This is a genomic window from Delftia sp. Cs1-4 (assembly GCF_000214395.1).
In the GTDB taxonomy this organism is placed as follows: domain Bacteria; phylum Pseudomonadota; class Gammaproteobacteria; order Burkholderiales; family Burkholderiaceae_C; genus Comamonas; species Comamonas acidovorans.
The window spans coordinates 3,101,123-3,212,232 of record NC_015563.1; the positions used below are offsets into that span (position 1 = coordinate 3,101,123).

The 111,110-nt window shown below is 66.1% G+C and carries 104 protein-coding genes and 4 tRNA genes (2 of these 108 running past the window's edge); 55 read left to right on the plus strand and 53 right to left on the minus strand.

Annotation, left to right across the window (positions count from 1 at the left end; genetic code table 11):
* Positions 1-437 carry the final stretch of an MFS transporter gene (locus DELCS14_RS13725; protein ID WP_013802160.1) on the plus strand. Its footprint begins 901 nt before the window's first position, so the window shows 437 of its 1,338 coding nt (coding positions 902-1,338); the start codon falls outside the window, past its left edge; it ends in the stop codon at positions 435-437.
* A 57-nt stretch (positions 438-494) separates the two neighbouring features.
* On the opposite strand, the gene DELCS14_RS13730 is transcribed toward DELCS14_RS13725, so the two are convergent.
* A complete protein-coding gene (locus DELCS14_RS13730) occupies positions 495-836 on the minus strand; it encodes a hypothetical protein (protein ID WP_013802161.1) in 342 nt (113 codons plus the stop codon).
* A 388-nt stretch (positions 837-1,224) separates the two neighbouring features.
* Between DELCS14_RS13730 and alaS the strand changes: the two genes are divergently transcribed.
* The 3 genes from alaS to DELCS14_RS13745 all read left to right on the plus strand — a co-directional run bounded on the left by alaS (position 1,225) and on the right by DELCS14_RS13745 (position 6,289).
* Positions 1,225-3,849, plus strand: a complete 2,625-nt coding sequence (alaS, locus tag DELCS14_RS13735; RefSeq protein WP_013802162.1) for an alanine--tRNA ligase — start codon at positions 1,225-1,227, stop codon at positions 3,847-3,849.
* A gap of 88 nt (positions 3,850-3,937) precedes the next feature.
* Positions 3,938-5,029: an ABC transporter substrate-binding protein gene (locus tag DELCS14_RS13740; RefSeq protein WP_013802163.1), complete on the plus strand. Its 1,092-nt coding sequence runs from the start codon at positions 3,938-3,940 to the stop codon at positions 5,027-5,029.
* Between the two features lie 9 nt (positions 5,030-5,038).
* Complete coding sequence (locus tag DELCS14_RS13745) at positions 5,039-6,289, plus strand: sensor domain-containing diguanylate cyclase (protein ID WP_013802164.1); 1,251 nt, start codon at positions 5,039-5,041, stop codon at positions 6,287-6,289.
* A 22-nt stretch (positions 6,290-6,311) separates the two neighbouring features.
* On the opposite strand, the gene DELCS14_RS13750 is transcribed toward DELCS14_RS13745, so the two are convergent.
* The 5 genes from DELCS14_RS13750 to DELCS14_RS13770 all read right to left on the minus strand — a co-directional run bounded on the left by DELCS14_RS13750 (position 6,312) and on the right by DELCS14_RS13770 (position 11,383).
* Positions 6,312-7,334: a GGDEF domain-containing protein gene (locus tag DELCS14_RS13750; RefSeq protein ID WP_013802165.1), complete on the minus strand. Its 1,023-nt coding sequence runs from the start codon at positions 7,332-7,334 to the stop codon at positions 6,312-6,314.
* 34 nt (positions 7,335-7,368) lie between these two features.
* Complete coding sequence (gene trmB / locus DELCS14_RS13755) at positions 7,369-8,148, minus strand: tRNA (guanosine(46)-N7)-methyltransferase TrmB (protein ID WP_012205875.1); 780 nt, start codon at positions 8,146-8,148, stop codon at positions 7,369-7,371.
* A gap of 40 nt (positions 8,149-8,188) precedes the next feature.
* On the minus strand, positions 8,189-9,127 hold the full coding sequence (gene gluQRS, locus DELCS14_RS13760; protein ID WP_013802166.1) for a tRNA glutamyl-Q(34) synthetase GluQRS: 939 nt from the start codon (positions 9,125-9,127) through the stop codon (positions 8,189-8,191).
* Positions 9,128-9,182: 55 nt separating this feature from the next.
* Positions 9,183-10,310, minus strand: a complete 1,128-nt coding sequence (locus tag DELCS14_RS13765) for an FAD-dependent oxidoreductase (protein ID WP_013802167.1) — start codon at positions 10,308-10,310, stop codon at positions 9,183-9,185.
* 134 nt (positions 10,311-10,444) lie between these two features.
* Complete coding sequence (locus DELCS14_RS13770; RefSeq protein WP_013802168.1) at positions 10,445-11,383, minus strand: LysR family transcriptional regulator; 939 nt, start codon at positions 11,381-11,383, stop codon at positions 10,445-10,447.
* A 133-nt stretch (positions 11,384-11,516) separates the two neighbouring features.
* Here DELCS14_RS13770 and DELCS14_RS13775 point away from each other — a divergent pair, with 133 nt between their 5' ends.
* The 3 genes from DELCS14_RS13775 (at position 11,517) to DELCS14_RS13785 (ending at position 13,385) form a co-directional block, all read left to right on the plus strand.
* Positions 11,517-12,218, plus strand: coding sequence for a pirin family protein (locus DELCS14_RS13775; RefSeq protein WP_013802169.1), 702 nt, complete (start codon positions 11,517-11,519; stop codon positions 12,216-12,218).
* A gap of 44 nt (positions 12,219-12,262) precedes the next feature.
* Positions 12,263-12,670 carry a DoxX family protein gene (locus tag DELCS14_RS13780; RefSeq protein WP_013802170.1) on the plus strand — a complete coding sequence of 136 codons (408 nt, stop codon included), beginning with the start codon at positions 12,263-12,265 and terminating at the stop codon, positions 12,668-12,670.
* Between the two features lie 160 nt (positions 12,671-12,830).
* Entirely contained in the window at positions 12,831-13,385 is a 555-nt protein-coding gene (locus tag DELCS14_RS13785; protein ID WP_043796746.1) for a flavodoxin family protein, read from the plus strand.
* On the opposite strand, the gene DELCS14_RS13790 is transcribed toward DELCS14_RS13785, so the two are convergent.
* From DELCS14_RS13790 to DELCS14_RS13805, 4 genes are all read right to left on the minus strand, one after another.
* Positions 13,382-14,173 (minus strand): sulfurtransferase, encoded by a 792-nt coding sequence (locus DELCS14_RS13790; protein ID WP_013802172.1) that lies wholly within the window; start codon positions 14,171-14,173, stop codon positions 13,382-13,384. The two genes, DELCS14_RS13785 and DELCS14_RS13790, sit on opposite strands and share 4 nt — an antisense overlap.
* Before the next feature lie 65 nt (positions 14,174-14,238).
* Entirely contained in the window at positions 14,239-15,108 is an 870-nt protein-coding gene (locus DELCS14_RS13795) for a MinD/ParA family protein (protein WP_013802173.1), read from the minus strand.
* On the minus strand, positions 15,095-15,958 hold the full coding sequence (locus tag DELCS14_RS13800; RefSeq protein ID WP_013802174.1) for a GGDEF domain-containing protein: 864 nt from the start codon (positions 15,956-15,958) through the stop codon (positions 15,095-15,097). Before DELCS14_RS13800 ends, DELCS14_RS13795 begins: the two co-directional genes overlap by 14 nt.
* Positions 15,909-17,654, minus strand: a complete 1,746-nt coding sequence (locus DELCS14_RS13805) for a SulP family inorganic anion transporter (protein ID WP_013802175.1) — start codon at positions 17,652-17,654, stop codon at positions 15,909-15,911. Before DELCS14_RS13805 ends, DELCS14_RS13800 begins: the two co-directional genes overlap by 50 nt.
* A gap of 150 nt (positions 17,655-17,804) precedes the next feature.
* Here DELCS14_RS13805 and DELCS14_RS13810 point away from each other — a divergent pair, with 150 nt between their 5' ends.
* The 5 genes from DELCS14_RS13810 (at position 17,805) to DELCS14_RS29905 (ending at position 22,627) form a co-directional block, all read left to right on the plus strand.
* Positions 17,805-18,275: a BON domain-containing protein gene (locus DELCS14_RS13810; RefSeq protein WP_013802176.1), complete on the plus strand. Its 471-nt coding sequence runs from the start codon at positions 17,805-17,807 to the stop codon at positions 18,273-18,275.
* 100 nt (positions 18,276-18,375) lie between these two features.
* Positions 18,376-19,605, plus strand: a complete 1,230-nt coding sequence (locus DELCS14_RS13815; RefSeq protein ID WP_013802177.1) for a PLP-dependent transferase — start codon at positions 18,376-18,378, stop codon at positions 19,603-19,605.
* A gap of 98 nt (positions 19,606-19,703) precedes the next feature.
* Positions 19,704-21,455 (plus strand): alkaline phosphatase D family protein, encoded by a 1,752-nt coding sequence (locus tag DELCS14_RS13820; RefSeq protein ID WP_013802178.1) that lies wholly within the window; start codon positions 19,704-19,706, stop codon positions 21,453-21,455.
* A 112-nt stretch (positions 21,456-21,567) separates the two neighbouring features.
* Entirely contained in the window at positions 21,568-22,377 is an 810-nt protein-coding gene (locus tag DELCS14_RS13825; RefSeq protein ID WP_013802179.1) for a DUF2189 domain-containing protein, read from the plus strand.
* Positions 22,378-22,441: 64 nt separating this feature from the next.
* Positions 22,442-22,627, plus strand: coding sequence for a hypothetical protein (locus DELCS14_RS29905; protein ID WP_013802180.1), 186 nt, complete (start codon positions 22,442-22,444; stop codon positions 22,625-22,627).
* Positions 22,628-22,646: 19 nt separating this feature from the next.
* Here DELCS14_RS29905 and DELCS14_RS13830 read toward each other — a convergent pair whose 3' ends face one another.
* Entirely contained in the window at positions 22,647-23,312 is a 666-nt protein-coding gene (locus DELCS14_RS13830; RefSeq protein ID WP_013802181.1) for an arylesterase, read from the minus strand.
* Between the two features lie 16 nt (positions 23,313-23,328).
* Here DELCS14_RS13830 and DELCS14_RS13835 point away from each other — a divergent pair, with 16 nt between their 5' ends.
* Entirely contained in the window at positions 23,329-24,039 is a 711-nt protein-coding gene (locus DELCS14_RS13835) for an ABC transporter ATP-binding protein (protein WP_013802182.1), read from the plus strand.
* A 24-nt stretch (positions 24,040-24,063) separates the two neighbouring features.
* Here the strand turns inward: DELCS14_RS13835 and sstT are convergent, their stop codons facing one another.
* Entirely contained in the window at positions 24,064-25,287 is a 1,224-nt protein-coding gene (sstT, locus tag DELCS14_RS13840; protein WP_013802183.1) for a serine/threonine transporter SstT, read from the minus strand.
* 217 nt (positions 25,288-25,504) lie between these two features.
* Here sstT and rlmB point away from each other — a divergent pair, with 217 nt between their 5' ends.
* Positions 25,505-26,296, plus strand: coding sequence for a 23S rRNA (guanosine(2251)-2'-O)-methyltransferase RlmB (gene rlmB, locus DELCS14_RS13845; RefSeq protein ID WP_012205857.1), 792 nt, complete (start codon positions 25,505-25,507; stop codon positions 26,294-26,296).
* On the opposite strand, the gene DELCS14_RS13850 is transcribed toward rlmB, so the two are convergent.
* The 5 genes from DELCS14_RS13850 to DELCS14_RS13870 form a co-directional block, all read right to left on the minus strand.
* A complete protein-coding gene (locus DELCS14_RS13850) occupies positions 26,293-26,694 on the minus strand; it encodes a DUF1428 domain-containing protein (protein ID WP_013802184.1) in 402 nt (133 codons plus the stop codon). The genes rlmB and DELCS14_RS13850 overlap by 4 nt on opposite strands.
* 25 nt (positions 26,695-26,719) lie before the next feature.
* Entirely contained in the window at positions 26,720-27,196 is a 477-nt protein-coding gene (locus DELCS14_RS13855; RefSeq protein WP_013802185.1) for an SRPBCC family protein, read from the minus strand.
* 8 nt (positions 27,197-27,204) lie between these two features.
* The gene (locus tag DELCS14_RS13860; RefSeq protein WP_013802186.1) at positions 27,205-27,588 is read right to left on the minus strand and encodes a VOC family protein; all 384 of its coding nucleotides are present in this window, start codon (positions 27,586-27,588) and stop codon (positions 27,205-27,207) included.
* A 47-nt stretch (positions 27,589-27,635) separates the two neighbouring features.
* Positions 27,636-28,058: a VOC family protein gene (locus tag DELCS14_RS13865; protein ID WP_013802187.1), complete on the minus strand. Its 423-nt coding sequence runs from the start codon at positions 28,056-28,058 to the stop codon at positions 27,636-27,638.
* A 62-nt stretch (positions 28,059-28,120) separates the two neighbouring features.
* Positions 28,121-28,624 carry a VOC family protein gene (locus DELCS14_RS13870; protein ID WP_013802188.1) on the minus strand — a complete coding sequence of 168 codons (504 nt, stop codon included), beginning with the start codon at positions 28,622-28,624 and terminating at the stop codon, positions 28,121-28,123.
* A 224-nt stretch (positions 28,625-28,848) separates the two neighbouring features.
* Here DELCS14_RS13870 and DELCS14_RS13875 point away from each other — a divergent pair, with 224 nt between their 5' ends.
* Positions 28,849-29,487: a TetR/AcrR family transcriptional regulator gene (locus tag DELCS14_RS13875; RefSeq protein WP_013802189.1), complete on the plus strand. Its 639-nt coding sequence runs from the start codon at positions 28,849-28,851 to the stop codon at positions 29,485-29,487.
* Positions 29,487-30,332, plus strand: a complete 846-nt coding sequence (locus DELCS14_RS13880) for an NAD-dependent deacylase (RefSeq protein WP_043796117.1) — start codon at positions 29,487-29,489, stop codon at positions 30,330-30,332. Before DELCS14_RS13875 ends, DELCS14_RS13880 begins: the two co-directional genes overlap by 1 nt.
* Before the next feature lie 44 nt (positions 30,333-30,376).
* Here the strand turns inward: DELCS14_RS13880 and DELCS14_RS13885 are convergent, their stop codons facing one another.
* The 3 genes from DELCS14_RS13885 to DELCS14_RS13895 are packed head-to-tail and all read right to left on the minus strand — an operon-like array spanning position 30,377 to position 32,620.
* A complete protein-coding gene (locus DELCS14_RS13885; protein ID WP_013802191.1) occupies positions 30,377-31,357 on the minus strand; it encodes an aldo/keto reductase in 981 nt (326 codons plus the stop codon).
* Between the two features lie 46 nt (positions 31,358-31,403).
* Positions 31,404-32,012 carry a chromate transporter gene (locus tag DELCS14_RS13890; protein ID WP_013802192.1) on the minus strand — a complete coding sequence of 203 codons (609 nt, stop codon included), beginning with the start codon at positions 32,010-32,012 and terminating at the stop codon, positions 31,404-31,406.
* Positions 32,009-32,620 (minus strand): chromate transporter, encoded by a 612-nt coding sequence (locus DELCS14_RS13895; protein WP_013802193.1) that lies wholly within the window; start codon positions 32,618-32,620, stop codon positions 32,009-32,011. The genes DELCS14_RS13890 and DELCS14_RS13895 overlap by 4 nt, the downstream gene beginning before the upstream one ends.
* A 285-nt stretch (positions 32,621-32,905) precedes the next feature.
* Between DELCS14_RS13895 and DELCS14_RS13900 the strand changes: the two genes are divergently transcribed.
* Positions 32,906-34,726, plus strand: coding sequence for an ABC transporter ATP-binding protein/permease (locus DELCS14_RS13900; RefSeq protein WP_013802194.1), 1,821 nt, complete (start codon positions 32,906-32,908; stop codon positions 34,724-34,726).
* A 28-nt stretch (positions 34,727-34,754) separates the two neighbouring features.
* Here the strand turns inward: DELCS14_RS13900 and DELCS14_RS13905 are convergent, their stop codons facing one another.
* Both DELCS14_RS13905 and DELCS14_RS13910 read right to left on the minus strand, forming a co-directional pair.
* Entirely contained in the window at positions 34,755-36,179 is a 1,425-nt protein-coding gene (locus tag DELCS14_RS13905) for a dihydrolipoyl dehydrogenase (protein WP_013802195.1), read from the minus strand.
* Between the two features lie 249 nt (positions 36,180-36,428).
* Positions 36,429-36,923 (minus strand): hypothetical protein, encoded by a 495-nt coding sequence (locus tag DELCS14_RS13910; protein WP_013802196.1) that lies wholly within the window; start codon positions 36,921-36,923, stop codon positions 36,429-36,431.
* 294 nt (positions 36,924-37,217) lie between these two features.
* Between DELCS14_RS13910 and DELCS14_RS13915 the strand changes: the two genes are divergently transcribed.
* Positions 37,218-38,432 (plus strand): hypothetical protein, encoded by a 1,215-nt coding sequence (locus tag DELCS14_RS13915; protein ID WP_013802197.1) that lies wholly within the window; start codon positions 37,218-37,220, stop codon positions 38,430-38,432.
* A 15-nt stretch (positions 38,433-38,447) separates the two neighbouring features.
* On the opposite strand, the gene DELCS14_RS30510 is transcribed toward DELCS14_RS13915, so the two are convergent.
* Complete coding sequence (locus DELCS14_RS30510) at positions 38,448-38,951, minus strand: hypothetical protein (protein ID WP_157158267.1); 504 nt, start codon at positions 38,949-38,951, stop codon at positions 38,448-38,450.
* 334 nt (positions 38,952-39,285) lie between these two features.
* Positions 39,286-40,236, minus strand: coding sequence for a LysR family transcriptional regulator (locus tag DELCS14_RS13920; protein WP_013802198.1), 951 nt, complete (start codon positions 40,234-40,236; stop codon positions 39,286-39,288).
* Between the two features lie 134 nt (positions 40,237-40,370).
* Between DELCS14_RS13920 and DELCS14_RS13925 the strand changes: the two genes are divergently transcribed.
* Both DELCS14_RS13925 and DELCS14_RS13930 read left to right on the plus strand, forming a co-directional pair.
* A complete protein-coding gene (locus DELCS14_RS13925; protein ID WP_013802199.1) occupies positions 40,371-41,354 on the plus strand; it encodes a tripartite tricarboxylate transporter substrate binding protein in 984 nt (327 codons plus the stop codon).
* A gap of 10 nt (positions 41,355-41,364) precedes the next feature.
* Positions 41,365-42,543 carry a M20 aminoacylase family protein gene (locus tag DELCS14_RS13930; RefSeq protein WP_013802200.1) on the plus strand — a complete coding sequence of 393 codons (1,179 nt, stop codon included), beginning with the start codon at positions 41,365-41,367 and terminating at the stop codon, positions 42,541-42,543.
* 21 nt (positions 42,544-42,564) lie between these two features.
* On the opposite strand, the gene DELCS14_RS13935 is transcribed toward DELCS14_RS13930, so the two are convergent.
* Positions 42,565-43,164, minus strand: coding sequence for a YigZ family protein (locus DELCS14_RS13935; protein WP_013802201.1), 600 nt, complete (start codon positions 43,162-43,164; stop codon positions 42,565-42,567).
* Positions 43,165-43,360: 196 nt separating this feature from the next.
* On the opposite strand from DELCS14_RS13935, the gene DELCS14_RS30995 reads away from it, so the two are divergent.
* The 6 genes from DELCS14_RS30995 (at position 43,361) to DELCS14_RS13960 (ending at position 50,327) form a co-directional block, all read left to right on the plus strand.
* On the plus strand, positions 43,361-43,531 hold the full coding sequence (locus DELCS14_RS30995) for a hypothetical protein (protein WP_012205835.1): 171 nt from the start codon (positions 43,361-43,363) through the stop codon (positions 43,529-43,531).
* A gap of 224 nt (positions 43,532-43,755) precedes the next feature.
* Complete coding sequence (locus DELCS14_RS13940; RefSeq protein WP_013802202.1) at positions 43,756-44,622, plus strand: LuxR C-terminal-related transcriptional regulator; 867 nt, start codon at positions 43,756-43,758, stop codon at positions 44,620-44,622.
* Between the two features lie 101 nt (positions 44,623-44,723).
* The gene (locus tag DELCS14_RS13945; protein WP_013802203.1) at positions 44,724-46,460 is read left to right on the plus strand and encodes an FAD-dependent monooxygenase; all 1,737 of its coding nucleotides are present in this window, start codon (positions 44,724-44,726) and stop codon (positions 46,458-46,460) included.
* Positions 46,457-46,696 (plus strand): hypothetical protein, encoded by a 240-nt coding sequence (locus DELCS14_RS13950; RefSeq protein ID WP_013802204.1) that lies wholly within the window; start codon positions 46,457-46,459, stop codon positions 46,694-46,696. The genes DELCS14_RS13945 and DELCS14_RS13950 overlap by 4 nt, the downstream gene beginning before the upstream one ends.
* A gap of 67 nt (positions 46,697-46,763) precedes the next feature.
* Positions 46,764-47,756: an AraC family transcriptional regulator gene (locus DELCS14_RS13955; RefSeq protein WP_013802205.1), complete on the plus strand. Its 993-nt coding sequence runs from the start codon at positions 46,764-46,766 to the stop codon at positions 47,754-47,756.
* Positions 47,757-47,831: 75 nt separating this feature from the next.
* The gene (locus DELCS14_RS13960; protein ID WP_013802206.1) at positions 47,832-50,327 is read left to right on the plus strand and encodes a YgiQ family radical SAM protein; all 2,496 of its coding nucleotides are present in this window, start codon (positions 47,832-47,834) and stop codon (positions 50,325-50,327) included.
* Between the two features lie 13 nt (positions 50,328-50,340).
* Here DELCS14_RS13960 and DELCS14_RS13965 read toward each other — a convergent pair whose 3' ends face one another.
* The 3 genes from DELCS14_RS13965 to DELCS14_RS13975 form a co-directional block, all read right to left on the minus strand.
* Positions 50,341-52,803 (minus strand): EAL domain-containing protein, encoded by a 2,463-nt coding sequence (locus DELCS14_RS13965; RefSeq protein WP_013802207.1) that lies wholly within the window; start codon positions 52,801-52,803, stop codon positions 50,341-50,343.
* Between the two features lie 332 nt (positions 52,804-53,135).
* On the minus strand, positions 53,136-54,152 hold the full coding sequence (locus DELCS14_RS13970; RefSeq protein ID WP_013802208.1) for a CoA transferase: 1,017 nt from the start codon (positions 54,150-54,152) through the stop codon (positions 53,136-53,138).
* Between the two features lie 193 nt (positions 54,153-54,345).
* Positions 54,346-55,542 carry an amino acid aminotransferase gene (locus DELCS14_RS13975; RefSeq protein ID WP_012205827.1) on the minus strand — a complete coding sequence of 399 codons (1,197 nt, stop codon included), beginning with the start codon at positions 55,540-55,542 and terminating at the stop codon, positions 54,346-54,348.
* A gap of 128 nt (positions 55,543-55,670) precedes the next feature.
* Here DELCS14_RS13975 and uvrB point away from each other — a divergent pair, with 128 nt between their 5' ends.
* The 17 genes from uvrB to DELCS14_RS14060 all read left to right on the plus strand — a co-directional run bounded on the left by uvrB (position 55,671) and on the right by DELCS14_RS14060 (position 67,351).
* The gene (gene uvrB, locus DELCS14_RS13980; RefSeq protein ID WP_013802209.1) at positions 55,671-57,758 is read left to right on the plus strand and encodes an excinuclease ABC subunit UvrB; all 2,088 of its coding nucleotides are present in this window, start codon (positions 55,671-55,673) and stop codon (positions 57,756-57,758) included.
* 225 nt (positions 57,759-57,983) lie between these two features.
* A complete protein-coding gene (iscR, locus tag DELCS14_RS13985; RefSeq protein WP_012205825.1) occupies positions 57,984-58,520 on the plus strand; it encodes a Fe-S cluster assembly transcriptional regulator IscR in 537 nt (178 codons plus the stop codon).
* 134 nt (positions 58,521-58,654) lie between these two features.
* Positions 58,655-59,875: an IscS subfamily cysteine desulfurase gene (locus DELCS14_RS13990; RefSeq protein WP_012205824.1), complete on the plus strand. Its 1,221-nt coding sequence runs from the start codon at positions 58,655-58,657 to the stop codon at positions 59,873-59,875.
* Between the two features lie 43 nt (positions 59,876-59,918).
* On the plus strand, positions 59,919-60,317 hold the full coding sequence (gene iscU / locus DELCS14_RS13995) for a Fe-S cluster assembly scaffold IscU (protein ID WP_012205823.1): 399 nt from the start codon (positions 59,919-59,921) through the stop codon (positions 60,315-60,317).
* Between the two features lies 1 nt (position 60,318).
* Positions 60,319-60,642, plus strand: coding sequence for an iron-sulfur cluster assembly protein IscA (iscA, locus tag DELCS14_RS14000; protein WP_012205822.1), 324 nt, complete (start codon positions 60,319-60,321; stop codon positions 60,640-60,642).
* A gap of 117 nt (positions 60,643-60,759) precedes the next feature.
* Positions 60,760-61,278 carry a Fe-S protein assembly co-chaperone HscB gene (hscB, locus tag DELCS14_RS14005; RefSeq protein ID WP_013802210.1) on the plus strand — a complete coding sequence of 173 codons (519 nt, stop codon included), beginning with the start codon at positions 60,760-60,762 and terminating at the stop codon, positions 61,276-61,278.
* An 84-nt stretch (positions 61,279-61,362) separates the two neighbouring features.
* On the plus strand, positions 61,363-63,231 hold the full coding sequence (gene hscA / locus DELCS14_RS14010; RefSeq protein ID WP_013802211.1) for a Fe-S protein assembly chaperone HscA: 1,869 nt from the start codon (positions 61,363-61,365) through the stop codon (positions 63,229-63,231).
* A gap of 25 nt (positions 63,232-63,256) precedes the next feature.
* Positions 63,257-63,595, plus strand: coding sequence for an ISC system 2Fe-2S type ferredoxin (fdx, locus tag DELCS14_RS14015; RefSeq protein WP_013802212.1), 339 nt, complete (start codon positions 63,257-63,259; stop codon positions 63,593-63,595).
* Positions 63,596-63,605: 10 nt separating this feature from the next.
* Complete coding sequence (gene dnaQ / locus DELCS14_RS14020; RefSeq protein ID WP_013802213.1) at positions 63,606-64,322, plus strand: DNA polymerase III subunit epsilon; 717 nt, start codon at positions 63,606-63,608, stop codon at positions 64,320-64,322.
* Between the two features lie 42 nt (positions 64,323-64,364).
* A tRNA-Val gene (locus tag DELCS14_RS14025) sits at positions 64,365-64,439 on the plus strand.
* 37 nt (positions 64,440-64,476) lie between these two features.
* Positions 64,477-64,551 (plus strand) — tRNA-Val (locus DELCS14_RS14030).
* A gap of 37 nt (positions 64,552-64,588) precedes the next feature.
* Positions 64,589-64,663 (plus strand) — tRNA-Val (locus DELCS14_RS14035).
* A 37-nt stretch (positions 64,664-64,700) separates the two neighbouring features.
* Positions 64,701-64,775, plus strand: a tRNA-Val gene (locus tag DELCS14_RS14040).
* Between the two features lie 159 nt (positions 64,776-64,934).
* Positions 64,935-66,035: an NAD(P)/FAD-dependent oxidoreductase gene (locus DELCS14_RS14045; RefSeq protein ID WP_013802214.1), complete on the plus strand. Its 1,101-nt coding sequence runs from the start codon at positions 64,935-64,937 to the stop codon at positions 66,033-66,035.
* Positions 66,036-66,237: 202 nt separating this feature from the next.
* Positions 66,238-66,549 carry a DUF883 domain-containing protein gene (locus tag DELCS14_RS14050; RefSeq protein WP_012205816.1) on the plus strand — a complete coding sequence of 104 codons (312 nt, stop codon included), beginning with the start codon at positions 66,238-66,240 and terminating at the stop codon, positions 66,547-66,549.
* An 8-nt stretch (positions 66,550-66,557) separates the two neighbouring features.
* Positions 66,558-66,977 carry a phage holin family protein gene (locus DELCS14_RS14055; protein WP_012205815.1) on the plus strand — a complete coding sequence of 140 codons (420 nt, stop codon included), beginning with the start codon at positions 66,558-66,560 and terminating at the stop codon, positions 66,975-66,977.
* A gap of 2 nt (positions 66,978-66,979) precedes the next feature.
* The gene (locus DELCS14_RS14060) at positions 66,980-67,351 is read left to right on the plus strand and encodes a hypothetical protein (protein ID WP_013802215.1); all 372 of its coding nucleotides are present in this window, start codon (positions 66,980-66,982) and stop codon (positions 67,349-67,351) included.
* Between the two features lie 153 nt (positions 67,352-67,504).
* Here DELCS14_RS14060 and DELCS14_RS14065 read toward each other — a convergent pair whose 3' ends face one another.
* On the minus strand, positions 67,505-68,551 hold the full coding sequence (locus DELCS14_RS14065; protein ID WP_013802216.1) for a quinone-dependent dihydroorotate dehydrogenase: 1,047 nt from the start codon (positions 68,549-68,551) through the stop codon (positions 67,505-67,507).
* A 34-nt stretch (positions 68,552-68,585) separates the two neighbouring features.
* Between DELCS14_RS14065 and rpiA the strand changes: the two genes are divergently transcribed.
* Positions 68,586-69,278, plus strand: a complete 693-nt coding sequence (gene rpiA, locus DELCS14_RS14070; RefSeq protein ID WP_013802217.1) for a ribose-5-phosphate isomerase RpiA — start codon at positions 68,586-68,588, stop codon at positions 69,276-69,278.
* Positions 69,279-69,299: 21 nt separating this feature from the next.
* Here the strand turns inward: rpiA and DELCS14_RS14075 are convergent, their stop codons facing one another.
* The 6 genes from DELCS14_RS14075 to DELCS14_RS14100 form a co-directional block, all read right to left on the minus strand.
* Positions 69,300-69,674 (minus strand): hypothetical protein, encoded by a 375-nt coding sequence (locus DELCS14_RS14075; RefSeq protein WP_228676900.1) that lies wholly within the window; start codon positions 69,672-69,674, stop codon positions 69,300-69,302.
* Between the two features lie 40 nt (positions 69,675-69,714).
* Positions 69,715-70,410 carry a glutaredoxin family protein gene (locus DELCS14_RS14080; RefSeq protein WP_013802219.1) on the minus strand — a complete coding sequence of 232 codons (696 nt, stop codon included), beginning with the start codon at positions 70,408-70,410 and terminating at the stop codon, positions 69,715-69,717.
* Positions 70,411-70,617: 207 nt separating this feature from the next.
* Positions 70,618-72,666, minus strand: coding sequence for a M3 family metallopeptidase (locus tag DELCS14_RS14085; protein ID WP_013802220.1), 2,049 nt, complete (start codon positions 72,664-72,666; stop codon positions 70,618-70,620).
* 75 nt (positions 72,667-72,741) lie between these two features.
* Positions 72,742-73,596, minus strand: a complete 855-nt coding sequence (folD, locus tag DELCS14_RS14090; protein ID WP_013802221.1) for a bifunctional methylenetetrahydrofolate dehydrogenase/methenyltetrahydrofolate cyclohydrolase FolD — start codon at positions 73,594-73,596, stop codon at positions 72,742-72,744.
* 84 nt (positions 73,597-73,680) lie between these two features.
* Positions 73,681-74,331 (minus strand): response regulator transcription factor, encoded by a 651-nt coding sequence (locus DELCS14_RS14095; protein ID WP_012205807.1) that lies wholly within the window; start codon positions 74,329-74,331, stop codon positions 73,681-73,683.
* A complete protein-coding gene (locus DELCS14_RS14100; protein WP_012205806.1) occupies positions 74,328-76,901 on the minus strand; it encodes a PAS domain-containing sensor histidine kinase in 2,574 nt (857 codons plus the stop codon). Before DELCS14_RS14100 ends, DELCS14_RS14095 begins: the two co-directional genes overlap by 4 nt.
* Positions 76,902-77,221: 320 nt before the next feature.
* Here DELCS14_RS14100 and aceE point away from each other — a divergent pair, with 320 nt between their 5' ends.
* Genes aceE through lpdA form a run of 3 tightly spaced genes read left to right on the plus strand, consistent with a single transcriptional unit; the run spans position 77,222 to position 83,501 of the window.
* Positions 77,222-79,939 carry a pyruvate dehydrogenase (acetyl-transferring), homodimeric type gene (aceE, locus tag DELCS14_RS14105; protein WP_013802222.1) on the plus strand — a complete coding sequence of 906 codons (2,718 nt, stop codon included), beginning with the start codon at positions 77,222-77,224 and terminating at the stop codon, positions 79,937-79,939.
* A gap of 19 nt (positions 79,940-79,958) precedes the next feature.
* Entirely contained in the window at positions 79,959-81,641 is a 1,683-nt protein-coding gene (gene aceF, locus DELCS14_RS14110; RefSeq protein ID WP_013802223.1) for a dihydrolipoyllysine-residue acetyltransferase, read from the plus strand.
* Positions 81,642-81,656: 15 nt separating this feature from the next.
* Positions 81,657-83,501 carry a dihydrolipoyl dehydrogenase gene (lpdA, locus tag DELCS14_RS14115; protein ID WP_013802224.1) on the plus strand — a complete coding sequence of 615 codons (1,845 nt, stop codon included), beginning with the start codon at positions 81,657-81,659 and terminating at the stop codon, positions 83,499-83,501.
* 141 nt (positions 83,502-83,642) lie between these two features.
* Here lpdA and DELCS14_RS14120 read toward each other — a convergent pair whose 3' ends face one another.
* Positions 83,643-84,572 (minus strand): LysR family transcriptional regulator, encoded by a 930-nt coding sequence (locus DELCS14_RS14120; RefSeq protein ID WP_013802225.1) that lies wholly within the window; start codon positions 84,570-84,572, stop codon positions 83,643-83,645.
* 65 nt (positions 84,573-84,637) lie between these two features.
* On the opposite strand from DELCS14_RS14120, the gene DELCS14_RS14125 reads away from it, so the two are divergent.
* Positions 84,638-85,255: a LysE family translocator gene (locus DELCS14_RS14125; protein WP_013802226.1), complete on the plus strand. Its 618-nt coding sequence runs from the start codon at positions 84,638-84,640 to the stop codon at positions 85,253-85,255.
* A 188-nt stretch (positions 85,256-85,443) separates the two neighbouring features.
* Here DELCS14_RS14125 and DELCS14_RS14130 read toward each other — a convergent pair whose 3' ends face one another.
* Positions 85,444-86,133 carry a hypothetical protein gene (locus tag DELCS14_RS14130; RefSeq protein WP_013802227.1) on the minus strand — a complete coding sequence of 230 codons (690 nt, stop codon included), beginning with the start codon at positions 86,131-86,133 and terminating at the stop codon, positions 85,444-85,446.
* A 163-nt stretch (positions 86,134-86,296) separates the two neighbouring features.
* Between DELCS14_RS14130 and DELCS14_RS14135 the strand changes: the two genes are divergently transcribed.
* Positions 86,297-87,532 carry an MFS transporter gene (locus DELCS14_RS14135; RefSeq protein ID WP_043796121.1) on the plus strand — a complete coding sequence of 412 codons (1,236 nt, stop codon included), beginning with the start codon at positions 86,297-86,299 and terminating at the stop codon, positions 87,530-87,532.
* Between the two features lies 1 nt (position 87,533).
* Here the strand turns inward: DELCS14_RS14135 and DELCS14_RS14140 are convergent, their stop codons facing one another.
* On the minus strand, positions 87,534-88,559 hold the full coding sequence (locus DELCS14_RS14140; RefSeq protein WP_013802229.1) for an FUSC family protein: 1,026 nt from the start codon (positions 88,557-88,559) through the stop codon (positions 87,534-87,536).
* A 187-nt stretch (positions 88,560-88,746) separates the two neighbouring features.
* The gene (locus tag DELCS14_RS14145) at positions 88,747-89,235 is read right to left on the minus strand and encodes an EVE domain-containing protein (RefSeq protein ID WP_013802230.1); all 489 of its coding nucleotides are present in this window, start codon (positions 89,233-89,235) and stop codon (positions 88,747-88,749) included.
* A gap of 129 nt (positions 89,236-89,364) precedes the next feature.
* Between DELCS14_RS14145 and yghU the strand changes: the two genes are divergently transcribed.
* Positions 89,365-90,204 carry a glutathione-dependent disulfide-bond oxidoreductase gene (gene yghU, locus DELCS14_RS14150; protein WP_013802231.1) on the plus strand — a complete coding sequence of 280 codons (840 nt, stop codon included), beginning with the start codon at positions 89,365-89,367 and terminating at the stop codon, positions 90,202-90,204.
* A 7-nt stretch (positions 90,205-90,211) separates the two neighbouring features.
* Here yghU and DELCS14_RS14155 read toward each other — a convergent pair whose 3' ends face one another.
* The 3 genes from DELCS14_RS14155 to DELCS14_RS14165 form a co-directional block, all read right to left on the minus strand.
* Complete coding sequence (locus DELCS14_RS14155) at positions 90,212-90,844, minus strand: hypothetical protein (protein WP_228676888.1); 633 nt, start codon at positions 90,842-90,844, stop codon at positions 90,212-90,214.
* Positions 90,845-90,974: 130 nt separating this feature from the next.
* The gene (locus DELCS14_RS14160) at positions 90,975-91,232 is read right to left on the minus strand and encodes a GlsB/YeaQ/YmgE family stress response membrane protein (RefSeq protein ID WP_012205794.1); all 258 of its coding nucleotides are present in this window, start codon (positions 91,230-91,232) and stop codon (positions 90,975-90,977) included.
* A 162-nt stretch (positions 91,233-91,394) separates the two neighbouring features.
* Positions 91,395-92,030 (minus strand): C40 family peptidase, encoded by a 636-nt coding sequence (locus DELCS14_RS14165; protein ID WP_012205793.1) that lies wholly within the window; start codon positions 92,028-92,030, stop codon positions 91,395-91,397.
* 195 nt (positions 92,031-92,225) lie between these two features.
* Between DELCS14_RS14165 and DELCS14_RS14170 the strand changes: the two genes are divergently transcribed.
* The 5 genes from DELCS14_RS14170 to DELCS14_RS14190 all read left to right on the plus strand — a co-directional run bounded on the left by DELCS14_RS14170 (position 92,226) and on the right by DELCS14_RS14190 (position 98,582).
* Positions 92,226-92,828: an isochorismatase family protein gene (locus DELCS14_RS14170; protein ID WP_012205792.1), complete on the plus strand. Its 603-nt coding sequence runs from the start codon at positions 92,226-92,228 to the stop codon at positions 92,826-92,828.
* A gap of 189 nt (positions 92,829-93,017) precedes the next feature.
* Positions 93,018-93,689, plus strand: a complete 672-nt coding sequence (locus DELCS14_RS14175; RefSeq protein ID WP_013802233.1) for an outer membrane protein — start codon at positions 93,018-93,020, stop codon at positions 93,687-93,689.
* A gap of 115 nt (positions 93,690-93,804) precedes the next feature.
* Positions 93,805-95,691 (plus strand): propionate--CoA ligase, encoded by a 1,887-nt coding sequence (locus DELCS14_RS14180; RefSeq protein ID WP_013802234.1) that lies wholly within the window; start codon positions 93,805-93,807, stop codon positions 95,689-95,691.
* A 167-nt stretch (positions 95,692-95,858) separates the two neighbouring features.
* Complete coding sequence (locus DELCS14_RS14185) at positions 95,859-97,247, plus strand: phosphomannomutase/phosphoglucomutase (RefSeq protein ID WP_013802235.1); 1,389 nt, start codon at positions 95,859-95,861, stop codon at positions 97,245-97,247.
* Between the two features lie 15 nt (positions 97,248-97,262).
* On the plus strand, positions 97,263-98,582 hold the full coding sequence (locus DELCS14_RS14190) for a 3-deoxy-D-manno-octulosonic acid transferase (protein ID WP_013802236.1): 1,320 nt from the start codon (positions 97,263-97,265) through the stop codon (positions 98,580-98,582).
* Positions 98,583-98,640: 58 nt separating this feature from the next.
* Here the strand turns inward: DELCS14_RS14190 and DELCS14_RS14195 are convergent, their stop codons facing one another.
* The 11 genes from DELCS14_RS14195 to mobF all read right to left on the minus strand — a co-directional run.
* Entirely contained in the window at positions 98,641-99,054 is a 414-nt protein-coding gene (locus tag DELCS14_RS14195; protein ID WP_013802237.1) for a type II toxin-antitoxin system VapC family toxin, read from the minus strand.
* An 11-nt stretch (positions 99,055-99,065) separates the two neighbouring features.
* Complete coding sequence (locus DELCS14_RS14200) at positions 99,066-99,326, minus strand: type II toxin-antitoxin system Phd/YefM family antitoxin (protein ID WP_013802238.1); 261 nt, start codon at positions 99,324-99,326, stop codon at positions 99,066-99,068.
* Positions 99,327-99,417: 91 nt separating this feature from the next.
* Positions 99,418-100,839 carry an ATP-binding protein gene (locus DELCS14_RS14205; protein WP_013802239.1) on the minus strand — a complete coding sequence of 474 codons (1,422 nt, stop codon included), beginning with the start codon at positions 100,837-100,839 and terminating at the stop codon, positions 99,418-99,420.
* Positions 100,840-100,841: 2 nt separating this feature from the next.
* Positions 100,842-101,519, minus strand: coding sequence for a response regulator (locus DELCS14_RS14210; protein ID WP_013802240.1), 678 nt, complete (start codon positions 101,517-101,519; stop codon positions 100,842-100,844).
* Positions 101,520-101,889: 370 nt separating this feature from the next.
* Positions 101,890-103,365, minus strand: a complete 1,476-nt coding sequence (locus tag DELCS14_RS14215; RefSeq protein WP_013802241.1) for a TolC family outer membrane protein — start codon at positions 103,363-103,365, stop codon at positions 101,890-101,892.
* A 90-nt stretch (positions 103,366-103,455) separates the two neighbouring features.
* On the minus strand, positions 103,456-103,803 hold the full coding sequence (locus tag DELCS14_RS14220) for a rhodanese-like domain-containing protein (RefSeq protein WP_012205782.1): 348 nt from the start codon (positions 103,801-103,803) through the stop codon (positions 103,456-103,458).
* Between the two features lie 77 nt (positions 103,804-103,880).
* Positions 103,881-104,591 carry a protein-L-isoaspartate O-methyltransferase gene (locus tag DELCS14_RS14225; RefSeq protein WP_012205781.1) on the minus strand — a complete coding sequence of 237 codons (711 nt, stop codon included), beginning with the start codon at positions 104,589-104,591 and terminating at the stop codon, positions 103,881-103,883.
* A gap of 43 nt (positions 104,592-104,634) precedes the next feature.
* A complete protein-coding gene (locus DELCS14_RS14230; RefSeq protein WP_013802242.1) occupies positions 104,635-107,862 on the minus strand; it encodes an efflux RND transporter permease subunit in 3,228 nt (1,075 codons plus the stop codon).
* 2 nt (positions 107,863-107,864) lie between these two features.
* The gene (locus tag DELCS14_RS14235) at positions 107,865-109,115 is read right to left on the minus strand and encodes an efflux RND transporter periplasmic adaptor subunit (RefSeq protein WP_013802243.1); all 1,251 of its coding nucleotides are present in this window, start codon (positions 109,113-109,115) and stop codon (positions 107,865-107,867) included.
* Complete coding sequence (locus DELCS14_RS14240; RefSeq protein ID WP_013802244.1) at positions 109,112-109,810, minus strand: TetR/AcrR family transcriptional regulator; 699 nt, start codon at positions 109,808-109,810, stop codon at positions 109,112-109,114. Before DELCS14_RS14240 ends, DELCS14_RS14235 begins: the two co-directional genes overlap by 4 nt.
* Before the next feature lie 387 nt (positions 109,811-110,197).
* Positions 110,198-111,110, minus strand: partial view of a MobF family relaxase gene (gene mobF / locus DELCS14_RS29910; RefSeq protein ID WP_013802245.1) — the 3' portion only. 389 nt of this gene lie beyond the right edge of the window; the window shows 913 of its 1,302 coding nt (coding positions 390-1,302); the start codon falls outside the window, past its right edge — the gene reads right to left on this strand; the stop codon is at positions 110,198-110,200.

The following is a 111,110-nucleotide window of genomic DNA, read 5'->3' on the forward strand; positions in this document are numbered from 1 at the left end:
TGCAGATCGTGGGCGCCTTCTGTGCGGCTGCCGCCATCATGGTCTCGGGCTGGCTGGCCGACCGTGTGGGCCGGCGCAACACGCTGGGCACCATGGCCTGCCTGATCGGCATCTTCAGCTTCCTGGCGCCCTGGCTGCTGGGCAGCGGAACGATGGGGAACAACGTGTTCATCATCGTCGGCTTCATCCTGCTGGGCCTGTCCTATGGCCAGGCGGCAGGCACGGTGACGTCCAACTTCCCCTCACGCTATCGCTACACGGGTGCTGCGCTGTCCTCGGACATGGCCTGGCTGGTGGGCGCGGCATTCGCTCCGCTGGTGGCCCTGGGCGTGTCCTCGCGCTTCGGACTGGTGGCGCTGGGGATCTATCTGCTGTCGGGTGCGCTGTGCACGCTGGCGGCGCTGGGCATCAACCGCGCCATCGAGACGCGCGACTGAACGAGCCCTTGCAAGTCAAAGGCCGGCTCTGCCGGCCTTTTTCGTTGTGACTTCGCCTCAGGGGTTTTCACCGTAGCGCTGCTTGAAGTCGAATTCGAGCCTGTCGCAGTCCTGCACCGATTCAAACTGCTGCGTCTTGCGCTCGGCCTCTGGCCGCGCGGTTTCCTTGCGGCAGATCTTGATGGTTTCGCGCTCCACCCAGCGTGCCTCGCCTTCGGGCGTGGACAGCAGCTGGCCAGCCAGCATGAGCACAGCGAAGAAGGCCACGGGCAGGCCGATGAGCCAGGGCACGATGCGGCTTTTTGGCGGCTTGGGCGGTTTGGCCGGATTGGATCGGTTGGCGCTGGCAGCGGGGGCCGGTTCGCTGGAATGGGGCTCGGGTGTCTGTGGTTGCGCCATGGTGTGCTTGCTGTGGTTCCGGCTGGCGATTATCCAGGGCGCCCATCGCGCGCAGTCTGAGCGGGATCAGGGAACGGCGAGATCGCCTGTGCTAGCCATCTCCCCCATCTCCTGCACCAGCCATTTCTCCAGCGCAAGAATGTCGGCCCTGCGGCCCGGATGGGGCGCCACCCACAGCTGCAGGCGCCGCGGACCGGCCAGTCGCGCGCCGCTGTTGCGCGCTCGGGCAGATGGGAGGAGAGGCCTTCTTTGGCCACGTGCGTGATGGAGGCCAGGCAGGGCTCGCTGCCGCAACCATGGGGCAAACCTATAATGCGCGTTGGTCCCGACGGGACACCCTCCCGCCAGGGACAGCGCCCCGCGTGCGCGCTCCGAACTCCTAGACACCATGAGCACACCCACTTTCACCGTTGCCGACATTCGCAAGAGCTTTCTGGACTTTTTCGCATCCAAGGGCCACACCATCGTGGAGTCGAGCCCCCTGGTGCCCGGCAACGACCCGACGCTGATGTTCACCAACTCGGGCATGGTCCAGTTCAAGGACGTGTTCCTGGGCACCGACAAGCGCCCCTACAAGCGCGCCACCTCGGTGCAGACCTGCTTGCGCGCAGGCGGCAAGCACAACGATCTGGAAAACGTGGGCTACACGGCCCGCCACCACACCTTCTTCGAGATGCTGGGCAACTGGTCCTTCGGCGATTACTTCAAGCGCGAGTCGCTCAAGTGGGCCTGGGAGCTGCTGACCGAGGTCTACAAGCTGCCCAAGGAACGCCTGCTGGCCACGGTCTACGCCGAGGACGACGAGGCCTATGACATCTGGACCAAGGAAATCGGCCTGCCGCCCGAGCGCGTGATCCGCATCGGCGACAACAAGGGCGGCCGCTACAAGAGCGACAACTTCTGGATGATGGCCGACACCGGCCCCTGCGGCCCCTGCTCGGAAATCTTCTACGACCACGGCGCGCACGTGGCCGGCGGCCCTCCGGGCAGCCCTGACGAAGACGGCGACCGCTTCATCGAAATCTGGAACAACGTGTTCATGCAGTTCGACATGGACGAGCAGGGCAACGTCAAGCCGCTGCCCGCGCCCTGCGTGGACACTGGCATGGGCCTGGAGCGTCTGGCCGCCATCCTGCAGCATGTGCACAGCAACTACGAGATCGACCTGTTCCAGGCGCTGATCAAGGCTGCTGCGCGCGAGACGCACATCGCCGACATCGAGACCCCCTCGCTCAAGGTGATCGCCGACCACATCCGCGCCACCGCCTTCCTGGTGGCCGACGGCGTGATCCCCTCCAACGAAGGCCGCGGCTACGTGCAGCGCCGCATCGTGCGCCGCGCCATCCGCCACGGCTACAAGCTGGGCCAGAAGACCCCGTTCTTCCACAAGCTGGTCAAGGACCTGGTGGCCGTGATGGGCGATGCCTATCCCAAGATCCGCGAGCAGGAAGCGCGCATCACCGAAGTGCTGCGGGTCGAGGAAGAGCGCTTCTTCGAGACCCTGGCCAACGGCATGGAAATCCTGGACGCGGCGCTGGCCGGTGGCGCCAAGGTGCTGCCCGGCGACGTGGCCTTCAAGCTGCACGACACCTACGGCTTCCCCCTGGACCTGACCAACGACGTCTGCCGCGAGCGCGGCCTGAGCGTGGACGAGGCGGGCTTCCAGACCGCCATGGAAGAGCAGAAGAACAAGGCCCGTGCAGCAGGCAAGTTCAAGATGGACCGCGCCCTGGAATACACGGGCGATGCCAATGCCTTCACGGGCTACCAGAAGCTGGCCGAGGCCGCCAAGGTGGTGGCACTGTATGCCGAGGGCAGCGCCGTGCAGGAACTCAAGGCCGGCCAGAGCGGCGTGGTCGTGCTCGACACCACGCCTTTCTACGCCGAGTCCGGCGGCCAGGTGGGCGACCAGGGTGTGATCAGCACCACGGGCGCACGCTTTGCGGTCGAGGACACGCTCAAGATCAAGGCCGATGTGTTCGGCCACCATGGCGTGCTGGAGTCCGGCAGCCTCAAGGTGGGCGATGCCGTGCAGGCCGAGGTGGACACGCAGCTGCGTGCCGCCACCATGCGCAACCATTCGGTCACGCACATCATGCACAAGGCCCTGCGCGAAGTGCTGGGCGATCATGTGCAGCAAAAGGGCTCGCTGGTCAACGCCGAGCGCACGCGCTTCGACTTTGCCCACAACCAGCCCGTGACCGCTGAAGAGATCCGCGAGATCGAACGCCGCGTGAACGCCGAGATCCTGGTCAACACGCCCACCGATGCGCGCGTGATGGACATCGAATCGGCCAAGGCCACGGGCGCCATGATGCTGTTCGGCGAGAAGTACGGCGACTCCGTGCGCGTGCTGGACATCGGCAGCAGCCGCGAACTGTGCGGCGGCACCCACGTGCAGCGCACGGGCGACATCGGCCTGTTCAAGGTGGTGGGCGAAGGCGGCGTGGCCGCTGGCGTGCGCCGCATCGAGGCGGTGACCGGCGAGAACGCGCTGGCCTACCTGCAATCGCTGGAATCCACGGTGGACCAGGCCGCCGCCGCGCTGAAGGCGCCGACGGCCGAGTTGAACACCCGCATCGGCGGTGCGCTGGAGCAGATCCGCGCGCTGGAGAAGGAAGTGGCTGCGCTCAAGGGCAAGCTCGCTTCCAGCCAGGGCGACGAGCTGGCCGGCCAGGCCGTGGACATCAAGGGCATCAAGGTGCTGGCCGCCAGGCTGGAAGGCGCCGACGCCAAGACCCTGCGCGACACCATGGACAAGCTCAAGGACAAGCTGGGCGCCGCAGCCATCGTGCTGGCCGCCGTCGATGGCGACAAGGTGCAACTGGCCGCAGGCGTGACCAAGGCCGAGACCTCGCGCATCAAGGCTGGCGATCTGGTGAACTTCGTGGCCAGCCAGGTCGGCGGCAAGGGCGGCGGCAAGCCCGACATGGCCATGGCTGGCGGCACGGACGCTTCGGGCCTGCCCGCGGCGCTGGCCGGTGTGCAGGCCTGGGTGGCAGAGCGCGTCTGACCCAGCTGCGCGGCAGATGATTCCTGCTGCCCCTTCTTCGGGACGCCCCGGTGGACTCCACCGGGGCGTCTTGCCGTGGGCGCTGCGTATGACCTACATGGCCTGGGTGATGGGCGTGCTGGCGCAATCGGCCGCTGCCGCCGCGCAAAGCGTGGTCTTCATCAACCCCGGCCGGTCCGATGAGCGCTACTGGACCACGGTCAGCGAGGCCATGCAGGACGCGGCCAGCAGCCTGGGCATGCAGCTGCAGGTGCGCTATGCCCAGCGCGACCACCTGCGCCCCATCGAGATTGCGCGCCAGATTGCCGCCTTGCCCAAGGCGCAGCGGCCCCGCTACGTGATGTTTACCAACGACTACAGCGTGGCGCCTGAAATCCTGCGCACGCTGGAGGCCGCAGGCATCGACAGCTTCATGGCCTTCAGCGGCGTGCCCGAGACGTTGCGCGGCCAGACCGGCGTGGCCCGGGAGCGCTATCGCCACTGGCTGGGCAGCCTGGAGCCGGGCGCCGAGGAGGCCGGCTACCTGACCGCCAAGTCACTGTTCGCCGCTGCGCGGGCATCTGGCCAGGCGCGTGCGGCCGATGGCCGTCTGCACATGGTGGCCATTGCCGGGGACCGCTCCACGCCCTCCTCGGTGGAACGCAATGCCGGCATGCGCCGCGCGGCGGCCGAGGCCAGCGACGTGGTGCTGCAGCAGGAAGTCTTTGGCGAATGGCGCCGCGAACGCGCCGAGCAGCAGGCGGCCGTGCTGTTCCAGCGCTATCCCGAGGTGCGCCTGGTCTGGGCGGGCAACGACGAGATGGCCTTTGGCGCCATGCAGGCCTGGCGCGCGCGGGGCGGCTCGCCGGGGCGTGACGCCTTCTTCAGCGCCATCAATTCATCGGCGGCCGCCATGACGGCGCTGCGCACGGGCGAGCTGTCGGCACTGGCGGGCGGCCATTTCCTGACCGGCGCCTGGGCCCTGGTCATGCTCTACGACCATGCGCACGGCACCGATTTCGCCTCCGAAGGGCTGGAGCAGGTGCGGCCCATGTTCACGCTGCTGGACAAGTCACAGATCGACCGCTACGAGCACAGGATCAGCGCGCCGCTGGCCCCTCTGGACTTTCGCAGCTACAGCAAGCACCTCAATCCCCGGCTGCGGCGCTACGGATTCGAGCTCAAGCACCTGCTGCGCTGAGCGCCTTCCATGCCCCGCTTCCGTTCGATCGCCTCCCTGCTGATCCTGCGCATCATGCTGCTGGCCGTGGCCTGCATGCTGGTGTTTGGCGGCGCCCACGCCTGGTGGGAGTACCGCAAGGGGCAGCAGGAGTTTCGCCGCTCCATGGAGACGCTGGTGGCCAACAGCATGATCTCGCTGTCCGCCGCGCTGTGGGACATAGAGCCGGCCCTGGTGCGCGAGCAGGTGCAGTGGCTGGGCAAGCTTCCCCTGGTGGGACATGTGCAGCTGCGCGTCACCTCCACGGGCGAGATGTACGAGGCGGGCGAGCCCAGGGATGGCCGCGCGCCTGCCGTGTCCATGCTCATTCCGGCACCGCGTCACAGCCAGTCCAGCCTGCCGCTGGGCGAACTGCAGGTCTGGGAGAACCGGGGCCACTACCTGGAGGTGCTGCGCGACTCCACGCTGCGCGTGCTGCTGGGCTATGCGCTGTTCACGGCCCTGGTCTGCCTGATGGTGGCCTGGGTGATGCGCAGGGAGCTGCGCCAGCCGCTGCAGCAGATTGCGGGCTTTGCGGCCAACCTCAAGCCCAATGAGTTGTCGAGGCCCTTGGTGCTGGAGCGGGCGCGGCGCGGGCAGCGCGACGAGATCGACATGGTGGTGCAGGGCTTTGGCCAGTTGCAGCATGACCTGCGCGGCCACATCGAGCATTTGGACCTGCTGGTGGCCCAGCGCACGGCCCAGCTGGAGGAACTGGTGGAAGAGGTCAAGCGCATGTCGCTGACCGATGCGCTGACCGGATGCCTCAACCGCCGCGCCATGGACGAGCGCCTGGCCTCCGAGGTCGCCCAGGGCCAGCGCCTGGGTGCGGCCCTGAGCGTGATGTTCGTGGACGTGGACCGCTTCAAGCAGGTCAATGACAGGCACGGCCATGCCGCAGGCGATGCCGTGCTGCGCGAGGTGGCACTGCGTTGCCGGCACGCACTGGAGCGGGAGCCTTCGGCGCAATGGATGGCGCGCTATGGCGGTGAGGAGTTCCTGATCGTGATGCCCGGTGTGGCTGCGGCCCAGGCCTGGGCGCTGGCCGGGCAGCTGCGCGAGGCCATACGCTCCACGCCCATACAGGTCCATGGCCTGGAGCTGGCGGCGACGGCCAGCTTTGGCGTGGCGCAACAGCAGGGTGCCGAGAGCGCGCAGGAACTGCTGCAGCGCGCCGATGCCATGCTCTACGAGGCCAAGCACGCCGGGCGCGACTGCGTGCGCGTGGCCGGCCTCGCCTGAACGGCACGGCGCCAGGGCCGGCTCAGAACAGTTCGATATCGTTGCTGTTCACCTGGGGTGCCAGCAGCCCCTGGGTGATCAGATCACCGTAGTACCAGGTCTGGTTGCGGCCATGCTCCTTGGCGTGGTAGAGGGCCTGGTCGGCATGGCCCAGCACCTCCACGGGTGCGCCCGTGCCCATGGCGGCAAAGCCCGTGCTCACGGTGATGCGGCCGACCTGGGGGAACTCGTAGCTCTCCACGTCGTGGCGCAGGCGCTCCAGCGCCTTGCGGGCATTGACCAGGCTGACCGAGCGCAGCAGCACCACGAATTCCTCGCCGCCGAAGCGGAACACACGGTCCTTGGCGTCGAAGCAGCTGCGCAGGATGTTGGCCACCAGGATCAGCACCTCGTCGCCATACAGGTGGCCAAAGCGGTCGTTGATGCGCTTGAAATGGTCGATGTCGATGGCAGCCAGCCACTGGCCGGGAACGTCTTCCGTGGCCACGCCCGGCATGGCCATCGGCGCCTCCTGCAGCGACAGGCGCAGGAACTGTTCGTCGAAGGTCTTGCGGTTGAGCAGGCCGGTCAGCGCATCGCGTTCGCTGTAGTCCAGCAGGCTCTGGTAGTTGTGATAGACGCCGAAGATGCCCTGGATCACATCGAGCCGGCTGGGCGAGAAGGCCGTGGACTGCGTGATCTCCAGGCAGTGGTAGGCCGTCTCCTGGCGCCACAGCGGCAGCCACAGCACGTGCTGGCCATCGGGCTGCACGGCCGAGGCGATGAGGGCGCGCTGCTGCAGCGCCTGCTGCAGCGCGGGCATGGAGGCCAGCTCCACGCTTTGCGGGTCATACAAGGCCTCGGCATCGGTGGACATGACCTGATCGCCCTGGCTCCAGGTGCGCGCACGCACGCAGTGCCTGCCGTCGGGCATGGCGAACAGCTCCAGCGCCCGCACCTGCACCACGCCATTGAGCTTGAACAGGGTGGACAGCACCGAGATTTCCAATCGCAGATGGTCCCTGTGGGCCGTCATCTCGACCAGATTCTGTAGCAATGGCTGCATGCGAGGCCTTGTATTGGAAGAGGGCGCGACCGGCTCAGCGGCGCTCAAACACCAGATCCCACACACCGTGGCCCAGGCGGATGCCACGGTTTTCGAACTTGGTCAGCGGCCGGTAGTCGGGCTTGGCGGCATAGCCTTCGGCCGTGTTGGCCAGCAGGGGTTCCGCGCCCAGCACTTCCAGCATCTGCACCGCATAGGGCTCCCAGTCGGTGGCGCAGTGGATGTAGCCACCGGGACGCAGCCGGCGTGCCAGCTTGGCCACCAGAGGCTCCTGGATCAGGCGGCGCTTGTTGTGCTTTTTCTTGTGCCAGGGATCGGGGAAGAAGATGTGGATGCCGTCCAGGCTGGCCTCGGGCAGCATGTTGTCGATGACTTCGACGGCATCGTGCTGCAGGATGCGGATGTTGGAGATGTCCTGCTCGCCAATGCGCTTGAGCAGGGCGCCCACGCCGGGCTCGTGCACCTCGCAGCACAGGAAGTTGTCATCGGGGCGCACGCGCGCGATGTGCGCCGTGGCCTCGCCCATGCCGAAGCCGATCTCCAGGATCAGGGGTGCCTGGCGGCCATAGGTGGCCGAGGCGTCCAGCGGCGCGGCCTGGTAGTTCAGCACGAAGCGCGGACCAAGCTCCTCGAAGGCCTTGGCCTGGCCTGTCGTGGTGCGGCCGGCGCGGCGCACATAGCTCTTGATGGTCTTGGGATGGGCCACGCCCTCGGGCGGCTGGCCGGTACGGGCGGCCGCAGGTGTGGAGGGCGAAGAGGAATCGTGCGGCGCACCGGGGGCAGCGGACATGGTGTTCGGGGTATCGCCGTCCATGGACTGCTCGGCTTGGGGGGAAGAAATTGGGTTCACGGGCTCAATTGTATGTATGGCGCCAGCCCCTGACCCAGAACTGCAGCGCTTCGCCCAATGCGGCCTGGGGTGATGGCTGGGGCAGTCCCAGGTGGGCGGCTGCGGTGCGCAGCGCGGTCACGGGGGCGCTCAGGTCCAGTGCAGGGGCGCCGTGCTGCTTGGAAAGCTTTTCGCCGTCGGGCATGAGCACCAGCGGCGTGTGCAGGTACTGCGGGTGACCTATGCCCAGGGCGCGCTGCAGCAGCATCTGGCGGGGCGTATTGTCGGCGAGGTCGGCGCCGCGCACCACATGGGTGATGCCCTGCAGGCCGTCATCGACGACCACGGCGAGCTGGTAGGCCCACAGGCCGTCGGCCCGGCGCAGAACAAAGTCGCCCACGCCGTGGATCACATCCTGCTGCTGGGCGCCCAAGCGGCGGTCCTGCCAGTGCAGCACGGGGTCGTGGCGGGTGAAGCGGTCCAGCGCAAAGCGCCAAGCCCGGGCGCTCTTGCCGTGCAGGCCGTCGCGGCAGGTGCCGGGGTAGGGCCGCTCCACATGGCGCTCATGGACCCAGCCCAGGTTTTCCCAGGCTGCCTCGATGTCCTTGCGCGTGCAGCCGCAGGGATAGGCCAGGCCGCCGGCCTTGAGTCGCTCCAGTGCGCTTTCGTAGAAGGTGTGGCGGTGGGACTGCCAGACGGGCTCTTCATCCGGCAGCAGGCCGCAGGTGGCAAGCTGGTTCAGGATGGCGGTGTCGGCACCGGGCTGGCAGCGCGGAGGGTCTATGTCCTCGATGCGCACCAGCCAGCGGCCGCCATGGGCGCGTGCATCCAGCCAGCTGGCCAGCGCCGCCACCAGGGAGCCTGCATGCAGCAGGCCCGTGGGTGAGGGCGCAAAACGGCCGACATACGGGGATGGGGCGGGTGCGGAGCCGGTCTCGGCGGATTCAGGGGCGGCGGGAATCATCGGGGCCGGATGTTAAGGCCTTGCGCCGCCCCCTGCCAGGACCTGGTGGCCTGGTTCAGTCCGCAACCAACGCCAGGGCCATTTCCAGTCCCGAGACAAAGGCATCCTCCACGCGGCGGCCAATGCACCAGTCGCCGCACAGGCCCAGGCCCGCATCCTTGTTGCGCAAATGGCTGCGGCCCAGCGGCGACAGGGTCTGCGCATGGGGCCAGAGGTAGACGCTGGCATGGCGGGGAGGGATGCGGATGCGCGTGATCTCGCCAAAGGCCTTCTGCATCTTGGCCAGCACGCGCGGGGCGTCGTCGGCGCGGTGCTCCTGCGACCATTGGGGGCTGGCCAGCACGGTCCAGCGTTCGCTTTGGGAGCGGCCCGGCTTGGAGGATTCTCGTGCCACCCAGACCGCGCGCTCATGCGTGGTGCGGGCTGCATTCCACTGCGGCCCCAGGGTGGACAGGCCGGCCTCGGTGGCCATGGGGTAGGACAGCGTCAGCGCCCAGCAGGGCGCCATTTCCACGGCCGCCATGCCCTGCACCAGCGACAGGGCCAGGGGCGTGGTCTGCAGCAACTGGCGCGCCTGTGGAGCGGGCAGGGCGAGTATCACTTCATCGAATCCCGTGCGGATCTGCGTGGTCGGCTCGGTCGTCTCCACATGCAGGCTCCAGCCGTGCGACCCGGGCTGGCGTTCGAGCTTGGTCACGCGCTGGCCCAGGTGCAGGCGGTCGGCATCCCACAGCGGCGCGGCCCAGGCCAGCGGCAGGGCCTGCATGTCGGGCGTGGCCACCCAATGGGCTTCGGTGGGTGCGGGTGCAGCGCTGGACTGGCGGCCCTGCGCATCCAGCACGCGCAGCGTGCTCACGCTCCAGGGGCGGCACAGGCCGGGCACGGTCTGCAGGGCCAGCTCGAAGCGTTTGTCGCGCACGGTGAAATACTGCGCGCCGATGTCGAAGGCGCCATGCGCGGCGTTGACCGAGCGCATGCGCCCGCCCACCTGGGGCAGCCGCTCGTAGACATGGACATCGTGGCCGGCCTGCATCAGCGTGCGTGCGCAGGCCAGGCCCGCCATGCCGGCGCCAATCACGGCAATGCGGCGTGCGCCGGCCTTGGGGCGCGCCTTGGAGGCTTCGGGGGGCTTGGTGGCCTTTTTCTTGACCGTGGACTTGGAGGCAGCGCGGGAAGCGTTCATGGAGCAGACCTTTGCGGGCAGTGGCAGATTCCGGGAAGCATGTCCTTTCCGGCCTGCTCCACCGCAGCGGCGTGGCAGGCCGGGACCTGTAACCACTCTACACCCGCGAAGACCGCCCGGCGGCGTGCGCCAGCTCAATGTCGGTGATGATTTTCCATGAGAGCGCGGCGCGTGGCGGGGCTCTCCAACTGCTGCAGCCACCACTGCAGCGCGCGCGGCGGGACCTGCTGCGGCGCGCCGGACCAGGCGTAGTGCACGCGCACGTTGCGCGAGGGCCGGGCGACCTGGCGCGTCACCAGCAGGCCGGCCTGCACATACACATCGGCCATGAAATGGGGCAGGAAGCCGCAGCCTATGCCGCGCACCTGGGCCTCGATCTTGGCCTGCATGGAGTCCACGGTGAAGATGTCCTGGCCGCTGAGCAGGCCCATGCTGGCGCTGTCGCGCAGGCCTGAATCGGCCACGGCGATGATGCGGTGCTGCAGCAAGGTGGCGTCGGTGATGGGCTCGGGCGCCGTGGCCAGCGGATGGTGGGGCGCCACGGCAAAGACGAAGTCCAGCTCGCCCAGCTCGCAGGCCTGCAGGCCCGCTACGTTGCTGGAGTTGACCGCCACCCCGATGGCCAGGTCGGCCCGGCCCGAGGTCAGCGTCTCCAGCGTGCCGGTGAGGATGCCGTCGCGCAGCTTCAGCCGCGTGGGTGGCTGCATGGCGTAGAAGGCCTCGACCAGCTCCAGCATCGGCGTGCGCGCCACGGCACCATCGACCACGATGGTCAGGTGCGGCTCCCAGCCCGTGGCCACGCGGCGCACGCGATGCGCCACGGTGTCGATCTCATGCAGCAGGCGCACCCCCTCGCGCAGCAGCTCCCGGCCGGCCTCGGTGGGCTGGGCGTGGCGCGAGCGGCGGTCGAACAGCAGCACGTCCAGCGCATCTTCGATCTGGCGCACACGGTAGGTCAGGGCACTGGGCACCAGGCCCAGCTGGCGTGCAGCGGCGGCAAAGCTGCCGGCCTCGGCAATGGCCTGGAGCATGGCCAGGCTGTCGGGGGTGAGCACGTCGCGGGGGCTGGGCATGGGGCGTTATGGCTTCAAAAGCTTTGAATGATGCCATCAATCCTGCTGCGCCTTGCCTGCGGCAGCGGCTTCTACAGTGGAGCCATCGACGCAAGAGTTTCGAAGATCTGATACGTTGGAAAGGGACAAAAACATGATCGCCCTGCGCAAATCCCGGGAACGCGGCCATGCCGACCATGGCTGGCTGCGCTCGCACCACAGCTTCTCGTTTGCGGGCTACCATGATCCGCGCCACATGGGCTTTGGCAACCTGCGCGTGATCAACGAGGACCACATCGCCCCGGGCACGGGCTTCGGCTCCCATGGCCACAAGGACATGGAGATCATCAGCTACGTGCTCGAAGGCCGGCTCTCGCACAAGGACAGCATGGGCAACGAGCAGACCATCTCGCCCGGCGAGGTGCAGCGCATGAGCGCCGGCTCGGGCGTGGTGCACAGCGAGCACAACCACGCACCGGGCCAGACCACGCATTTCCTGCAGATCTGGCTGCTGCCCAGCGAGACGGGCATTGCGCCCGGCTATGCGCAAAAAGCCTTTGCCGACGAGGAAAAGCGCGGCCGGCTGCGCCTGGTGGCCTCGCCCGATGGCGCGGATGGCTCGGTCAGCGTCCATGCCGATGCCCGCCTCTATGCAGGCCTGTTCGACGGCGATGAGCAGGCCGAACTGGAACTGCCCGCCGACCGCAAGACCTATGTGCACCTGGTGCGCGGCACGCTGAGCGTCAATGGGCAACGGCTGACAACGGGCGATGCGGCCCTTGTGGAGAATGAACCGCGACTGCGCCTGCACGACGGGGAACAGTCCGAGGTCCTGGTCTTCGATCTGCAAGCCTGAGAGCGTGCACAGCACGCTCTGAAGATTCACGAGGAGTACCCATCATGTTGAACCGTCTGAGCAACCCGCTGGCGCTGGCCGGCCGCATCCTGATCGCGCTGATGTTCGTGCCTGCGGGCTTTCAGAAAATCGGAGGCTTCGCCGGGACTGTGGGCTATGCCGCATCGGTAGGCATGCCCATGCCGCAGATCGGCGTGGCCATTGCCCTGGTGGTGGAGATCGTCGGCGGCCTGGCCTTGCTGCTGGGCTGGTGCACGCGCTGGGCGGCCCTGGTGCTGGCGTTCTTCACGCTGGTGGCCAGCTTCTTCTTCCATGCCTACTGGAGCGTGCCGGCCGACGCGGCCATGATGCAGCAGCTGCTGTTCTGGAAGAACATCGCCGTGACTGGCGGCCTGCTGGGCTTTGCCGCCCACGGTGCCGGCGGCTGGAGCGTGGATGCGCGCCGCCATTGAGTGGGTCGGGCAGCGTTGGCCATGCCCTGATTTTTGTTAGGCTACTGTCTTGAGTGGGCCCCGCAGCAGCGCTGCGGGGCCCTTTGGCGTGGATGGATTGATGAATGCGGCGCTGGCTGGCCTGTGGCTGCGCAGGGCGTTCGAGGATTGGATTTCTTGTATGGCAGATATCGTGGTGGTCTACCACTCGGGTTACGGACACACCCAGCGCATGGCCCAGGCCGTGGCAGACGGCGCAGGCGCGCGCATGCTGTCGATCGACAGCGACGGCCAGCTGCCTGCGGGTGGCTGGGAGTTGCTGGCGGCGGCAGACGCCATCGTCTTTGGATCGCCCACCTACATGGGCGGGCCGAGCTGGCAGTTCAAGCGCTTTGCCGATGCCTCTTCCAAGCCATGGTTCGTGCAGGCCTGGAAGGACAAGCTATTCGCCGGCTTCACCAACAGTGCCAGCGTCAACGGCAACAAGCAGACCACGCTGGACTATCTGTTCCAGCTGGCCATGCAGCATGGTGGCCTGTGGGTGGGCAGCGGCATGCTGCCGTCCAACGCGCGCGCCGCGCAGCGCAATGACCTCAACTGGATAGGCGCCTTCAGCGGTGCCATGGCGCAATCGGCCTCGGATGCCTCGGCCGCCGAAATGCTGCCGGGCGACCTGGAGACGGCGCGCGTGTTCGGCGAGCGCGTGGCGCAGCAGGCGCTGCGGCTGAAGGCCTAAGCCTTGCCTGGCGGGCTTGTCGGTTGTATCGGCTCCAGCGGCTCTGCCGGAGCCAAGGGCGTGATGGCCAGGTCCGCACCTACGGCCCGGCGCTCGTCAAAGACGAAGCAGCCGCCGTCATAGAAGGCGCCGTCGGTTTCCTCGAAGTACTTGAGGATGCCGCCTTCCAGCTGGTAGACATGTTCCAGGCCCTCGTCCCGCATCAGGATGGCGGCCTTCTCGCAGCGTATGCCGCCCGTGCAGTAGCTGACCACGGTCTTGTCGGTCAGCTCGGCCTTGTGGGCGCGCAGCGCGGGCGGGAACTCGGTGAACTTGGTGATGCGCCAGTCGATGGTGTCCTTGAAGGCGCCGGCATCGACCTCGAAGTCGTTGCGCGTGTCCAGCGTCACCACCTCGCGGCCCTCGTCATCGTGGCCCTGTTCCAGCCAGCGGCGCAGCGTGGCGGGGCTGACCGATGGCGCGCGGCCCTCTGCCGGGCGGATGGTAGGGTGGTCCATGCGGATGATCTCGCGCTTGACCTTGACCAGCATCTTGCGAAACGGCACGGTGTCGGACCAGCTTTCCTTGGGGGCCAGGTCGGCAAAGCGCTCATCGGCGCGCAGCTGGTCAACGAAGCTGTGCACCGCCTGTGCGGGGCCGGCCAGGAAGAAGTTGATGCCTTCCTCGGCCAGGAGGATGGTGCCCTTGAGCGCCAGGGCCTGGGCGCGTTCGGCCAGGGTGTCGCGCAGCGCCGCTGCATCGGGCAGCGGCGTGAACTTGTAGCAGGAAATATTGAGGATGTCGGACACGGGCAGGCAGGCGGGTGCGGCACAGGCCGCGGGTTGGATCGGGGCGCCGGCGAGAGGCGGCCCGATCAGCCGCCCGACACCAGCAGGGCCTTGATTTTATTGGCCAGCTGGGCCACTGCCAGCGAAGCCGGTGCGCCGGGCATGGACTGCAGCAGCAACTGGCGGCGCATCACTGCCTCGCGCACGGCCGGGTCGGACGGAATATCGCCCAGGTGCGTGAGCCGCAATGGCTCGCCGGAGGCCGTGTTGACAAAGCGGTTGAGCACCTGCTGCAGCTGACCCGTGATGGCGCGGCCATCTCCGGGGCGTGCCGCCTGGTTGATGGCCAGGCGGATCTGCTGGCGCTTTTGCTGGATGGCCAGCACCTTGATGGCCGCATAGGCATCGGTCAGCGAGGTGGGCTCGGGCGTGGCGATGACCAGCACCTCGGTGGCCATGGACACGGAGAACAGCACCACGTCCGAGATGCCTGCGCCGGTGTCCAGCAGCACGATGTCGTAGCGCGGGGCCAGTGTCTCGATGGTGTGCGTGAACTGCTGGCGGATCTCGGGCGTGAGCCGCGAGTACTCGATCATCCCGGAGCCGGCCAGCAGCACCGAGTAGCCGCCAGGCGCGGGCAGGATGGCTTCCTCCAGCGAGGAGCGGCCGGTGAATACATCGTGCAGCGTGACCTTGGGGTAGAGGTTGAGCACCACATCCAGGTTGGCCAGACCCAGGTCGGCGTCAAGCACCAGGACCTTGAGGCCATGGCGTGTCAGCGCTGCGGCCAGATTGGCCGAAACGAAGGTCTTGCCCACGCCGCCCTTGCCGCTGGTCACGGCGATGATGTGTCCGCGCGGCTTGGCGCGCACGGCATCGCTCATCGGAACGGCAGCGGGCAGGGAGGGGTGGGGAATGGCGTTGTCGCTTACCACCTGGCTATCAGCGGAGTCCATCTTCGGGGTCCACATCGGTTGCAATATCTGGATTCAGCCCATTGTCAAACGGGGACGGGGCATACAAAGGTCCGAAAAGCAGGCTTTTTTCCTCCGCGCTTACCGTACTGTCAGGTTGTTCTTCAATGTGCACGCGGTTGCGGCCGGCGGATTTGGCCAGGTACAACTGTTTGTCGGCACGCTCGGTCCACAGGGTCGTGGTGCTGCGTATCCACTGCAGCGCATAGGCGCCGCCGATGCTGATGGTGATCTGCAGTGTCAGCGTGGGTGAGATGACGACCGGCATGCGCTCGATGGCGCTGCGTATGCGTTCGGCCACGGAGACACCGAAGGTCGCAGGGCAGGCGGGCAGCACGATGGCGAATTCCTCTCCTCCGTAGCGGGCCAGCGTGTCCATGGGGCGCACGCAATTGGTCAGGGTACGGGCCACCGACTGCAGAACCCGGTCGCCCACGATATGGCCGTGCTGGTCGTTGATCTGCTTGAAATGGTCGATGTCCAGCATCAGCATCAGGGCCGCTTCGCCAGACCGCGCCACGCGGTCGATCTCGCGCTCGGCAATGGTGCGGAAATGGCGGCGGTTGGCCAGCCCCGTGAGCGGGTCGCGCAGCGACAGCGAGCACAGTTCATCGATCAGCGCCTGCAGATATCGCGTCGGCGAATCCGTGGGCAGATGGACCGCCCCACCAGCGTGGGTAACCAGCGCGTGGGCTGTGGCCAGGCGCAGGTCGCGCAGGTATACGGATTGGTGGGATGCGGGGGCAGTCACGGAGGGCTGAATGAAAAGCCAGTGAAGTGTATCAGTGTGTAGGCTCGATTGTCGCCGCGCCGGCATCGACTTTTGCACCATCGGAGGTAACAGATGTTGATCCTGGTGCAGGCACGAACGGCGGCAGGGCAAGGGCGGCGAGGAATTCCGCATCGGTGCGGTACAGCCGCAGGTGCGGTCCGCGGTGCAGGGCGCCCGCCCGCAGCAGCACCTGTTCGGCCGGCAGCTTCAGGCCCACCACATGCAGCACGCCGCTGCGCTTGGCCGCCAGCAGTTGCAGGCGCACGAAGGTCTCCACGCCCGTCACGTCGATGCGGTTGATGGGCTGGGCCAGCAGGCACAGATGGTGTGTCTCCGGGCGCAGCGCCCATTCGTCACCGATACGACGCTCCAGTGCCGAGGCCGAGCCGAAGTCCAGCTCGGCATCCATGCGCAGGGCCAGCAGGCCCGGCGCCAGCGGCGGCAGTTGCCAGAGGTTGCGGTCGCGCAGGCTGCCGTCGGGATGCTGGCCCACCTCGATGATGCGCGGATGCAGGCGCTGGTAGAGGAAGTAGCCCAGGCTCAGCACAATGCCCGCGAACACGCCCCAGTACATGCGCGGCGCCGTGACGATGGTCAGCAGCAGCGTGGCCAGCGCAATGCTGCCCTCCACGCGCGACACCTTGAACAACTGCAGCAGCACGCGCGGCTTGACCAGGTTGACCACGGCCGTGATCACGATGGCCGCCAGCGCTGCCTTGGGCACGTGGTACAGCGCCGGGATGAACCACAGCACCACGATGACCACCAGCAGGATGGAGAACACGTTGGACCAGCCCGTCTTGGCGCCGGCCAGCAGGTTCACGGCCGAGCGCGAGAACGAGGCGCTGGTGGCAAAGCTGCCGAACAGGCCTGCACTGATCTTGGACAGCCCCTGGGCGACCAGGTCCTGGTTCTCGTTCCAGCGCGTGCCGGCCTGCTGGTGCTCCACCTGGGCGCTGGAGGCCGTCTCCAGAAAGCTCACCAGCGAGATCACCAGCACCGGCATCACCAGGGCGCCGAACTCGTCCCAGCTCAGCAATCCCGGCAACTGGAAGCTGGGCAGGCCTGCCGGCAGGTGGCCGACCACGGCGCCACCGTCATCGGCAAAGTCCGTGGCCCAGCTGATCACGCCGGTCAGCGCAATGATGAAGATGGCCGAGGGAAAGGCCGCGCGCCAGCGCTTGGCCAGCACCAGCAGCGCAATGCTGGCAATGCCGTAGAGGATGGACTGCCAGTCGAAAAGCTGCAGCGAAGGCGTGTTCCAGACCGCGCTCCAGGTCGAACGCAGTCCCAGCAGGGTGGGCAACTGCGAGGCCAGGATCAGCAGCGCTGCCGCCTGTGTGAAACCCGTGAGCACGGGCGAGGTCACCAGGTTGAGCAGCCAGCCGGCGCGCATCAGGCCCAGCGACCACTGCACCAGGCCCGACAAAATCGCCATCCAGGCGGCCAGGGCCACCCAGTGCGCGGAGCCGGGCTCGGCCAGGCCCGTGAGGGAGGCGCCGATCAGCAGTGCACTCAAGGCCGTGGGCCCCACACCCAGGCGCGGCGAGCCGCTGAACATCACGGCCACCAGGGCAGGGACGATGGAGGCGTAAATGCCGGTGATCAGCGGCATGCCGGCAAGCGCCGCATAGGCCACGCCCTGGGGCAGAAGCATCAGACCAACGGTGAGACCTGCCCAGAACTCCCCGCGCAGCACGGCTGCCGAGGGTTTGGGCCATGCCAGGAAGGGAAACCAGCGCGCCAGGGAATGCATGGCCGCTATTGTCATGCTAACTGGATGGTGCCGGGATGTTCGGGCTTGTCCTACAGGCGCTTGCGTCGGCGTCGTATGGGTTTGTCCCAGGGCCATAAATAAAGTCGAGGCCTGTGTTGACCGCCTCACAACTATTCAAGGAGTAACCGCATGACTTTCATCACCCAACGCTGCTGCCACATCCTCGCCGTGTCCGCCCTGGCCTTCGGCCTCGCCGCATGCGGAAAGACCGAAGACACTGCCGGCCAGAAGCTCGACTCCGCCGTCCAGCAGTCCCAGCAGGCCGCGCAAAGCGCAGGCCAGAAGATCGACAACGCCATGAGCAGCGCCGGCACCAAGATCGAGGAAGGCGCGATGAAGGCCGAAACGGCCACCAACAACGCCATGAGCCAGGCAGGCGCCGCGCTCGACGATGCAGGCATCACCGCCCAGATCAAGGCCGACCTGATCAAGGAACCCGATATTTCCGCCCTCAAGATCGACGTGGACACCAAGGCCGGCGCCGTCACGCTGACCGGCTCGGTGCCCAGCGATGCGCTCAAGATGCGCGCCGGCGACATTGCCAAGGCCGTCAAGGGCGTGAACAACGTCAGCAACATGCTGGAGATCAAGGCCAGCTGATCGCAGCCACCGGCTTTGCTCCCCCAATGAAAACCAGGCGCTTTGTCCGCCTGGTTTTTTTATGCCTGAACGCCGTGGCCCAGCGCATAAGATGCGCTGCATGAGCACACCCGACCTGCAGATCAGCACCCATCTCATCCACCATCCCTACCAGCCGCCCGAAGGCTTTGTCGCGCCGCAGCCGCCGGTGCACAAGGCCTCGACGGTGATCTTCGAGAACGTGGCGGCCATGCGCCGCCGCCAGTGGCTGGACAAGAGCAGCTACACCTACGGCCTGCACGGCACGCCCACCACGTTCTTGCTGGAAGAGCGCCTGAGCGCGCTGGAAGGCGGCCTGCAATGCCTGCTGGTGCCCAGCGGCCTGGCGGCCATCGCCACCACCTCCCTGGCCCTGCTGCGCACCGGCGACGAGATGCTGCTGCCCGACAACGCCTATGGTCCCAACAAGACCCTGAGCGAGGGCGAGCTGGCCCATTTCGGCGTGCGCCACCAGTGCTACGACGCCATGGATGTTGCCGACCTCGAAGCCAAAATCACGCCCAAGACGCGTTTGGTCTGGCTGGAGGCGCCGGGCTCGGTGACCATGGAGTTCCCTGACCTCATCGCCATGGTGCGCCTGTGCCGCGCGCGCGGCATCACCACCGTGCTGGACAACACCTGGGGTGCGGGCCTGGCCTTCAATCCCTTCGACCTGCTGGGCGACGGCTCGCACAGCCTGGGCGTGGACGCCACCGTCCATGCGCTGACCAAGTACCCCAGCGGCGGTGGCGATGTGCTCATGGGCAGCATCATCACGCGCGACCAGGCGCTGCACATGCGCATCAAGCTGGCCCATATGCGCCTGGGCCTGGGCGTGGGCGGCAACGACACCGAGGCCGTGCTGCGCTCGCTGCCCAGCATTGCGCTGCGCTACCACGCACAGGACCGCGCCGCGCGCGAGCTGGCGCGCTGGCTGCAGCAGCAGCCGGCCGTGGTCCAGGTGCTGCATCCCGCGCTGGAAGGCGCTCCAGGCCACGAGAACTGGAAGGCCCTGTGCGGCGCAGCCGGCGGCGGCGAGGGCGTGGCGGCCGGCCTGTTCAGCGTGGTCATCGACCCGCGCCACGGCCAGCAGGCCGTGGACCGCTTCTGCGACAGCCTGCGCCTGTTCAAGATCGGCTACAGCTGGGGCGGCCCCATCAGCCTGGTCGTGCCCTATGAGCTGCCGTCCATGCGCAGCTGCCCCACGCCCCAGCTGCGCAGCGGCACCGTGGTGCGCTTTGCCATCGGCCTGGAGGCCGTGCAGGACCTGCGTGCCGACCTGGAGCAGGCCCTGGCCGCCGCGTTCGCATAGTTGAGCGCCAGGCGCCGGTGACATGCGCCTGTCACCGGCAGCACCGATGCTCGTTGGCTTCATACCATCCCACGGGGGCCTCCAGGCCCTGGTCCAGCATGAAGCACAAAGAGAGCATCACCAATATCCTGCAGCACGCGAAAACCGCGTCCAATGGGCCCGGCATCGTGGCCAGCCGCCGCCATTTCGTGCGCGGCATGGGCGCATCGGCCCTGGCGCTGCCACTGGCCGGCTGCGGCGGCTCCGATGGCGACAGCAGCATTCCCGTCGAGTTCCGCCACGGCGTGGCCAGCGGCGACCCGTTGAGCGACCGCGTCATCCTCTGGACCCGCGTGACGCCACCCCAGGGCCATTCCAGCGACATCGAGGTGGAGTGGGAGCTGGCCTCGGACGCCGACTTCAAGACCATCGTGGTGTCGGGCAAGGCCATGGCGCGCGCCACCCAGGACTTCACCTTCAAGGCCGACGCCATGGGCCTCAAGCCCGCCACGCGCTACCACTACCGCTTTCGCTGCCAGGGCATGACCAGCGCCACGGGCCGCACGCGCACCCTGCCCGTGGGCGCCGTGCAGCAGGTCAAGCTGGCCGTGTTCTCCTGCGCCAACTACCCGGCGGGCTACTTCAATGTCTACGCGCATGCCGCGCGCCAGGGCGACCTGGATGCCACCGTGCACCTGGGCGACTACATCTATGAATACGCACGCGGAGGCTATGCCAATGGCAAGGCCGAAGCCATGCAGCGCCAGAGCCTGCCGTCCAACGAAATCGTCAGCCTGGCCGACTACCGCCAGCGCCATGCCCAGTACAAGAGCGATGCCGACCTGCAGGCCCTGCATGCGGCGGCGCCCATGATCGCCGTCTGGGACGATCACGAAGTCTCCAACGACACCTGGATGCACGGCGCCGAAAACCACCAGCCGGCCACCGAGGGCGATTTCGAATTGCGCAAGGTGGCCGCGCTCAAGGCCTATCACGAGTGGATGCCCACGCGCAACGCGCAGCCCGAGATCATCTACCGCAGCTTCGCCTTCGGCGACCTGCTGGCGCTGCACATGCTGGACACGCGCGTCATCGGCCGCGACAAACAACTGGACTACGCCGACTACTTCACCGCCCAGGGCCTGGACGCGGCACGCTTCACCTCCGACATGGCCAATCCTGCGCGCCAGCTCATGGGCGCCACCCAGACCCAGTGGCTGGGCCAGCAGCTGGCGGCCTCGCAGGCTACCTGGCAGGTGCTGGGCCAGCAGGTCCTGATGGGGCGCATGGAGCTGCCGGCGCCCTTGCTGATGGACATCCTCAGCCCCGGCAGCGGTGTCTCGCTGCCGGCCTACGCGGCGCTGCTGGCCAAGGCGCAGGTCAACCCGGCCAGCCTGACGGCGGCGGAAAAGGCCATCCTGGCCCAGCCCAGCATTCCCTACAACCTCGATGCCTGGGACGGCTATGCCGTGGCACGCGAGACCGTGCTGGCCACGGCGCGCAGCCTGGGCAAGAACCTGGTCGTGCTGGCGGGCGACACCCACAATGCCTGGGCCAGCGAACTGCGTGACCGCAGCGGGCAGGGCGTGGGCGTGGAGTTCGCGACCTCGTCCGTCAGCTCGCCGGGTTTCGAGGAATACCTGTCTGGCCAGGACCCGGCCCAGCTGCGTGGCGCGCTGCTGCAATTCATCTCCACGCTCAAGTACTGCGATACCTCGCGCCGTGGCTACATGATCGTCACGGCCACGCCGCAGGCTTGCCAGGCCGAGTGGATCTACGTGGACACCGTGTTCAGCCGCCAGTACCAGGCTGTGCGCGATGCGGCCTGGAAGGTGCTGCCCGGCCAGCCGGGCAAGCTGGTCCAGGCCTGAGTGCAGACTCGGGTACAGACCTGGGGGTCTGGGCGGGCCTCGGTAGTTTCCGCCATGGCAGCAGTGCCATGGCTGCGATAACTTTGGACTCGCTGATCCAGGAGGTCCAGGCATGCAGGCATCCCCCGCTCCCGAGAAAGCTTCCGACAACCCGGCCGGCATGCTGCAGGTGCAACTGCTGCGCATGGCCGATCCCTGGCGCTGGCTGGCCCTGGGCTGGAGCGATCTGCGGCGTGCGCCCGGCGTGGCGCTGTTCTACGGCCTGTGCTTCTGGGCCATGGCCCTGCTGATCGGCTGGGTGTTCCGCGCCAGCCCGGAATACAGCATGGCCATGGCAAGCGGCTGCCTGCTGATCGGCCCCTTCCTGGCCATGGGCCTGTACGACACCAGCCGCAGGCTGGAGCGGGGCTTGCCGCCCCAACTGAGCAGCTCGCTGACCTGCTGGGACACGCAGATGGGCAGCATGGGCATGCTGGTCATGGTGCTGCTGGTGCTGGAGATGCTCTGGGCGCGCGCCTCCATGGTGGTCTTTGCCGTGTTCTTCGATACCGGCATGCCGACCACGGCCGGCATGCTGCAGGCCGTGGCGCGGCCCGAGAACTGGGAATTCCTGGCCATCTACCTGCTGGTCGGCGGCGCCTTCGCGGCCCTGGTATTCGCCAGCATGGTGGTGGCGCTGCCGGCCATGCTGGATCGGGCCAGCGACGCACTCACGGCCTGCATCACCAGCATGCGCGTGGTCGGCCTGAACCTGGCCGTCATGCTGCAGTGGGCCGCAATCATCACTGTGCTGGTGGCGGTTTCCCTGTGGTGGTATGGCGCGGGCCTGCTGCTGGTGGGGCCTTTGCTGGGTTGTGCCAGTTGGCATGCATACCGTTGCAGCGTGGGCGATTCCGCCGTGCCTGCGTCCACCATATCCTGAGGTTTTCCTGGCATGCCCCGTCTTGCGGCTACAGTGGGGCTTGCAACAACAGAGGAGTCCACCTGTGGCGACACCCAATTACGCCTATGAAAAACGCCAGCGCGAACTGGCCAAGAAGCAGAAGAAGCTAGAGAAGGAGAAGGCCAAGGCTGAAAAAAGACCCGACGACCATGAGGGCGGCGGCTCAGAAGGTAATGCGCAGGCATCTTCTGCAGCAGCCCGTCCCGGCGAGGAAGGCCGCGGCAGCTGACACCCTGCCTGCCCTGAGCTCAGGGCAGCAGCTTGCTGAGCTGGGGCCAGACGTTGTCCAGCATGCGCGGCTGGGCCTTGGCCGTGGGGTGGATGCGGTCGGCCTGGAACCACTGGGCCGAATCGGCCGCATCACCGATGCCGGCCAGCAGGAAGGGCACCAGCGGCACCTTCTGCTCCTGCGCCACCTTGGCAAACAGCTGCTCGAACTGGCGCGTATAGCCGCTGCCATAGTTGGGCGGCACCTGCATGCCCACCAGCAGCACCTTGGCACCGGCATCCCGGGCCGCGCGCACCATGGCGTCCAGATTGCCCTGCGTGCTTTGCAGCGGCAGACCCCGCAGCGCATCGTTGCCACCCAATTCGATCACCACCACCGATGGCTTGTGCTGCTTGAGCAAGGCAGGCAGGCGAGAGCGGCCGCCCGAGGTGGTCTCGCCACTCACGCTGGCGTTGACCAGCGGCACATTCTTTGGGCTCTCCTGCAGGCGCTTTTGCAGCAGTGCCACCCAGCCCGTGCCACGGGCCAGTCCGTATTCGGCACTCAGCGAGTCGCCCAGCACCAGCAGCGGGCCCGGCTCGGCTGCCCATGTGGACGTGGCCGTCCAAGTACCCAGCAGGCCGAAGGCCAAGCCGGCCGATATAAAGTGGCGGCGTCGGCGCATTGCGCGCAGCTTGTCTTGCATCGTCTTTCCATCCTCCATGTCACAAAGCACTGCCCAGCCCCTGATCGAAGTCGAGCATGTCTTCAAGTCGGTCAGCGATTCGACCGGAACACTGGATATTCTGCGGGATATCGATCTGCGTTTTGCCGCAAGGGAAACCGTGGCCATCGTCGGTGCCTCGGGCTCGGGCAAGAGCACGCTGCTGTCCATTCTTGCCGGCCTGGATACGCCCACGCGCGGCACGGTGCGGCTGCAGGGCCAGGACATGTTCGCGCTGGATGAGGATGCACGCGCCGCCGTGCGCGCGCAAAAGCTGGGCTTTGTGTTCCAGAGCTTCCAGCTGCTGGGCAATCTGACGGCGCTGGAGAACGTGATGCTGCCGCTGGAGCTGGCGGGCAGCCGCGAGGCCCGCCGCCGCGCCACCGAGATGCTGGAGCGCGTGGGCCTGGGCCAGCGCCTGGGTCACTATCCCAAGCTGCTGTCGGGCGGCGAGCAGCAGCGCGTGGCGCTGGCCCGCGCCTTCGTGGTCGAGCCCGCCGTGCTGCTGGCCGACGAGCCCACGGGCAGCCTGGACTTTGCGACCGGCGAAACCATCATGGAGCTGATGTTCGCGCTCAACCGCGAACGCGGCACGACGCTGGTCATGGTCACGCACGACCGAGCCATCGCCGCGCGCTGCGAGCGCCGCGTGACCATCGAGGCCGGCCGCGTTGCCAGCATCGAAGAGGGGCAGGCGCTGGCGGCCTGATGGGACGCCAGCAAGGGGTGGCGCTCAGGCCGCCACGGCCTCACGGCGCCCGGCTGCCTCGCAGGCAGCGGCCGTGAAGATCACGTCGGTCGAGGAATTCAGCGCGGTTTCGGCCGAGTCCTGGATCACGCCGATCACAAAGCCCACGCCCACCACCTGCATGGCCAGATCGTTGGAGATGCCGAACAGGCTGCAGGCCAGCGGAATCAGCAGCAGCGAGCCGCCGGCCACGCCCGAGGCTCCGCAGGCGCAGACCGCGGACACCACGCACAGCAAGATGGCGGTCAGCAGATCGACCTCGATGCCCAGCGTATGGGCCGCAGCCAGCGAGAGCACGCTGATGGTGACGGCGGCGCCGGCCATGTTGATGGTTGCGCCCAGCGGGATGGAGACGCTGTAGGTGTCCTCATCCAGGCCCAGGCGCTTGGCCAACGCCAGGTTCACGGGGATGTTGGCGGCCGAGCTGCGCGTGAAGAAGGCCGTCACCGCGCTCTCGCGCAGGCAGGTCAGCACCAGCGGATAGGGGTTGCGGCGCGTCTGTGTCCAGACGATGAGCGGGTTCACCACCAGGGCCACGAAGAGCATGCAGCCCAGCAGCACGGCCAGCAGGTGCGCGTAGTCCAGCAGCTTTTCCAGGCCCGACTGGGCAAAGGTGCCGGCCACCAGGCCGAAGATGCCCAGCGGCGCCAGACGGATCACGCCCTGGATCACGCGGGTGATGGCCTGGCCCAGGTCCTGCATCACGGTGCGCGTGGACTCCGAGGCATGGCGCAGGGCCATGCCCATGGCCAGTGCCCAGGCGAGGATGCCGATGTAGTTGGCATTCATCAGCGCACGCACGGGGTTGTCGAAGGCGCTTTGCACCAGGGCCATCAGCACTTCGCCAATGCGCCCGGGCGCGCCCTGGGCCGGGGCGGCATCCTTGAACTGTATGGTGGAAGGGAAGGCCATGCTGGCCGCCACGGCGACCACGGCCGCCGCAAAGGTGCCCAGCACATACAGCCACAGGATGGGGCGGATCTGCGTGGCCTGGCCAGGCCGGTGGTTGCTGGTGGCCGAGACCACCAGCAGCAGTACCAGCACGGGCGCCACGGCCTTGAGGGCGGAGATGAACAGCGTGCCCAGCAGGGACACGGACTGGGCGGCCTCGGGCCAGAGCCAGGCCAGCAGGCCGCCAGCGACCAGGCTGATGGCGATCTGGCCGACCAGGCTGGTGCGGGCAAGCCGGGCGAAGAGGGCTTTGAGCATGATGGTTGGCAAAGAAAAGGAAAAAACTCAAGCGATGGAAAAATGCAAAGCGGCATGCCCGTGGCTACGGTGCATGCCGCAATGTGCAGGGCTGCTGGAAGGCGGCCAAGCCGCGCAGTGTAGCGGCTACGTAAAAACCACAGGAGCCGTTGCGCGCAGACGGGCTTCGCAAGGCGGGGCCCGGGGCGCCGCTCAATTGGCGGGATAATTGCGCCCCATGTCGTCCCCCAAAGTTCTCTTCGGCTTCCACGCCGTCGGCGTGCGCATGAAGACCGCACCCCAATCCATCATCGAGGTCTACTACGAGGCCACGCGCCGCGATGCGCGCATGCGCCAGTTCCTCGACCGCGCCAAGTCGGCCGGCGTCCGACTGATCGAGGCCGACGGCGAACGCCTTGCCAAGCTGGCTGGCAGCCATGGCCACCAGGGCGTGGCCGCTCGCGTGGAGGCGGTGGCCCAGGTGCATTCGCTGGACGAATTGCTGGAGCAGCTGGAGGCTGACGGCATCAGCAAGCCGCTGCTGCTGGTGCTGGACGGCGTGACCGATCCGCACAACCTGGGGGCCTGCCTGCGCGTGGCCGATGGCGCTGGCGCCCATGCGGTGATTGCGCCCAAGGACCATGCGGTAGGCGTGAACGCCACCGTGGCCAAGGTGGCCAGCGGCGCGGCCGAGACCGTGCCCTATTTCATGGTCACCAACCTGGCGCGCACGCTCAATGAGCTCAAGGAGCGCGACATCTGGATCATCGGCACCAGCGACGATGCGCCCAAGACCCTGTACGAGGTGGACCTCACGGGCCCCACGGCCCTGGTGCTGGGCGCCGAAGGCGACGGCATGCGCCAGCTCACGCGCAAGACCTGCGACGAGCTGATCGGCATCCCCATGATGGGCGCCGTCTCCAGCCTCAACGTGTCCGTGGCCAGCGGCGTGTGCCTGTACGAAGCGCTGCGCCAGCGCGGCCAGGGCACCACGCCTGCCGTGTCTGCCGCCCCGGCTGACCAGATCTAGGCCGGCGCGCCGCTGGCGCCCGCACTTGCACCCTCGCCCGTGCCCAGTTCCACCACGCTCTCGAAGCCGCCCCAGAACATGCGCTTGGCGTCGAAGGGCATGGTGGCCGGGTCCATGGAGGCAATGCGCGGGTCCTTCATGACGGCGGCATTGATGCGATCGCGCTCTGCGCGCGACGCATAGATGATCCATGAGAAGAACACGATCTCGCCTTCCTTGAGCTGCACGGCCTGGGGAAACGAGGTCAGCTTGCCCACGGGCACGTCGTCGCCCGCGCATTCCCAGTACTGCAGCGCGCCGTACTCCATCCATACCTTGCCTGCGGCCTGCGCCACCTCGCGGTAGGCCTGCAGGTTGGCCCGGGGAACGGGCAGCACGAATCCGTCGATGTAGTGCATGGCTCTCTCCTGGTGAAATCCGGCTTCAGAGCCGGGCTGCGAGCTCGGCCAGCTGGTCGGTGCACTGGCCCCAGCCGGTGTGAAAACCCATGGCTTCGTGCTGGGCGCGGTCGGCAGCACTCCAATGGCGCACCCGGGCGGTATAGCGGGTCTGGCTGCCTTCGGGATCGAAGCTGACGATGCCCGTCATGAAGGGCTTGTCGGCTGGCACCCAGCCTTGGGTGAAGGCGTCGGTGAAGACCAGGCGGCGGTTGGGAATGACTTCCAGGTAGACACCGCGCCCGGGCATCTCCTGGCCTTCAGGGCTGCGCATGACGATGAGGCTGTGGCCGCCGGGCCGCACATCGTTGTCCACGCGGGACACGCTCCAGGGGCTGGGCGCAAACCATTGCTGGATCAGCGCGGGTTCGGTCCAGCAGCGGTAGAGCCTGTCGGCGGAAATGTTCAGCAGGCGCGTGAGCACCAGGTCGTTGGCGTGTTCGGGAATGTCTTGTGCTGTCATGGCGCTTCTCATTGCATGGAATGCAGGCCGATTCGGTTGCCCTCGGTGTCCACCACGACGGCGCAGTGCCCGTGGGGGCCTATGGAGAATTTGGCCTGCTCGATGCGCCCGCCTGCGGCCTCGACGCGGCCCTGTTCGATGGCGCAGTCCTCGCAGCCGAAATAGACCAGGGTGCCGCCGCCGCCGGAAGGTGCGCCGTCCATCCGCACCAGCATTCCGCCCGCGCCGGGGCCTGTCATGTCCATCGGAAAGGACAGCATCTCCTGGCTGTCGGAGCCATCGGGCGCGGGCAGATGCTCCAGCTTGCCCTGGAAGACGGTTTCATAGAACCGGCGCGCACGCGCCATGTCCTGCACATGGATCTCGAACCAGACGACGGGATTGGCGTTCATGAAGACTCCTTCTTGGGTGACAGAGGCAATGTGTCGGCCGGCCTTGTTCAGGCCTCGCCCTTGACGTTGACCATCCAGGGTGTGTTGAAGCGGTCCGTCACCATGCCAAAGCCCGGCGACCAGAACGTGGCCTGGAAGGGCATGGTCACCTTGCCGCCTTCGGCCAGCGCGTTGAAGATGCGGCCGCCTTCGGTGGCGTCGTCCACGCCGATCGAGATCCACATGCCCTGGGCCTGCTGGTAGCCACCGCCACCGCAGTTGTCGGTGGCGTCCGAGGCCATCAGTGCCTGGTCCTTGATCTGCAGGTGGGCATGCATGATGAGCCCCTTGGCGGAATCGGGCATCTGCTCCATGCCCGGTGTCTCGCCAAAGGTGCTCTGGTGCACGATGGTGCCGCCGAACAGCTTGGCGTAGAAGGCAAAGGCCTCGGCGCAGTTGCCGTTGAAGTTCAGATAGGGGATGAATTGCATGGAATGCTCCTGAAGTGGTTGGTGGCGAGGGGAGAGGAGTGGGAGGATGGGCGCAGGAGGCCTCAGCGGCCGTCATGCGCCCGCTCAAGGGCGGCGATGTCCAGCTTTTGCATGCCCAGCAGGGCCTGCATCACGCGCTGGGCGGCGGCCATGTCGGGGCCCCCCATCCAGCCCGCCATCTGGGCCGGAACGATTTGCCAAGACAGGCCATGGCGGTCCTTGAGCCAGCCGCATTGACGCGCCGCCGGGTCGCCGCCCTCGGACAGGGCGCCCCAGTAGTGATCTATCTCGTCCTGCGTATCGCAACTGACCATCAGCGAGACGGCCTCGTTGAAGCGGAACATCGGGCCGCCGTTGAGCGCCAGAAAGGGCTGGCCGTCCAGCTCGAATTGCACCGTCATCACGCTGCCCGCCGGCCTGCCGTGGATGTCGTGGCCGGCTTCGCCATAGCGGGCAATGGCCGTGATGCGGGAATCGGGAAAGACTTCCGTATAGAAGCGCGCCGCCTGCTCGCCCTGGTTGTCAAACCAGAGGCAGGGCTGGATGCGGCCGGTGTGCAAAGCCATGCTTGTCTCCTTGGTGACGGTGAAAACCGTTTTTGCCGTTCGATGCCGGCTTTTTATCGATTTCTGCCCGGCGTGTGTACGCCGTTCACATATGCTAGGGACTAAAATGGACGCTGTCCACATCAGGCGCTGTCAGCTTCGGTGTCAAGCTGTAAATCGGCGGGGCAGGGCTGTCGTCCCTTGCGTGTGACGTGGTCATGCAGAAAGAAAAAGGAACTAAAACAGTGACGCAGCGACGTGTCAGGCGTGAGTCATACCACCACGGCGACCTGCGCCAGGCCCTGGTCGAGGCTGGCCTGGCACTGGCGCGTGAAGGTGGTCCCCAGGCCATCGTGCTGCGCGAGGCCACGCGGCGGGCGGGCGTGGCGCCGAATGCGGCCTATCGTCACTTTGCCAACCGCCAGGCACTGTTTGATGCCGTGCGCGCTGCGGCCCTGGGCGCACTGGCCGCGGCCATCGAGGCCGAAATGGTCCAGGCCCGTGCCCTGCCCGATGCGCTGCAGCGCTCACGCGCCTTGCTGGCTGCCGTGGGCCGGGGCTACCTGGGCTTTGCCCAGACGGAGACCGGCTGGTTCCGCACGGCCTTTGCCTCCGTCGAGTACGACGTGGACCTGCCGCCCGACACCACGCGTGCGGCGGCCATGGGCCTGAACCCGTTCGAGCTGCTGGGCTACGCGCTGGACAGCATGGCCGAGGCCGGCGTGCTGCCGCCCGAGCGCCGTCCCCAGGCCGAGTTCCTGGCCTGGTCGGCCGTGCACGGCATGGCCTTGCTGGTGATCGACGGCCCGCTGCGCCGTGCCACACCCGAGCAGCGGCGTGCGCTGGCGCTGCGCCTGCTGGAGATGGTGGAAAAAGGCATTTGATGCGCCCTGGGGCGGCGCTGCCGCACAATGGCCTGCTTTTTTTCCTTCGCCCTCCAATGCCCGACGAACCTTCCCCCACTTCGCTGCCTGCGGCTGCCGCTGAACTGCCCGGCCAGGGTGAGCTGCACGAGCTGCGCGAGCGCATCGCGCATGCAGCGCACATCGCCGTGCTCACGGGCGCAGGCGTCAGTGCCGAGTCCGGCGTGCCCACGTTCCGCGATGACAAGAACAGCTATTGGGCGCAGTTCAACCCGCAGGACATGGCCAGCGAGGCGGGCTTTCGCGCCCATCCGCAGCGCGTGTGGCAGTGGTATGCGCACCGGCGCGAGGCCGTGGCGGCAGTGCAGCCCAATGCAGGCCACCATGCGCTGGCGCAATGGGCCTTGCAGCACCCGGGCCGCATGACCCTGGTCACGCAGAACGTGGATGGCCTGCACCAGCGCGCGGGCAGCCCCGGCGTGCTGTGCTTGCATGGCGAGTTGATGCGCGACCGTTGGCTCGAGCGGCCCCGCGCCTGCTGCGACCTGGCCGGGCAGAACCCTGGCGAGCCTCCGCAGTGCCCTGTTTGCGGCAACCTGGTGCGCCCGGGCGTGGTCTGGTTCGGCGAGTCCCTGCCCATGGGCGTATGGCAGGCCGCCGAGGCTGCCGTGCAGCGCTGCGAGGTGCTGCTGGTGGTCGGCACCTCGGGCGCCGTGTATCCGGCAGCGGGGCTGGCCCGAATCGCGCGCCGGGCAGGCGCGCACGTGGCCGTCATCAACCCGGCACCTTCCGAGCTGGATGACGCAGCGCACCAGTGCCTGCGCGGCCCATCGGCCCAGATCCTGCCCGCGCTGCTGGCGGGCTGAGAGGCCCCGGGCCAGGGCGGGCAGGCTGCCCTGGCCTGCGCAGGTCAGTCCCTTGCGCCTTCTTCCTGACTGGCCTGGTTAAGCTCGGCCACGTCCTGAGCCGACAGCTGTAGGCGCGTGGCCTGCACCAGTTGCTGCAACTGGGCCAGCGAGGTCGCGCTTGCGATGGGCGAGGTCACAAACGGGCGCTGCATCTGCCAAGCCAGGGCCACGCACGCGGGCTGGCTGTTCAGGCGCGCAGCCACGGCGTCCAGGGCTTGCACAATGCGCAGGCCGCGCGGGTTCAGGTAGGTGGCCACGGTCTTGCCGCCGCGCGCACTCTTGGCTGCGTCTTCGCTGCTGCGGTACTTGCCCGTCAGAAAACCTGCTGCCAGCGCATAGAAGTTGATGATGCCCACCTGCTCGGCCGCGCACAGCGGCGCCAGATCGCGCTCCAGCACGGCGCGGTCGTACAGGTTGTACAGCGGCTGCAGGCTCTCGTAGCGCGGCAGGCCCAGCTCGGCGCTGGTGCGCAGGGCCTCGGCCAGGCGCGGCGCGCTGTGGTTGGAGGCGCCGATGGCCCGCACCTTGCCTGCGGCGATCAGGTCTGCAAAGGCGCCCAGGGTATCGGCCAGCGGCACGCTGGCGTCGTCGTCATGCGACTGGTACAGGTCGATGTAGTCCGTCTGCAGGCGCTGCAGCGAGGCATCCACGGCCTGGCGGATGTACTCGGGGCGCAGGCCCACCCGGCCCTCGCCCATGTCCTTGCCGACCTTGGTGGCCAGCACGATGTCGGCGCGCCGTCCGCTGCGCCTGAGCCATTTGCCGATCACGGTCTCCGACTCGCCGCCCGCATGGCCCGGCGCCCAGCGCGAGTACACGTCGGCCGTGTCGATGAAGTTCATGCCGGCATCCAGCCAGGCGTCGAGCAGCGAGAACGACGTGGCCTCGTCCACGGTCCAGCCGAAGACATTGCCGCCAAAGCACAGCGGCGAGACCTGCAGGCCGCTGCGGCCCAGGGAACGAAGGGAAGGGGCTTGCGCCATGTACGGCTCCTTTTGACGAAAAAACCAGGGTAGTCCTCAGGACCTCTCAGATCCAGCCCAGCGCACCCAGCAGCGCGCCCGCACCCAGCAGCCACAGCAGGTGGATGCGCGTGCGCCACACCAGCAGGGCGCAGGCCAGGGTCAGCAGCCACAGGCGCCAGTCCTGGGCCGGGCGGCCGCTGGCGCTGCCCAGCAGCCAGCCCGTGGCCAGCAGCAGCCCGATGACCAGCGGCCCCATGCCCTGCTTGAAGGCACGTACGCCGCGCCGGTTCTTGTTGCGCTGGCCCCAGCGCGAGGCCTGCCAGGCCAGCAGGGAGCTGGGCAGCAGGATGCCGACCATGCAGATGGTCACGCCCAGCGCGCCAAAGGTCCATGCCAGCGGCCCGGTGCCCCCGCCCGCGTTCAGGCCCAGGTTCCAGCCCAGCAGGGCGATGAAGAGAACATTGGGCCCGGGCGCCGCCTGGGCGATGGCGATGGAGCTGCTGAACTGCGCCTCGCTGAGCCAGCCGTGGCCATCGACCAGGAAGCGGTGCATGTCGGGCGCCGTGGCAATGGCGCCGCCTACGGCCATCAGCGACAGCGTCAGGAAATACAGCAGCAACTGCAGCCAGTCGGCGGGCTGCAGGTTCAGGGCGATCTGGTGGGCGGCGTTCATGGGGCGAGCTTTCTCCAGGTCAGCACGCAGCCGGCACCGCCGACCACCAGCAGCACCCAGGCCAGCGGCACGCGCAGCACGGCCATGGCAATGAACGAGGCCAGCGCCAGGGCCGCGCTGCACCAGCGCCCCAGCGGGTGGCGGCTCAGCGTGCTGGTCAGCTTCAGCCCCATGCCCGCCACCAGGCCGGCCGCGACGGCGCCCATGCCGCGCAGCGCCCCGGCCATGGCGGGGTGGTCGGCCAGCTGCGAATAGATCACGGTCAGCGTCAGCACCAGCAGCATGGGAAAGCACAGCATCCCGCACACGGCGACCACGGCGCCACGCCAGCCGAAGTAGCGCTCGCCAATGGTGATGGACAGGTTGACCACATTGGGCCCGGGCATGATCTGGGCCACGGCCCAGTCCTCCACGAACTCGTCGTTGGTCAGCCAGCGCTTTTTCTCGACCAGCTCGCGCTGCACCACGGCCAGCACGCCGCCAAAGCCCTGCAGGGCCAGCCAGGTGAAGGACCAGAACAGGTCGCGCAGGTTGGCGGGGGCGGGGCGCTGGGCAGGCGCATCGGCGGTGTCGTGTGGCGGGGAAGCCTGGGGCGGCGATGCGGGCATGTTCTGGCTTGTGTCTGGGCCGCCCGGGCAGGGCCCGGGGACGGCATCGCTGTTGTCATGGGGTGGAACCGTGCGGGCCGATCCTGTCTCCGTGCCTGCCTCGGGGTGGCACGCACGGAATATTAATCCTGCGCAGCGGCCTCGTCGGCAGCGGCCCCATCGGCAACGGCGATGGGGGCATTGCAAGCGCAGATGGCTTGCTGCCGGCATGCGCCCAGGCCTGCCCGCCGGCCTGCCTGAACAGGAGTAGATTCTCTCCACCCACACAACCCGAGGATCTCCAGCATGGACATGGATTGGAGCAAGGCGCTGCAGGAAAGCCTGGTCTGGCTGGCGGCGGCCTCAGTGATCACCGTCGTGGCTTTCGCGGCCGTGGCGCTGCTGCTGGTGCGATTCACCCGCTGGGGTCGGCAGTTCTGGCAGCTGGCCGGCCCGTTCCTGCACCCCAGAAACAGCTGGTGGCCGCTGCTGGTGTTCATGCTGCTGCTGGTGCTGGCCCTGGTCTCGGTGCGCATGAACGTGCTGTTCTCCTTTTGGTACAACGGCTTCTACAGCGCGCTGCAGGAGCTGGACCAGAAGGGCTTTTGGCGATTCCTGGGCATCTTCGCGGTGCTGGCCACCATCCACATCCTGCGCGAGCTGTTCAATTTCTATGTGAACCAGGCGTTTCGCATTCGCTGGCGGGTCTGGCTCAACGAGCGCGTGACCACCGACTGGATGCGCGGCGATGCCTACTATCGCAGCCACTTCCTGGACGAGCCGGTGGACAACCCCGACCAGCGCATCGAGCTGGATGTGAACACCTTTGTCTCGAACTCGCTGACCCTGGCGTTGGGCGCCGTCAGCGCCGTGGTTTCGCTGGTGGCGTTCACGGGCATTCTCTGGGGGCTGTCCGCGCCCATTGCCGTGGCGGGCGTGGAGGTTCCGCGGGCCATGGTCTTTGCGGTCTACATCTATGTGATCATCGCCACGCTGATCGCCTTTCGCCTGGGCCAGCCGCTGATCCGGCTGAACTTCCTGAACGAGAGGCTGACCGCCAACTTCCGCTACGCCCTGGTGCGCGTGCGCGAATACGCGGAGAACATCGCCTTCTACCAGGGCGCGGCCATCGAGCGCAACACGCTTTTGACGCGCTTCTCGGCATTGATCGCCAATGTCTGGGCCCTGGTCTACCGCAGCCTCAAATTCGACGGATTCAACCTCACCGTCAACCAGGTGGCCGTGGTCTTTCCCTTTCTGCTGCAGGCGCCGCGCTTTTTCAGCGGTGCCATCAAGCTCGGTGATGTGATGCAGACCTCGCAGGCCTTTGGGCAGGTGCAGGATGCGCTGTCCTTCTTCCGGACCTCCTACGACACCTTCGCCCAGTACCGCGCTGCGCTGGACCGCCTGTGCGGCTTTCTGGATGCCAATGCCCAGACCCGCGAACTGCCCCAGGTCGTCCACAGAGAGCAACCCGGCGCCCTGGACATCGAGGACCTGCAGGTCAGCCGCCCTGATGGCCACCACCTGCTCAGCGGCCTGCAACTGAAGCTCATTCCCGGCCAGGCGCTGCTGATCAAGGGGCCTTCGGGCAGCGGCAAGACCACCTTGCTGCGGTCCATTGCCGGCCTGTGGCCGCACGCCGAAGGCACGGTGGGCCGCCCTGGCGGCCACCAGGCGCTGTTCCTGTCTCAACGTCCGTATCTGCCGCTGGGTGATCTGCGCACGGCCATTGCCTATCCCGCCGATGCATCGTCGCAGGACGACGAGCGGCTGCAGCAGGCGCTGCGCCAGGTCAGCCTGGCCCATCTGGCCGACAAGCTGGATGTCAACCAGGATTGGTCCCGCATCCTGTCGATTGGCGAGCAGCAGCGCCTGGCCTTTGCCCGCGTGCTGTTCAACCGGCCCGCCATCGTCTTTCTCGATGAATCCACCTCGGCCATGGACGAGGGCCTGGAGCATGCGCTGTACAACCTGCTGCGCGAGCAGATGCGCTCGACCATGCTGGTGAGCGTGGGCCACCGCAGCACGCTGGCGGGTTTCCATACCCACGCGCTGGCGGTCGATGGCAATGGCGGGTGGACGCTGTCGGAAGGAAGCGCACAGCAGAGCGCGCCCCGGGCTTGATCCGCGTGCGGCCCTGGGCCGCGCGAGATCAATCGTCCATGGGCAAGGGATCGCAGTTGCCCAGGTCGGACGGCGGCGGCTCGCGCAGCTGGCGCACCGCGTCGCGCAGGGCGGTGCGCAGGCCCTCTTCCAGCACGGGGTGATAGATGGGCGCACGCAGCAACTCGTGCACGGTCAGTTGCTGCTGCACGGCCAGGGCCAGCAGATGGGCCAGATGCTCGCCGCCCGGTGCGCACATTTCCGAGCCCAGCAGCAGGCCGCTGGCCGGGTCCGCATAGACGTGAAGCAGGCCCGCGTTGCGCTGCGCAGCGCGTGCACGCCCCTGGTGCGCGAAATCCACGCGGCCCACCACGAAGTCCTGCCCCAGCAGCGCCTTCATGGGCTGGCCCACGACGGCCGCGTTGGGCGAGCTGAAGACAATGGACAGCGGCGCGCGCCGCTCAAAGCAGGCCACGTTCTCTGCCATGGCGTTGGTGCCGGCGATATGGCCTTCGTCCACGGCCTCATGCAACAAGGGGCGGTCGCCATTGGCATCGCCCGCGAGGAACAGCGGCAGCTCGCCGACCTGCAGTGTCTCGCGGCTCACGGGCGGCTGCCCATGCTCGTCCAGCTCAAGCCCCAGCGTCTCAAGGCCCAGGCCTTCCAGCTGCGGGCGCCGGCCCATGGCGGCCACCACGTGGTCCACGACAATGCGGGTGTCGCCTGCACGCACGACGATGCTGCTGTCCGGGCCCTTGCTCAACTGCACTTCATGGTCGGTGATCACCGTCATCTCTTTCTCAAGCAGATGCCGCAATGCGTCGGTGACATTCGGGTCGGACAGGCCCGCCAGCTTCGGGCCGCGTCCCAGTGCGGTGACCTCCAGTCCCAGCCGTGCCAGCGCCTGTGCAATCTCCACGCCCAGCGGACCCAGGCCGACGACGGCCACGCGCGGGCCCAGCGTCTTGCGTTCGAACAAGGTGTCGGTGGTCAGGATGCGCTTGCCAAAGCGCTTCCATTCCTCCGGCACCACGGGGCTGGAGCCCGGAGCGAGGATGAGCTTGCGCGCAGCCAGCACCTTGCCGTTGACCTCGATCCGATTGGCTGCCAGCAGCCTGGCACGCCCGTCGATGGCCCGCCAGCCCAGGCCCTCCGTGGCCTTGATCGTGCTTGCCACGAACTCGTCGCGCAGCTTGCGCACGCGGCGCAAAACGGCGGACAGATCCAGCTGCAGCCCGCTCGCGCCGCGTATGCCGAAGGCATCGAAGTGATGGCGTGCATGGAAGGCGTTGGCCGCCTCGATCAGCAACTTGGACGGCATGCATCCCACCCGCGCACAGGTCGTTCCCCAGGGCCCGTCGTTGACGATGGCGAAATGCTCCGTGTGCTTGCGCACCTCGCGCAGCGCCGACAGTCCGGCCGAGCCGGCACCGACGATGATCACGTCGAGGGCGGTGGTGGGTGGGTTTTTCATGCTGTCTGATTCCTTTGACTGTGGCACCAGGTCCCGTGGAGGTCTCCGCTGCCGGTGGATGTGCCGAAAGGTGTGCCGACGGGAGTGCCGACTGAAGTGCCGACTGAAGTGCCGACAGATGGTCGAGATGACTGCCTCGCCTGCCATGGGACATGCGTGCCAGTCTGCATGCTGGCGCTCGCGGCAGTCGTAGGCGAAGGGCCGAAACCGCAGCTGGACATTCAGGGCCCGGCCCGTGCCGCGCAGGGGCTAGCCGGATGCCCAGTGTTGCCATGCCGCGTCCGTGCGGCTGCCTGATGCGCCGAAATCCGCTTCCCGCGCAAAGCGCCTGAGGGATGTCTCGGGAACCCTCAAATGGCTGACACGGCACAAGCGGCTTTGTGCCGTCTGCAGCCAGCGGCGCAGGGACCAATCAAGCTGCGCCACCACCCCGCCGTGCACCTGTGCGCTGTGCAGGCGCAGGCGGCCATCGAGGATGAAGGCCTTCACCGTCCGGGCGGACAACTGCAGGTCCTCGCAGACCTGCCGCAGCCCGACGCCCTCGCGGACCCGGGTGCTCAGGCCGCGCCTGTGCATCTGGCAGCGAACGGAGCGTTCGCTGCGGTCCAGCCGCCGGCAGATCACCTGCACGGGCAGGACGCCGGCCCAGCGTTCGAGTGCAAGCAGTTCTGCGGGACTCCAGCGGCGGCGAATTGCGCCATTCGGCCATGCGCTGTCGGATGTCAGGCAGTGTGTGATTGCCATGGAAAGCTCCCATTCATATGGCGCTGCGCTGTGGCATGGCCTGAATCCCGGATGCCGATGAGACAATTATTGATGGGGGATTCTTGTGCAAGCTTTTGATTTTGTTGATTGTTTTTGTTGTTTTGATTGCTGCTCGAATGGACGGCTCCATACCGCGATGCCTATCGTGGGGCCGGGATGCGGATCACGGAAATAGCGTCTGCACCGGCACGCATATGCCAAGCCCCATGCGGATTTCCTGTTCGGCGCCCGATTTCCATGAACGACTTCTTTGCTTTTTCAGGAGAACCCTTCATGCGCCTTCAGCCAAAGCATTTGAATTTTTCCGTTGCGTGCCTTGCGTTGCTGGCACTGTCGGCCGCGCAGGCCCTGCCCATGCAGGACGTGGGCACGTCGGCAGGTCCGCAATGCGTGGGCCTGGACATCAACAACAGCGGCCATGTCGTGGGCGCCTGTGCAGAGAGCGACGGCTCGTCCGCAGGCTTCGTGTCGCTGGCGCCGGGCAGTGCGGCGGACCTTGTGCGCCTGTCGCCGGGGCGCAACTGCAACGCGGCGGCCATCACCAACAGCGGCCAGGTGGTGGGCAGCTGCCTGGACGGCAATTCGGTGTCCGTGGGCGTGTTCTGGAATGCGGCCACGCCGGCCACGGTGCAGACACTGCAGCCGCTGACGCTCGATGTGCGCAGCATGCCCACGGCATTCAACCAGGGCGGCTATGTGGCAGGCGTCAGCCTGAGCGGCAGCAACACGGCCCGCCCTGTCATGTGGCGCAACAATGAAACCACGGCACGCGCGCTGCCGGCGGGCCTGCTGGGCCTGAACAGCACCAACTGCGTGCCGTCCGATGTCGACAATTTCGTGGTGGGCGGCAACATGCCGGGCATCGTGGGCAACTGTCCCGACAACAGCGGGCATCCGCGTCCTGTCTATTGGTCTGCCGCAGTTCTGGGCGGCTATATGGCCACGGCCCTGAACCTGCCTCTCAATGCCGTCTTCTGCCGCGCAAAGACCGTCGTCAATACCCGCATCATGGGCTACTGCGATTTCGGTGCCCAAGGTGGACGCACCGTCGTCTGGCTCAACTCGTCCTCCAGTCCGCAGGTGCTGTCCATATCGTCCCCGCCCGCGCGAAACAGCGGCGTCGATCTCAACATCCTCGGCGAGGTGATTGGGCACTACCAGTTGGCAGACGGGCGCAGCATGCCCTATTACTGGAACAGCCAGACCGGTGTCATCCGTGATATTCCTCCGCTGCCTGGCGGCATGAATGCACGTGTGGTGGATATCGGTGACAACGGAACGGTGGCGGGCCACAGCGAACTGGCCGATGGAAGTTCGCACGCCATCACCTGGACCCCCTTGGGCGGCACCGTGGACCAGGGAACCCTCGCAGGCGGCGAGAACAGTGCGGCCTCGGCACTGAGCCAGGATGGCTGCTACATGACAGGAAGGAGCGAAGTCGCGCAATTGGCCTCGCATGCCTTCGTGCAGAACCTGTGCACGCCATGAAGGCGCAGCCTCATCTCACAACGTGCATAAAGGAAATACCATGAAGATGCGATATCCAAGACTTGCAACCACACTGGCAATCGCTGTGTGCGGGCTCTGGGCCCCTGCTGTGCAAGCGAACGGCATTTCATTCGAGAATTTTTCCTCCTCCAATACAGTGCAGGCTTTTGGAGGCTCAACTTCCATGATGTCTCCGATCATGGGCAGGGGAACGGGCGATTCGTCGAACTCGAAGGAGCTGCTTCGTCGCATGATGGCTTTGGATATAGAGTTGATACCAATTCTAATGATGGCGAGAAGATTATGAGCATACTTGCGATATGAATGCGCCTGTGGGGAATAGGGTCGATATCGCAATGGTGGCTTGCCACAGAGAACTGGCCGATGAGAGCTTTCGCTCAAGGCAACCACAGGCAACGCATGCATTTGTGCAGAACCTGTGCATTCCCTGATCGTCAGTATCAATTCGAAAACGATGAGAGAAATGGGCTGAAATGAGAGTTCGATATGAAAAATCATTGTCCACTATGGTGGTATTTATTGCTTTAATGTCCTCTTCCGCGCTGCATGCGAAGAATATTTATTTTTCGGAAGATGGTCCAGTAAATTTGATAAATAGCAGCTCGTATGCGAATGGTGGTTCAGCTGTATATGGCTTTTATCATATTTGTAGCAGTATTTTTATGGGGAATAGAGTGCTGACGGCTGCTCATTGCCTGGGGCATATTTCTGGGAAATTTCATTAGCCAGGCCTTGAAAACAGGCTGTGCAAACTATTTAATTTGACATGGCTTGTTGTCCCGGCTTGCGATTTTGCATTGAGGGTAGTCGATGGGTGATCACCAGCATCAAATCAGTCTGGCAATGCCATGCGGCCCAGCCTTCCGCCATGGCTGGGCGCCCGTTCCGGCTTAGGGGCATCGTCGGCCATCAACTTCCCCATCAGCCCTCGCAGGATCGCCAGCGTCGGCGCCTCGCTGCGCTGACGCAGCGTGACCAGCCCGAAGCGGGCGGTGCTGCGCATGGGCGGGTCCATGGACAGTTCGGCCAGGTCCGGGGCGACGGCGCGCACGGCCAGCAGCACGGTGTCGCTGTTGCGCGCAACATCCACGAGGCTGGGCAGCTCCTCGCACTGCAGTGTGACGAACCGCGCCGGGTGTGCTGTGGCGCCATAGGTCTCCACCAGCAGCCAGGCCACCTGGTCGCTCAGCGGCGTGGAGGCGACGGGGTAGCGCTGCACATCCTCGAAGCGCAGATCCCGCTGCAGGCGGGCGAGTGGATGGTCGGTGCGGCACATGAAGGCGGCGCGCATTTCGTGCACGACGTCCAGCGCAAGGTCGGGTGCGGGCCGCAGCGCGCGCAGGTCCACGACCAGGGCATCGAGCAGGCGCTCGCGTAGCGAGTGCACCAGCAGATCGGTGCTGCCGCGCGCCACCTCGGTTCGCACGCCGGGATGGTGCACGGTCATGTGCTGCAGGAACGGCGTCATCAATATTGCGCCGGGGCCCGATCCCAGGCCCACACGCACGGTGCCGGCCGCACCCTCGCGCAATTGGCGCCCCCTGTCACGCAGCGCGTCGGCCTCGGCCACCAGGGCGCGCGCCCGTCCCAGCATCTCGCGGCCGAAGGCTGTGAGTTCGCTGTGGCGGCCGATGCGGTCGAACAAGGGTATGCCCAGCTCCTGCTCCAGCGCGCGCACGCTGCGGCTGAGGGCCGGCTGTGTCAGATGCATGGCCTCGGCCGAGCGGCTGAAGGAGCCGGTCTGCGCCACCGATATGAGATGCCTGAGCTGCACCAGCGTCATGATTTTTCGCGCCCTGAAGTCTGCATGAAACTCATGCTAATGCAGCCAACAATGCATTGGACGTTCGATGACCCGGCTTCTAGGATGCCGCGTATCCGGCCGACCGAGCCGGAGCCATCCACCAAGGAGACATGATGAGATTTTTGTTCCAGCGCGTTTGGCTGACGGGCGCCGGCCTGTTGCTGAGCGCGGGCCTGGCCTGTGCGCAGAGCCCGTCCTCCAGGCCCGTAAGCCTGATGGTTCCCTATCCGGCCGGCGGCCCTTCGGACGCCATTGCCCGCATCTTCAGCGTGCCGCTGTCCAAGGCGCTGGGCCAGCAGGTCATCGTGGAGAACCTGGGCGGCGTGAGCGGCGCCATGGCCGCGCAGAAAGTGCTGGCAGCGCCGCCCGACGGGCACTACGTCTTCCAGGGCTCGCCCAACGAGGTGATCCTGTCGCCGCTGGCCAATGCCGCCGTGCGGCTCAAGGCGGAGGATTTCCGGCTGGTCCATCCCGTGGCCGAGGCCGTGATGGTGTTTGTCGCCCGCAAGGACCTGGAGGCCGGCAACGTGGATGAGCTGATCGCGCTGGCCCGCAAAAGCGCCAGCCGGCCGCTGTCGTACGGCAGTGTCGGCATTGGCTCGCTCTACCACCTGATCCTGGAGAAGGTGCAGCAGGACGCCGGCATACAACTCATGCATGCGCCCTACAAGGGCAACGCGCCGCTGCTGCAGGACATAGGCAGCGGGCAGGTCGATTTCGCTGTGCTCGTCTACAGCGCAGCCATGGGCGCGCTGGCCGAGCAGGGCCGGCTCAAGATCCTGGGCCAGCTGGGGGAGCAGCGATCGGAGCTGCTCAAGAATGTGCCCACGGTGCGTGAGGGCCGGGAGCTGAAAAACTTCGCCTACAAGACCTGGACCAGCTTTTTGGTGCGCAAGGACACGCCGCAGGAGGTGGTGCAAAGGCTGCACCAGGCGATAGGCGCCATGCTCAAGGACCCGGGCGTGCGCGAGCAACTGGCCCTGCAGACGCAGCTGGCCGCGGCGCCCATGTCGCTGGCTGAGGCCGCGCAGTTCTATGAGGCCGAGACCGCCCGCTACCGCAGCATTGCCCGTTCCATCCGCCTGCAACCCCAGTGAGATGCCGCACATGAACACCCTTCTGGACACTTTGCGCGGCTCGGCCGCAGCCTTCGTCGATGTGCGCCGCGACATCCACAGGCACCCCGAGCTCGGCTTCGAGGAACATCGCACCAGCGCCCTGGTCGCGCAGCAACTGGAGCAATGGGGATACGAGGTGGAACGCGGCCTGGGCGGCACGGGCGTGGTGGGGCGGCTGGTGCGCGGCAGCGGCCACCGGCGCCTGGGCCTGCGCGCCGACATGGACGCGCTGCCCATCACCGAGGCCAATGAATTCGCCCATGCCAGCACGCATGCCGGTGTCATGCATGCCTGCGGCCATGACGGCCATACGGCCATGCTGCTGGCGGCGGCCCGGCATCTGGCCGAGCACGGCGGCTTCGACGGAACGCTCACGCTGATCTTCCAGCCTGCGGAGGAGGGCGGCGGCGGTGCCCTGCGCATGATGGAAGACGGGCTGTTCGAGCGCCACCCCTGCGACGCCATCTTTGCCATGCACAACATGCCGGGCATGCCCCAGGGGCGGTTGGCGCTGCGCGAGGGCGCAGCCATGGCGTCCTCCGACTACGCCACGCTCACCCTCACCGGCGTGGGAGGGCACGGTGCCATGCCGCACCGCACGGCCGATCCCATCGTGGCGGCCGCCAGCATCGTCATGGCCTTGCAGACCATCGTCTCGCGCAACATCGATCCGCTGCAGATGGCGGTGGTGACCGTGGGAGCCATCCACGCAGGCAAGGCCAACAACGTGATCGCCCACAGCGCTGCGCTGGAGTTGAGCGTGCGTGCGCTGGATGCCGATGTGCGCAGGCTGCTGGAGCAGCGCGTTCGCGACCTGGTGAGTGCGCAGGCCGAGAGCTTCGGCGTGCAGGCGCAACTCGACTGGCGACCCGGCTATGCCGTGCTGGTCAACACGCCCAAGGAGACGGACTTCGCGCGCCAGATCGCGCTGGAGCTGCTGGGCCCGGAACATGTCACGCTGCAGGCGCCGCCCTTGCCGGGCAGCGAAGACTTTGCCTTCATGCTGCAGCGCGTGCCAGGCAGCTATCTGCTGATTGGCAATGGCGAGGGAAGCGAGCAAGGCGCCTGCATGGTGCACAACCCGGGCTATGACTTCAACGACGACAACATCGCCGTGGGCGCCGCCTATTGGGTGCTGCTGGCGCAGCGGTTTCTGGTGGCCGGTTGAACTGCTTGAGCCCGGCGCATCTCATTCGCCGGGGTGGACTTCCATCCAGCCCACGCGTCCTTGACCGCTCTCGTTGAGGCGGCTCACAAAGCCTTCAGCCTGCGACTGCGGCAGGCGCAGATCGAACTGCACCAGCGATCCATGCTCGACCTGGAGCAGCTCGGCGCCTGCTGCATCGATCTCGCGGCGCACCAGGCCTTCCAGCGCATAGGGCACGGCGCAGCGCAGCGATTGCATGCGCTGCAGTGTCACTTTCTCGGCGGTCAGCAGGGCCTGGGCCACGGCATCGGTGTAGGCGCGCACCAGGCCGCCTGCGCCCAGCTTGACGCCGCCGAAGTAGCGCACCACGGTGGCCAGCACGCCTTCCAGGTCCTGGTGGCGCAGCACGTCCAGCATGGGGCGGCCTGCCGTGCCGCTGGGCTCGCCGTCATCGACGGCTGCCGACTGGCCGCCTGCCAGCAGCGCCCAGCAGACATGGGCGGCGCCGGGGTGCTCGCGCCATAGCGCATCGACCACCGCCTGGGCGCTGGCGCGGTCGGCCATCGGCTGCACGCAACCGATGAAGCGGCTTTTCTTGATGATGAGTTCGCTGTGCGCGGGCGCGCGGAGTGTCTGTGGCATGGAGGGCGGCAAGCTTACCCGATCGTTCCTGGCCCGGGGTTTGGCGCATGGATTCATTACGCCTTTATTACGAAGCGCTACACATTTGTGAGCATGCGTACCTTGTGTTATTTCAGCTTCAGAGGGTTGCATCCAGGTTTGTCCTACAGAAATCGTGAAAGATTCGCAGTAAGCTTTCTGTCAAGGAGGCGCAACCATGAACACCCCACCTTCCCGCGATCCCGTTCTCACCGAACACACCTTTGGCCGCGATCATTTCAGTCCCCCGCCCATGGCGCTGGAGCAAGCTGGTCAGGACCATGAAGCCGCTGGCGGCGGCATTCCTCTGGATCTGGACCAGCGCATCCGCAACGTCGGCGAATGGTGATGGCAGGTGCCGCCTGGCCAAGGGCCTGCAGCGGCATCAGTGCTGTCAGGTCCGGCTGGACCGTGCAGCGGCCCGCCGACAGGCGGTGACCCTCAAGCGAACAGACCGCGAACCAGGCGCAGCAGGCTCTTGCCTCGCTGCGCTGGATTTATCATTTCCAGTTCCACATACCCACCCAGGCCGGCTGCGCGAAGCGCCGGCCTTTTTGCATTCCTGCAGGAACCATGAGCACTGACACAGGGCGCAGCCATTGGCTGCTGGCGCCTGCCTCCGCCAGCGACGCCAGCCTGCCCGTGCCCCTGGGCGATGTGACGGCGCTGCTGGAGCAGGTGGGCCGCTCCAGCGCCAGCAGCGACGAGGTGGCCGGGCAGCTGCTGCATTTGCTGGGCCGGCACGTGCCGCTGGCGCAGTGCACCATCTTCTCGTTCCAGGGGCGATCACGTCCGCGCATCGTGGGTTTTGGCGACCGGGCACGCACGGGGGCGCTGCCCATGATTTCGCAGGACTACAGCGAGCGCTTCTATCCGCTCGACGGCGCACAGCGCGTGATGCAGGCGGAACTTGCGCGGCAGCAGCGCGACCCCCAGGCTCCCGCGCGCGTCTGGCTGCACCGCCAGCGCCCCTGCGATGTCAGCCATCCCGAGTACCGCCATGTCTGCTATGGGTTGCCGCGCCTGGTGGAGCGGCTCTCGTTGCTGACCCTGCAGCCTGGCGCACGGTGGCTGGCGGTGAACCTGTACCGGGGCGAGGAGCACGGCTGCCTTGATGCGCAGTCCATCGCACGCATCGAAGCCTTTGCGCCCCTGGTCATGCAGGCCATGCGCCTGCACTATGCGGGCCAGGCGCTGCAGGACGATCTGGCGGGGCTGGTGCTGGCGCGCCTGGCCGGGCGCTTTGCCCATCTCACGCAGCGCGATCTGGACGTGGTGCGCTGCGTGATCGAGGGGCTTGATGCCGAGCGGCTGGCGCAGCGCCTGGGCATCACCGTGTCCAGCGCGCGAACCTATCTCAAGCGGGTCTGCGCCAAACTGGGCGTGCAGGGGCAGCGTGAGCTGTTTGCCTTGTTGATGGCGCCCGAGGCGCTGTCCTGAGCCCCGGAGGCGGGCGCCGCAGTCTGTCCCCATCTGGGGACATCGCCATGGCCGGTGCTGCCTACACTGCGCCCTGAACAAGACGCACGACGGAGACCCCCATGCACCAGCCCCATGCCCAGCCCAGGCAGTCCATCTACTACCGCTACCAGGTGCATCGGCCCTGGCTGCCATCGGAGCATCCGGGGGTGCAGCGGCACCCCGTCGTCATCGTCGGAACGGGGCCGGTAGGCCTGACCACGGCACTGGAGCTGGCGCGCCACGGGCAGCGATGCGTGCTGCTGGAGTCCGAGCTGCAGGTATCCGAAGGCAGCCGCGCCATCGTCTTCACGCGCCGCTCCATGGAGATCCTCCAGCAGGTGGGCGTGGCCGGGCGGGTCAGCGAGAGCGGGCTGCCATGGCGCTTTGGCAACTCCTTCTACCGGGGCCAGCGCGTGTTTCGCATGGAAGCACCGCACAGCGAGGACGACCGCTTCTTCCCCATGACCAACCTGCAGCAGCAGTACCTGGAGGAGTACCTGGTCGATGCCGTGCTGGCCCATCCGATGATCGAGTTGCGTTGGGGCAACCGCGTGGAGCGGGTGGAGCAGGCTGGCGAAGGCGCCGCTGCAAAAGCGCGGCTTCAGGTGGACACGCCCGAGGGGCCGTATGCGCTGGAAGCCGACTGGCTGGTCGCAGCCGATGGCGCACGCTCGGGCATACGCACGGCCATGGGCCTGGTCATGGAAGGGGCGTCATACGAAGGCCGCTTCGTGATTGCCGACATCCGCATCGACCTACCGCTGCCCACCGAGCGCCTGGCCTTCTTCGATCCGGTGTGGAACCCCGGCAACACCATCCTCATGCACCGCGAGCCGCACGGCATCTGGCGCGTGGACTACCAGTTGCCTGCGGGCGAAGATCCGCAGCAGGCACTGCAGCCCGAATCGCTCAAGGCGCGCATCGACGCGCAACTGGAGATGATCGGCTTTGGCGGCACGCCCTGGGAGATGGACTGGAGCTCGGTCTACTCGGCGCGCGCGCTGACCTTGCCCGACTACGTGCACGGCCGCGTGGTCTTCGCGGGCGATGCGGCCCACCTGCTGCCCATCTTCGGGGTGCGCGGCGCCAACACCGGTTTCCAGGACGCCCAGGCCCTGGCCTGGCGCCTGGCCCTGGTGGCGCGCGGCGTGGCGCCGGCCCGCTTGCTGGACAGCTACAGCAGCGAGCGCGTGGGCGCGGCACGCGAGATTGTCGAAGAGGCCGGCAAGAGCACGCGCTTCATGGCGCCGCCTTCGCGCGGCTTCCGGCTGCTGCGCGATGCCGTGCTGTCGCTGTCGCTTACCCAGGCCTTCGTGCGCCCGCTGTACCACTGGCGTACATCTCGCCCCCATGAGTACGCCCGCTCGCCCCTCAACAGCAGGGACGACGACAACCATTTGTTCAATGGCGGCCCCGCCCATGGCGCGCCGCCGCAGAACGTGTGCCTGGCGCCGGACGACTATCTGCTGGACCACCTGGGCGGCGGCTTCGACCTGCTGTATTTCACCGATGGCTCGGCCGTGCCGCCCGCGTTGAGCGAGGTTGCCCGCGTGGTGCGCGGCCGCGGCGTGGGCCTGCGCATCGTGGCCATCTCCAGCCAAGCGGAGCCGCAGCCAGTTCAGGGCGCTGACCTGACCCTTTCCGATAGTCGGGGCCGCTGCCGCGAACGCCATGGCGTGCCTGCCGACCCACCTTCTGGCGCCGCCTACCTGCTGCGGCCTGACCAGCATGTCTGCGCACGCTGGCTGGCGCTGGATGCGCGGCGCCTGCAATCCGCACTCGACAACGCCACCTGCACGCAAGGAGCCCAGGCATGAGCCAAGCACACACATCGCCCGACACGCTTGAATCGCCCGGCACCCTGGATATCGCCGGTCTGGAGGCCGTCTACGACCAACTGGCCACTGCCATTGACGCGGCAGGCCCGCAGCAGTCCGAGCTGTTTCTGGTCAAGCTGGCGCTGCTGGCGGCCGAGCGGCTGGGCAGCGCCCGGCAGTTCTCCGAGCTGGTGCAGGCGGCGCAGCAGGATCTCCAGCCTAGGGTAAACAGCTAGCCCTGCCGGGTGGTTGCGTGGCCGGCGCTGGCTAACATCGGCCCGGAATCAAGGATGCCACGACCCCATGGATGTGCTGAGCGAAGTTCTCGATATTTGCCGGTCAGAGCGCGCCGTGACGGCGCGTTTTGCGCTGACGGCGCCGTGGAGCCTGAAGTCCACGGGCGTCACGGGCGCCATGATCCGCATGGCGCGCGGCGCGCCCTACTGGATACAGGTGGAGGGCATGCAGCCGCTGCGGGTCGAGCCGGGCGATCTGGTCATGCTGCCCATGGGCGCGGCACATGTGGTGGCCTCGGACCTGGGCACGGCCTGCGAGCTGTTCTCGCGGCTGATCTCCCGCCATGCCGAAGGCCCCCAGGACGAGAATCCGCTGGTCTTCAGCCATGGCGGCGGGGGCGAGGCGACCGACATGTTTTCGGCCCTGCTGTGGTTTTCAGCCTATTGCCGGCATTCGGTGTTTCGCATCCTGCCGCCGCTCATCCACATCCGTGCAAGCGATCTGCCGCTGGCCGATTGCCTGGCCGCCACCATGCAGTCGCTCACGCTGGAGACGCTGGCGCGGCGACCGGGCTGGCGCCTGTCGGCCGCGCGCATGGGCGAGCTTTTGCTGGTCAACATCCTGCGCGAGCACCTGGCGCGCGAGGCCGCCGTGGGTGAAGGCTGGCTGCGGGGTCTGGGCGATGCCTGCATTGCCCGCGCCATCGTCTGCATGCACCGGGAGCCGCAGCGCAGCTGGAGCGTGGAGACGCTGGCGGCCGAGGCCGGCATGTCGCGCACCCGCTTCAGCATGCGTTTCAAGCAGCTGGTGGGCGCCACCCCCATCGGCTACCTGACGGCGCACCGCATGGCGCTGGCCGCCCAGCAGATGGAGGCCGGCGGGCTGTCATCGGCCCGCATCGCAGAGAACGCGGGCTACGACTCTCCCAAGGTGTTTGCGCGGGCCTTCCGCCGCTGGTCCGGGCATACGCCCAAGGCCTATCTGGCGCAGGAGGCAGCGAAGAGGTCGGGCTGGCAGCAGCAGGAAGGCCGTATCAGGGGGCTGGAGCAAGACCCTTAGCCAGCAGGGTTGAGTGCCGAAACGTACACTGGCCGGTTCCTTCCGCACAGGCTCCCAGAAGCCGAACCGCCCATCATGAACGCCCCCGTTGACGTTTCCTTTTTCCATCGCGCTGCCAAGCCGCTGACCAGCTACCGACCGTACTGGGCCAAGCGCTTCGGCACGGCCCCGTTTCTGCCGATGAGCCGGGCCGAGATGGACCAGCTTGGCTGGGACAGCTGCGACGTGATCCTGGTGACGGGCGATGCCTATGTGGATCACCCCAGCTTCGGCATGTCGGTGATCGGCCGGGTGCTGGAGGCGCAGGGCTTTCGCGTGGGCATCATCGCCCAGCCCGACTGGCAAAGCGCCGAGGCCTTCAAGGCTCTGGGCCGTCCCAACCTGTTCTGGGGCGTGACGGCGGGCAACATGGATTCGATGATCAACCGCTACACGGCCGATCGCAAAATCCGCTCCGACGATGCCTACACGCCGGGCGACGTGGGCGGCAAGCGCCCTGACCGCGCGGCCATTGTCTACAGCCAGCGCTGCCGTGAGGCATACAAGGACGTGCCCATCGTGCTCGGCGGCATCGAGGGCAGCCTGCGCCGCATCGCCCACTACGACTACTGGAGCGACAAGGTGCGCCGCTCCATCGTGGTGGACAGCAAGTGCGACATCCTGCTGTACGGCAACGCCGAACGCGCCCTGGTCGAGGTGGCCCACCGCCTGGCCGCGCGCGAGCCCGTGGAGAGCATTACCGATGTGCGCGGCACGGCCTTCTTCCGCCGCGAGTCGGAAGCGGGCTGGTTCGAGCTGGACTCCTCCGTGGTGGACGAGCCCGGCGTGGTCGAGCCCCACATCAACCCCTACATGACCACCAGCGAGCAGGCCGAGGCCCAGGGCCAGACCTGCTCCAAGGAAGAGGGTGATGCCGCCGCGAAGCCGGACGGTGCCTCGGTCGCCGCCGTTCAGACCATCCAGTTCGTGCCCAACCCGTCGCTGCGCGGCAAGGGCAAGCAGCCGCCGCGCGACAAGACCGTGCTGCGCCTGCCCAGCTACGAACAGGTCAAGGCCGATCCCATCCTCTACGCACACGCCAACCGCGTGCTGCACCTGGAGACCAACCCCGGCAACGCCCGCGCCCTGGTCCAGGCCCACGGCGAGGGCGTGACCGCGCGCGATGTGTGGCTGAACCCGCCCCCCATTCCGCTGACCACGGCCGAGATGGACTGGGTCTTCGGCCTGCACTATGCGCGCAGCCCCCATCCCAGCTATGCCGACGCCAGCGGCAGCCATGAAGGCGAGACCAAGATCCCGGCCTGGGAGATGATCCGCACCTCGGTCAATATCATGCGTGGCTGCTTTGGCGGCTGCACCTTCTGCTCCATCACCGAGCATGAGGGCCGCATCATCCAGAGCCGTTCCGAGGAGTCCATCATCCAGGAGGTCGAGGACATCCGCGACAAGGTCAAGGGCTTCACCGGCACCATCTCCGACCTGGGCGGCCCCACGGCCAACATGTACCGCCTGGGCTGCAAGAGCCCCGAGATCGAGGCCGCCTGCCGCAAGCCCAGCTGCGTGTTCCCCGGCATCTGCCAGAACCTGCACACCGACCACGCCCCGCTGGTCAAGATCTACCGCCGCGCGCGCAATCTGCCGGGCATCAAGAAGATCCTGATCGGCTCGGGCCTGCGCTACGACTTGGCCGTGAAGTCGCCCGAGTACGTCAAGGAGCTGGTGCAGCACCATGTGGGCGGCTATCTGAAGATCGCGCCTGAGCACACCGAGTCCGGGCCGCTGACCAAGATGATGAAGCCTGGCATCGGCAGCTATGACCGCTTCAAGCAGATGTTCGAGCAGTTCAGCGAGGAAGCGGGCAAGAAGCAGTACCTGATTCCGTACTTCATCGCGGCCCACCCGGGCACCAGCGACGAGGACATGATGAACCTCGCCATCTGGCTGAAGAAGAACGGATTCCGCGCCGACCAGGTGCAGACCTTCTATCCCAGCCCCATGGCCACGGCCACGGCCATGTACCACTCGGGCCGCAACACGCTGACCAAGGTGCGCCGCGAGATGCGCGACGTGAACGAGGAGTCAGTGGACATCGTGCGCGGTGAAAAGCGCCGACGCCTGCACAAGGCCTTTCTGCGCTACCACGACCCGAACAACTGGCCGCTGCTGCGCGAGGCCTTGAAGGCCATGGGCCGTGCCGACCTCATCGGCAACGGCAAGCAGCACCTCATCCCCACCTTCCAGCCCCTGGTGGATGGCGGCTACCAGAGCGCGCGCCGCAAGAACAGCACGCAGGGCACGGGCGTGGCCGCACGTGCCGTGGTATCCCAGCAAGGCAAGGCCTACGCCCTCAACAAGGCCGGCGGCAAGAATGCCGGGCCGGGCAAGGTGCTGGCAGAGTCGCGCGAGCCTGCGGGCGATGTGCGTTTCCGTTCCAGCCAGCCCCAGCCGGGCCGCATGCTGACCCAGCACACGGGCCTGCCGCCGCGCCCCGGTGTGGGTGGTCCTTCCCGTTCTGCGGGCGCTGCCGGTTCGGGCCGCAAGGCGGCGCCGGGCGGTCGCAAGCCGCGCTGACGCGACTTCGCTTCTAGCTGGCGGCCGGCGCCAGCGTGCCCTGCCATTCGCGGCGGGCGGCCTGGGCGCCGCTTTCAAAGTAATGCGTGTCCAGCGGCACGGGCCGTGCCAGGGCAAAGCCCTGTGCATAGTCCACGCCCACGGCCTGAAGGGCCTGGGCGATCTCGCGGGTTTCCACATACTCGGCCACGGTGCGCTTGCCCAGAATGTGGCCTATGCGGTTGATCATCTCCACCATGGCGTGGTTGCTGGGGTCCTGGAGCATGTCGCGCACAAAGCCGCCGTCAATCTTCAGATAGTCCACGGGCAGCTGCTTCAGATAGGTCAGCGAGGACATGCCCACGCCAAAGTCGTCCAGTGCAAAGCGGCAGCCCAGGGTGCGCAGGGCCTGGATCAGCCTGGTGGCACTGGACAGGCTGGCGATGGCGCTGGTCTCTGTGATCTCGAAGCACAGCAGCTGCGGCGCAATGCCATGCGTGCTCAGCTGTTTCTGCACGAAGTCCAGCAGCCCGTCGTCATCCAGGCTGGGGCCTGACAGGTTGATGGCGCAGGTGTCGATGTGGCGCAGTGCGGCCGGATGCTGGGCCAGCGTGGCCAGCGTTCTGGCGATCACCCAGCGGTCCACCGTGGGCATGATGCCGTAGCGCTCGGCCGCGGGAATGAAGGTGGCCGGCGAGATGATCTGGCCCTGCTCGTCGCGCAGCCGCAGCAGCACCTCGAAATGCAGGCCCCGCTGGCCGTCGGGCTGCAGCGGCGCAATGCTTTGGGCGTACAGGCAAAAGCGCTCCTGCTCCAGCGCCATGCGTATGCGTGTCACCCATTCCATCTCGCTGACGTGGCGGGTGTACTCGCCATCGTCGCTGCGGTAGACGTAGATGCGGTTGCGGCCGCGCTCCTTGGCGCGGTAGCAGGCCATGTCGGCCATGCGCAGCAGGTCCTGGGCCGACTGGACCTCGCCGCCGATGTGCACCAGGCCGATGCTCAGCCCCGTGCGCAGCACCTGCTTGCCCCAGTGCACGTGCAGGGCCTCGGTCGCCTGGCGCAGCTTCTCGGCAATGCGCAGGGCGGGCTCGGGCGGGCAGTTCTCCAGAAGAACGCCGAATTCATCTCCGCCCAGCCGCGCGAGGGTGTCGGTCTCGCGCAGGTTGTGCAGCAGCAGGCGGCTGACCTCGCACAGCATCTCGTCGCCCGCCGGGTGGCCACAGGTCTCGTTGATGAGCTTGAACTGGTCCAGGTCCATGTACAGCACGGCCGAGGGCCGCAGCCTGTGCTGGCCCTGGTTGAGCAGGCGCTGCAGCCGGCGCTCGAACTCGACGCGGTTCTCCAGCCCGGTCAGCCCGTCGTGGCTGGCATGCCAAGACAGTTGGTCCAGGTACTGCTGCTCGCGCGAGACATCCCTGAGCACGATCACCGCACCGGCCGGGCGCTCCCCGCCGCCGCTGATGGCCGACCCCATGAGCTTGACCGGCACGATGCTGCGGTCATGGCGCCGCAGCCAGCGCGTGTGCTCCTCGCGCAGTTGCTGGCCCGACAGCAAATGGGCCAGCAGGCTTTCCGCGGTCTGGGTGGTGTCAATGCTGTTGAAATGCAGGCCCTTGGCCAGGTGCTGGCCCTTGAGCTGCTGCTCGCTGCTGCCCAGCAGGCCCAGCGCGGCGGGGTTGGCATAGTCCACCACGCCCTGGGCGTCCGTGGTGATCACGGCGTCCCCCAGCGAGGCCAGCGTGGTCTGGGCCCTTTCCTTTTCCGTCAGCAGGTCGTTTTGCACCTGCTGGCGCTGCTGCAGCATGCGCCGCGTATGCCAGAGCGCCACCAGGATCAGCGCCACGCCCAGCACCAGATGGATGCCCTGCAGCCACATCACCATCTGCCGTGAACTGCGGCCCAGCGAGGCGCTGAACTGCTGGGTGGCCGGTGTGACGCCGGCGTTGATCTGCTCGATCTCGCGTTTCCAGGTGATGGCGTCCTCGGCGCTGACGCTGCCCACGGCGTGGCGCTGCTCTATCTCCTGGGCCAGCCTGTCGAGCTGCTGCAGATACTGATCGCCTTGTTTCCAGTAGCGATAAGGCTCTTCCAGAAGCTCGACATGGCGGAAGGTCTGCATGAGCCAGATCAGCGCCTCGGCATCGTCAGGATGGTTGCCTCCCAGAAGAATGCCGGCACGCGCATCCTTGACCCTGGCTGGCACATCGTCCAGCGCCATGCGCGCCTGCCAGTCGCCCGCGGGAATGGCCATGGCCTGCTCGAAGCGCGCCATGTCGCGCGCCGAGCCGCTGTCCACATAGCGGCTCAGGGCGTAGATGGCGTCCTTCTGTGCCTTGGACCACAGGCTTTCTCCGGCCACGAAGGCGCGCACGGCAGACACAAGGTACAGGCTGCCGCTGGCCATGACCACCAGCACCACGACCACCAGCACCAGGGGCCAGATGCGCTGCACCAGCTGCAGTACCGGCACATGGGCTGGGGGCTGGCTTTGCATGGGTGGAGCAGGGGAGGGTTGGCCGTGTGGGCGGCTCAGGCGCTGGCGCCAATGCGCCGCAGAACTGGCGCCGTATGGCTGGGTGGCTGACGCGTCCCGGATATCCGGGCGGTTGATGGATGTTCTCGAACCATGGGGCTGCCTCCAGATAAGCCGATTATGGGTGTTTCCAGATGTGTTCGGGTTGTCCGGTTGTATGCGCAACTCCGATTTAAGAGGAGCGGGCTATTACGGTAAAGAGGGTCATTGGCCGCAGCATGCCCGCATACTGCGGCCAGCCATGACCTGCGCGGCTTGTAGGTTGCGGACAGGTGGTGCTTTTAGGTGTCCGCCTACAAGCGAGGCCGTGCCTGGGGTTGGCCGGGAAGAGGATGCAGGGGCAGATCGTGCTGCTCGGCCAGGTCTGCCAGCTCGGCGCAGGACAAGGGGGCCAGGAAGGCTTGCAGGGCTGCATGCATGGCGGGGCTGCGCATGCTGGCGATGCTGCCATCACCATTCACCGACGCCACGGCGCACAGGCGGGCCGCGAAATGCGGCTCCAGGGCCGCCACGGCCACCGATCCATCGGCGCAGGCGTAGACGCGATAGCCTGCGTGCGCGCCGCCCACATCGCCATCGGGCCGGGTCAGGCCCCAATGCCAGGGCAAAGCCAGCCACTGCGCGGCCTGGGCCAGGCCTGTTTCCTGGAGACTGCCGTGGCCGCTGCGCTGGCGCAGCAGCCAGGCCTTGAGCACGGCTTCGCTGGCCATCAGCGCACCGGCCATGTCGGCAAACAGGCTGGGTGGCATGGCGCCGCCCTGTACCAGCCCCGCCTCGGCCTGGTAGGTCAGGTCATGGCCCGGCACATCGGCCAGGGCTCCCGCGCTGCCGACGATGCGCACCAGCGACAGCTGCGGATGGCGCTGCTGCAACGACGCCCAGTCCAGCCCCAGCTTGGCCAGTGCGGCGGGGCGGAACGAGGTGAGCAGGATGTCGGCCGCATCCAGCGCATCGTGCAGCGCCGCCTGTCCTTCCTCGCTTTTGAGCTGTGCCTGCCAGACCGCAATGCCCTGGTGCATGTCGGCATAGGCTTGCGGGCTGTAGTGCGCCATCGGGTCTGCACCGGCCACACCGGCTGCACCGGCTGCACCGGCTGCACCGGCTGCACCGCCCGATGCGGGCTGTACAGACGGAGGCTCCAGCTTGCTGCACTGCGCGCCCATGGCGGCACAGCGCATCAGGGCGGCGGGGCCGGGTAGATTCAGGGCCAGACTCAGGATGCGCACGCCCGACAACGGCAGCCCGTTGGTGGGGGAAGACGAGAGGGGCGCGTGTAGCGCAATGGGTTCAGGAGGCGCGTGATCGGGCATGGGAATGGAGCGTCTCGTTGTGCATTCGGTGTTTCAACTGCACGCATGATCGCATCCATGCCTCCCAGGGCCTGGCGCATACCGGACGGTGAGGATGCAAAAGCCGCCCGGAAAAAGAAAATGCCGCCAGGGCAATGCACCGTTGGCGGCATGTCTGCAAACCCGGCGCATGGCCGGGCAGCCGGGGTGGGGGTCAGACCACCTTGGCGATCGACTGGCAGACGTAGTCGATGTTCTTGCTGTTCAGCGCGGCCACGCACATGCGGCCCGTATCCGTGCCGTAGACGCCGAACTCGGTGCGCAGGCGCACCATCTGGTCCTTGCTCAGGCCGGAGTAGCTGAACATGCCGATCTGGGTGGTGATGAAGCCCATGTCCTGCTGGACACCGGCAGCCTTCAGGCCGTCAACCAGCTTCTGGCGCATGGCCTTGATGCGCACGCGCATCTCGCCCAGTTCCTTTTCCCACAGGGCGCGCAGCTCGGGGTTGTTCAGCACGGCGGCCACCACGGCGCCACCATGGGTGGGCGGGTTGGAGTAGTTGGTGCGGATGACGATCTTGAGCTGGCTCAGCACGCGGGCCGCTTCTTCCTTGTCGTTGGCCACCACCGACAGCGCGCCCACGCGCTCGCCGTACAGGCTGAAGCTCTTGGAGAACGAGGTCGAGACGAAGATGTTCAGGCCGGCGGCCACGAACTTGCCGATCACGGCGCCGTCTTCGGCAATCCCGTGGCCAAAGCCCTGGTAGGCCATGTCGAGGAAGGCCACCAGACCCTTGGCCTTGACGGCGGCGATCACCTGGTCCCACTGCTCGGCTGTGATGTCATAGCCGGTCGGGTTGTGGCAGCAGGCGTGCAGCACCACGATGGTGCCGGCGGCCGCTGCGTTCAGGTCGGCCAGCATGCCTTCGAAGTTCACCTTGCGGTTGACCGCGTCGTAGTAGGCATAGGTGCCCACTTCGAAGCCTGCATTGGTGAAGATGGCCTTGTGGTTTTCCCAGCTCGGGTCGGAGATCAGCACCTTGGCGGCGGGGCTGATCTTCTTGAGGAAGTCGGCGCCGATCTTCAGGCCGCCGGTGCCGCCGATGGCCTGCACCGTGGACACGCGGCCGGACTTGACGACGTCGGACTCGGCGCCGAACACCAGGCCCTTGACTGCGGCATCATAGGCAGCGATGCCGTCGATGGGCAGGTAGCCGCGGGCCGTGGGCTTGTCCATCATCGCCTTCTCGGCGGCCTGCACGCATTCGAGCAGGGGCAACTTGCCGTTGTCGTCGAAGTACACGCCCACGCCCAGATTCACCTTGCTGGGGTTGGTGTCGGCAGCGAACTGCTCGTTCAGACCCAGGATGGGGTCGCGGGGGGCCATTTCGACGGCGGTAAACAGAGACATGAAGCGTCCTTGGGATGTCTTGGGAGGTGGAAAAAACGCGGCTAGCCCCAAGCTACGGTAGGCTTTCGGGTTAACCCATGAATTCTAGCGATCTCGCCGGCCGATACTCACTTTTGCGAACCCACGTCATGCACGAAGTCTCTGATTCCTCTCCAGCACCTGAGGCCTCCGGCCAGTTCGTGCATTTCGCGGACTCCCCCTTCGAGCTGTTCCAGCCCTATCCGCCGGCCGGCGATCAGCCCGCAGCCATTGAAAAGCTGGTCGAAGGCATCCAGGACGGCGAATCCTTCCAGACCCTGCTGGGCGTGACGGGCTCGGGGAAGACCTTCACCATGGCCAACGTGATCGCCCGCCTGGGCCGCCCGGCCATTGTCTTTGCGCCCAACAAGACGCTCGCAGCGCAGCTGTACAGCGAATTCCGCGAGTTCTTTCCCAAGAACTCCGTCGAATACTTCGTCAGCTACTACGACTACTACCAGCCCGAGGCCTATGTGCCCCAGCGCGACCTGTTCATCGAAAAGGACAGCGCCATCAACGAGCACATCGAGCAGATGCGGCTGTCATGCACCAAAAGCCTGATGGAGCGGCGCGACGTGGTCATCGTCGCCACGGTCTCGGCCATCTACGGCATCGGCGAGCCCGAAAGCTACCACCGCATGATCATGACGCTGCGCACCGGCGACCGCATCAACCAGCGCGACGTCATCGCGCAACTGATCCGCATGCAGTACCAGCGCAACGACCAGGACTTCAGCCGGGGCAAGTTCCGCGTGCGCGGCGACACCATCGACGTCTTCCCTGCCGAGCATTCCGAGCTGGCCATCCGCATCGAACTCTTCGATGACGAGGTTGAAAGCCTGCAACTGTTCGACCCGCTGACGGGCCGCGTGCGCCAGAGCATTCCGCGCTTCACCGTCTACCCCAGCAGCCACTACGTCACGCCGCGCGACAAGGTCCTGGCCGCCGTGGAAACCATCAAGCTGGAGCTGGCCGAGCGGCTCAAGCAACTGGTGGGAGACGGCAAGCTGGTCGAGGCCCAGCGCCTGGAGCAGCGCACACGCTTCGATCTGGAGATGCTCACCGAGGTCGGCCACTGCAAGGGCATCGAGAACTACACCCGCCACCTCTCAGGCGCCGCACCCGGCGAGCCGCCCAGCACCCTGACCGACTACCTGCCCGGCGACGCCCTCATGTTCCTGGACGAGAGTCACCAGATGATCGGCCAGCTCAACGCCATGTACAGCGGCGACCGCTCGCGCAAGACCACGCTGGTGGAATACGGCTTCCGGTTGCCTTCGGCGCTGGACAACCGGCCGCTCAAATTCGAGGAATTCGAGCAGCGCATGCGCCAGGTCATCTTTGTCTCCGCCACGCCGGCAGACTACGAGAAGACCCACTCGGGCCAGGTCGTGGACCAGGTCGTTCGCCCCACAGGCCTCATCGATCCTGAAATCGAAGTACGCCCGGCCACCAATCAGGTGGACGACGTGCTGCAGGAAATCCGCCTGCGCGTCGAACGCACGGAGCGCGTTCTCATCACCACGCTGACCAAGCGCATGGCCGAGCAACTCACCGACTACCTGAGCGAAAACGGCGTCAAGGTGCGCTATCTGCACTCCGACGTGGAAACGGTGGAGCGTGTGGAGATCATTCGTGACCTGCGTCTGGGTGTCTTCGACGTGCTCGTGGGCATCAACCTGCTGCGCGAGGGGCTGGACATCCCCGAAGTCTCGCTGGTCGCCATCCTCGATGCCGACAAGGAAGGTTTTCTTCGCGCCGAACGCAGTCTCATCCAGACCATCGGCCGCGCCGCGCGCAACCTGCATGGCAAGGCCATCCTCTATGCGGACCGTGTCACGGAGTCCATGAAGAAGGCCATCGGCGAGACCGAGCGACGCCGTGCCAAGCAAATAAGCTTCAACGAGGAAAACGGAATCGAACCCAGGCAGATTGTCAAGCGGGTGAAAGACCTGATTGATGGTGTCTACAGCGAAAAAAGTGGCAAGGAAGCGGAACGCCTGCAGGCCAATCAGCTCGAAAGAGCGCGTGTCGAGGACATGTCCGAAAAAGATGTGGCCAAGGAAATCAAGCGTCTGGAGAAGCAGATGCTCGAACATGCGCGCAGCCTGGAGTTCGAACAGGCTGCGCGGGTGCGCGATCAGCTGGCGCTGCTCAAGGAGCAACTGTTCGGGGGCTCATCCGTGCAGGTTTCCTGAGGCGGCGCCTGGTCTGAAGCCCGTTAGCTCCTGTTACCCGACAAAATTGATGGGGAATGTGGTACACTAAGGGTCAACACTCAACAACAACAAAAACTTCGATGAAAAGAAGGGCTCTGAACCTTTTGAACAGGACGGAGTAAGGGCGGAGACTGTGCCCAACTCCAGTCAAATCGCTGGAGCGGGTGTTTCTGTAACGTACAAGCCTGACTGAAGGAGCTCGTAATGCGTCTCACCACCAAAGGCCGTTTTGCGGTCACTGCCATGATCGATCTGGCCCTGCGCCAGAACAATGGCCCTGTCACGCTGGCAGCCATCAGCCAGCGGCAACAGATTTCCCTGTCGTATCTGGAACAGCTGTTCGGCAAGCTGCGCCGCCATGAACTCGTCGAGTCCACCCGTGGACCCGGCGGCGGCTACACGCTCGCCCGCAAGGCTGGCGACATCACCGTGGCCGACATCATCGTCTCCGTGGACGAACCCATTGACGCCACCCAGTGTGGCGGCAAGGAAAATTGCCTGGGCGAAGCTGGCCGCTGCATGACGCATGAGCTGTGGGCCGCACTGAACCAGCGCATGGTCGAGTTCCTCGATTCCGTGACGCTGCAAAAGCTTGTGGACGAACAACTGGCCAAGGGCATCCAGATCGAGGACAAGCCCGTGGTGCGTCGCGCGATTTCCACGGCTCCCGTTGTCAAGCCCATCCGTGTGAATGCCCCGAACTCGGTATTCGCGCTGGGCAACGCCTTCGCCAAGTCCTGATCGACTTTTGACACCCTGAGGGCAGGGCACCGCCGCGCATGGCTGTGTGGCGCGGTGTTGTCCGCCTGGATGGATTCACCGGAGTTCATCGCCTTCCCGTTTTTTGCCAGCCTGAACCTTGATAAGAGCCAGTCATGGACATGACCCCGCATTTCCCCATCTATCTCGACTATGGCGCGACCACCCCTGTGGACCCTCGCGTGGTGGACGCCATGATTCCTTGGCTGCGTGAGCATTTCGGCAACGCCGCATCGCGCAGTCATGCCTGGGGTTGGGAAGCCGAGGAGGCCATCGAGAAGGCCCGCGGCCAGGTTGCAGACCTGATCGGCGCGGATCCCCGTGAGATTGTCTGGACCAGCGGTGCCACCGAGTCCATCAACCTGGCCATCAAGGGCGCGGCGCATTTCTACCAGGGCAAGGGCAAGCACCTGATCACGCTCAAGACCGAGCACAAGGCCGTGCTCGACACCATGCGTGAACTCGAGCGCCAGGGCTTTGAGGTGACCTACATGGACGTGCAGCCTGATGGCCTGCTCGACATCGAGGCATTCAAGGCCGCGCTGCGCCCCGACACCATTCTGGTCAGCGTGCTCTTCGTGAACAACGAAATCGGCGTCATCCAAGACATTCCCACCATCGGCGCGCTGTGCCGTGAAAAGGGCATCCTGTTCCATGTGGATGCCGCGCAGGCAACGGGCCGCGTGGAGATCGACATGTCCAAGCTGCCGGTGGACCTGATGAGCATGACTGCGCACAAGACCTATGGCCCCAAGGGCGTGGGTGCCCTGTATGTGCGCCGCAAGCCACGTGTGCGCCTGGAAGCGCAGATCCACGGTGGTGGCCATGAGCGCGGCATGCGCTCGGGCACGCTGCCTACGCACCAGATCGTCGGCATGGGCGAGGCCTTCCGCATTGCCAAGGAAGAAATGGCTGAAAGCAACGCCAAGGCCTACGCGCTGCAGCAGCGTCTGCTCAACGGCTTGAAGGATCTGGAGCAGGTCTTCATCAACGGCAGCATGGAGCACCGTGTGCCGCAGAACCTGAACATGAGCTTCAACTTCGTCGAAGGCGAGTCGCTCATCATGGGCATCAAGGGTCTGGCGGTGTCCTCAGGATCGGCCTGCACGTCGGCCAGCCTGGAGCCCAGCTATGTGCTGCGTGCACTTGGCCGCAGCGACGAACTGGCGCACAGCAGCCTGCGCATGACGATCGGCCGCTTCACGACCGAAGAGGAAATCGACTACGCGATCAGCACCATCCGCACCAATGTGGTCAAGCTGCGCGAACTCAGCCCGCTGTGGGAGATGTTCAAGGACGGCATCGATCTCAGCACCATCCAATGGGCGGCTCACTGAGCATTGGCCGGCACGCGAATCAAGTATTGAAGAGGTAGACATCATGGCTTATTCCGACAAAGTGGTAGACCACTACGAAAATCCCCGCAACGTGGGCTCGTTCGACAAGAACGACGAATCGGTGGGCACCGGCATGGTCGGCGCTCCTGCCTGCGGCGACGTGATGAAGCTGCAGATCAAGGTCAACCCCGAAACCGGCGTCATCGAGGATGCGCGTTTCAAGACCTATGGCTGCGGTTCCGCGATTGCCTCGTCTTCGCTGGTGACCGAGTGGGTCAAGGGCAAGACGCTGGATGAGGCGGCTGCGCTGAAGAACAGCCAGATCGCCGAAGAACTGGCTCTGCCTCCCGTCAAGGTGCACTGCTCCATCCTGGCCGAAGACGCCATCAAGGCAGCGGTCGATGACTACCGTGCCAAGCGCACTGCGGTGGTGGCCGCCTGATATGGCGATCTCGCTGACCGATTCTGCGGCCCGCCACGTGAGCCGCTACCTGTCGCGCCGCGGCAAGGGCATCGGCGTGCGCCTTGGGGTCAAGACCACGGGCTGCTCTGGTCTGGCCTACAAGCTGGAGTATGTGGACGAGCAATTGCCCGAGGACGTGATCTTCGAGGACCACGGCATCAAGGTGCTGGTCGATCCCAAGAGCTTGGCCTATATCGACGGCACGGAGCTGGATTTCGTGCGTGAGGGCTTGAACGAAGGCTTCAAGTTCCACAACCCCAACGAGCGTGATCGCTGCGGTTGCGGCGAGAGCTTTCGCATCTGACCGGCATCTGCCGGGCGGCCGGGCCTTTGTGGCCTGGCGGCTGGGCCGGCAGACCCTGATTTCTTCTACTCCCTCAAGAGGCCGCCTTCGCTTCGGTGCTGGCGGCTTTTTATCGACATGAACCTGCAATCGGACGATTTCGAGCTGTTTGCGCTGCCGCGCCAATTTGCGCAGGAGCGCAGCATCATTGACGCGCGCTGGAAGGAGTTGCAGCGCGAGGCCCACCCTGACCGCTTTGCTTCGCAGGGAGCCGCCGCGCAGCGCGTGGCCATGCAATGGTCGGTGCGCATCAACGAGGCCTATCAGCGGTTGAAAGAGCCACTCAGGCGCGCAGCGTATCTCTGCGAATTGCTGGGTGCACCCGTGCGTGCCGAGGACAACACGTCCATGCCCACCGCCTTTCTGATGCAGCAAATGGAGTGGCGCGAGGCGTTGGAAGAGGCGCAGGACGAGGCCGCCCTGGATGCGCTGGACGACGAGGTGCTGCAGGCGAGAAAGAACATGCTGGCTGAATGCGGTCGTCAGCTGGACGAACTGCATGATGCGCAGGCGGCTGTGCAGCAGGTCAGAGCCCTCATGTTTGTTGCGCGATTTGCGCAGGACATAGAGCGTCGCAGCGATCAACTGGGACAATAACCCGCGATCCGCACCTCCCACGAGAGACCCTCATTCACAAGGCAGGCCGGCCGGCCCGGACCTGCAATTTCCCCGAGTATTTTCATGGCGCTTTTGCAGATTTCCGAACCCGGTCAGTCCCCCGATCCCCACCAGCGGCGCATTGCCGTGGGCATCGACCTGGGCACCACGCATTCGCTGGTCGCCGCTGTCCGCAATGGCGTGGCCGAATGCCTGCCGGATGACCAGGGCCGAGTGCTGCTGCCTTCTGTCGTGCGCTATCTGCCCCAGGGCCGTCGTGAGATCGGCCACGCCGCCCAGGCTGCGCTGTCTACCGATGCGGGCAACACCATTGCCTCGGCCAAGCGCTTCATGGGCCGCACGCTGGCTGACATCGATTCGCCGGAAAAGCTGCCTTACCGCTTTGCGGAGCAGGAGGCCGGCCGTGGCGTGATCGGGATCGAGACCGTCGATGGCACCAAGACAGCCGTGGAGGTCAGTGCCGAGATCCTGGCCACGCTGCGTTTCCGTGCCGAAGACACCTTCAATGACGACATCCATGGCGCCGTCATCACCGTGCCCGCCTACTTTGACGATGCACAACGCCAGGCCACCAAGGATGCGGCAAAGCTCGCCGGCATCAACCTGCTGCGCCTGATCAACGAGCCCACGGCTGCAGCCATTGCCTACGGCCTGGACAACGGCTCTGAAGGCGTATACGCCGTCTACGACCTGGGTGGCGGCACTTTCGATATTTCTATCCTGCGCCTGTCCCAGGGTGTGTTCGAGGTCGTCTCCACTGGCGGCGATTCGGCCCTGGGGGGCGACGACTACGATGCGGCTTTGGCCGAGTGGGTGGCCCGGCAGACCGGCGTGGTTCCCCAGACGGCCGAGGACAAGGCCCGCTGGCGCATGGCGGCACGCCTTTGTAAGCAGGCATTGACGGATGCACAGGTCGCAACGCTCACGGCCGAGCTGTCTACCGGCGCTGTGCATTTCGATGTAAAGCGCAGCGATTTCGATGCGAGCACGGCCCATCTGACGGCACGTTCGCTGGCGGCCGTGCGCCGCGCGCTCAAGGACGCAGGGCTGGCGCGCGACGAAGTGCAGGGCGTGGTGCTGGTCGGCGGTTCCACCCGCATGCCCCAGGTGCGCGAGGCTGTGGCCGAGTTCTTCGGCCGCGATCCTCTCATCAATCTCAACCCCGACGAAGTCGTCGCGCTGGGGGCCGCCATCCAGGCCAACCAGCTCGCTGGCAACAGCTCCAGCGGCGACATGTTGCTGCTCGACGTGATTCCTCTGTCCCTGGGCGTGGAGACCATGGGCGGCCTTGTCGAGCGAATCATCAGCCGCAACGAGACCATTCCCACAGCCCGTGCCCAGGACTTCACCACCTACAAGGATGGTCAGACGGCCCTGGCCGTCCATGTGGTGCAGGGCGAGCGCGACCTGGTGGCGGACTGCCGCAGCCTGGCGCGTTTCGAGCTGCGCGGCATCCCGCCCATGGCGGCCGGCGCAGCCCGCATCCGTGTGACCTTCACCGTGGATGCCGACGGCCTGCTGTCGGTAGGCGCCAAGGAGCAGACCAGCGGCGTCGAGGCCCATATCCATGTCAAGCCGTCGTACGGCCTGTCGGACGACGAGGTTGCCCGCATGCTGCAGGACGGCTTTGCCACGGCCCAGCAGGACATGCAGGCCCGCGCACTGGTGGAGGCGCGTGTCGACGCCGATCGCATGCTGATGGCCACCGAGAGCGCTCTGCAGGCCGATGGCGATGTGCTCGCCGCGGACCAACGCGCAGCCATCGATGCGCTGATCGACGCCCTGCGCGCCAGCGTGGGCTCCGAGGATGCCGCCGTCATCGAGGCCGCGACGCAAGCGCTGGCCAAGGGCACGGAGTCCTTCGCCGCCGAGCGCATGAACCGCAGCATCCAGCAGGCCCTGGCCGGCAAGAGCGTGCAATCCCTTTCCTGATTTCTGATCCGACAGCAGATCCGTCATGCCCGTTATCAAAATACTTCCCCACGCCGAATACTGTCCCCAGGGTGCCGAAATCGAGGCGCCCGCCGGAACCTCGATCTGCGAGGCCCTGCTGGACAACAACATCAAGATTGAACATGCCTGCGACATGAGCTGCGCATGCACCACCTGCCATGTGGTGGTCAAGGCGGGCTACAACTCGCTGAACGAGGCCGAGGAAGAGGAAGAAGACCTGCTGGACCGCGCCTGGGGTCTGCAGCCGCAGTCCCGCCTGTCCTGCCAGGCCATCCTGGCACGCGAGGACGTGACCATCGAGATTCCCAAGTACTCGCTCAATCACGCCAAGGAAAACCACTGAGGGCCAGCACATGTCGCGTCAAATCATTCTCGACACTGAAACCACTGGCCTGTCAGCCGACAACGGCGACCGGCTCATCGAGCTGGGCTGCGTGGAGATGGTCAACCGCAAGCTGACCGGCAACAACCTGCATCTGTATTTCAATGCGGGGCGCGACAGCCATCCGGACGCGCTGCGCGTGCACGGCATCACCACCGAATTCCTCAAGGACAAGCCGCGCTTCGAGCACAAGGTCGAGGAGATCTGGGAGTACCTGCAGGGCGCCGAGCTCATCATCCACAACGCGCCCTTTGACCTGGGGTTCCTGAACAAGGAGCTGGAGCTCGCCAACCGCCCGCCGATTCGCCAGTGCGTGAGCGGGGTCATCGACACCCTGGTCATGGCCAAGGAGATGTTCCCTGGCAAGCGCAACTCGCTCGATTCGCTGTGCGATCGCCTGGAGGTGGACAACTCCGGGCGTACGCTGCACGGCGCCTTGCTGGATGCGGAGCTGCTGGCCGATGTCTACATCAACCTCACGCGGGGCCAGGAGGCCCTGTTGATGGCGGAAGAGCCTGTCCAGTCCGAGGGTGGGCTGGTCGTGGCGCAGGTGGATCTGGCCAGCTTCAAGCTGCGCGTGGTACACGCCAATGATCAGGAGCTGGCCGCACACGAGGATGTGATGATGCAGATGGACAAATCGAGCGGCGGCAAGACAATTTGGCGCGGCTTCGAAAATCAGTCCTAGAAGTTATGACATAATCTAAGTCTTGTCGCAGTAACGACATATGGGTGATTAGCTCAGCGGTAGAGCACTGCCTTCACACGGCAGGGGTCACATGTTCGATCCATGTATCACCCACCATTTTTTCCAAAGAGGTTGGCCTAGCAGCCAGCTTCGCGGGTGATTAGCTCAGCGGTAGAGCACTGCCTTCACACGGCAGGGGTCACATGTTCGATCCATGTATCACCCACCATTTTTTCCAAAGAAGTTGGCCTATCAGCCAGCTTCGCGGGTGATTAGCTCAGCGGTAGAGCACTGCCTTCACACGGCAGGGGTCACATGTTCGATCCATGTATCACCCACCATTTTTTCCAAAGAAGTTGGCCTAGCAGCCAGCTTCGCGGGTGATTAGCTCAGCGGTAGAGCACTGCCTTCACACGGCAGGGGTCACATGTTCGATCCATGTATCACCCACCAATCAAGCCCTCCTGAAATCTGTTCAGGAGGGCTTTTTCATTTCCGCTCGGTGCATGGTTTTCAGGCCCTGGAAATTCCAATGTGTCCAGATGATCTGTGGCGTATTCGTGTCTGACGCCGTCTGATAATCGGCTGCTGGACGGCGAAAGGGCAGACAAGATGAGCGAACAGGTCGATTGCGTGGTGGTGGGTGCGGGCGTGGTGGGGCTGGCGGTGGCCAGGGCGCTGGCGTTGCAGGGCAGGGAGGTCATGGTGCTGGAGGCGGCTGAAGCCATTGGCACGGGCACCAGCTCGCGCAACAGCGAGGTCATCCATGCCGGCATCTACTATCCCGAAGGTTCGTTGAAAGCCCGTTTGTGCGTCGAAGGCCGGCAGCGTCTCTACGCCTACTGCGGTGAACGCGGCATTGCCCATCAGCGCTGCGGCAAGCTCATCGTGGCAACGGATGAGGCGCAGCGCGGCCAGCTCCAGACCATTGCACGCAAGGCCGAAGCCAATGGCGTCCACGACCTGCGCTGGCTTGAAGGTGCCGAGGCACGTGCCATGGAGCCCGCGCTGCACTGTGCGGCGGCGCTGCACTCCCCCAGCACCGGCATCATCGACAGCCACGCACTGATGCTGGCCCTGCAGGGCGATCTCGAAAACGCAGGCGGCATGGTGGTCTGCCATGCCGAGGTGCAGGAGGCAGCCATCCGTCCAGGCGGCGTGTGGCTGCGCACGGCCGATGGGACGGAACTGACGGCCCGCACCCTGGTCAATGCGGCAGGTCTTCATGCGCCATTGCTGGCGGCCCGTTTGCAGGGGTTTCCGCAGCAGTTTGTTCCGCAGGCCTTCTATGCCAAGGGCAACTATTTCACGCTGTCCGGGCGGGCGCCGTTCTCGCGCCTGATCTATCCCGTGCCCGAGGCGGCGGGCCTGGGCGTGCATCTCACGCTGGACATGGGTGGCCAGGCCAAGTTCGGCCCCGATGTGCAGTGGGTCGAGAGCCCAGGCGATCTGCAGGTCGATCCCGTGCGCGCCGATGCCTTCTACGCAGAGATCCGCCGGTATTGGCCGGGTCTGGCCGATGGCGCGCTGGTGCCCGGCTACGCCGGCATCCGCCCCAAGATCAGCGGCCCCGGCGAGGCCGCCGCAGACTTCGTGATTCAGGGGCCTCAGACCCACGGCGTTGCGGGCGTGGTGCAACTGCTGGGCATCGAGTCACCGGGATTGACCAGCTGCCTGGCCATTGGCGCGCACGTGGCGCAATTGCTGGCCTGAGGACCTGCCGGTTCACGACACACGGCCACGGCAGGCCTTGTCTGACAAGGCTCAGGCCCTCTCGCTTCCCGGAAGCCCCGGAACAATTGGATAAGATGCTTGCATGTAACAAGGGCCTTGCCCATGTTGCGTGACAGGTATCGGGCGACATGATTGCCTGCTCCCCGCTGTATTTGTTTTCACCTCAATAGAAAGGCTCATCATGACGAAATCGATCACTGACACCGTCTCCACCGCACAAGCCGATCTTGAAAAACTGGTCGGCGACCTGCGTGGTCTGCTGTCCGCCAAGGAGCTGGATGCCGTGCCGGAAATCCATATGCTGCGCCAGCGTATCGATGATGGCATGTCCAATGTGCGTGAGTCCGCGGTGCGTGCGGCGCAGGAAGCGGCCCGCCAGGCCAAGGATGCCGCCTACGCTGCCGATCGCTACGCCCACGATGAGCCGTGGCGCGTCGCAGGCGCGGCCCTTGCCATGGGCGCCTTGCTGGGCTTCCTGCTGGGTCGTCGCTGATCAGCGGCATGCCTGACCAGAAAAGGATGCCTGTGAATTGGATTTCCCTTCTGGGTTTGGATGCCTGGGTGGCGCGCTGGCGCGCTTCCGTGATCGAGCTGGCCATTGCCGCAGAAGACCGCACGGACTTGGCGCGGCTTGAATGGGCCGAGCACAAGCGCAGCATGCAGACGGTGGTCGTGCTGCTGATTGCGCTTGCTGGACTCAGCGTCGTGGTCATGCTCACGCTGTCGGTGGCCTTGCTCGTGCAGTTCTGGGACACCGAGCACCGCGTGCTGGTGGGCTGGCTGGTGGGCGGTGGCTGGCTGGCGGTCTGGGCCATTGCCCTGTGGCAATTGCTGGCTGCCGTGCGCCGCCTGGCCCGCCCCTTCATCCTTACCCGCAATGAGCTGAGCCAGGACTGGCAGGCGCTGAAGAAGAGGCTGTAGCCATGGTCGATGCTTCCAACGCTTCCCCGTCCCGCAACGCTGTCACGCCACCCGCGCCCACGGGGCTCAACGCGGAGCTCTGGGTCACATCCACCGTTGAGCAGCAGCAGGTGATGCAACGCATTGCCCAGCAACGCGAGCGCCTCAAGGCGCGCTCTGCGGCCGTGGCCCAGGCCCGGGCATTGAGCCGCTCTGCCACCCATGTGCAGCCCGATGCACCGCTGGTGGAGCGTGCCATCACCTTTGCGCGCCTGCATCCCGTGGCCGTGGCCGTGGCGGCCGGTGCCGCACTGATGGTGGGCCCGCGCAAGCTGCTGCGATTCGGCACCACCGTCATGCCCCTGATCCTGCGCTGGCAGCAGCGCAGGGGTTGAGGGCCGAGAAGCCTGCTTCTCTCCCAAAGAAAACGCCCGGCATGCCGGGCGTTTTCGCGTTCTGCGTTCAGTGCGCCAGCACTGGCTGTGTGGTGTCTTGACTCAGCTGCCTTGACTCGGAACGGCCAGGCAGCCACCTGTCTGGCACGGGCCTCAACGCAGCTGGGCTATGGCGCGAGCGGTCTCGGGCACCAGTGCAGGGCCTCGGTAGATCAGGCCGCTGTAGATCTGGACCACGTCGGCGCCTGCGCGGATTTTGCTGACGGCATCTTCGCCGCTGAGAATGCCGCCCACGCCGATGATGGGGTAGCGGCTGCCCAGGGCGGAACGCAGCTGGCGGATGACCTGGTTGCTGGCCTCCAGCACCGGCGCACCGGACAGGCCGCCCGTTTCCTGCGCGTGGGGCAGGCCCTTGACGGCTTCCCGGCTGATCGTGGTGTTGGTGGCGATCACACCATCCATGCCATGGCGCTGCAGCGTGGCAGCGATGACGCCGACCTGCTCTTCATCCAGGTCGGGTGCAATCTTCACGAACACCGGCACCCGCTTGCCATGCTGCGTGGCCAGCTGCTCACGGCGCTCGGCAATCGCACCCAGCAGGGCGTCCAGCGCTTCGTCGCTTTGCAGGGCACGCAGGTTCTTGGTGTTGGGTGAGCTGATGTTCACCGTCACGTAGTCGGCATGCGGGTACACGCCGTCCAGCGCCTTGAGGTAGTCGCTGGTGGCATCTTCGATGGGAGTGGTCGCGTTCTTGCCGATGTTCAGCCCCAGCAGCATGGGTTTGCCCTGGGCGCGGGCCTGTGAGCGCTTGACGTTGCTCAGGAAGGCGTCCAAGCCTTCGTTGTTGAAGCCCAGGCGGTTGATCAGCGCATTGCGTTCGGGAATGCGGAACATGCGCGGCTTGGGGTTGCCCGGTTGCGGGCGGGGCGTCACGGTGCCCACCTCGACGAAGCCGAAGCCCATGGCGGCCAGCGCGTCGATGCAGCGTGCATTCTTGTCCAGACCCGCTGCCATGCCCACGCGGTTGGGGAACTTGAGGCCGGCAAGCTCGACGGGGTCACTCACCATGGGCTGTGCCCACGCCTGCTGCAGGAGCGTGTTCTGCCCCTTTGCCATCAGGTTCATCGTGAGATCGTGGGCGGATTCGGGGTCCATGCCGAAGAGAAAGGGACGGGTCAGGGCGTAGGGGATCAGAGACATGGGGATAATCAAAGGATTACCTGGATTTTCCCTCATGACGACATCTGCTGCCTCTTTTTCCCAAGATGAACTCAAAGCCCTGGTCGGGCAAGCCGCTCTGGCCTATGTGGTGCCCGGCGAAATCGTCGGCGTTGGCACCGGCTCCACGGTCAACAAGTTCATCGATGCACTGGCCACCATCAAGGACCAGATCCCGGGCGCCGTGTCCAGTTCCGTGGCCAGCACCGAGCGCCTGAAGGCGCTGGGCATCAAGGTGCTGGATGCCAACGAAGTCGCCAGCCTGTCGGTCTACATCGACGGAGCCGACGAGATCGACGGCCGCGGCTACATGGTCAAGGGCGGCGGCGCCGCGCTGACGCGCGAGAAGATCGTCGCTGCGCTGGCCGAGCGCTTTGTGTGCATTGCCGATGCCTCCAAGCGCGTCGAGGTACTCGGAGACTTTCCGCTGCCTGTGGAGGTGATTCCCATGGCCGCTGCCCAGATTGCGAACCGTTTCAAGGCCATGGGTGGCCGCGCCGAGATCCGCATGAAGGACGGCGTACCCCTGGTGACGGACAACGGCCAGCACATTCTTGATGTGCGCGGCCTGAAGATCGCAGAGCCTCTGGCCTTCGAGTCCGACGTCAACCAATGGCCTGGCGTGGTGACCGTGGGAGTGTTTGCGCACCAGAAGGCATCGGTCTGCCTGCTGGGCACGCCCGAGGGCGTGCAGACGCTCAACTATTGAGCGAAGGCCCTCCGGCCTCGGCTAGCCGAGGCTCTCGAACGCCACGGCACCTGTGATCCACGCGAGCAGGGCCAATGCACCCAGGCACAGCGCGCGCAACGAAGCTTGCGCGCGCTGTTTTTTGTGGCGCTGCATGAGCAAGGCGATGGCCGCCAGCCCCGTGTAGATGGCAAGGAACGCAGCCGTCGCCATGTAGTAGGCCAGACGGTTGAGGCCATTGCCCAGGCCTCCGTCATGCATGAACCACAGCGTGATCAGGCAAGGCACCAGCGCCAGGCTGGCCAGCCTGAAAGGCTCGCGCCATGAAGGCCTTGCAACCAGGGTCCACGCGATGAGCGCGGGCAGGCCGACAAGCGTGGCAAGCCTTGCCATGGTCCAGACTACATCGGACAGCATGGAATCCACTGTCGGGCTCCTGATTGCGGCAGGCGCTTGCCTAGAAGCTCAGGCCTGCGGGGTTGTCGTTGGTGCGTGCACCAGGCGTTGGAGCGGGCATGGGGGGGCGCCGGCTGCCCGGGTCCTCGGCAGCGGCGGGTGCTGCTGCGGGCGCCGATGCCGCCGCCGATGCAGCGGGCGTAGGCGTGGTCAATGGCTGTGCCGATGGCCGCTTGTACTGGGCCGGCAGTTGCGAGGTCGCAGGATAGCCTGCGGCATCCAGGTATTGGGTCCACTCGCTGGACGAGAAGCCGCTCAGGAACTGCTTGCCAATGGTGGCGAACGGCAGGCTGTTCTGGCCGCTGAGCTTTTGCAGGGCAGCGGCGTCCGCCTCGGTCTGCACCAGGCGCTCAGCATAGGGAATGCCTCTGGATTGGAGCAACTGGCGCGCGCTGTCGCAGGGCGCGCAGTCGGACGAGGTGTACAGCGTCACCGGAAAGCGGCCGGCGATCTGGCGCAGCGCATAGGGCAGGTTGGCATTGCTGTCAGCGGTGCCCGCGACTGACGGGGCGGCAGGCGCTGCCTGCTGCTGGGCGCTTTGGGCCGGGCGGTCCGAGAAAGTGACTTTTCCATCGGGCCCGACGATACGGTAGACCTGTTGTGCGCTGGCCGGCAGCGCGGCAGCGAGGCAGACGAGGGCGAGGCATGGCATCAGGTGGCGCAGGGCGCCGCGGCCAAGGCTGGGAGAAGACTGCATGGACGATCTCGGTTTCGGAAGAAGGGTTTCGTGCCGGGGGCCACCACTCGTCGGATGGATGCCCGCACAGGAGTGCCTGCAAGCATAGCGTGCCATTCATCCTGGGCCATCTTCTGGAGCCACAGGATGTGGCTGCGCGCATCCGATGGGGTGGTCGGGCCAGGAAAAAGCGCCCCGTCGGGGCGCTGCAGACCTGGGACCGGGCTCTCAGGCCTGGGCCATGCCCTGGTGGCGCAACAGCGCATCCAGCTGGGGTTCGCGGCCACGGAAGGCCTTGAACGACTCCATGGCCGGGCGTGCCCCTCCGGCCTCCAGAATCGCCTCACGGTAGCGGCGGCCTGTCTCGGGGTTGGGGGTTCCATCGGCCAGCATGGTTTCCTCGAAGGCCGCATAGGCATCTGCCGAGAGGACTTCAGCCCACTTGTAGCTGTAGTAGCCGGCTGCATAGCCGCCTGCAAAGATGTGGCTGAAGGTGTGGGCCGAGCGGCTGTAAGGGGTCGACGGCAGCACGGCCACCTCGGCGCGCACGCGGGCCAGCAGCGGCATGATGTCTGCCTTCGGATCGTGCTCGGTATGCAGCAGCATGTCGAACAGCGAGAACTCGATCTGGCGCAGCGTCTGCATGCCCGACTGGAAGTTCTTGGCCGCGATCATTTTGTCGTACAGGGCGCGCGGCAGCGGCTCGCCGCTGTCCACGTGGGCGGTCATGTGCTTGAGCACTTCCCATTCCCAGCAGAAGTTCTCCATGAACTGGCTTGGCAGCTCCACGGCATCCCATTCCACGCCCGCGATGCCCGAGACGTCGCGCTCGTTGACCTGGGTCAGCATGTGGTGCAGGCCGTGGCCCGTTTCATGGAACAGCGTGATCACGTCATCGTGCGTGAGCAGGGCCGGCTTGCCGTCAACGCCGGTGGCAAAGTTGCAGACCAGGTGCGCGACCGGCGTCTGCAGCCTGTGGTTGTCAGGGCGCAGCCAGCGGGTACGCACATCGTCCATCCAGGCGCCGCCACGCTTGCCCGATCGCGCCGGCTGGTCCAGGTAGAACTGGCCGACCAGCTCAAGGCCTTGCGGCGTGCTGCGCTCGATGCGGTAGAACTCGACGGCGGGATTCCAGACCGGCGCCGCGTCGCGGCGGATGGCCACGTCGAACAGCGTCTCGACGATCTTGAACAGGCCGGCCAGCACCTTGGGCGCAGGGAAGTACTGTTTGACCTCCTGCTCGCTGAAGGCATAGCGTGCCTCCTTGAGCTTTTCGGAGACATAGGCCCAGTCCCAGGGCTGGGGATCGGCCAGGCCCAGTTCATCGCGTGCGAAGGCGCGCAGGTCGGCGACATCCTTCTCGGCATAGGGGCGGGCCCGGTGCGCGAGATCGCGCAGAAAGTCGATCACCTGCTGTGGCGAATGCGCCATCTTGGGAACCAGCGAAATCTCGCCGAAATTGCGGTAACCCAGCAACTGCGCCTCTTCCTTGCGCAGGGCCAGGATCTCCGAGATGTTGGCCGTGTTGTCGAAGCGGATGGCATCGCCCTCGGCCTGGTCGGAGGCGCGTGTCACATAGGCGCGATAGAGCTTCTCGCGCAGCGCACTGCTGGCCGCGAACTGCATCACGGGCAGATAGCAGGGCATCTTCAGCGTGAGCTTGAAGCCTTGCTTGCCTTCGGCCTCGGCGGCGGAGCGGGCTGCCTGGCGCACATCCTGCGGCACGCCGTCCAGCTCCTCGGCCGTGGCGTAGTAGGCGAATGCATCGGTAGCGTCGAGCGCGTTCTCGCTGAACTTCTGCGTGAGTTCGGCCGAGCGTTCCTGGATCTTGGCAAAGCGCAGCTTGTCCTCGCCCCGCAGCTCGGCGCCGGAGAGCACGAAGTTGCGCATGGCATGGTCCCAGGCCGCACGCTGCTCGACATTGAGCGTGGCGGGGTCAATGGCCTTGTACTTGGCGTACAGGCGCTCGTCGGCACCCAGGCGTGTCCAGAATTCGGTGACCTTGGGCAGGGACTCGTTGTAGGCGGCTCGCAGCTCGGGCGTATCGGCCACGCTGTTGAGGTGGCTGACGGCGCCCCAGGCCGTTCCCAGCTTCTCGGTGGCGACATCGAGCACGGCCGAGATCGAATCCCAGCGCGCCGGAAAGTCGGGTGCCGTGACGGTCTCCAGGGCCTCTGCGGCCCCGGTCAGCAGGATATCGATGGCCGGGCCGACATCGGCAGGGCGTATGCGATCGAACAGGGGCAGGTCGGAGGATTCGAGGAGGGGATTGCTCATGCGTGTCAGATGCCGTCGGGTGCATTGAAATCAAGCGGCTCTCCAGGGAGCCGCCCGATGCTTGTCAGCTCCTGGTCAGCCGGCGGCGCGCTCGGCCGCCTCCATGGTGTTGACCAGCAGCATGGTAATCGTCATGGGGCCGACACCGCCGGGTACGGGCGTGATGAAGTCGGCCACTTCCTTGACGCCGTCAAAGTCCACGTCGCCGCAGAGCTTGCCTTCGTCGTTGCGATTCATGCCCACGTCGATGACCACGGCGCCAGGCTTGCACATGTCTGCAGTCAGCACGTTGCGCTTGCCCACGGCGGCGACCACGATGTCGGCCTGGCGCGTCATGGCGGCAAGATCGGCCGTGCCGCTGTGGCAGATGGTGACGGTGGCATTGGCGGCCAGCAGCATCATGGCCATGGGCTTGCCGACGATGTTGGAGCGGCCGATGACCACGGCGTGCTTGCCGCGCAGGTCCTTCATACCGATGGATTCGAGCATCTTCATGCAGCCGTAGGGGGTGCAGGCCTTGAAGCCGACTTCACCCACCATCAGCGCGCCTGCACTGGCCACGTGAAAGCCATCCACGTCCTTGAGCGGCGAGATGGTCTCGATGACCTTGTGGTCGTCGATGTGTGCGGGCAGCGGCAGCTGGACCAGGATGCCGTGGATGCTGGGGTCGTTGTTCAGCGCCTCGACGCGGGCCAGCAGTTCAGCCTCGGTCATCGAGGCATCGTACTTCTCCAGCACCGAATGAAAGCCCGCGTCCTCGCAGGCCTTGACCTTGTTGCGCACATAGACCTGGGAGGCAGGGTTGTCGCCGACCAGGACCACGGCCAGGCCTGGCGTGGTGCCGCGGGCCTTCAGGGCGGTGGCGCGCTGGGCGACTTCGGCACGCAGTTGGCGGGAGAGGGCGTTGCCGTCGATGAGTTGGGCTGTCATTGCAGTGAATACCAATAAAAATGCTGCTAGGGCTTGTTGATCAAGCGCTAGCAGCTCTTTGAAAAAAAGCGGTGGTGTCTGGGCTTATCCGGCGACGGCTGCCTTGGCCGCTGCAGCGGTCTGGCCTTGGCCCAGGGCGATCTTGAGCAGATCGGCCACGGTGTTGGCGTTGAGCTTTTCCATGATGTTGGCGCGGTGCGCCTCCACCGTCTTGATGCTGATGCCAAGATCGTCGGCGATCTGCTTGTTCAGCCGGCCGGCGACGATGCGCTCCAGCACCTGGGCTTCACGGCTGGTCAGCTTGGCCAGCAGCGCGTCGCGGCTGGCGGCCTGCTGGTGGCCGGCAAAGGCTTCGCGGGCATGGTCCAGCATGCGCTCGACCAGGTTCAGCAGTTCCTCTTCGTTGAATGGCTTCTGGATGAAGTCCAGTGCGCCCTTCTTCATGGTGTTCACCGCCATGGGCACGTCGCCGTGGCCGGTGATGAAGACGATGGGAAGGGGGGACTTGCGTTCGATCAGGCGGTCCTGCAGTTCCAGGCCCGTCATGCCGCCCATGCGGATGTCGACGATGAGGCAGGCGATCTCGCGTGGGTCGTAGCGCGAGAGGAAGGTCTCGGCCGAGTCGAAGCAGCGCACACGATAGTCCTTGCCCTCCAACAACCATTGCAACGAATCACGAACCGCTTCGTCGTCATCAACTACGTACACAGTGCCTTTTTTCGGGATCAAGCTCATGCAATCGTCCTTGTTGTGGGTTCAATGGTCGCTGCCGGCGTTGTCGCGTCGCCCGGCGGGGCCAGCGGCAGCCAGAATGAAAACCGGCAGCCGACAACCTCGGAACCATTGTAGAGGTTCTCGGCACGCATCCGGCCCTGGTGGGACTCGACAATGCTGCGGCACAGATTCAGCCCCATGCCCATGCCTTCGCTCTTGGTGGTGAAGAAGGCCTCGAAGAGGCGCTCCAGCACCTCGGGCGGCAGGCCCTTGCCGGTGTCCTGCACGTTGAATTCGATGACGCGCTGGTCCTCGATGGTGCGCGGCACCACGCGCAGTTCCACGTTGCGCTGGTGGCTGGGGCGGCCCGACTGCTCGATGGATTCGGCGCCGTTCTTCATGAGGTTGACCAGCACCTGCTCGATGAGGATGGTGTCGGCCATGATGGCCGGCATGCGCTCGGCCACGTGGTAGGTCAGTTGCACATTGCGGCGGCGCAGCTCGATCCCTGCCAGCTCCACGGCCTCGCTGACCATGTCGGTGACCTGGGCCAGGGTGCGGTTGGGCTCGCTGCGCTTGACGAAGGAGCGTATGCGCAAAATGATTTGTCCCGCGCGCTGCGCCTGGTGGGCGGTTTTCTCCAGCGCGAACTTCATCTGCTCTTCGGTCAGCGTGCCCTTTTCAAGCCGGGTGAGCATGCCGCTGCAGTAGTTGCTGATGGCGGTCAGCGGCTGGTTGAGCTCATGGGCGACGCTGGACGCCATCTCGCCCATGGTGATCAGGCGGCTGACGGACTGGGCGTGCTCGGCCTGGCGATCGGCCTGCTCCTCGGCCAGGCGGCGCGGCGTGATGTCGGTGGCGATCACCATCTGGGCCAGGCGGCCGTCCACCCAGCTCAGATAGCGCGATCGCACTTCCAGCCACTTGCCCAGTTCGGGCAGGTAGATCTCGGCGTTTTCGCTGCGTGCGCTGGTCAGCGAGTCGGTGGGCAGGCCCATGAGGCCGTCCTCGTCGTCCATGCCTTGCGGCTGCGAGCGCACGGGCAGCACGCCGGCCTGGGCGACGAGCTGCAGGTGGCCATCGGTCTGCGAGCCGAACCATTGCCGGTACAGCTTGTTGGCGAACAGCAGCTCGGCGCTGCCCAGCGGGGCGACGGACACCGAGGCGTCCAGCGCCTCCAGCACGATGGTGAAGCGCTCATAGGAGGCGGACAGTTGCTCGCGGATGCGGTTGGGCTCGGTGATGTCGGTCATGGACGACATCCAGCCCGTGTGCTGGCCATGGGCGTCGATCAGCGGCGAGACATACAGGCGCGCATCGAACTGCGTGCCGTTCTTGCGCTGCACGCGCACCTGGAAGCCGCCGACGATGGTCTTGCCCGAAAGCTCTTCGCGCAGCTTGGAGTGCAGGTTGTCGTAGTCGTTGTCGGGCCAGTAGGAGTAGGGCGGCATCTGGCCGACCAGCTCTGATTCGCTCCAGCCCGTCATCTGGCAGAAGGCGGCATTCACATAGGTGATGCGGCCTTGCAGGTCCAGCGCGCGCATGCCGGTGAGCACGGAGTTTTCCATGGCGCGGCGGAAGTTGGTCTCGGCGACCAGGGCCTCCTGGGCGCGCTGGCGGCGGCGCGTGTGGCGCCAGGTGGCCAGCAGCAGCCATGCCGTCATCGCACTGAGCGTGCCCACCAGCCAGAACAGGCCGCTGCCGACCACGCCCAGCGAGGTGCGATAGGCCTGGGCACGCAGCACCAGGCTGTTGCCAACGGGAGCGACGGGGGCCTCGTCCTCGTTGGCAACGGTGCGCCAGCGCAGCAGTTCGGTGGCGGTCTGCTTGCGCGGTGTCAGTGGCGTGCCTGCCAGCACCTGGCCCCGGCTGTCGAGCATGGTCATGGCGTAGCGGGCCATGATTTCGGTGGGCGTTCCATAGCGCAGCAGGCTGTCGATGGAGTACTCGCCCAGCAGTTCGCCGATGTAGCGGCCATCCTGTGCCAGCGGCACATGCAGTTGCAGCAGCGGCGCGGCTTCCCCCTTGTGGGCCAGTCCCTGCACGTAGATGGGTTGCTGCATCTCGCGCGCGAGCTGGTAGGCCTCCAGCGCGTCTCCGGCGCGCAGCACTTCACGCGGGATGCGCAGCTGCTCGCTGCTCACGGTGGGTGCGGACTGGCTGGCCAGGATGCGCCGCTGTGCATCGATCCAGGTTATGGACTGCAGTTCCGGGTACTGGCTGATGAGTGCTTCGGCGCGGCTGGCGAAGTCGGACTCGCCCAGGTCGTGGTTGCCGATGTCGCGCGCCATGCGCATCAGTTGCTCCTGGCGCTCGAGCAGACGCAGGCGCACGCGTTGCTGGGCATATTCCACGTCGCGGTGCAGCGCTTCCTTCTCGCGGTCGATCTCCTCCATGCGCAGGTACCAGAAGGAGGCCACGATGGCCGCCATGAACATCAGTACGGCCGCGAGGGGGGCGAGCGCCGCGAAGCGGTCCTGGCGCGTGGGGGAAAGACTGCGCCACCAGCTGCGCCACCAGCGCACTGGCGCGGCCACGCCTGCCATGGGGGCAGGGCTGTGCGTGCCGTGCTCGGAAGGGGAGGATTGCATGCGCCCAGTGTAGGGGAGAGTCTGACTGTTTTTAAGGAGTATTGGAGTCGCCGCCGAGGCGCTTCGGCGACGTTCTTTGGGGTCTTCACTGTATGTGCGTTTGCAGCAAAATTTCAAATTATGAAATCAAAAAGCACCATTTGAAATTCGAAAAAAGTATGCGACACTCGCCGAGCATTGAGGCAGTGAATCGGTATTTTCAAGTTCGCCAGACAGGGTCTGTGCCGCGCAAGGCGTGGTGAACTACCCGCCTGCGTTGGCGCGCTGCGCCGCTCACTGGTTCGACCCCAAGACGCTACCTTCTGCAAGGAGACATTCCCATGACAGCTCAGACTGACCCGCAAGGCAATGCAGGCGTTCCCGCCGGCCTGGACCAACAAGAATCGCGCGAATGGATGGACGCCCTGTCGGCCGTCATCGACCGTGAGGGCGCCGAATACGCGCACAAGCTGATCGAGGACCTGCTCGAACACGCACGCCAGAACAGCGTGGACATGCCTTTCTCGGCCAACACCGGCTATGTGAACACCATCGAGACCTCGCAGGAAGCCCGCTGTCCCGGCAACCTGGAAATCGAAGGTCGTCTGCGCGCCTACATGCGCTGGAATGCCATGGCCATGGTGGTCAAGGCCAACCGCCTGCACCCGCCCGAAGGCGGTGACCTGGGCGGCCACATCGGCTCCTTCGCTTCGCTGGCCAACATGTTCGCGGCCGGCTTCAACCATTTCTGGCACGCCGAAAACGAGAACCACGGCGGCGACTGCCTGTACATCCAGGGCCACGTCTCGCCCGGCATCTATGCCCGCGCCTACCTGGAAGGCCGCATCTCCGAAGAGCAGCTGCTGAACTTCCGCCAGGAAGTGGACGGCAAGGGCCTGTCCAGCTACCCGCACCCCAAGCTGATGCCCGAGTTCTGGCAGTTCCCCACGGTGTCCATGGGCCTGGGCCCGCTGATGGCCATCTACCAGGCACGCTTCCTCAAGTACCTGCATGCCCGTGGCATTGCCGACACCGAAAGCCGCAAGGTCTGGGTGTTCTGCGGCGACGGCGAAATGGACGAGGTCGAGTCGCTGGGCGCGATCTCGCTGGCCGCCCGCGAAAAGCTGGACAACCTGATCTTCGTGATCAACTGCAACCTGCAGCGCCTGGACGGCCCGGTGCGCGGCAACGGCAAGATCATCCAGGAACTCGAGGGTGAGTTCCGCGGCTCCGGCTGGAACGTCATCAAGCTGCTGTGGGGCAAGGGCTGGGACGAGCTGCTGGCCAAGGACAAGGACGGCGTGCTCAAGAAGATCATGGCCGAGTGCAACGACGGCGACTACCAGTCGTTCAAGGCCAATGACGGCGCCTACGTGCGCAAGAACTTCTTCGGCCGCGATCCGCGCGCGCTGAAGATGGTCGAGCACATGAGCGACGACGAGATCTGGAACCTGCGCCGTGGCGGCCACGATTCGCAGAAGGTCTACGCTGCCTTCCATGCTGCCAATTCGCACAAGGGCCAGCCCACCGTGCTGCTGGTCAAGACCGTCAAGGGCTTCGGCATGGGCAAGATCGGTGAAGGCAAGAACACCGTTCACCAGACCAAGAAGCTGGGCGACGAGGACATCAAGGCCTTCCGCGACCGTTTCAACATTCCCATTCCCGACAGCCAGATCGCCGACCTGCCTTTCTACAAGCCGGCCGACGACACCCCGGAAATGCGCTACCTGCATGAGCGCCGCAAGGCCCTGGGCGGCTACCTGCCGCACCGCCGCGTGAAGGCCAGCGAGCAGTTCACGGCGCCTGCGCTGGATACCTTCAAGGCCATCCTTGAAGCCACGCCCGAAGGCCGTGAGATCTCGACCACCCAGGCCTATGTGCGCTTCCTCACGCAGCTGCTGCGCGACAAGGAAATCGGCCCGCGCGTCGTGCCCATCCTGGTGGACGAGGCACGTACCTTCGGCATGGAAGGCCTGTTCCGTCAGATCGGCATCTACAACCCCGCTGGACAGCAGTACACCCCGGTCGACAAGGACCAGGTGATGTACTACCGCGAGGACAAGGCCGGCCAGATCCTGCAGGAAGGCATCAACGAAGCCGGCGGCATGAGCAGCTGGATCGCGGCAGCCACGAGCTACAGCACGAGCAACCGGATCATGATCCCGTTCTACGTGTACTACTCGATGTTCGGCTTCCAGCGCATCGGTGACCTGGCCTGGGCGGCCGGCGACATGCAGGCGCGCGGTTTCCTGCTGGGCGGCACTTCGGGCCGCACCACGCTGAACGGCGAAGGCCTGCAGCACGAAGACGGCCACAGCCACATCCTGGCCAACACCATTCCCAACTGCGTGAGCTACGACCCGACCTTCGCCCACGAAGTCGCCGTGATCATGCAGGACGGCCTGCGCCGCATGGTGCAGAACCAGGAAAACGTCTTCTACTACATCACGCTGCTCAACGAGAACTACGCCATGCCCGGCCTCACGCCCGGCACCGAGCAGCAGATCATCAAGGGCATGTACCTGTGCAAGCCCGGCCAGAAGGTGCCGGAAAGCGGCCTGCGCGTGCAACTGCTGGGTTCGGGCACCATCCTGCGCGAATCCTTCTTCGCCCAGGAACTGCTGCTGGCCGACTGGGGCATTGCCGCCGACGTGTGGAGCTGCCCGAGCTTCAACGAGCTCACCCGCGACGGCCAGGACGCCGACCGCTGGAACCTGCTGCATCCGCTGGACACCCAGAAGGTGCCCTTCGTCACGCAGCAGCTGCAGTCGCACAATGGCCCGGTGATCGCATCCACCGACTACATGAAGGCCTACGCCGAGCAGATCCGCCCCTACATGCCCAAGGGCCGCACCTACAAGGTGCTGGGCACCGACGGCTTCGGCCGTTCGGACTTCCGCCGCAAGCTGCGCGAGCACTTCGAAGTGGATCGCCACTACATCGTGGTTGCCGCACTGCGCGCGCTGGCCGAAGAAGGCAAGATCAACGCCACCACCGTGGCCGAAGCGATCGCCAAGTACGGCATCAAGGCCGACAAGATCAACCCGCTGCACGCTTGAGTAAGAACGGGAGACACATATGGCATTGGTAGAAATTCAAGTCCCCGATATCGGTGATTTCGACGAAGTTGCTGTGATCGAAGTGCTGGTCAAGGCCGGCGATCAGATCAAGGCCGAGCAATCGCTGATCACAGTGGAGTCCGACAAGGCCTCCATGGAGATCCCCTCCAGCCACGCTGGCGTGGTCAAGGAGCTGCGCGTCAACATGGGCGACAAGGTCAAGCAGGGCAGCATCATTGCCGTGGTCGAGTCGGCGGAAGCCGCTGCCCCGGCACCTGCAGCCGCCGCACCGGCCCCCGCCGCTGCAGCCCCGGCCCCGGTGGCTGCGCCTGCACCGGCCGCTGCTCCCGCTGCCGCGCCTGCGGCCTCGGGCGCCGCCACGCAGGTCGACATCAAGATTCCCGACATTGGCGACTTCAAGGACGTGGCCGTGATCGAGATGCTGGTCAAGGTTGGCGACACCGTGACGGCCGAGCAATCGCTGTTCACCGTCGAGTCCGACAAGGCCTCGATGGAAATCCCGTCGCCAGCGGCCGGCACCATCACGGCGCTGACGCTCAAGATCGGTGACACGGTCAACGTGGGCGATGTGGTCGGCCAGATGAGCGTGCAGGGCGCTGCCGCGCCTGCAGCCCAGGCTGCGGCCCCGGCACCTGCTGCTGCAGCCCCTGCACCGGCAACTGCTGCCCCGGCCGCTGCTCCGGTCGCTGCAGCATCGGCTCCCGCCGCTGCACCTGCGCACAACCCCACCGTGGCGCCCACGGGCAAGCTGCCCCATGCATCGCCCTCGGTACGCAAGTTCGCCCGCGAACTCGGCGTTCCGCTGGACGAGGTCAAGGGCTCGGGCAACAAGGGCCGCATCACGGCCGACGACATCCAGGCTTTCACCAAGTCCGTCATGGCGGGCGCCGTGCAGACCAAGGCCCAGGCCGCGACCGCTCCCAAGGGTGGCTCCGGCGGCGGCGCAGGTCTGGACCTGCTGCCCTGGCCCAAGGTCGACTTCGCCAAGTTCGGCCCGGTCGAGCGCAAGGACCTGTCGCGCATCAAGAAGATCAGCGGCGCCAACCTGTCGCGCAACTGGGTCATGATCCCGCACGTCACCAACAATGACGAGGCCGACATCACCGACCTGGAAGCCTTCCGTGTCTCCACCAACAAGGAGAACGAGAAGAGCGGCGTCAAGGTGACCATGCTGGCCTTCGTGATCAAGGCGGTGGTTGCGGCCCTCAAGAAGTTCCCCGAGTTCAATGCCTCGCTGGACGGCGATACCCTGGTCTACAAGCAGTACTTCCACGTCGGCTTTGCGGCCGACACGCCCAACGGCCTGGTGGTCCCCGTGCTGCGCGATGCCGACAAGAAGGGCATCCTGCAGATCAGCCAGGAAATGGGCGAGCTGGCCAAGAAGGCCCGCGACGGCAAGCTCGGCGCCGCCGACATGCAGGGCGGCTGCTTCTCGATCTCGTCGCTGGGCGGCATCGGTGGCACGAACTTCACCCCCATCATCAACGCCCCTGAAGTGGCCATCCTCGGCCTGTCCAAGGGCCAGATGAAGCCGGTGTGGGATGGCAAGCAATTCGTGCCGCGCCTGACGCTGCCGCTGTCGCTGTCCTATGACCACCGTGTCATCGACGGTGCCTCGGCCGCGCGCTTCAATGCCTTCCTGGGCCAAGTGCTGGCGGACTACCGCCGCATCCTGCTGTAAACGGAGGCCCGACACATGGCAATCATCGACATCAAGGTGCCCGACATCGGCGACTTCGCCGAAGTGGGCGTGATCGAACTGCTGGTCCAGCCCGGTGACACCGTCGCCAAGGACCAGTCCCTGATCACCGTGGAGTCCGACAAGGCCTCCATGGAGATCCCCTCCAGCCATGCCGGCGTGGTCAAGGAACTCAAGGTCAAGATCGGCGACAAGATCGCCGAAGGCGGCCTGATCCTGACGCTGGAGGCCGCTGGCGAAGCGGCCGCCGCACCCCAGGCGGCAGCACCGGCCCCTGCAGCGGCGGCTCCGGCGCCCGCCGCTGCAGCGCCCGCAGCATCGGCTCCCGCTCCGACCGCAGCCAGCTATGCCGGTGGCGCGGCCGATTACGACTGCGACGTGGTCGTGCTCGGCGGCGGTCCTGGCGGCTACTCGGCAGCCTTCCGTGCGGCCGATCTGGGCCTGAATGTGGTCATCGTCGAGCGCTACAAGAGCCTGGGCGGCGTCTGCCTGAACGTGGGCTGCATCCCGTCCAAGGCGCTGCTGCACGTGGCCGCCGTGGTGGACGAGGTCAAGCACCTGGAAGTGGCGGGCGTCAAGTTCGGCGCGCCCGAGGTCAACATCGACCAGCTGCGCGGGCACAAGGACAAGGTCATCGGCAAGCTGACCGGCGGTCTGGGCCAGATGGCCAAGATGCGCAAGGTCACCGTGGTGCGCGGCTACGGCAATTTCGTCGGCGCCAACCACCTTGAGGTGGAAGAGACCACGGGCGACGGCCAGGAAAAGACCGGCAGCAAGAAGATCGTGCAGTTCAAGCGCGCCATCATTGCCGCCGGCAGCCAGGCCGTGCACCTGCCCTTCATGCCCAAGGACCCGCGCGTGGTGGACTCCACCGGCGCGCTGGACCTGGCCAGCGTGCCCAAACGCATGCTGATCCTGGGCGGCGGCATCATCGGCCTGGAAATGGGCACCGTCTACTCCACGCTGGGCGCGCGCCTGGACGTGGTGGAGATGATGGACGGCCTCATGCAGGGCGCCGACCGTGACCTGGTCAAGGTCTGGCAGAAGATGAACGCGCCGCGCTTCGACAACATCATGGTCAACACCAAGACCGTGGGTGCCGAAGCCACGCCCGAAGGCATCAAGGTCAGCTTTGCGCCTGCCAAGGACGGCGTCACCGTGCCCGAGCCCCAGGTCTACGACCTGGTGCTGCAGGCCGTGGGCCGCACGCCCAACGGCAAGAAGATCGCTGCCGAGAAGGCCGGCGTGGCCGTCACGGACCGCGGCTTCATCGAAGTCGATATCCAGATGCGCACCAATGTGCCCCACATCTTCGCCATCGGCGACGTGGTGGGCCAGCCCATGCTGGCGCACAAGGCCGTGCACGAGGCCCATGTGGCCGCCGAAGTCATCGCCGGTGAACTGCAGGGCAACAAGGAGCTGGCTGCCAGCGCCTTCAACGCCCGCGTGATCCCCAGCGTGGCCTACACCGACCCGGAAGTGGCGTGGGTGGGCCTGACCGAGGACCAGGCTAAGGCCCAGGGCATCAAGGTCAAGAAGGGTGTCTTCCCCTGGACGGCTTCGGGCCGCGCCATTGCCAATGGCCGCGACGAAGGCGTCACCAAGCTGCTGTTCGATGACAGCCCCGAGGCGCACGGCCATGGCCGCATCCTGGGTGGCGGCATCGTCGGCACGCATGCGGGCGACATGATCGGCGAGATTGCGCTGGCCATCGAAATGGGTGCCGACGCCGTGGACATCGGCAAGACCATCCACCCCCACCCCACGCTGGGCGAAAGCCTGGGCATGGCGGCCGAGGTGGCGCACGGCTCCTGCACGGACCTGCCGCCGCAGCGCAAGTAAGCGCAAGGCCGGGCTTTCCGGCCTGGCAAGGACAGAAAGGCAGCTTCGGCTGCCTTTCTGCTTTGGGAGACGCAGATAAGGACACAGACATCAGCCCGGACACCGTTCCAGACACAGGCACGGCAAAGGGGGCAGACCTGTTCAGGCCTGGGCGCGAAGCCACTGCAGCAATTGGTCGTGCACGCCATCTGGCGTGGGCGGAGCGGGGGACAGCAGGCAGTAGCGCGAACCGTCCTCGACAAAGCCCATGGGCGCTGCCAGCACGCCGTTGGCGACGTCGTCGCGCACCAGTTGCCAGGGTCCGATGGCCAGTCCCATGCCTGCCACGGCGGCCTGCAGGCTGAAATAGAAATGGTCGAACTGCAGCTGGGATCCGGACGGCGGCGGCTGGCCGCTGTGCTCTGCCCAGGTGGACCAGGCCCCCGGGCGGGTGCGGCTTTGCAGCAAGGGCGCCTCCGGACGCAGCCCGGTGGCATGCCCCTCGTCGGAGCGCGTGCACCACTGCGCCAGCCGCTCGGGTCGGCAGACCGGGCCTATGCGCTCGGCAAACAGGGTCTCCGCATGACAGCCCGCTGGCGGAGAGAAGTCATCGCGTCGTATGGCCAGATCGATGCCGTCCGCGAAAGAGAAAGGCCCGCCGCCCGCCATCAGGTGCAGCTGCAACTCCGGGTGCTGTTCCTGGAACTGGGGCCAGCGCGGGATCAGCCAGCGCATGAGCAAGGTGGGCTCGCAGGACAGCACCCAGCGGCGCGCCTGCTGCGCGCGCGAGCGCAACTCCTGCGTGGCCTGGCGCATGCGCTCCAGGCCTTCGTGCACGGCCTGGGCCAGGTGGCGGCCCGCATCGGTCAGGAAGACGCGGCGGCTGCGGCGGTCAAACAGGGTCACGCCCAGATCGTCCTCCAGCAGGCGCACGGCCCGGCTGATGGCGCCATGGGTCAGGTGCAACTCTTCTGCCGCCTTGCTGAAATTCTCCCGCCGGGCGGCCGCTTCGAAGCAACGCAAGGCCTGCAGCGACGGCAGCCGCTTGCTCGGGGTGTGTGAGTTGAGTTCACCAACTGTGTCAGAAAACATCGTTATCTATTTTCATGGAAGGCCAATACTATCAGGCGCGTTGCATTGAATCGAATGGATAACCGATGACCGAATGGATAGCTGTAGTCACCATTACCTTGCTGGCCGTCATCAGCCCAGGGGCGGATTTCGCCATGGTCACACGCAACAGCCTGCTGCGCTCGCGCCGCGCGGGCCTGCTCACGGCGCTGGGCATTGGCCTGGGGGTGCTGGTCCATGTCGGCTATACCTTGCTCGGGGTCGGACTGCTCATGCAGCAGTCCACCTGGTTGTTCGACGTGGTCAAGCTGCTGGGTGCAGCCTATCTGATCTATCTGGGCGTGACCATGCTGCGCAGCCGCCCGGAGGGCGATTTGCCCAGCCAGCCCGTGGCCGCGCTCTCCGACATGGCGGCACTGCGCACGGGCTTTCTGACGAATGCGCTCAATCCCAAGACCACGGTGTTCGTGGTCAGCCTGTTCCTGCAGATCGTGGGACAGGACACGCCGCTGGCCACGCAGCTGGCATATGGCGGATTCATCTCGCTGGCCCATGTGGCGTGGTTCTGCATCGTGGCGCTGTGCTTTTCGGCCCAGCGGGTGCGTGCACGGCTGCTGGCCGTGCGGCATTGGATAGACAGGGCCTTTGGCGGCATGTTGGTGGGGTTTGGTTTGCTGCTGGCAACGGCCAAGCTGCGGCTGTGATGTGGTGATGGTCTGACAGGAATTGGTGGGGGAGGACGGGCAGGCAGGCGGCTGCTGCCCGGCATGCGAGGCCTGCGGGGTGCCATCTGGTACCTCGCAGGCTTGGCTGTTTCTGGCGAGTGTCAGGTTCGCCCGGCAAGCGGGCCGGCGTCCCAGTGGCTTGCGGTTCGACCCGGCGCGGCAGGTGTTCATGGTGGGGGCGTGCCATCGTCTCCATGGTGAACGCCGACGCCAAGGCCTGCTCCCATGCCCAGGCCGCCCATGCCTGCGGCGCCCATTCCTGCGCCGCCACCGCCCTTGCTCGAAGCGCCGGATTCCGCGCCACCTTTGCGCGCCCCGCCCGCCGTGCCGCCCGGACGCGTGGGGCCCTGGTTGGGAACGCGCAGGCTGTCGGGGATCGGCTCCAGATCCAGCGCTTCGCGGATGAAAGCGCGCAGCGAAGTGACGAGTGCCGCAGTCTCGACAGGCTGGCCTGCCACCATGTCCTGGGCCGCCTGGGCGGCCATGCGCACCTGGTCTTGCGTCCCGAGCAAGATGACATCGGACAGCGCGGCTTCGACCGCATCGCGAATGCGCCGTTGGCGCTCGCTGCCAAAAGCCGGTGGTGCATCGGCGTCGTCGGCGGCGGGCCTGCGCAGATCGCGCAGGTGCAGGGGATTCACATGCAGCGTGCCCGTGAAGGAGCCGCCCAGCGTCTTGTAGGCGGCGATAAGCGACTTCAGGCGTTCATTGATCTGGCGGTTCTCACGCTCGCGCCGCTTTTGCACGGTCTGCATGAACAGCAGGCGAATGCCCATCATCAGGCAGGTGACCAGCAGCAGGCCCAACACCGTGGACAGCAGCGAAGACCAGGAGCTGAAATCTAGTGATGAGCGCATGCGCAAGGCCTCGGGGGTTGATCCAGGCCTTCAGTGTGCCTCCATACAGACGGGTCGGCGGGTAAGAAGAGTGCTGTTTGCAGGCGCCGCTTGGCCTATGCTTTCGATACTTCACACATCAGCGACAGGGCGCATGGCATGCGCCCCCGGGAGACAGCATCCAGTGAAAACAACGAAGCAGGGGGTGCATCCCTCATGGATCGTCGTGGCGGCCGGCGTCAGCGCGGCTCTGCATGTAGGCAAGCTGCCGCCGGCTGTGCCGGTGCTGCAGCAGCAATTGGGCCTGTCCCTGCTGCAGGCCGGCTTTCTGCTTTCCACCGTGCAGGTGGCCGGCATGGTGCTGGGCCTGGTGGTGGGTCTGGGTGCAGACCGCTGGGGGCTGCGGCGCAGCATGCTGGCAGGCCTGCTGCTGATGGCGGGTGCCAGCGCCCTGGGCGCCACCGCTACGGGGTTTGCAGCGCTGCTGGCCTTGCGTGCCGTGGAGGGGCTGGGCTTTTTGCTGGTGGCCATGCCGGGGCCGGGTCTGATCCGGCGCTGCGTGGCGCCAAGTGATCTGAGCGCGCGCATGGGCTGGTGGGGCACCTATATGCCGTTGGGCAGTGCCATCGGCTTGCTGCTGGGGCCGTGGGTGATGGCCTGGGCATCCTGGCCCGCATGGTGGTTGCTGTTGGGGCTGATTTCGGCACTCGCATGGGTCGCCGTCTGGTGTGGCGTGCCGGCAGACAGGCCGGTGCCCCTTGGCGCGTCGGTGGCGGGCGGCGGCTGGCGTCCTCGCCTGGCGTTGACCCTGCGCAGCCCCGGACCCTGGTGCGTGGCTGTGGCCTTTGCCGTTTATTCAGGGCAGTGGATGGCCGTCATCGGCTTTCTCCCCACGGTCTATGCCGAGGCTGGCCTGGGCGCCGCATTGTCGGGCACGCTGACGGCCGTGGTGGCGCTGGCCAACATGGTGGGCAATGTGGCCTCGGGCCGTTTGCTCCAAGGCGGCTGGAGCGCCACGCGCGCCTTGCGTCTGGGCTTTGGCTGCATGGCGGCGTGTGCGCTGCTGGCCTATCTGCAATGGCAGGGGCAACCGCTGGCGCCGTTGTGGCTGCGCTTTGTGGCGGTGGTGTTGTTTTCGGCGGCGGGCGGGCTGATTCCGGGCACGCTGTTTTCCATGGCGGTGCGGCTGGCCCCCGATGAGTCCACGGTATCGACCACGGTGGGTTTCATGCAGCAATGGTCCAGCGTGGGGCAGTTTGCAGGCCCGCCTCTGGTGGCGGCCGTGGCCGTGCAGGCGGGCGGATGGCAGTGGACCTGGGTGGTGACGGCGGCCATGTGCGCCATCGGCTGGTGGCTGGCCGGCGCGATCGGGCGCATCAGTGGTGCGGGTGCAGCACCGCGCGGGCGCGCTGCAGTCTGAATCACGCGTCGCGCGAGCCTATCAACGCCTTCAGGGCCTCTTCCATCTGCTGCGCATGGTCCAGTGCGGGCAGCCAGGCCTGGGGCACCGGCTGGGCTGGGGCCTGGGGTGCGGAGGCGGCCAGTTCGGCCAGGGCGTCATCGGGCTGCAGGGCCACCACGTTGCCGTTGGCGGACAGCTGGCGGCAGGCATCGACCAGCCATTCGCAGTGCAGGACGATGGCGCGCGGCATGAGGCCACTGTCATGCGACATGCCGCGCACCAGGCTTTCGCCCAGCAGCAGTGCGCTGGCATACAGGCGCACGGCGTGGCGGTCATAGCGCCCGGTGATGGTCTGCAGCCCCGCGCCACCCAGGCGGCCGCGCAGGGACCAGCGGCTGGCGCTTTGCGCCTCCACCATGGCTGCGCGCAGTGCGCTCAGCGCATCGCTGCTGCGCGTGAGCTGGCCCAGCGCGACGGTGGCATCGGGCGTGTCGTGGGTGGCGGTGGCGCGCAGGGTGGCTTCCAGCCCCTCGGCCAGCTGGCCCAGCAAGGCGCTTGCCGAGCGCGATACGGCGCGCAGCGGATTGGCCGTGAAGATCACCTGGCTGAACATCAGGCCGACACCGGCGCCCACCAGTACGTCAACCAGCCGCGTCTCGCCCGCGGCGCTCGGCCCCATGCTCAGCACCAGCACGACGGAGACGCCCGCCTGTATCGGGACGACCGGCGGCTGCCCGAGCATGGCGGCCAGAGACAGGGCGACCAGCGAGGCCAGACTCAGCCGCAGCAGCGGAATGGTGTCGGGCAGCAGCCAGGCCAGTTCGCCGACGATGATGCCGATGGCGCAGCCCAGCACCAGGCCCCAGGTCTGCTTGAGGTGGCTGGGCAGGCCGGGCGCCAGGCAGACCAGGGCGGTGACGGCGGCAAAGACGGGTTTGGGGTGGCCGAGCAGGTAGTGGGACAGCTCCCAGGCCAGCATCGCACCCAGGGAGGCGGCGATGGCGTCGCGCAGCGCCAGACGCAGGCGGCCGGGCGCAGCGGCCATGCCGCTCTTGGGTGTTCCAGGGGGTGTTTTTGCTTTTGCTTTTCGCCAACGCACGAAGATTCTCCCTCCAGCATGCGAAATCCAGGTTCGCAAATGCCCAAAAGCATAGCGGCCGGTGCAGGTCCGGCGTGCAGGAGAGAAGCTTCTTGCTTGTAAGAAAGCAGCCCGCAGCGGGCGGGTCAGCAGCTCAGGCGGGTTGGAGCAGGCCTTCGATGAAGGCCCATTCCTCGGGCGTGACCGGCGTGATCGACAGGCGGTTGCCCTTTTGCAGTACACGCATGCCGGCTAGCTCGGGATGCTTGCGCAGCTCGGCGATCTGCAGCGTGCGTGTCTTGCGCAGCGCCTGCACGTCCAGCGTGAGCCAGCGTGGCTTGTCGGGCGAGGACTTGGGGTCGTAGTAGGGACTGCGCGGGTCGAACTGCGAGGCATCGACGCGCAGGTTGCCTGCAATGCGGGCGATGCCGTAGATGCCGGGCTCGGCGCAACTGGAGTGCCAATACAGCACCCCATCGCCCACCTGCATGGCATCGCGCATGAAGTTGCGCGCCTGGTAGTTGCGCACACCGTCCCAGGCGATGGTGGCCTGCGGTGCGGCCAGCGCGTGGTCTATGGAGAATTCGTCGGGCTCGTTCTTCATGAGCCAGAACTGGCGGGCGGAGGTGGGGGCGGCAGTCATGCCACGATTGTGGCAAATCCCCGGGCGCCGTGGCGGCGTTCCGCGCACGCCGGCAAGAGCGCGCCGGTGACGGGACAATCGCCTTCAGCCGGGCACCTCTCCCCAGCCCGCGAACCACAGGAACCCTGCATGACCGACAGCTCCACCTATGTCCCGCCCGCCGTATGGCAGCCAGCGCCTTCGGGCGGTACCTTTGCCAACATCAACCGCCCGGTCGCCGGTCCCACCCATGACAAGGCATTGCCGGTGGGGCAGCAGCCGCTGCAGCTGTATTCGCTGGCCACGCCCAACGGCGTGAAGGTCACCATCATGCTGGAGGAGCTGCTGGCGCTGGGCCATGCCGGCGCGGAATACGACGCGTGGCTGATCCGCATCGGTGAAGGCGACCAGTTCTCCAGCGGCTTTGTCGAGGTCAATCCCAATTCCAAGATCCCGGCGCTGGTGGATCGCAGCGTCGAGCCGCCGGTGCGCGTGTTCGAGTCAGGCTCCATCCTGCTGTACCTGGCCGAGAAGTTTGGTGCGCTGCTGCCTGCCGAGCCCGCTGCGCGCACCGAGACGCTGAACTGGCTGTTCTGGCAGATGGGTTCGGCACCCTACCTTGGCGGCGGTTTCGGGCATTTCTATGCCTATGCGCCCGAGAAGTTCGAGTACCCCATCAACCGCTTCACCATGGAGACCAAGCGCCAGCTCGATGTGCTCGATCGCCAGCTGGCCCTGCACCCGTTCATTGCAGGGGCCAACTACAGCATTGCCGATATCGCCATCTGGCCCTGGTATGGGGCCCTGGTGCTCAACGAGGTGTATGGCGCGGCCGAGTTCCTGTCAGCCCATGAATACACGCATGTCATGCGCTGGGCCAGGGAGATTGCCCAAAGGCCGGCCGTGCTGCGCGGCCGCCGCGTGAATCGTACCTGGGGAGATGAAGCCACCCAGGTGCCCGAGCGCCACCAGGCGTCGGACCTGGGCTGATAGCCGTCTACTGGGAGCGGCCCCAGGGGCCGCGATCGGGCTGGCGCCAGAAGCGCGGGCGCTTGCCGGAAGGCTCGGGGGCGGGCTCGGCCTCGAGCCCGTCCTTGTCGGTCCTGTCGGCCTTGCCAGCCTTGTCGGCCGTTTCCAATTGCTGACCTGTCTGCTCGACCTTGCGCGCCGTGCGATCCAGCCGCGAGGGAATGTCGAGTTCTGCGTGCTCGACCACACGAATGCAGTCCTGGATATGGCGCTCGCCCAGATAGCGCAGCGTGGCATAGCCCAGCGCTGCCGCTGCGGCCTGGCCTGCCAGCGGCACGTACTTGGCGGCCTGCGTGGCCGTCATGCGCATGCCGGCCGCGCGCGCCAGGCGCACCACCATGTCGCGCGTGATCAGCTTGCCGATCAGCACCGAGCCCACCATGGCCACGGCCTTTTGCACCTGCTCGCGCTTGCCGGGTTCCAGCTTGTCCAACTGTTCGGGCGTGAGGCCGAATTCGCGGTTGATGCGCGGCAGCAGCCGCGCCAGCAGTGCCGCATCCACCAGCCAGTCCAGGCCCGGAATGGGCAGGCTGCTGGCTGCTGCGCCGACCAGTGCACGCCGGTGCAGCAACTTGCGCGCGCTCTCGGCCGCTTGCGCCACATCTTGGCGCGGTGGTGGAGGGGGAGGGGTTTTGTCCGATGTGCGAAAGATCATGCGTGCCAGTGAAGACGGGGCAGATGTCGATCAAGAGAATGCGCCAGCCGGCGGATGCGGCTGGCGCGCAGGGTGGTCAGCGTGCGCTCTTGCTGCGCACCAGACTGTAGATGAAGAGGATGACGATGGCGCCCACGATGGAGGCGATCCACCCTGCGGGCTGCCCGGCCTCGTACCAGCCCATGGCGACACCGACGTAGCTGGCAAGAAACGATCCTGCCACGCCGAGCAGGATGGTCATGATCCAGCCAAGGCTGTCATCGCCGGGTTTGAGTGCCCGCGCTAGCAAGCCAACGACCAGGCCAACGATGAGGGTACCAATCAAGGACATCATGCTTTTCTCCGAACTGAAGCTTCCATGCCGCGACTCTAGGGCCCGGCACCGGGTGGCCCTGTCGGACAGCATCTCAACCTGGGACGAAGCCAGGGCAGGGCCCTGAAAAACAAAACGCCTGCATGTGCAGGCGTTTGTGGATTGGCGCAAAAGACGCTGCGATCACTGCAGCTGGCTTGCCTGCATCTGCAGGGCCAGAGCGGCCTTGCTGGCGTCAAGGCCCAGGCCGTCGGCGTCCTGCACGCGGCGGGCTCCATCGAAGCGGCGGGCCCAGTACGCGCTTTGCATGCTTTCCACGCGAACCTGCGCACCGGTGCGCGGTGCATGGATGAAGTTGCCGTCGCCGACATAGATGCCGACATGGCTGAAGGTGCGGCGCATGGTGTTGAAGAACACCAGATCACCGGGCTTGAGTTCGTTCTTGTCGATTTTCTCCGTGGCCTGTGCCTGCTGGTCAGCGCGGCGCGGCAGGACCTTGCCCAGGGTTTCGGAGTAGATGGCGCGGACGAAGCCGCTGCAGTCGAAGCCGGTCTCGGCACTGTTGCCGCCGCGGCGGTAGGGAACGCCGATGAAGCCCATGGCGGTCACGACCAGATCGGAGGTCTTTTCGGCGACGCTTTGTCGTGCTTCCTTGACGAAGTCGGAAGTGCGTTCCGCCATGTGGTGGCGGGCTTCGCGCAGCTGCGAGATGAGGCTGCGGTTGACCAGCAGCTGGTTCATATCGTCGTCACGCATTTCGGGCGGAGCCGCGTGTGCCGTGACGCTGACAAACAGGAGTGCAATAAGCCATCGGGACATGGGGCGCGAGATTACCACGCAAAAACGTAGGACAAATTCGATAAGACCCCCGAAAGCCTGGGTTTTTGAGTTACCTCAGGAATCCGGGCTGCGCGGCAGGGAGCGCACGCAAGCTGCGACAATGGAAAGCTTTCCCTTTTGTCCTCTATAAGAAGGGCGGCCCGCGCCGCCCCATATTCCCAAGAAAGATCCGCCATGCTGCTTGAAGCCACCGACTCCCAGCTCGTACTCGTCGATTACCAGGAGCGCCTGATGCCGGCCATCTTCGAGGGACCGGCAGTTCTGGCCAATGCCGTGAAGCTGGCGCGCCTGGCGCAGCTGGTGGACGTGCCGGTCTTCGGTACCGAGCAGAACCCCTCGCGCCTGGGCGCCAACGACGCCGAACTGCGCGCGCTGTGCGACCGGACCCTGTCCAAGATGCATTTCAGCGCCGTGGCCGAGGGCCTGGGCGAGTGGCTGCGTCCTCCTGCACGGCCCCAGGGCGGCAATGCACGCAGCCTGCCCAAGCACCTGCAAAAGCCCCAGCAGCAGGCGCCCGAGCGCAGCATGGTGGTGATTGCCGGCTGTGAAGCCCATGTCTGCCTGCTGCAGACGGCGCTGGAGCTGCTGGAAGATGAGTTCGATGTCTGGGTCGTCACCGACGCCTGCAGCTCGCGCACCGAGCGCAACCGCGATGCCGCCTTCGACCGCCTGGCCGGCGCAGGTGCCGAGCTGGTGACCACGGAGATGGTGGCCTTCGAGTGGCTGCGCAGCTGCGAGCATCCGGCCTTCAAGGATTTGCTCGCTCTGGTCAAGTAAGGCACGGGTTCCTGGGTCCGCCGTCTTGGGGCGCTCTTTGGAGCGCCTTTTTTCATGGTGACCGGCCTCTTCTTGGGAGGCGGGCCGTCGCCGCACCGCGTAGTTCTACGGAGCTGCGTGCGTAGCCGGCCGAATAGGCGCGGGCAGGGCGTTTTTCTACAGTGGCGGCATTCCCCCAAGAGAGACTGTATGAAGCACGTTCTGACCTTCACCGCCCTGATCCTGACCGCCTCGGGCAGCGCTTTGGCTGCCGACAATTTCTATGGCGCCGTCCGTATCAACTCCGCCAACTACAAGGCCCACGACATGGACTCCAGCGCCCGCCCCGGCCTGGGACAGTTCGTGCCTGGTGACGACAGCCGCCGCGCTACAGGCGGCTCTCTGGCCCTGGGCTATCAGCTCCCGTCGGACTGGCGCCTGGAAGCCGAATACACCCTGCCCAGGAGCAACGAATTCACCAGCGGCTCCACGCGCTTTCCCACGAGCTTCAATCACCACAGCATCCGTTCTCAGCGCCTGATGATCAATGCGTACAAGGATTTCCCCCTGAACGCGCAGTTCTCCGTGTACGGCACGGCGGGCCTGGGCCTGGCCCACCTGCAGTCCAGCGGCTGGCAAGGCAATCCGAATCGCCAGTACTTCAGCGATTCCCAGAACAATCTGGCCTATGCGCTGGGCTTTGGCGTCAGCTACTCGCCGATTCAAAAGGTCAGCATCGACCTGGGCTACCGCTATGTGGGCATGGGCAAGACCCACAGCGGCGCCAACAACTTCACCAATGTCCGTGGCCTGCAGGATGAGCAGATGCGCGCCAAGCTGAGTTCCAGCGAGATCTCGGTCGGCCTGCGCTACAGCTTCTGAGTTTGAAGGGGCCTGTCTGCCCGCGCAGCGCGGAGTTGTCAGCTTTTGGCAAGCGCATTATGAATAATTATGAATTCAGAAGCCGCCAATCCATGACAACGACAGGAGACAGACAATGGCCCCGCGTTTCGACGATTTCCACCGCCGCTCCATCGAGGAGCGCGATGCCTTCTGGGCCGAGCAGGCCCGCCGCATCGACTGGCATGTGCCGCCCCAGCGCATCTGCGACTACGACAATCCGCCGTTTGCAAGGTGGTTTGTCGGGGGGCAGACCAATCTCTGCCACAACGCCGTGGACCGGCACCTGGCCGAGCGCGCCGACCAGAACGCGCTGATCGCCATCTCCACCGAGACCGGCACGGAAAAGGTCTACACCTACCGCGAACTGCATGCCGAGGTGCAGCGCATGGCCGCCGTGCTGCAGTCGCTGGGCGTGCAAAAGGGCGACCGCGTCCAGATCTACATGCCCATGATTGCCGAGGCGGCCTTTGCCATGCTGGCCTGCGCGCGGCTGGGTGCCATCCATTCGGTGGTGTTCGGCGGCTTTGCCTCGGCGGCGCTGGCCTCGCGCATCGACGATGCCGAGCCCAAGGTCATCATCAGTGCCGACGCGGGTTCTCGCGGCGGGCGCGTCGTGGCCTACAAGCCCTTGCTGGACGAGGCCCTGCAGCTGGCCAGCCACAAGCCAGCGGCCGTGCTCATCGTGGACCGTGGCCTGGCGCCTGCGCCCATGCGCGCCGGTCGTGACCACGACTGGGCCAGCCTGCGTGCGCTGCACGCCGACGCCCAGGTCGCCTGCACCTGGGTGGAATCCACCGACCCCAGCTACACGCTCTACACCAGCGGCACCACGGGGCGCCCCAAGGGCGTGCAGCGCGATACAGGCGGCTACACGGTGGCGCTGGCCGCCAGCATGCCGCTGATCTTCGGGGCCGAGGCAGGGCAGACTTTTTTCTGCACCAGCGACATCGGCTGGGTCGTGGGCCACAGCTACATCATCTATGCGCCGCTGATCGCAGGCATGGCCACCGTGCTCTACGAGGGCCTGCCCATACGCCCCGACGCAGGCATCTGGTGGAGCATCGTGGAGAAGTACCGGGTCACCCACATGTTCTCGGCGCCCACGGCCATCCGCGTGCTCAAGAAGCACGATGCCGAGTACCTGCACCGCCACGATATCTCCAGCCTCAAGGCGCTGTGGCTGGCCGGCGAGCCGCTGGACGAGCCCACGGCGCAGTGGATCAGCCAGGCCCTGGGAAAACCCATCATCGACAACTACTGGCAGACCGAGACCGGCTGGCCCATCCTCACGCTGTGCAACGGCGTGGAGCAGCAGACCACGCGCTTCGGCAGTCCCGGCAAGGCCGTCTATGGCTATGACGTGAAACTGATCGACGAGGCCACGGGCGAGGAACTGCTCGGTGCCGGGCAAAAGGGCGTGCTGGCCATCGAGGGACCGCTGCCGCCGGGCTGCATGCAGACCGTCTGGCGTGACGACCAGCGCTTCATCAACACCTACTGGAAGAGCATTCCGGGCCGCATGATCTACAGCACCTTCGACTGGGGCATACGCGACGAGGACGGCTACTTCTTCATCCTGGGCCGCACGGACGACGTGATCAACGTGGCCGGCCACCGCCTTGGCACGCGCGAGATCGAGGAATGCATCTCCGCCCATCCCCAGGTGGCCGAAGTCGCCGTGGTCGGCGTGGCCGATGCGCTCAAGGGCCAGGTGGCGCTGGCCTTTGCCGTGCCGCGCACGGCGCTGGAAGGCGAGGCCGAGCGCGCGGCGCTGGAGGCCGATGTGATGAAGCTGGTCGATGCGCGGCTGGGCGCCGTGGCCCGGCCCTCGCGCGTGGTCTTCGTCAGTGCGCTGCCCAAGACGCGCAGCGGCAAGCTGCTGCGCCGCGCCATGCAGGCCGTGGCCGAGGGGCGCGACCCGGGCGACCTCAGCACCATGGAAGACCCGGCTGCGCTGGCCCAGGTGCAGCAGCAGCTGTGAGGCAGGGCGCGCGCCGCAACCGCTTGCAGCCGGGGTGATGTGCGCCGGCGCCCCTGCCTGCCGCGCCTACAAGCCTGCCGCGCCTACAATCGCGCCTTGGGCCGCAGCCGGGCCAGGTCCCCAGGCTGCGGCGCCCTGTTTTCAACCGACGAGAAAGCGTTTTCGACGTGCAGGTCGCATCTTCCATCTTCAAAGCCTATGACATCCGCGGCATCGTGCCGTCCACGCTCAACGAGGAGGTCGCGCTTGGCGTGGGCCGCGCCTTCGGCATGGCGGCCCTGGCGGCCGGCGAGACCGTGGTGGCCGTGGGACGCGATGGCCGCCTGTCGGGACCTTCGCTGTCCGCGGCGCTGATCGCCGGCCTGACCGAGGTCGGCATCGAGGTGATCGACATCGGCCTGGCCACCACGCCCATGCTGTACTACGCGGCCAGCACACTGGCGCGCTCTGGCATCCAGGTCACGGGCAGCCACAACCCCAAGGACTACAACGGCTTCAAGATGGTGCTGGCCGGCCGCGCCATCTACGGCGAGGAAATCCAGGCCCTGCGCCGCCGTGTCGAGAGCGATGACTGGACGATCACGGGCACCGGCAGCGTGCGCCGCGCCGATGTGCAGGCCGACTACCAGGCGCGCATCGTGGGTGACGTGAAGCTGGCGCGCCCCATCAAGATCGTGGTGGACTGCGGCAACGGCGTGGCCGGGGCCTCGGCGCCCGGCATCTTCCGCGCCCTGGGCTGCGAGGTGATCGAGCTGTTCTCCGAAGTGGACGGTGAATTCCCCAACCACCATCCCGACCCCAGCAAGCCCGAGAACCTGCGCGACGTGATCGAGGCGCTGCGCACCTCGGACGCCGAGCTGGGCCTGGCCTTCGACGGTGATGGCGACCGCCTGGGCATCGTCACCAAGGACGGCCAGAACATCTTCCCCGACCGCCAGATGATGCTGTTCGCCAAGGACGTGCTCTCGCGCGTGCCGGGCGGCAGCATCGTCTACGACGTGAAATGCACGCAGCGCCTGGCGCCCGCCATCCGCGAGGCCGGGGGCGAGCCCGTGATGTTCAAGACCGGGCACTCCCTGGTCAAGGCCCGCATGAAGGAACTGGACGCGCCGCTGGGTGGAGAGATGAGCGGCCACATCTTCTTCAAGGAGCGCTGGTATGGCTTCGATGACGGCACCTACGCGGGCTGCCGCCTGCTGGAGATCGTCAGCCGCGAGGCCGACCCCAGCGCCTTGCTCAACGCGCTGCCCACCAGCTTTTCCACCCCTGAACTGAACGTGGCCTGCGCCGAGGGCGAGCCCCATCGCCTGGCCGCCGAACTGCAGGCCCTGGCCGCCGAGACCTTTGCTGCACCGGCCCAGGTCAGCACCATCGACGGCCTGCGCGTGGACTGGGCCGACGGCTTCGGCCTGATCCGCGCCAGCAACACCACGCCCGTGCTGGTGCTGCGCTTCGAGGGCCAGACCCAGGAGGCGCTGTCGCGCATCGAGGCGCAGATGCTGGCGCTGCTGGAGCGCGTCAAGCCCGGCGCGCAGGTTGGCGGCGCCGCGCACTGATTTGCGCGCCAGGCGATGACTTCACGCTCTCCCACGTCCTGGGCGCGCGCGCTGTATAGCGTCGTGACCTGGGCGGCGCAGCCGCTGCTGCGCCGCAAGCTGCTGCGCCGCGCCGAGGCCGAGCCCGTCTATGCCGAGCACATTCCCGAGCGCTTTGGCCGCTACCAGCCGGCCACGCTGGGGCAGGACGGACGCGGCCGGTGGATCTGGATCCATGCCGTATCGCTGGGTGAGACGCGCGCTGCCGCCATCTTGCTGACCGCGCTGCGCGAGCGCCTGCCCGGTATGCGCCTGCTGCTGACCCATGGCACGGCCACGGGCCGCACCGAAGGCCGCCGACTGCTGCAGCCCGGCGACCTGCAGGTCTGGCAGCCCTGGGATACGCCAGTGGCCGTGCGCCGCTTCGTGCAGCAATTCAGGCCTGCAGTCGGCGTGCTCATGGAAACCGAGGTCTGGCCCAACCTGGTCGCCATCTGCCGCGAAGAGGGCGTGCCGCTGGCGCTGGCCAACGCGCGGCTCAGCGACAAATCACTGGGCCAGGCGCTGCGCGTGGCGCCGCTGGCGCGGCCCACCTATGCCGCCCTGGCCGCCGCCTGGGCGCAGACCGAGGCCGATGCGCAGCGCCTGCGCCTGCTGGGTGCGCCCGTGCGCGGCGTGCTCGGCAACCTGAAATTCGATGCGCGTCCGGACGCTGCGCTGCTGGAGCGCGCCGGGCAATGGAAGTCCGGCCTGTCCCGCCCTGTGGTGCTGCTGGCCAGCAGCCGCGAGGGCGAGGAGGCCATGCTGCTGTCCGCCCTGCGCACGCTGGGGCCGGCAGGCCGGGCCGTGCAATGGCTGGTCGTGCCGCGCCATCCGCAGCGCTTTGACGAAGTGGCGGCGCTGCTGGCTGGCGGCGGCCTGCATGTCTCGCGCCGCAGCCAGTGGGTGGGTGGCCCGCCCTGCGGGGCTGCGGCGGATGACATCGACATCTGGCTCGGTGATTCGTTGGGCGAGATGGCCCTGTACTACGGCCTGGCCGACGCCACGCTCATGGGCGGCAGCTTTGCGCCGCTGGGCGGCCAGAACCTCATCGAGGCCCTGGCCTGCGACTGCCCCGTGGTGCTGGGGCCGCATACCTTCAACTTCAGCGAAGCCTCGGACCTGGCCTGCGAAGCCGGCGCCGCGCTGCGGGCGCCCGACATGGCACATGGACTGCGCCTGGCCGTGGACCTGGCCGGGGACCGCCAGTCCCACGCCCATGCCGTGGCCCAGGCGCGCGGCTTCCTGGACCAACACCGCGGGGCCGCACAGGCCACGGCGCAGGCGGTGGCCGGGCTGTTGCAGTCGCTCGCCTGATCGTCCTGTGCCAGGGGGCGGGCAGGCAAGACTGCGCAGCAAAAGGGCTTTTGCCCGTTCAGCGAAAGGGCGACTCAAAGGGGTTGACAAGCGCCACGCCAAAATCCGCGAAGTCGCGAATGTTGCGTGTGGCCACGACCAGCCTGTGGCGGATGGCCGTGGCTGCAATCATTGCGTCCTCATACAGCGCATCGGAGCGCCCGTGCATCAGCCGGGCCCAGATGCGGAAGGTCTCGGCATCCATCGGCAGCACGTTGTAGGAGGTGGAGACCAGATCTGCCCAGCGTTCGATTTCCTGGGCCTTCTCAGCATCCTGTTGCCGGGTCAGCTCTATGCCCGCCTGGATTTCGCCCAGGCTGACCGCGGACAGATGGAGCTCCGGCTCAGGCAGGGATTGAAGCCAGGCCAGGACGGCTCCGTGGGGCCTGGGGCGCCGCAGCTCTGAAATGATGTTGGTGTCCAGCAAATACATTTCTGGCGCACTCAGTTGGCGGGTTCGATGGGCCTGCGGTGTGCCGGGCCGCGCGGCGGGATCAGCAGGTCTGCGCGGCCCACTTCCGAGAGCAGCAGTTCCTTGAGCGAAGCAGCTTCGGCAGCGGGATGCAGGCGGCGCCACTCTTGCATCGGAACGAGCACGGCAGTGTCTGCGCCACGCCGGGTCAACACTTGCGGGCCATCGGTCAGGCAGGCTTCGAGAAGCTCGTTGAAGTGGTCTTGGGCATCTTGCACAGGCCAGGATTTCATGATTGCGCTCCTTCGCTCACGGGTTACGGGCCCAGTCTAGTTCCTGGACTGTTGGCTCTGCAATCCTGGGCCCATGCACGCATCAAGGGCCCTATCCTTCCTGCAGCACCGGCAGGCTCACACTCGCCAGCAGCCCTCCATCCTCCGCACTGAGCAGCTCGATGCTGCCGCCGTGCCGCTCGGTCACGGTCCTGGCGATGGCCAGGCCCAGGCCGCTGCCGCTCTGGCTCTGGTCGGGCACGCGGAAGAAGCGGTCGAAGACGCGCTGGCGCCAGGCCTCGGCAATGCCCGGGCCACGGTCGCGCACCTGGAGCACGGCCCGGTCGCCCTGGCGCTGCAGGCGCACGCTGATGGTGGCGTGCGCGGGGCTGTATTTGATGGCGTTGTCCACGAGGTTGTCGATCAGCGAGACCAGGCCTTCGCGTTCGCCCATCACGCTCAGTGGCTCGCTGGCTTCCAGGGCCAGTTCCACCGGGCGGCGGCAGGCCAGGGCGTCGAGTGCGGCGAGCCGGTCTTCCAGCAGCAGGTCCAGGCGCAGCGGCTGCATGGCCATGCCGGGCGCTTCGGTCTCGCTGCGCATGAGTTGCAGCAGCTGGGCCACCATGCGGCTGGCGCGCTGGTTGCTGCGCAGCAGACTGTCCATGAGTTCCTGCTGGCGCGGTTCGCTGCCAAGGCGCAGCAGGGCCTCGACGTTGACGTGCATGGCTGCCAGCGGAGTGCGCAGTTCGTGGGCTGCATCGGCGATGAGGTTGCGCTCGCGCTCGCTGCTGGAGCGCACGCGTGCCAGCAGGGCGTTGATGTCCTGCACCAGCGGCCGCAGCTCGGCGTGTGGCGGCGCATAGATGAGCGCGCTGAGGTCGTCGGGGCCGCGTGTGGCCAGCTCGTCGCCCACGCGGCGCAGCGGGCGCAGCGCCGCGCGCACCGACCACCAGGCCGGAAAGGCCAGGAAGGGGAGGCTGATCAGCAGCGGCAGCAGGTAATAGCTGCGGGTGTTGAGGGTGATCAGCAGTTCCTTGAAGGACGGCAGCATCAGCGTGACTTCGGTCTGGCCCGAGGCCGAGCGCAGCGTGCTCATGCGCCAGGTCTGCCCTTCGAAATCTATGTCCTCGACCGTGTCCAGCACGCGGTTGCGCAGGGTGGGTGCCGGCGTGGGCGAGCGGTACAGGAGCTGGCCGCGCTGCCAGACCAGCAGCGTGGGCGTGAAGCGGATGTCGTCGTCTCCGTCGCCGTACTCATGGCGCAGGGCCGTGTCCAGCGCGGCCAGGCTGTGCTGCTGGCGGTCCGGAAGGTCGGCCAGGTCCTCGGCCACTGCCATGACAAGTTCGTAGACAGGCTTGCTGACCAGCAATTCATTGTGGAAGTGGGCCATGTAGATGGCTGCCACCAGCAACGCGGTCCAGATCGCGGTGAGCACGCCCATCTGGGCCAGCAGCATCCGCCGGCCCAGTGTGGGCCGCAGCCAGCGGCGCCATCTCGGGCTGGCCTGGTGCCCCTGCAGGGTGTGCGATGTCATGGTCAGGACAGGGGGGCCATCGGCTGCGAGTCGATGACATAGCCAATGCCGCGCACCGTGCGTATGAAGCCCGGCCCGATCTTGCGGCGCAGGTTGGAGACATGGACCTCCAGCGCATTGCTGCCGTTGGCGCTGCCACCCGGGATGACTTCCTCCTCGATGCCGCTGCGCGTGACCACGCGGTCCATGCGCCGCAGCAGCAGGGCCAGCAGGTCGAATTCGCAGCGGGACAGCTCGACGTTCTGGCCTGCAACGCTGACACGGCGCGTGGGCTCGTGCAGCGACAGGCCGCGCAGATGCAGCGTGCCGTCGCCCTGCCCATAGCTGCGGCGTGCCAGGGCGCGCACGCGTGACACCAGTTCGGCCAGGGCAAAGGGCTTGACCAGATAGTCATCGGCGCCGCTGTCCAGGCCGTGCAGCCGGTCGTGCAGGCTGTCGCGTGCGCTCAGGATCAGCACGGGCAGGCGGCGCCATTCGCGGCGCAGGCGCGTGAGCAGGCTGATGCCGTCGCCATCGGGCAGGCCCAGGTCCAGCAGCACCATCTCGAAGCTTTGCTGCTCCAGCGTGCGCAGCGCGTCGGACAGGCGGCGCACCCAGACCACGTCCATGGCGTGATCGCCCAATGCGATGCGCACGCCATTGCCCAGATCCAGATCGTCCTCCACCAGCAGCAGTCTCATCGTGTGTTTCCTGTGCCGCTCCCATGCCGCGGACCGGCGCCTGCGGGAGGGCTGCCGCGAGTATCGGTCAAGGCGGGGACGATGCGCTTCAGCATCCCTTCAGGAAAGCCGGGGCAGGTCTTCAGGCTGGTTTGCCACAGTGGCCCGCTCGACAACTCCCACGAAGGCAAGGCGCGCATGCCAAGACTCTCCCGCTGTTCCTTGCCGAGCCGTCTGGCGGTGCTGTGCGCGCTGGCTGCCTGGATGCTGGTCGTGGCGGGTTTGCGTGCCTCGGCTTTCCCAGAGCACAGGACTGCGGCGCCAGGCGCGCGGCCTGCGGCGGCCGGGCATCAGCCCGGGGTACTGCCGGCCGTGCGGGCGCTTCAGGGATTCAAGGGGCTGGCGCGCGGAGCGACAGCGCATCGATGGCGCGCAGGTCGTCGTCGCTGAGCGTGCCGGCGGCCTGGCGCAGCTTGAGCTGGCCCAGCAGCACCTGGTAGCGCGCCAGGGCCAGGTCGCGCTGGGTCTGGTAGAGCTGGCTTTGCGCGTTGAGCACGTCGATGTTGATGCGCACGCCGACCTCGTAGCCGAGCTTGTTGGCGTCCAGCGCGCTTTGGCTGGACGCCAGCGCGGCCTCCAGCGCCTTGACCTGGGCCTGGCCCGACTGCACGCCGAAGAAGGCCGTGCGCGTGCTCTGCTCCACGTTGCGCTGGGCGTCGTCCAGCTGTGCCCGCGCCTTGTCTTCCAGCGCCAGGGTTTCCTTGATGCGGTTTTGCACGGCAAAGCCGGCGAACAGGGGCAGGTTCATGACCACGCCCACGCTGGCGGCATTGGTGCGGTAGCTGGTGCCGATCTGCGGTGTGACCGAGCCATTGGGATAGCGGTTGACCACGTAGCCGGCCTGCAGGTCCACGGTAGGCTTGTGACCGGCCTCGGCTTTCTTCGTTTCCAGCTGGGCGATGTCCAGCGCCAGGCGGGCCTGGCGCAACTGGGGCTGGCCTTGCAGTGCGGTGTCCACCCAGGCCTGGGCATCGGCGGGCATCAGGGCCGGCAACTGCAGCGGCTGGGCCAGGGGGCGGGGCACGGTGCCCACGGCGCCAACGATCTGGTCCAGCACCAGGCGCTTGACGCGCAGATCGTTCTCGGCGGCGATTTCCTGCGCGCCGGCCAGATCGAACCGGGCCTGGGCTTCGCGCGAGTCGGTGATGGTGGCCGTGCCGACCTCGAAGTTGCGCTTGGCGAATTCCAGCTGCTGTGCAATGGCGGCCTTCTGTGCCTTGACCACGGCCAGGCTGTCCTGGGCGCCGAGGACATCGAAGTAGGCCTGGGCCACGCGCACCAGCAGGTTCTGCTCGCCGCTGTCCAACTGGGCGCGCGCCACGTCCACGCCGCGCTGGCCCTGGTCGTAGGCGATCTTGTTGGCCGGGCGGTACAGCGGCTGCTGGGCGCTGAGCTGCAGGTTCTGCTGGGGCGAGCGAAAGCTCCCCGGCAGCACGCTGACTTCCACATGCGAGGTGTTGGCACCGGCCTGCAGACCCACGCTGGGCAACAGGCCCGAGCGTGCCTGCTCGGCGCGGCTGGCGGCCGCCTGGGCGTCGGCCTGCTGGGCCTGCCACTGGGCGTCGTAGCCGCGGGCCTTGGCCACCAGTTCGGACAGGTTCTGGCCCGTGGCCGCAGACGCTGTCAGAGAGGGCAGGGCAGACTGCGGGGCCGCAGGGGCGGGCGCAAGGACGGCTGGGGCAGGAGCTTGCGCCAGGGCCGAGCCCATGCCCGCCGCGCACAGCAGCAAGGCCATGTGGCGCAGGGGCCAGGCGTATGGGCGGGTCAGGGCGGAAGCGACAGGGGCAAGGGGCCGAAGCAGGGGCATAGAGGTCCTCGAATCAAAACACAGTCGTCACGAAGCACCGGGGACGGCGGGTGTACCGCCGTGTCCCGGGTTTCTTTTGCGTGTTGCCGCTCAGTAGCGCGGCACGCCTGGGTCGCGCTCGCGCGACCAGGCATCGATGCCTCCGCTGATATTGGCCACGGTCTCGAAGCCGTTGTTCATCAGGAAGGCAGCGACATGCATGCTGCGTGCGCCGTGATGGCACAGGCAGGCTGTGGGGTGATCCGGATCGAGTTCCTGCAGGCGCGAGGGAATCTCGCCCATGGGGATGCAGCGCAGCTCGAAGCCCTCGGGGCGTACGCTGGCCTGGGCCACTTCCCAGGGCTCGCGCACGTCCAGCACCAGGGGCAGGGCATCGGAGCCGCTGGAGTGCTGGTTCAGCCAATCGTTGAGTTGCGCGGGAGGCACTTGGGGAAGCATCGGAAAGATCCTTGCGGAATGGAGTGGAGTTGCCGCAGCGGCCGAAATCCTCTGGACCCCGGCCGCCGTGGCGGATTTCAGAACGTGAAGCGCGAAGGCTCTTCGAAGTTGGCCAGGCGTGCGGTCACCACGTCCCAGGGCTGGCTGGTTTCGAACTGGTGGCCGTTCTTTTGCACCAGCGTGAAACGCATCATGGGCAGTTGGCCGACGATGGCTGCCAGGCGGCCGCCGTCGTTGAGCTGGGCCAGCAGGGCCTGCGGCACCTGGGCGACCGAGCCGCTGAGCACGATGGCGTCGAACTGGCCCAGAGCGGCCGCTGCCGTGGCGCCATCGGCCAGCTTGACCTCGGCATTGGTGATGCCGGCGCCCAGCAGGTTCTCGCGGGCCATCTCGGCCAGCTCGGGCACGATCTCCAGTGTCACGACTTCCTTGGCCTGGGCGGCCAGCAGGGCGGCCATGTAGCCCGAGCCGGCGCCGATTTCCAGCACGCGGTCGGTGGGCTTGATCTTCAGGTCCTGCAGCATGCGGGACTCGATGCGCGGGGCCAGCATGCACCAGCCCTTGGCGGCGGCTTCCTCGGCCGGGGCGACCAGGGGGATTTCCAGGTCCATGAAGGCCAGGCCGGCATGCTCGGGCGGCACGAAATTCTCGCGGTGCACCTTGCCCAGCAGTGCCAGCACTTCTTCATCAAGCACGTTCCAGGGGCGGATCTGTTGCTCGATCATGTTGTAGCGCGCGTGCGCTTGGGCGCTGTGGTGTTCGGGCAGGCTGTTCAGGGGCAGGCTCATGGGGTATCTCCGGAGAAAGACTTGTCAGGACAAACCTTTGATTCTACGAGTCTCGCGGCGGGGTGGGGGCGCTGGCGGCGCCTTGGCCGGGTGCCGCGTCGTGCCGGTTGCCGTTCCACAGGCGCCGCAGCCACTGGGAGAAGTCGTCAAGGTAGCAATAGACCACGGGCACGACCACCAGGGTCAGCAGCGACGAGGTGACCACGCCGCCGATCACCGACTGGCCCATGGGCGCGCGCTGCTCGGAGCCTTCGCTGAGTGCGAAGGCCAGCGGCACCATGCCGAAGATCATGGCCAGCGTGGTCATCAGAATGGGGCGCAGCCGCACGCGTGCTGCCAGCAGCAGGGCCTGCTCGCGCGGCAGGCCGTCGCGGATCTGGCCGGTGTCCGGGTCGCTGTGCGGCCCGCGCGCGCGGATGGCGAAGTCCACCAGCAAGATGGCGTTCTTGGTGACCAGTCCCATGAGCATGACCACGCCGATGATGGAGAACATGGACAGGGCCGAGCCGAACATCATCAGCGCCAGCACCACGCCGATCAGCGTCAGCGGCAGCGAGGTCATCAGCGCCAGCGGCTGCAGGAAGCTCTTGAACTGGCTGGCCAGGATCATGTAGATGAAGATGATGGCCAGCGCCAGGGCAGACACCGCATAGCCGAACGATTCGTTCATGCTCTTGGTGGCGCCGCTGAACTGTGTGCGGTAGCCGGGCGGCAGGGCGATGTCGGCCAGGGCATTGCGGATGTCGGCCGAGACCTCGCCGCTGGAGCGCAGGTAGACGTTGCCGCTGAAGGCGACCTCGCGCGTCATGTCGCGGCGGTTGATCTGGCTGGGGCCGGTGGCGGGCGTGACGGTTGCCACCTGGTTCAGCCGCACGATGCGCATGCCGCCGTCGCCCGAGGTGGAGGGCAGGGCGAAGGGCAGCCGCTCCAGGTCCTGGGGCGTGCTGCGCGACTCGGGCGCCAGGCGCACCTTGACGTCATAGGTCTGGTCGTCGCTGGCGCGCCAGTTGCCCACGGTCTGGCCGGCCACCCAGGTGCGCAGAGCCGTTGCCATGGAGCCTACCGACAGGCCCAGGTCGGCGGCCGCATCGCGCCGCACGGTGATGTCGATCACGGGCTTGTCGGGCTTGAGGCTGCTGTCCAGGTCCACCAGTCCGGGAATGCCGCGCAGGCGTTCCATCACCACGCGGTTCAGGCGCTCCAGCTCGCCCAGGTCCGGGCCCTGCAGCGAGAATTCGACCTGTTTTTGCCCGCCCACGGGCTCGCGCTGGCCCACATGGGTGACGGTGATGCCGGGCACGCTTTGCAACTGCTCGCGCAGCACGCCCGACAGTTCATCGCCGCTGCGCTGGCGCAGGTGGCGGTCCAGCAGGCGGATGTAGATGCTGGCGTATATCTTGCCCTGGGCCGTGCCGGTGTTGATGGTGGCCAGCGTGTAGCGGACCTCGGGCAGGGCGCGGATGATGGCATCGACCTGGCGGGCCTTGGCCTCCGTGGCCTCGATGGACGAGCCCACGGGCGTGTTGAAGCTCACCGTGGTCTCCGAGAAATCGGCCTTGGGCACGAATTCCGTGCCCAGCAGCGGCACCAGGAAGATGCTGGCCACGAAGATGGCCAGCGCCGCCGCCAGCGTGGTGATCTTGTGGCGCAGCGCCCAGCCCAGCACGTCCTGGTAGAAGTGGGACAGCGAGTCGGTAGCGCGCTCGAACCAGGCCGTGACCCGTCCCAGCGTGCGGTCGTAGAGGCTGTTGCCGCGCTTGTCGCCATGGGCGTGGATGGTCGGGTCATGCCAGACGCTGGAGAGCATGGGGTCCAGCGTGAAGCTCACGAACATGGAGATCATCACGGCCGCCACGATCGTGATGCCGAATTCGTGGAAGAACTTGCCGATGATGCCGCCCATGAAGCCGATGGGCAGGAACACCGCCACGATGGACAGCGTGGTGGCCAGCACGGCCAGGCCGATCTCCTGCGTGCCGTCGAGCGCGGCGGCATGCGCGTCCTTGCCCATCTGCACGTGGCGCACGATGTTCTCGCGCACCACGATGGCGTCGTCGATCAGCAGGCCCACGCACAGCGACAGCGCCATCAGCGTGATCATGTTGATCGAGAAGCCGAACCAGTACATGAACAAAAAGGTGCCGATCAGCGCAATGGGCAGCGTCAGCCCCGTGATCACCGTGGAGCGCCAGGAGTTCAGGAACAGGAAGACGATGAGCACCGTCAGTGCCGCGCCCTCGATCAGCGTCTGGCGCACGTTGTTGACGGCCACGCGGATGGGGCGGGCGCTGTCGGCAATCGGCTCCAGCCGCACGCCGGCCGGCACTTCGGCGGCGATCTCGCGCAGCGTGGCGTTCAGGCCGTCCACGACTTCGATGGTGTTCTCGTCCTGGGCCTTTTGCACGGACAGCAGCAGGGTGCGGCTGCTGTTGTACAGGGCCACGGTCTCCAACTCGCCCGCGCCGTCCTGCACGCGGGCCAGCTGGCCCAGCCGCACGGGCGCGCCGCCGCGCTGGGCGACGATGATGCGCTCGAAGTCCTGCGGGCGCTTCATGCGTGCGTCGATCTGCACCACGCGCTCCTGCTCGCGCGAGCGGATGGCGCCCAGCGGCAGGTCCTGGTTCTCGCTGCGCACGGCGTTCACGATCTGGTCGGGCGTGATGGCATAGGCTTCCAGCGCCTCGGGCTGCAGGTAGATGTTGATCTCGCGCGGGGTGGCGCCCACCAGGTTGACGGCGCCCACGCCGCGCACGTTCTCCAGCCGCTTCTTGAGGACCTGGTCGGCCCAGCTGGTCAGCGCGACGGCATCGGGCGCCTTGGCGCCGCCATCGGCCTGGGGCAGCACGGCCACGGACCAGATGGGCGAGCTGGCCGGATCGAAGCGCAGCACGCGCGGCTCCTTGACCTCGTCGCGCAGGGTGGGACGCACCGAGGCCACCTTCTCGCGCACGTCTTCGGCAGCGCGGCGGCCATCGACATGCAACTGGAATTCGATGATGACGACGCTGGTGCTCTCATAGCTGCGCGAGGTCAGCGCGTTGATGCCGGCAATGGAGTTGACGCCTTCCTCGATCTTCTTGGTGACCTCGGACTCCACGATCTCGGGCGAGGCGCCCGGATAGTCCACCGTGACCACGACCACGGGGAAGTCCACATTCGGGAACTGGTCCACCTTGAGCCGCTGGTAGGAAAACACACCCAGCACCATGAGAGCCAGCATGAGCATGGTGGCGAACACAGGGTTGGCCAGGCTGACGCGCGTGAACCACATGGTCAGCGGGCTCCCGGGGCTGGCGCAGCCTGGGGTTGCTGCACCTGTTGCAACGGTTGCAACGGTTGCAACTGCACGGCCGTGCCCGCGCGCAGGCCGCCCACGCTACCGGCCAGTACCCTGTCACCGGCCTGCAGGCCGGTGGATACGGCGATCCAGGTGGCGCCATCCTGCGCGCTCTGGCTGCCCAGCGTGACCGGGCGATGCTGCACGCGCAGCAGGCTCTTGTCCGCTTCGGACTCACCCGCAGGCTGCAGCAACTGGACATAGGGCTGGGGCTGGTCGGTGCGCACGGCGGTCAGGGGCACGGCCAGCTGTTCGGTCTGCCCCGTGACGATGCTGCCCTGCAGGTACAGGCCCGGGCGCACGATGGGGATGGATCTGCCGGCGGCGCCTGCGTTGACCGGTGCAGCCTGCACACGCAGATAGACGGCCACGCTGCGCGAACCTGCCTGGGCGCTGGGGTTGATGCGCACCACGCGAGCGGGCACGGCGGCCACATCGTCGCCCGCGCCCTGAACCTGCAACTGGGCTTGCTGGCCGACCTGCACGCGCACCGAATCGGCGGGCGCCAGCTGGGCCACGACTTCGAGGTCGGACGGATCGACGATTTCCAGCACCCGCGTTTCCACGCCCACGCGCTCGCCGTCCTGCACCAGGCGCTGTGAAACCTGGCCGTCCATGGGACTGCGCAGCACGCTGTCGGTCACGCTCTTGCGGGCCACATCGGCGGCGGCCTGGGCGGCGGCCAGGTTGGCGCGTGCGGCGTCGAGGTTGGATTGGGAGGTGGCCAGCGCCGTGGTCGAAATGAAGCCTTGCGTGACCAGGGCCTGGTTGTTGTCGTGCTGGCGCTGGGATAGCTGCAGCTGCGCCTGGGCCGCGTCGGCCTGCTGGCGGGCCTGGCGCCAGCGGGCCTCGACCTCGGTGGCGTCCACGCGGGCCAGTTCCTGGCCCTTGCGCACGCTGTCGCCCTCGCGCACCTGCAGGCCGCGCAGCTCGCCGGCCACATAGGCCTTGACCACGGCGCTGCGCACGGCCTGCACCACGCCGCTGACGGGCACGGTCAATTGCAGCTGGCGCGGCTGCAGCGGCACCACCTCCTGCGGACCCACGCGCACCGGCATCTCGCGCGGCTGGGTAGCTGCGGCGATGGCGCTTTGCTTGCTGTGCCGGGTGGATGCGGCGCGCCATACGCTGGCGCCGATGGCGATCAATAAGGCCAGGCCGATCAGCCAGCCGGTGCGACGCTTCATGGTGTGGGCGGGGAGGAGGGTGGTGTGGTGGCTGCAAGGGGCTGGCACATGCCATGCAGCAGGTAGTCGATCTGGGATTCCAGAAACTGCTCGGGATCGAAGTCACCATGGGGCAGGCAGCCGCCCAGCGAATGCTTCCAGATCATCAGAAACATCATCGGGGCGACCACGCAGTGCACGGACAGGTCCAGATCCATGGGCCGGAACTCGCCGCGCTCGACGCCGCGCTGCAGGATGCGCCGGATCAGCTCATGGCCTGGAAGAACCACTTCCTGGTGGTAGAACTGAGACAGCTCGGGAAAATTGCCCGCCTCGCTGAGCATGAGCTTGGTGATGCCCGACGCCTTGGTGCTGCCGATGCGTTCCCACCAGGACTTGAAGCAGTAGCGCAGCAGATCGGTTGAAGGCGCGCAGTAGTTGTCGAGCTCTTCGCTCCACTCGCCGAAGCGGCCCGCGATGCTGTGGCGCACCACGGCCTTGAAAAGCTCCTGCTTGCTCGCGAAATAGAGAAACAGCGTGCCCTTGGAGACCCCGGCGCGGGCGGCGACTTCTTCGACGCGGGTGGCGGCGTAGCCCTTTTCCACGAAGAGGTCGAGTGCCGCTTCCAGCAACTCGCCGGGACGCTCCTGCTTGCGGCGGCTGCGCTTTCCGGAAGGCTCGGCGGGGGCGGGTGAAGAGGCGGGGGAGTCGGTCACGGAAAATTAATGACTGATGGGTTAGTTATCGTAACCGCAGAACCGTTCGTCGTCACCTGGCTTGTGCATGGGCTAACCTGTAGGAGCGACGGCCCGCATGCATTGCGTGTGGTCATTTTTTCGATTTCTTCACAGAAAAGGCGCATATGGCGACTGAAACCATTTATCTGGGCGGCGGCTGTTTCTGGTGCACAGTAGCAATCTAGCTATGTAACTTGTTGAAAATAAACAAGAAAAATCACAGTAGTGCAAATGTCACCTAATTTGTAGTGCAATTTGGGTATGGGGCTTGCCCCATGTAGCGAAGCGGTAACGGCTGTCCTGCCTTCCTTCTTCTTCTTGATAAACACGGGGTCCTCTCCCCCTCGTGTAGAGGGGGCTGGGGGGTTAGTGGTCTTTTGAACTTCTATCAAATCTAGTTCTTTCTCTACCTTTTGTTTTTTCACTTTCTTTGTTTTTCTCAATAGTTTTTTCCAACTCTTTTCTTTGAAGCTCTGCTAGTTGTTGTTGTAGTTCTTGAAGTTGAAAGCCCAAAGATAAAAACTGACTAAAAACTTGAAGTCTGTTCGGATCGTCTTGTTTCATTGAAGAAAGTTGAGCTTGAAGACTGCCTAAACTTGCTTGTAGTTGTACACAACTATTGTGAAGCTGTTCCCTTGTTGAGCCTGAAAAGCTTGCTACAGATTTTGATGAAATTCCTCGGGGCTTGACTTTTGACAATTTTGCAATATTCTTAAATATTGAAATTTGTCTAGTTGTTCTGTTGTTCAAAGTAGCTGATTTGTTGAAAGACTTATCGGCTATTTTTGTTTCTATACTAGCATTTCTCATTGAATTCAATCTCTCTTCATTGAAGCCGAATTTTTCTTGTAGTTCTTTGTTCCAATTTTGTTGAAGCTTAGATAAATCGTAGTCTTTTTTAGTTTGACGACTTGCAAGACTTGCTAAGTCTTTATCTCTATAGCTTGCATTGTCTCCTGCTAATTTTTCAATCTGTTCTTTTCTTTTTGAAAAATAGTCTCTTTCTTCTTTGTTGATACCGATAATTCTAGATAAGCCTTTTTCATTGAAAACGGTCTTAAGTCCTAGCTGTTTTTCTAGCTCTCTAGCAATAGACTTTTGAAAAATATTCCCTAGATATTTCTGATTTTTAAATAGCTTGCTCACATCATTTGCATAAGCTTTACCCTTGCTGTTGAAGCTCACAGGCATCAAGAGATTGTGATAGTGCTCTTGCGGGTCTAGCTCTCTACTTGTAGAGTGATGGAAAGTTCCAAACACTGAATTTGTCTCAAAATTC

Bases quoted from the DNA above. Each gene is read 5' to 3' on its own strand.
- DELCS14_RS13795 (WP_013802173.1), bottom strand. From the start codon at position 15,108: ATGGACTCCGCTGATAGCCAGGTGGTAAGCGACAACGCCATTCCCCAC.
- folD (WP_013802221.1), bottom strand. From the start codon at position 73,596: ATGACAGCCCAACTCATCGACGGCAACGCCCTCTCCCGCCAACTGCGT.
- DELCS14_RS13965 (WP_013802207.1), bottom strand. From the start codon at position 52,803: ATGCAAAGCCAGCCCCCAGCCCATGTGCCGGTACTGCAGCTGGTGCAG.
- DELCS14_RS14085 (WP_013802220.1), bottom strand. From the start codon at position 72,666: ATGAGCAATCCCCTCCTCGAATCCTCCGACCTGCCCCTGTTCGATCGC.
- DELCS14_RS13870 (WP_013802188.1), bottom strand. From the start codon at position 28,624: ATGGCTTTGCACACCGGCCGCATCCAGCCCTGCCTCTGGTTTGACAAC.
- DELCS14_RS14130 (WP_013802227.1), bottom strand. From the start codon at position 86,133: ATGCGCTCATCACTAGATTTCAGCTCCTGGTCTTCGCTGCTGTCCACG.
- DELCS14_RS13970 (WP_013802208.1), bottom strand. From the start codon at position 54,152: ATGCCCGATCACGCGCCTCCTGAACCCATTGCGCTACACGCGCCCCTC.
- DELCS14_RS13860 (WP_013802186.1), bottom strand. From the start codon at position 27,588: ATGAACGCCAATCCCGTCGTCTGGTTCGAGATCCATGTGCAGGACATG.
- DELCS14_RS14145 (WP_013802230.1), bottom strand. From the start codon at position 89,235: ATGACTGCCGCCCCCACCTCCGCCCGCCAGTTCTGGCTCATGAAGAAC.
- DELCS14_RS13955 (WP_013802205.1), top strand. From the start codon at position 46,764: ATGGATGTGCTGAGCGAAGTTCTCGATATTTGCCGGTCAGAGCGCGCC.
- DELCS14_RS13785 (WP_043796746.1), top strand. From the start codon at position 12,831: ATGGCAGATATCGTGGTGGTCTACCACTCGGGTTACGGACACACCCAG.
- DELCS14_RS14100 (WP_012205806.1), bottom strand. From the start codon at position 76,901: ATGCAATCCTCCCCTTCCGAGCACGGCACGCACAGCCCTGCCCCCATG.
- DELCS14_RS14230 (WP_013802242.1), bottom strand. From the start codon at position 107,862: ATGTGGTTCACGCGCGTCAGCCTGGCCAACCCTGTGTTCGCCACCATG.
- DELCS14_RS14170 (WP_012205792.1), top strand. From the start codon at position 92,226: ATGCTGCTTGAAGCCACCGACTCCCAGCTCGTACTCGTCGATTACCAG.
- DELCS14_RS13900 (WP_013802194.1), top strand. From the start codon at position 32,906: ATGGACATGGATTGGAGCAAGGCGCTGCAGGAAAGCCTGGTCTGGCTG.
- DELCS14_RS13730 (WP_013802161.1), bottom strand. From the start codon at position 836: ATGGCGCAACCACAGACACCCGAGCCCCATTCCAGCGAACCGGCCCCC.
- DELCS14_RS14225 (WP_012205781.1), bottom strand. From the start codon at position 104,591: ATGAGCCTGCCCCTGAACAGCCTGCCCGAACACCACAGCGCCCAAGCG.
- DELCS14_RS13975 (WP_012205827.1), bottom strand. From the start codon at position 55,542: ATGTCTCTGTTTACCGCCGTCGAAATGGCCCCCCGCGACCCCATCCTG.
- DELCS14_RS14065 (WP_013802216.1), bottom strand. From the start codon at position 68,551: ATGTCTCTGATCCCCTACGCCCTGACCCGTCCCTTTCTCTTCGGCATG.
- DELCS14_RS13740 (WP_013802163.1), top strand. From the start codon at position 3,938: ATGACCTACATGGCCTGGGTGATGGGCGTGCTGGCGCAATCGGCCGCT.
- DELCS14_RS14210 (WP_013802240.1), bottom strand. From the start codon at position 101,519: ATGAGACTGCTGCTGGTGGAGGACGATCTGGATCTGGGCAATGGCGTG.
- DELCS14_RS14195 (WP_013802237.1), bottom strand. From the start codon at position 99,054: ATGTATTTGCTGGACACCAACATCATTTCAGAGCTGCGGCGCCCCAGG.
- DELCS14_RS14060 (WP_013802215.1), top strand. From the start codon at position 66,980: ATGGTCGATGCTTCCAACGCTTCCCCGTCCCGCAACGCTGTCACGCCA.
- lpdA (WP_013802224.1), top strand. From the start codon at position 81,657: ATGGCAATCATCGACATCAAGGTGCCCGACATCGGCGACTTCGCCGAA.
- DELCS14_RS13960 (WP_013802206.1), top strand. From the start codon at position 47,832: ATGAACGCCCCCGTTGACGTTTCCTTTTTCCATCGCGCTGCCAAGCCG.
- DELCS14_RS13950 (WP_013802204.1), top strand. From the start codon at position 46,457: ATGAGCCAAGCACACACATCGCCCGACACGCTTGAATCGCCCGGCACC.
- hscB (WP_013802210.1), top strand. From the start codon at position 60,760: ATGAACCTGCAATCGGACGATTTCGAGCTGTTTGCGCTGCCGCGCCAA.
- fdx (WP_013802212.1), top strand. From the start codon at position 63,257: ATGCCCGTTATCAAAATACTTCCCCACGCCGAATACTGTCCCCAGGGT.
- DELCS14_RS14215 (WP_013802241.1), bottom strand. From the start codon at position 103,365: ATGCCCCTGCTTCGGCCCCTTGCCCCTGTCGCTTCCGCCCTGACCCGC.
- DELCS14_RS14140 (WP_013802229.1), bottom strand. From the start codon at position 88,559: ATGGCCGCTGCGCCCGGCCGCCTGCGTCTGGCGCTGCGCGACGCCATC.
- DELCS14_RS13945 (WP_013802203.1), top strand. From the start codon at position 44,724: ATGCACCAGCCCCATGCCCAGCCCAGGCAGTCCATCTACTACCGCTAC.
- DELCS14_RS13745 (WP_013802164.1), top strand. From the start codon at position 5,039: ATGCCCCGCTTCCGTTCGATCGCCTCCCTGCTGATCCTGCGCATCATG.
- alaS (WP_013802162.1), top strand. From the start codon at position 1,225: ATGAGCACACCCACTTTCACCGTTGCCGACATTCGCAAGAGCTTTCTG.
- DELCS14_RS13810 (WP_013802176.1), top strand. From the start codon at position 17,805: ATGACTTTCATCACCCAACGCTGCTGCCACATCCTCGCCGTGTCCGCC.
- DELCS14_RS14080 (WP_013802219.1), bottom strand. From the start codon at position 70,410: ATGCAGTCTTCTCCCAGCCTTGGCCGCGGCGCCCTGCGCCACCTGATG.
- DELCS14_RS13815 (WP_013802177.1), top strand. From the start codon at position 18,376: ATGAGCACACCCGACCTGCAGATCAGCACCCATCTCATCCACCATCCC.
- uvrB (WP_013802209.1), top strand. From the start codon at position 55,671: ATGCACGAAGTCTCTGATTCCTCTCCAGCACCTGAGGCCTCCGGCCAG.
- DELCS14_RS14120 (WP_013802225.1), bottom strand. From the start codon at position 84,572: ATGTTTTCTGACACAGTTGGTGAACTCAACTCACACACCCCGAGCAAG.
- DELCS14_RS13830 (WP_013802181.1), bottom strand. From the start codon at position 23,312: ATGCAAGACAAGCTGCGCGCAATGCGCCGACGCCGCCACTTTATATCG.
- DELCS14_RS13750 (WP_013802165.1), bottom strand. From the start codon at position 7,334: ATGCAGCCATTGCTACAGAATCTGGTCGAGATGACGGCCCACAGGGAC.
- DELCS14_RS13930 (WP_013802200.1), top strand. From the start codon at position 41,365: ATGAACACCCTTCTGGACACTTTGCGCGGCTCGGCCGCAGCCTTCGTC.
- DELCS14_RS13805 (WP_013802175.1), bottom strand. From the start codon at position 17,654: ATGCATTCCCTGGCGCGCTGGTTTCCCTTCCTGGCATGGCCCAAACCC.
- dnaQ (WP_013802213.1), top strand. From the start codon at position 63,606: ATGTCGCGTCAAATCATTCTCGACACTGAAACCACTGGCCTGTCAGCC.
- iscR (WP_012205825.1), top strand. From the start codon at position 57,984: ATGCGTCTCACCACCAAAGGCCGTTTTGCGGTCACTGCCATGATCGAT.
- DELCS14_RS30995 (WP_012205835.1), top strand. From the start codon at position 43,361: ATGAACACCCCACCTTCCCGCGATCCCGTTCTCACCGAACACACCTTT.
- DELCS14_RS14175 (WP_013802233.1), top strand. From the start codon at position 93,018: ATGAAGCACGTTCTGACCTTCACCGCCCTGATCCTGACCGCCTCGGGC.
- DELCS14_RS13890 (WP_013802192.1), bottom strand. From the start codon at position 32,012: ATGAACGCCGCCCACCAGATCGCCCTGAACCTGCAGCCCGCCGACTGG.
- iscU (WP_012205823.1), top strand. From the start codon at position 59,919: ATGGCTTATTCCGACAAAGTGGTAGACCACTACGAAAATCCCCGCAAC.
- aceE (WP_013802222.1), top strand. From the start codon at position 77,222: ATGACAGCTCAGACTGACCCGCAAGGCAATGCAGGCGTTCCCGCCGGC.
- DELCS14_RS14165 (WP_012205793.1), bottom strand. From the start codon at position 92,030: ATGTCCCGATGGCTTATTGCACTCCTGTTTGTCAGCGTCACGGCACAC.
- DELCS14_RS13990 (WP_012205824.1), top strand. From the start codon at position 58,655: ATGGACATGACCCCGCATTTCCCCATCTATCTCGACTATGGCGCGACC.
- DELCS14_RS14055 (WP_012205815.1), top strand. From the start codon at position 66,558: ATGCCTGACCAGAAAAGGATGCCTGTGAATTGGATTTCCCTTCTGGGT.
- DELCS14_RS14200 (WP_013802238.1), bottom strand. From the start codon at position 99,326: ATGAAATCCTGGCCTGTGCAAGATGCCCAAGACCACTTCAACGAGCTT.
- DELCS14_RS13775 (WP_013802169.1), top strand. From the start codon at position 11,517: ATGATCGCCCTGCGCAAATCCCGGGAACGCGGCCATGCCGACCATGGC.
- DELCS14_RS13855 (WP_013802185.1), bottom strand. From the start codon at position 27,196: ATGACAGCACAAGACATTCCCGAACACGCCAACGACCTGGTGCTCACG.
- DELCS14_RS13765 (WP_013802167.1), bottom strand. From the start codon at position 10,310: ATGAACGCTTCCCGCGCTGCCTCCAAGTCCACGGTCAAGAAAAAGGCC.
- DELCS14_RS14045 (WP_013802214.1), top strand. From the start codon at position 64,935: ATGAGCGAACAGGTCGATTGCGTGGTGGTGGGTGCGGGCGTGGTGGGG.
- yghU (WP_013802231.1), top strand. From the start codon at position 89,365: ATGACCGACAGCTCCACCTATGTCCCGCCCGCCGTATGGCAGCCAGCG.
- DELCS14_RS13895 (WP_013802193.1), bottom strand. From the start codon at position 32,620: ATGCCCGCATCGCCGCCCCAGGCTTCCCCGCCACACGACACCGCCGAT.
- DELCS14_RS14220 (WP_012205782.1), bottom strand. From the start codon at position 103,803: ATGCTTCCCCAAGTGCCTCCCGCGCAACTCAACGATTGGCTGAACCAG.
- DELCS14_RS13835 (WP_013802182.1), top strand. From the start codon at position 23,329: ATGTCACAAAGCACTGCCCAGCCCCTGATCGAAGTCGAGCATGTCTTC.
- DELCS14_RS14180 (WP_013802234.1), top strand. From the start codon at position 93,805: ATGGCCCCGCGTTTCGACGATTTCCACCGCCGCTCCATCGAGGAGCGC.
- DELCS14_RS13925 (WP_013802199.1), top strand. From the start codon at position 40,371: ATGAGATTTTTGTTCCAGCGCGTTTGGCTGACGGGCGCCGGCCTGTTG.
- DELCS14_RS13820 (WP_013802178.1), top strand. From the start codon at position 19,704: ATGAAGCACAAAGAGAGCATCACCAATATCCTGCAGCACGCGAAAACC.
- DELCS14_RS13940 (WP_013802202.1), top strand. From the start codon at position 43,756: ATGAGCACTGACACAGGGCGCAGCCATTGGCTGCTGGCGCCTGCCTCC.
- DELCS14_RS13865 (WP_013802187.1), bottom strand. From the start codon at position 28,058: ATGCAATTCATCCCCTATCTGAACTTCAACGGCAACTGCGCCGAGGCC.
- rlmB (WP_012205857.1), top strand. From the start codon at position 25,505: ATGTCGTCCCCCAAAGTTCTCTTCGGCTTCCACGCCGTCGGCGTGCGC.
- trmB (WP_012205875.1), bottom strand. From the start codon at position 8,148: ATGGACGGCGATACCCCGAACACCATGTCCGCTGCCCCCGGTGCGCCG.
- DELCS14_RS14190 (WP_013802236.1), top strand. From the start codon at position 97,263: ATGACTTCACGCTCTCCCACGTCCTGGGCGCGCGCGCTGTATAGCGTC.
- DELCS14_RS14205 (WP_013802239.1), bottom strand. From the start codon at position 100,839: ATGACATCGCACACCCTGCAGGGGCACCAGGCCAGCCCGAGATGGCGC.
- DELCS14_RS13885 (WP_013802191.1), bottom strand. From the start codon at position 31,357: ATGGCGCAAGCCCCTTCCCTTCGTTCCCTGGGCCGCAGCGGCCTGCAG.
- DELCS14_RS14160 (WP_012205794.1), bottom strand. From the start codon at position 91,232: ATGATGTCCTTGATTGGTACCCTCATCGTTGGCCTGGTCGTTGGCTTG.
- iscA (WP_012205822.1), top strand. From the start codon at position 60,319: ATGGCGATCTCGCTGACCGATTCTGCGGCCCGCCACGTGAGCCGCTAC.
- DELCS14_RS14095 (WP_012205807.1), bottom strand. From the start codon at position 74,331: ATGAGCTTGATCCCGAAAAAAGGCACTGTGTACGTAGTTGATGACGAC.
- DELCS14_RS13920 (WP_013802198.1), bottom strand. From the start codon at position 40,236: ATGACGCTGGTGCAGCTCAGGCATCTCATATCGGTGGCGCAGACCGGC.
- rpiA (WP_013802217.1), top strand. From the start codon at position 68,586: ATGACGACATCTGCTGCCTCTTTTTCCCAAGATGAACTCAAAGCCCTG.
- DELCS14_RS14235 (WP_013802243.1), bottom strand. From the start codon at position 109,115: ATGAAGCGTCGCACCGGCTGGCTGATCGGCCTGGCCTTATTGATCGCC.
- sstT (WP_013802183.1), bottom strand. From the start codon at position 25,287: ATGCTCAAAGCCCTCTTCGCCCGGCTTGCCCGCACCAGCCTGGTCGGC.
- DELCS14_RS13910 (WP_013802196.1), bottom strand. From the start codon at position 36,923: ATGGCAATCACACACTGCCTGACATCCGACAGCGCATGGCCGAATGGC.
- DELCS14_RS14075 (WP_228676900.1), bottom strand. From the start codon at position 69,674: ATGCTGTCCGATGTAGTCTGGACCATGGCAAGGCTTGCCACGCTTGTC.
- DELCS14_RS13880 (WP_043796117.1), top strand. From the start codon at position 29,487: ATGCGCCCTGGGGCGGCGCTGCCGCACAATGGCCTGCTTTTTTTCCTT.
- DELCS14_RS14125 (WP_013802226.1), top strand. From the start codon at position 84,638: ATGACCGAATGGATAGCTGTAGTCACCATTACCTTGCTGGCCGTCATC.
- aceF (WP_013802223.1), top strand. From the start codon at position 79,959: ATGGCATTGGTAGAAATTCAAGTCCCCGATATCGGTGATTTCGACGAA.
- DELCS14_RS13800 (WP_013802174.1), bottom strand. From the start codon at position 15,958: ATGGTGCAAAAGTCGATGCCGGCGCGGCGACAATCGAGCCTACACACT.
- DELCS14_RS13905 (WP_013802195.1), bottom strand. From the start codon at position 36,179: ATGAAAAACCCACCCACCACCGCCCTCGACGTGATCATCGTCGGTGCC.
- DELCS14_RS13935 (WP_013802201.1), bottom strand. From the start codon at position 43,164: ATGCCACAGACACTCCGCGCGCCCGCGCACAGCGAACTCATCATCAAG.
- DELCS14_RS13825 (WP_013802179.1), top strand. From the start codon at position 21,568: ATGCAGGCATCCCCCGCTCCCGAGAAAGCTTCCGACAACCCGGCCGGC.
- DELCS14_RS13850 (WP_013802184.1), bottom strand. From the start codon at position 26,694: ATGCACTACATCGACGGATTCGTGCTGCCCGTTCCCCGGGCCAACCTG.
- DELCS14_RS13780 (WP_013802170.1), top strand. From the start codon at position 12,263: ATGTTGAACCGTCTGAGCAACCCGCTGGCGCTGGCCGGCCGCATCCTG.
- DELCS14_RS13915 (WP_013802197.1), top strand. From the start codon at position 37,218: ATGCGCCTTCAGCCAAAGCATTTGAATTTTTCCGTTGCGTGCCTTGCG.
- DELCS14_RS13770 (WP_013802168.1), bottom strand. From the start codon at position 11,383: ATGCCCAGCCCCCGCGACGTGCTCACCCCCGACAGCCTGGCCATGCTC.
- DELCS14_RS30510 (WP_157158267.1), bottom strand. From the start codon at position 38,951: ATGATTTTTCATATCGAACTCTCATTTCAGCCCATTTCTCTCATCGTT.
- gluQRS (WP_013802166.1), bottom strand. From the start codon at position 9,127: ATGATTCCCGCCGCCCCTGAATCCGCCGAGACCGGCTCCGCACCCGCC.
- DELCS14_RS14050 (WP_012205816.1), top strand. From the start codon at position 66,238: ATGACGAAATCGATCACTGACACCGTCTCCACCGCACAAGCCGATCTT.
- hscA (WP_013802211.1), top strand. From the start codon at position 61,363: ATGGCGCTTTTGCAGATTTCCGAACCCGGTCAGTCCCCCGATCCCCAC.